The sequence below is a fragment of the Lapidilactobacillus achengensis genome (assembly GCF_003946655.1).
Taxonomy (GTDB): Bacteria; Bacillota; Bacilli; order Lactobacillales; family Lactobacillaceae; genus Lapidilactobacillus; species Lapidilactobacillus achengensis.
Window position 1 is genome coordinate 1 of record NZ_RHOV01000009.1, and the last position, 88,907, is coordinate 88,907.

At 49.9% G+C, this 88,907-nt stretch carries 82 protein-coding genes and 1 riboswitch; of the genes, 50 read left to right on the plus strand and 32 right to left on the minus strand.

All coding sequences use genetic code 11. The annotated features are described in order from the left end of the window. Positions 1-877 precede the first annotated feature (877 nt). Complete coding sequence (locus tag EKM94_RS06495) at positions 878-1,531, minus strand: helix-turn-helix domain-containing protein (RefSeq protein WP_125599277.1); 654 nt, start codon at positions 1,529-1,531, stop codon at positions 878-880. A gap of 308 nt (positions 1,532-1,839) precedes the next feature. Between EKM94_RS06495 and EKM94_RS06500 the strand changes: the two genes are divergently transcribed. From EKM94_RS06500 to EKM94_RS12785, 4 genes are all read left to right on the plus strand, one after another. Beyond that, the gene (locus tag EKM94_RS06500) at positions 1,840-4,032 is read left to right on the plus strand and encodes an ABC transporter ATP-binding protein/permease (protein ID WP_164511136.1); all 2,193 of its coding nucleotides are present in this window, start codon (positions 1,840-1,842) and stop codon (positions 4,030-4,032) included. Positions 4,033-4,217: 185 nt separating this feature from the next. Next, positions 4,218-5,696 (plus strand): ABC transporter permease family protein, encoded by a 1,479-nt coding sequence (locus tag EKM94_RS06505; protein ID WP_125599283.1) that lies wholly within the window; start codon positions 4,218-4,220, stop codon positions 5,694-5,696. Next, positions 5,693-6,100 carry a hypothetical protein gene (locus tag EKM94_RS06510; RefSeq protein WP_125599286.1) on the plus strand — a complete coding sequence of 136 codons (408 nt, stop codon included), beginning with the start codon at positions 5,693-5,695 and terminating at the stop codon, positions 6,098-6,100. The genes EKM94_RS06505 and EKM94_RS06510 overlap by 4 nt, the downstream gene beginning before the upstream one ends. A gap of 48 nt (positions 6,101-6,148) precedes the next feature. After that, positions 6,149-6,280: a hypothetical protein gene (locus EKM94_RS12785; RefSeq protein ID WP_261806828.1), complete on the plus strand. Its 132-nt coding sequence runs from the start codon at positions 6,149-6,151 to the stop codon at positions 6,278-6,280. Positions 6,281-6,676: 396 nt separating this feature from the next. Here the strand turns inward: EKM94_RS12785 and EKM94_RS06515 are convergent, their stop codons facing one another. Then, positions 6,677-6,925, minus strand: a complete 249-nt coding sequence (locus EKM94_RS06515) for a hypothetical protein (protein WP_125599289.1) — start codon at positions 6,923-6,925, stop codon at positions 6,677-6,679. A gap of 258 nt (positions 6,926-7,183) precedes the next feature. Between EKM94_RS06515 and EKM94_RS06520 the strand changes: the two genes are divergently transcribed. From EKM94_RS06520 to EKM94_RS06535, 4 genes are all read left to right on the plus strand, one after another. Continuing rightward, on the plus strand, positions 7,184-7,507 hold the full coding sequence (locus tag EKM94_RS06520; RefSeq protein ID WP_125599293.1) for a hypothetical protein: 324 nt from the start codon (positions 7,184-7,186) through the stop codon (positions 7,505-7,507). A gap of 187 nt (positions 7,508-7,694) precedes the next feature. After that, positions 7,695-8,606: an HNH endonuclease gene (locus tag EKM94_RS06525; RefSeq protein ID WP_125599296.1), complete on the plus strand. Its 912-nt coding sequence runs from the start codon at positions 7,695-7,697 to the stop codon at positions 8,604-8,606. 2 nt (positions 8,607-8,608) lie between these two features. Further along, positions 8,609-9,733: an exonuclease SbcCD subunit D gene (locus EKM94_RS06530; RefSeq protein WP_125599299.1), complete on the plus strand. Its 1,125-nt coding sequence runs from the start codon at positions 8,609-8,611 to the stop codon at positions 9,731-9,733. After that, positions 9,730-12,912, plus strand: coding sequence for an AAA family ATPase (locus EKM94_RS06535; protein ID WP_125599302.1), 3,183 nt, complete (start codon positions 9,730-9,732; stop codon positions 12,910-12,912). The genes EKM94_RS06530 and EKM94_RS06535 overlap by 4 nt, the downstream gene beginning before the upstream one ends. Positions 12,913-13,138: 226 nt before the next feature. On the opposite strand, the gene EKM94_RS06540 is transcribed toward EKM94_RS06535, so the two are convergent. Next, positions 13,139-14,737, minus strand: coding sequence for an ATP-binding cassette domain-containing protein (locus tag EKM94_RS06540; protein WP_164511137.1), 1,599 nt, complete (start codon positions 14,735-14,737; stop codon positions 13,139-13,141). A gap of 553 nt (positions 14,738-15,290) precedes the next feature. On the opposite strand from EKM94_RS06540, the gene EKM94_RS12360 reads away from it, so the two are divergent. Then, positions 15,291-15,440 carry a hypothetical protein gene (locus tag EKM94_RS12360; RefSeq protein WP_164511138.1) on the plus strand — a complete coding sequence of 50 codons (150 nt, stop codon included), beginning with the start codon at positions 15,291-15,293 and terminating at the stop codon, positions 15,438-15,440. Positions 15,441-15,782: 342 nt separating this feature from the next. On the opposite strand, the gene EKM94_RS06545 is transcribed toward EKM94_RS12360, so the two are convergent. From EKM94_RS06545 to EKM94_RS12365, 3 genes are all read right to left on the minus strand, one after another. Continuing rightward, a complete protein-coding gene (locus tag EKM94_RS06545) occupies positions 15,783-16,523 on the minus strand; it encodes an amino acid ABC transporter ATP-binding protein (RefSeq protein WP_125599307.1) in 741 nt (246 codons plus the stop codon). Positions 16,524-16,533: 10 nt separating this feature from the next. Beyond that, entirely contained in the window at positions 16,534-18,120 is a 1,587-nt protein-coding gene (locus tag EKM94_RS06550) for an ABC transporter permease subunit (protein ID WP_125599310.1), read from the minus strand. A 241-nt stretch (positions 18,121-18,361) separates the two neighbouring features. Then, positions 18,362-18,550: riboswitch (Lysine riboswitch) on the minus strand. 134 nt (positions 18,551-18,684) lie between these two features. Then, on the minus strand, positions 18,685-18,861 hold the full coding sequence (locus EKM94_RS12365; protein WP_164511139.1) for a hypothetical protein: 177 nt from the start codon (positions 18,859-18,861) through the stop codon (positions 18,685-18,687). A gap of 649 nt (positions 18,862-19,510) precedes the next feature. On the opposite strand from EKM94_RS12365, the gene EKM94_RS06555 reads away from it, so the two are divergent. Further along, positions 19,511-20,407 carry a helix-turn-helix domain-containing protein gene (locus tag EKM94_RS06555; protein ID WP_125599313.1) on the plus strand — a complete coding sequence of 299 codons (897 nt, stop codon included), beginning with the start codon at positions 19,511-19,513 and terminating at the stop codon, positions 20,405-20,407. Positions 20,408-20,652: 245 nt separating this feature from the next. Here EKM94_RS06555 and EKM94_RS06560 read toward each other — a convergent pair whose 3' ends face one another. After that, on the minus strand, positions 20,653-21,531 hold the full coding sequence (locus tag EKM94_RS06560) for a GRP family sugar transporter (protein WP_125599316.1): 879 nt from the start codon (positions 21,529-21,531) through the stop codon (positions 20,653-20,655). A gap of 458 nt (positions 21,532-21,989) precedes the next feature. Between EKM94_RS06560 and EKM94_RS06565 the strand changes: the two genes are divergently transcribed. Both EKM94_RS06565 and EKM94_RS06570 read left to right on the plus strand, forming a co-directional pair. After that, the gene (locus EKM94_RS06565; protein WP_125599319.1) at positions 21,990-22,901 is read left to right on the plus strand and encodes a YitT family protein; all 912 of its coding nucleotides are present in this window, start codon (positions 21,990-21,992) and stop codon (positions 22,899-22,901) included. Between the two features lie 203 nt (positions 22,902-23,104). Further along, positions 23,105-23,554, plus strand: a complete 450-nt coding sequence (locus EKM94_RS06570; protein ID WP_125599322.1) for an Hsp20/alpha crystallin family protein — start codon at positions 23,105-23,107, stop codon at positions 23,552-23,554. Here EKM94_RS06570 and EKM94_RS06575 read toward each other — a convergent pair. From EKM94_RS06575 to EKM94_RS06595, 6 genes are all read right to left on the minus strand, one after another. After that, positions 23,465-23,908, minus strand: a complete 444-nt coding sequence (locus EKM94_RS06575; RefSeq protein ID WP_125599325.1) for a hypothetical protein — start codon at positions 23,906-23,908, stop codon at positions 23,465-23,467. The two genes, EKM94_RS06570 and EKM94_RS06575, sit on opposite strands and share 90 nt — an antisense overlap. 276 nt (positions 23,909-24,184) lie before the next feature. Next, the gene (locus tag EKM94_RS12790; RefSeq protein ID WP_263853232.1) at positions 24,185-24,310 is read right to left on the minus strand and encodes a hypothetical protein; all 126 of its coding nucleotides are present in this window, start codon (positions 24,308-24,310) and stop codon (positions 24,185-24,187) included. An 88-nt stretch (positions 24,311-24,398) separates the two neighbouring features. Then, on the minus strand, positions 24,399-25,655 hold the full coding sequence (locus tag EKM94_RS06580; RefSeq protein ID WP_125599328.1) for an NAD(P)H-dependent oxidoreductase: 1,257 nt from the start codon (positions 25,653-25,655) through the stop codon (positions 24,399-24,401). Positions 25,656-26,179: 524 nt separating this feature from the next. Further along, complete coding sequence (locus tag EKM94_RS06585) at positions 26,180-26,794, minus strand: NADPH-dependent FMN reductase (RefSeq protein WP_125599331.1); 615 nt, start codon at positions 26,792-26,794, stop codon at positions 26,180-26,182. 92 nt (positions 26,795-26,886) lie between these two features. Beyond that, the gene (locus EKM94_RS06590; RefSeq protein WP_125599334.1) at positions 26,887-27,819 is read right to left on the minus strand and encodes an FAD:protein FMN transferase; all 933 of its coding nucleotides are present in this window, start codon (positions 27,817-27,819) and stop codon (positions 26,887-26,889) included. A 405-nt stretch (positions 27,820-28,224) separates the two neighbouring features. Next, positions 28,225-29,088, minus strand: a complete 864-nt coding sequence (locus tag EKM94_RS06595) for an alpha/beta hydrolase (protein WP_125599337.1) — start codon at positions 29,086-29,088, stop codon at positions 28,225-28,227. Positions 29,089-29,238: 150 nt separating this feature from the next. Between EKM94_RS06595 and EKM94_RS06600 the strand changes: the two genes are divergently transcribed. The 13 genes from EKM94_RS06600 to EKM94_RS06660 all read left to right on the plus strand — a co-directional run bounded on the left by EKM94_RS06600 (position 29,239) and on the right by EKM94_RS06660 (position 45,611). After that, positions 29,239-29,592, plus strand: a complete 354-nt coding sequence (locus EKM94_RS06600; protein ID WP_125599341.1) for a hypothetical protein — start codon at positions 29,239-29,241, stop codon at positions 29,590-29,592. A 374-nt stretch (positions 29,593-29,966) separates the two neighbouring features. Continuing rightward, positions 29,967-30,182, plus strand: coding sequence for a hypothetical protein (locus tag EKM94_RS06605; RefSeq protein WP_125599344.1), 216 nt, complete (start codon positions 29,967-29,969; stop codon positions 30,180-30,182). Between the two features lie 211 nt (positions 30,183-30,393). After that, positions 30,394-31,548, plus strand: coding sequence for a cation:proton antiporter (locus EKM94_RS06610; RefSeq protein ID WP_125599347.1), 1,155 nt, complete (start codon positions 30,394-30,396; stop codon positions 31,546-31,548). Between the two features lie 165 nt (positions 31,549-31,713). Continuing rightward, positions 31,714-32,802, plus strand: a complete 1,089-nt coding sequence (locus EKM94_RS12625; protein ID WP_125599350.1) for a D-alanyl-D-alanine carboxypeptidase family protein — start codon at positions 31,714-31,716, stop codon at positions 32,800-32,802. A gap of 307 nt (positions 32,803-33,109) precedes the next feature. Further along, positions 33,110-35,254: a glycoside hydrolase family 3 N-terminal domain-containing protein gene (locus EKM94_RS06620; protein WP_125599353.1), complete on the plus strand. Its 2,145-nt coding sequence runs from the start codon at positions 33,110-33,112 to the stop codon at positions 35,252-35,254. A 12-nt stretch (positions 35,255-35,266) separates the two neighbouring features. Beyond that, positions 35,267-38,389 carry a GH36-type glycosyl hydrolase domain-containing protein gene (locus EKM94_RS06625; protein WP_125599356.1) on the plus strand — a complete coding sequence of 1,041 codons (3,123 nt, stop codon included), beginning with the start codon at positions 35,267-35,269 and terminating at the stop codon, positions 38,387-38,389. Between the two features lie 236 nt (positions 38,390-38,625). Further along, on the plus strand, positions 38,626-39,537 hold the full coding sequence (locus EKM94_RS06630) for an ABC transporter permease (protein WP_125599360.1): 912 nt from the start codon (positions 38,626-38,628) through the stop codon (positions 39,535-39,537). 12 nt (positions 39,538-39,549) lie between these two features. Then, the gene (locus EKM94_RS06635; RefSeq protein ID WP_125599363.1) at positions 39,550-40,437 is read left to right on the plus strand and encodes a carbohydrate ABC transporter permease; all 888 of its coding nucleotides are present in this window, start codon (positions 39,550-39,552) and stop codon (positions 40,435-40,437) included. 60 nt (positions 40,438-40,497) lie between these two features. Next, positions 40,498-42,099, plus strand: coding sequence for a type 2 periplasmic-binding domain-containing protein (locus EKM94_RS06640; protein ID WP_125599366.1), 1,602 nt, complete (start codon positions 40,498-40,500; stop codon positions 42,097-42,099). 42 nt (positions 42,100-42,141) lie between these two features. Then, entirely contained in the window at positions 42,142-42,729 is a 588-nt protein-coding gene (locus EKM94_RS06645; RefSeq protein WP_125599369.1) for a DUF624 domain-containing protein, read from the plus strand. Then, on the plus strand, positions 42,726-43,616 hold the full coding sequence (locus tag EKM94_RS06650; protein WP_125599372.1) for an acetylxylan esterase: 891 nt from the start codon (positions 42,726-42,728) through the stop codon (positions 43,614-43,616). The genes EKM94_RS06645 and EKM94_RS06650 overlap by 4 nt, the downstream gene beginning before the upstream one ends. Before the next feature lie 28 nt (positions 43,617-43,644). Next, positions 43,645-44,406 carry an endonuclease/exonuclease/phosphatase family protein gene (locus EKM94_RS06655; protein ID WP_125599376.1) on the plus strand — a complete coding sequence of 254 codons (762 nt, stop codon included), beginning with the start codon at positions 43,645-43,647 and terminating at the stop codon, positions 44,404-44,406. A gap of 230 nt (positions 44,407-44,636) precedes the next feature. Further along, positions 44,637-45,611, plus strand: coding sequence for a LacI family DNA-binding transcriptional regulator (locus EKM94_RS06660; RefSeq protein ID WP_125599380.1), 975 nt, complete (start codon positions 44,637-44,639; stop codon positions 45,609-45,611). A 101-nt stretch (positions 45,612-45,712) separates the two neighbouring features. Here EKM94_RS06660 and EKM94_RS06665 read toward each other — a convergent pair whose 3' ends face one another. Both EKM94_RS06665 and EKM94_RS06670 read right to left on the minus strand, forming a co-directional pair. Next, the gene (locus EKM94_RS06665; protein ID WP_164511140.1) at positions 45,713-46,186 is read right to left on the minus strand and encodes a VOC family protein; all 474 of its coding nucleotides are present in this window, start codon (positions 46,184-46,186) and stop codon (positions 45,713-45,715) included. 484 nt (positions 46,187-46,670) lie between these two features. Further along, on the minus strand, positions 46,671-47,126 hold the full coding sequence (locus EKM94_RS06670; RefSeq protein ID WP_125599382.1) for an arsenate reductase/protein-tyrosine-phosphatase family protein: 456 nt from the start codon (positions 47,124-47,126) through the stop codon (positions 46,671-46,673). Between the two features lie 394 nt (positions 47,127-47,520). Between EKM94_RS06670 and EKM94_RS06675 the strand changes: the two genes are divergently transcribed. Continuing rightward, the gene (locus EKM94_RS06675) at positions 47,521-48,129 is read left to right on the plus strand and encodes a type IV toxin-antitoxin system AbiEi family antitoxin domain-containing protein (RefSeq protein ID WP_125599385.1); all 609 of its coding nucleotides are present in this window, start codon (positions 47,521-47,523) and stop codon (positions 48,127-48,129) included. Continuing rightward, positions 48,126-48,998, plus strand: a complete 873-nt coding sequence (locus EKM94_RS06680; RefSeq protein ID WP_125599388.1) for a nucleotidyl transferase AbiEii/AbiGii toxin family protein — start codon at positions 48,126-48,128, stop codon at positions 48,996-48,998. Before EKM94_RS06675 ends, EKM94_RS06680 begins: the two co-directional genes overlap by 4 nt. Before the next feature lie 49 nt (positions 48,999-49,047). On the opposite strand, the gene EKM94_RS12795 is transcribed toward EKM94_RS06680, so the two are convergent. The 3 genes from EKM94_RS12795 to EKM94_RS06690 all read right to left on the minus strand — a co-directional run bounded on the left by EKM94_RS12795 (position 49,048) and on the right by EKM94_RS06690 (position 50,254). After that, positions 49,048-49,170, minus strand: a complete 123-nt coding sequence (locus EKM94_RS12795) for a hypothetical protein (protein ID WP_263853233.1) — start codon at positions 49,168-49,170, stop codon at positions 49,048-49,050. A 220-nt stretch (positions 49,171-49,390) separates the two neighbouring features. Continuing rightward, the gene (locus tag EKM94_RS06685) at positions 49,391-49,921 is read right to left on the minus strand and encodes a helix-turn-helix domain-containing protein (protein WP_125599391.1); all 531 of its coding nucleotides are present in this window, start codon (positions 49,919-49,921) and stop codon (positions 49,391-49,393) included. A 144-nt stretch (positions 49,922-50,065) separates the two neighbouring features. After that, positions 50,066-50,254, minus strand: a complete 189-nt coding sequence (locus tag EKM94_RS06690) for a ParA family protein (RefSeq protein WP_225422177.1) — start codon at positions 50,252-50,254, stop codon at positions 50,066-50,068. Between the two features lie 183 nt (positions 50,255-50,437). Between EKM94_RS06690 and mazE the strand changes: the two genes are divergently transcribed. Then, positions 50,438-50,662 carry a type II toxin-antitoxin system PemI/MazE family antitoxin gene (mazE, locus tag EKM94_RS06695; protein WP_125599394.1) on the plus strand — a complete coding sequence of 75 codons (225 nt, stop codon included), beginning with the start codon at positions 50,438-50,440 and terminating at the stop codon, positions 50,660-50,662. Positions 50,663-51,488: 826 nt separating this feature from the next. Here the strand turns inward: mazE and EKM94_RS06700 are convergent. The 7 genes from EKM94_RS06700 to EKM94_RS06730 all read right to left on the minus strand — a co-directional run bounded on the left by EKM94_RS06700 (position 51,489) and on the right by EKM94_RS06730 (position 57,979). After that, complete coding sequence (locus tag EKM94_RS06700) at positions 51,489-51,710, minus strand: P8 family protein (RefSeq protein ID WP_125599397.1); 222 nt, start codon at positions 51,708-51,710, stop codon at positions 51,489-51,491. 340 nt (positions 51,711-52,050) lie between these two features. Continuing rightward, positions 52,051-53,022, minus strand: coding sequence for a CehA/McbA family metallohydrolase (locus EKM94_RS06705; RefSeq protein WP_125599399.1), 972 nt, complete (start codon positions 53,020-53,022; stop codon positions 52,051-52,053). Then, the gene (locus EKM94_RS06710; RefSeq protein ID WP_125599402.1) at positions 53,023-53,469 is read right to left on the minus strand and encodes a hypothetical protein; all 447 of its coding nucleotides are present in this window, start codon (positions 53,467-53,469) and stop codon (positions 53,023-53,025) included. Positions 53,470-53,511: 42 nt separating this feature from the next. Continuing rightward, the gene (locus tag EKM94_RS06715; protein ID WP_225422178.1) at positions 53,512-54,651 is read right to left on the minus strand and encodes an ABC transporter permease; all 1,140 of its coding nucleotides are present in this window, start codon (positions 54,649-54,651) and stop codon (positions 53,512-53,514) included. Next, positions 54,648-55,826: an extracellular solute-binding protein gene (locus EKM94_RS06720; RefSeq protein WP_225422179.1), complete on the minus strand. Its 1,179-nt coding sequence runs from the start codon at positions 55,824-55,826 to the stop codon at positions 54,648-54,650. Before EKM94_RS06720 ends, EKM94_RS06715 begins: the two co-directional genes overlap by 4 nt. A gap of 297 nt (positions 55,827-56,123) precedes the next feature. Continuing rightward, positions 56,124-57,116: an ABC transporter ATP-binding protein gene (locus tag EKM94_RS06725; protein ID WP_125599405.1), complete on the minus strand. Its 993-nt coding sequence runs from the start codon at positions 57,114-57,116 to the stop codon at positions 56,124-56,126. A 26-nt stretch (positions 57,117-57,142) separates the two neighbouring features. Continuing rightward, complete coding sequence (locus EKM94_RS06730; protein WP_125599408.1) at positions 57,143-57,979, minus strand: ABC transporter permease; 837 nt, start codon at positions 57,977-57,979, stop codon at positions 57,143-57,145. Positions 57,980-58,308: 329 nt separating this feature from the next. On the opposite strand from EKM94_RS06730, the gene EKM94_RS06735 reads away from it, so the two are divergent. Then, positions 58,309-61,272 carry a DEAD/DEAH box helicase gene (locus EKM94_RS06735; protein WP_125599411.1) on the plus strand — a complete coding sequence of 988 codons (2,964 nt, stop codon included), beginning with the start codon at positions 58,309-58,311 and terminating at the stop codon, positions 61,270-61,272. Positions 61,273-61,584: 312 nt separating this feature from the next. Here the strand turns inward: EKM94_RS06735 and EKM94_RS06740 are convergent, their stop codons facing one another. Further along, positions 61,585-61,899, minus strand: coding sequence for a hypothetical protein (locus EKM94_RS06740; protein WP_125599414.1), 315 nt, complete (start codon positions 61,897-61,899; stop codon positions 61,585-61,587). 1,163 nt (positions 61,900-63,062) lie between these two features. On the opposite strand from EKM94_RS06740, the gene EKM94_RS06745 reads away from it, so the two are divergent. The 4 genes from EKM94_RS06745 (at position 63,063) to EKM94_RS06760 (ending at position 67,461) form a co-directional block, all read left to right on the plus strand. Next, positions 63,063-64,979, plus strand: a complete 1,917-nt coding sequence (locus EKM94_RS06745; protein WP_125599417.1) for a heavy metal translocating P-type ATPase — start codon at positions 63,063-63,065, stop codon at positions 64,977-64,979. A 472-nt stretch (positions 64,980-65,451) separates the two neighbouring features. Beyond that, the gene (locus tag EKM94_RS06750) at positions 65,452-65,688 is read left to right on the plus strand and encodes a heavy-metal-associated domain-containing protein (protein ID WP_125599419.1); all 237 of its coding nucleotides are present in this window, start codon (positions 65,452-65,454) and stop codon (positions 65,686-65,688) included. 409 nt (positions 65,689-66,097) lie between these two features. Continuing rightward, positions 66,098-66,655 (plus strand): ferritin-like domain-containing protein, encoded by a 558-nt coding sequence (locus tag EKM94_RS06755; RefSeq protein WP_125599422.1) that lies wholly within the window; start codon positions 66,098-66,100, stop codon positions 66,653-66,655. A 575-nt stretch (positions 66,656-67,230) separates the two neighbouring features. Then, positions 67,231-67,461, plus strand: coding sequence for a hypothetical protein (locus EKM94_RS06760; RefSeq protein WP_125599425.1), 231 nt, complete (start codon positions 67,231-67,233; stop codon positions 67,459-67,461). Here EKM94_RS06760 and EKM94_RS06765 read toward each other — a convergent pair. The 3 genes from EKM94_RS06765 to rsgA all read right to left on the minus strand — a co-directional run bounded on the left by EKM94_RS06765 (position 67,458) and on the right by rsgA (position 69,686). After that, positions 67,458-67,895 carry an RNHCP domain-containing protein gene (locus tag EKM94_RS06765; protein WP_125599428.1) on the minus strand — a complete coding sequence of 146 codons (438 nt, stop codon included), beginning with the start codon at positions 67,893-67,895 and terminating at the stop codon, positions 67,458-67,460. The two genes, EKM94_RS06760 and EKM94_RS06765, sit on opposite strands and share 4 nt — an antisense overlap. Before the next feature lie 252 nt (positions 67,896-68,147). Next, complete coding sequence (locus EKM94_RS06770) at positions 68,148-68,423, minus strand: CD3324 family protein (protein WP_125599431.1); 276 nt, start codon at positions 68,421-68,423, stop codon at positions 68,148-68,150. 192 nt (positions 68,424-68,615) lie between these two features. Beyond that, complete coding sequence (gene rsgA / locus EKM94_RS06775; RefSeq protein WP_125599434.1) at positions 68,616-69,686, minus strand: ribosome small subunit-dependent GTPase A; 1,071 nt, start codon at positions 69,684-69,686, stop codon at positions 68,616-68,618. 583 nt (positions 69,687-70,269) lie between these two features. Between rsgA and EKM94_RS06780 the strand changes: the two genes are divergently transcribed. The 8 genes from EKM94_RS06780 (at position 70,270) to treR (EKM94_RS06810) (ending at position 79,382) form a co-directional block, all read left to right on the plus strand. Next, on the plus strand, positions 70,270-71,466 hold the full coding sequence (locus EKM94_RS06780; protein ID WP_125599437.1) for an MDR family MFS transporter: 1,197 nt from the start codon (positions 70,270-70,272) through the stop codon (positions 71,464-71,466). A 680-nt stretch (positions 71,467-72,146) separates the two neighbouring features. Next, on the plus strand, positions 72,147-72,851 hold the full coding sequence (treR, locus tag EKM94_RS06785) for a trehalose operon repressor (protein WP_125599440.1): 705 nt from the start codon (positions 72,147-72,149) through the stop codon (positions 72,849-72,851). A 27-nt stretch (positions 72,852-72,878) separates the two neighbouring features. After that, positions 72,879-73,367: a PTS sugar transporter subunit IIA gene (locus EKM94_RS06790; RefSeq protein ID WP_125599443.1), complete on the plus strand. Its 489-nt coding sequence runs from the start codon at positions 72,879-72,881 to the stop codon at positions 73,365-73,367. A gap of 13 nt (positions 73,368-73,380) precedes the next feature. Next, the gene (locus tag EKM94_RS06795) at positions 73,381-74,898 is read left to right on the plus strand and encodes a PTS transporter subunit EIIC (protein ID WP_125599446.1); all 1,518 of its coding nucleotides are present in this window, start codon (positions 73,381-73,383) and stop codon (positions 74,896-74,898) included. A 56-nt stretch (positions 74,899-74,954) separates the two neighbouring features. Continuing rightward, positions 74,955-75,128 carry a hypothetical protein gene (locus EKM94_RS12375; RefSeq protein ID WP_164511141.1) on the plus strand — a complete coding sequence of 58 codons (174 nt, stop codon included), beginning with the start codon at positions 74,955-74,957 and terminating at the stop codon, positions 75,126-75,128. 260 nt (positions 75,129-75,388) lie between these two features. After that, positions 75,389-75,610: a hypothetical protein gene (locus tag EKM94_RS06800; RefSeq protein ID WP_125599449.1), complete on the plus strand. Its 222-nt coding sequence runs from the start codon at positions 75,389-75,391 to the stop codon at positions 75,608-75,610. Positions 75,611-75,747: 137 nt separating this feature from the next. Then, the gene (locus EKM94_RS06805; protein ID WP_125599452.1) at positions 75,748-78,078 is read left to right on the plus strand and encodes a glycosyl hydrolase family 65 protein; all 2,331 of its coding nucleotides are present in this window, start codon (positions 75,748-75,750) and stop codon (positions 78,076-78,078) included. Between the two features lie 620 nt (positions 78,079-78,698). Continuing rightward, positions 78,699-79,382: a trehalose operon repressor gene (gene treR, locus EKM94_RS06810; protein ID WP_125599455.1), complete on the plus strand. Its 684-nt coding sequence runs from the start codon at positions 78,699-78,701 to the stop codon at positions 79,380-79,382. Between the two features lie 14 nt (positions 79,383-79,396). Here treR (EKM94_RS06810) and EKM94_RS06815 read toward each other — a convergent pair whose 3' ends face one another. Further along, on the minus strand, positions 79,397-79,594 hold the full coding sequence (locus tag EKM94_RS06815; RefSeq protein WP_125599457.1) for a hypothetical protein: 198 nt from the start codon (positions 79,592-79,594) through the stop codon (positions 79,397-79,399). 251 nt (positions 79,595-79,845) lie between these two features. Between EKM94_RS06815 and EKM94_RS06820 the strand changes: the two genes are divergently transcribed. Genes EKM94_RS06820 through EKM94_RS06835 form a run of 4 tightly spaced genes read left to right on the plus strand, consistent with a single transcriptional unit; the run spans position 79,846 to position 84,635 of the window. Beyond that, a complete protein-coding gene (locus EKM94_RS06820; protein ID WP_125599460.1) occupies positions 79,846-80,280 on the plus strand; it encodes a hypothetical protein in 435 nt (144 codons plus the stop codon). Then, positions 80,267-80,758 carry a PTS sugar transporter subunit IIA gene (locus tag EKM94_RS06825; protein WP_125599463.1) on the plus strand — a complete coding sequence of 164 codons (492 nt, stop codon included), beginning with the start codon at positions 80,267-80,269 and terminating at the stop codon, positions 80,756-80,758. The genes EKM94_RS06820 and EKM94_RS06825 overlap by 14 nt, the downstream gene beginning before the upstream one ends. Positions 80,759-80,782: 24 nt before the next feature. Then, entirely contained in the window at positions 80,783-82,288 is a 1,506-nt protein-coding gene (locus EKM94_RS06830; RefSeq protein WP_125599466.1) for a PTS transporter subunit EIIC, read from the plus strand. 10 nt (positions 82,289-82,298) lie between these two features. Continuing rightward, positions 82,299-84,635, plus strand: coding sequence for a glycoside hydrolase family 65 protein (locus tag EKM94_RS06835; protein WP_125599469.1), 2,337 nt, complete (start codon positions 82,299-82,301; stop codon positions 84,633-84,635). Here the strand turns inward: EKM94_RS06835 and EKM94_RS06840 are convergent. Beyond that, positions 84,632-84,922 carry a hypothetical protein gene (locus EKM94_RS06840; protein WP_125599472.1) on the minus strand — a complete coding sequence of 97 codons (291 nt, stop codon included), beginning with the start codon at positions 84,920-84,922 and terminating at the stop codon, positions 84,632-84,634. The genes EKM94_RS06835 and EKM94_RS06840 overlap by 4 nt on opposite strands. Before the next feature lie 320 nt (positions 84,923-85,242). Between EKM94_RS06840 and EKM94_RS06845 the strand changes: the two genes are divergently transcribed. After that, complete coding sequence (locus EKM94_RS06845; RefSeq protein WP_125599474.1) at positions 85,243-85,596, plus strand: hypothetical protein; 354 nt, start codon at positions 85,243-85,245, stop codon at positions 85,594-85,596. 5 nt (positions 85,597-85,601) lie between these two features. Continuing rightward, positions 85,602-85,814, plus strand: coding sequence for a hypothetical protein (locus EKM94_RS06850; RefSeq protein WP_125599477.1), 213 nt, complete (start codon positions 85,602-85,604; stop codon positions 85,812-85,814). 65 nt (positions 85,815-85,879) lie between these two features. Here the strand turns inward: EKM94_RS06850 and EKM94_RS06855 are convergent, their stop codons facing one another. Beyond that, a complete protein-coding gene (locus tag EKM94_RS06855; protein WP_125599480.1) occupies positions 85,880-86,524 on the minus strand; it encodes a TetR/AcrR family transcriptional regulator in 645 nt (214 codons plus the stop codon). A gap of 95 nt (positions 86,525-86,619) precedes the next feature. On the opposite strand from EKM94_RS06855, the gene EKM94_RS06860 reads away from it, so the two are divergent. The 3 genes from EKM94_RS06860 (at position 86,620) to EKM94_RS12380 (ending at position 88,260) form a co-directional block, all read left to right on the plus strand. Then, positions 86,620-87,624, plus strand: coding sequence for an NAD-dependent epimerase/dehydratase family protein (locus tag EKM94_RS06860; protein WP_125599483.1), 1,005 nt, complete (start codon positions 86,620-86,622; stop codon positions 87,622-87,624). Between the two features lie 86 nt (positions 87,625-87,710). Next, the gene (locus EKM94_RS06865; protein ID WP_125599485.1) at positions 87,711-87,977 is read left to right on the plus strand and encodes a hypothetical protein; all 267 of its coding nucleotides are present in this window, start codon (positions 87,711-87,713) and stop codon (positions 87,975-87,977) included. A 139-nt stretch (positions 87,978-88,116) separates the two neighbouring features. Next, positions 88,117-88,260: a hypothetical protein gene (locus EKM94_RS12380; RefSeq protein WP_164511142.1), complete on the plus strand. Its 144-nt coding sequence runs from the start codon at positions 88,117-88,119 to the stop codon at positions 88,258-88,260. The last annotated feature ends 647 nt before the right edge of the window (positions 88,261-88,907 follow it).

Consider the following 88,907-nt stretch of genomic DNA (forward strand, 5'->3'; position numbering starts at 1 on the left):
GGCACCCAAAGATGGATAGCCCAATTTTCGGACTACCGCACTCCATGACTGATGATACTGGTAAAAGAGCTCAATGGCTCGTTGCTTGTCTTCTCTTGAATACATAATGGTATTATACCCGAAGTCCAGGATTTTGTCCGCACGCCCAAACCTACATTTTTAAATTGCCATTGACATCAAGTTAAAATCGGAGTTACAAGAAGCCCGAACTCAGTATAACGTTTTGCTAGTAAAAAAAAAAGAAGCCAACACGCTTCTCTTTTTTCGTGGGGTGGCACGTTTGTGGCACATTCCATCAGCACATTATATAATATTGATTTAGCAAAGTGTCCTAAAGGGCAGTTTACACCGCGATTCTGAATTTCATTCGTTTGAGACGTTTATTTCCCGGGAAATAATATTCTCGAGTGATTAACTTAGCGGATCTGGATGTAACCCACTTCTTGAGGCGCGCTATCACATTGACGTTATATGAAACGATAGTGGTTGTGCCCCCACGTGGATTTGAATGTTTTCCCGCGAAACAGCTTGCTGAACGACGTGATGCCGTTAAAGACCTTTTCACAGCCGTTCCGGGAATTGTAATTCTGATATTTAGCGATGCAGGGTATTTCATGGTATTTTGTATCCATAATAGTGACGCAACTATTCAAAAATAACTAGGAAGATTTTATCATGGAATCAACAACTGTATAAACGAATAAAATTCAGAGTATCCCGAGTTATGAACTTGCAGAAATCGATAACAGTATCTTCACCATCGTTATCTCGCTCGTTGGACGAGGATCAAGCAATCGTTCAATCTAGAGCCTAGAGCGTCAAAAAAGTCAGTAGCAACGAGCGGTCGACTCGCGAGCTACTGACTTTTTCAATGTACTTAGCGCAGGTTCAATACATATTGACCAGGTTTTGCTTTGATCCGGATGCGATAATGGGTTTTTCTGCCGGTCAGTTTAAGTTGACGCGTGCGCCCGGGCGGTAAAACAAAAGCGGGTGTGTGGAATTTACCAGTGGCGTCGGAAACTTGGACTTGAATGGTTCCAGAATTGCCAGCGGCGTTGATCAGGAGCCGCTGGGGATTCAGCGGGGTGCTTTTTGGATGAGGAGAACCGTTCCAGCGAGTCGGCACCCATTGATTGCGCTCACTGGCGCGAATCAGAGTGACTGAAGTCTCGATCGGTGAAATAGTTTGTTTGATCGTGCTGATATTATGGACCAGTAAATAAAGTACGATCAGAAGACCACCAATAAGCAGGAAAATAATAGATTTACGTGTTTTTTTACGTTGTAGCGGTGGAGCGGCAGTAGGCTGATCGTTGATCACTGGTGGTTTGGTGTCATTAAGTAGCCAGTCGACCGAGGTTTCGAGTAGCTGGCTTAAACTGATCAGCACCTCCAGATCAGGATAGTTGCGCCCGACCTCCCAGTTAGAGACTGCTGAACGGGAGACATTCAATTTTTGAGCCAGCTCTGTTTGTGTGAGCTGAAGCTGTTGTCGCCGTTGCTTGAGCCGGTCTCCAAAGGTTAGCATCTGAAACTTCTCCGATCCCTGATCTTCTCCGCTAAGGTTTTGTCTGATATAGATAATTGACGAAAAGACAGCTGTGCTCGCTGTAAATTTTCGGACACAAAATCTGTCATCCCCGTCTTATCAACATTCTTAATTGTACCGTCTTCTAAAACCCCTTGCAAGATGCTAAGGTGAACAGAGCGAGAATTGACCCGGTTAGGGTTTGAGCATTAGCCTAGCAAGCGTTTTAGAAACTGACCAGCAGGTATTGTGTATCAAACGAATAGCGACTGGCCTGCTCAAAAATGGGACAGAGGAGGAAAACATCGTTGTTAGAATTGACGCTAAGGCGCCTGACTAAGAAGTATGGGCAGAAACTCATTCTCGATCAGGTCACGCAGTCTTTTAGTTCTGATGCGGGGATCAGCGCAATCGTCGGGGAGAGTGGCGCCGGCAAGTCCACGCTTTTAAATCTTCTTTTTGGTAGTGATCAGCGTTATTCCGGCCAGTATTTGATCAATGGTCACGACGCGCAGACTTTGACTGCCGCGAACTGGGCGGGGCTACGTAGTCACAAGATCCAAATGGTTTATCAGGATTTCAAACTATTGTCGGATCTCACCGTCGCCGAGAATATCGAGTTCGCGGAACGGCGTTATAACGGCGAGTATCAGGCGCGCAAGGCGCAGTTGCTCCAACTATTGGGGATCCAGGCCATCGCCAACGCGAAAGTACGGGATATCAGTGGTGGTCAGAAACAGCGCGTGGCTATCGACCGCGCATTATTGAATGAGCCTGAGTTGTTACTGCTCGATGAGCCGACGGGGAATTTAGACCAGCGTCATACTACAGAACTGCTCGATTATTTGGCTAAAATCAAGCACCGTGGTGTTGGGATCTTGATCGTGACTCATGATGAACGGGTCTTACCTTATGCAGACAAAATCTTTCGTCTTCAGGATGGCCAGTTGCAAGCGGAATCATCAGTGGTGCCGTCATCAATACCAGATCATTTTCCACCGGTATCTGAAGCGGCTGATGTCCCGTTGTCCCCAGCGCCAGAACGACCCAAAACGCCAGTGAAAGTTCGACTCAAGTACATCTGGGTTGACCTTTTGCAGAAGTGGCGACAGTTTTGCCTAGCTAGTATTCCTCAAATCTTGATCTTGGCCGTGTTCATGCTGATTTTGACTGGGCTTAAGCAAGTGCTGCTCGGTGATATAACGGCAACATTTCAAGGTTTTGCCAGTAATGTGATCCAAATCGACACGCAAACTCTGACCCAATCGGCCCAAAAACGACTCAGTCAAAAGGGTATCGATGCCAGCGTTGATCAAAATCGGTTGTATTTCAGCCAGCAAGATCTTGATCAAGTGCGCCGGCTTCCTCAAGTGCAGCAGGCTTTTTTATTCAATACAAGTCAGTTAATCTTGGATCTGCAAGGCAATGAACTACAGGAGTCTTTGGCCAAGGATAAATTGCCGGCGACTTTTAAAAAATATCCCAGTTATATTGCAGCGCCAACGGAATTACTGTTTGCATTTCGAAGCCTGACGCTTCCCGCGAGCAAACTTAACTATTATGATCCGCAAAAAATCAACTTGCAAAGTGGGACCTACCCCAGTACGGCCAACGAGATCCTAGTCCCTGACTTCTTTAAGGAGTATTTAGTTCAAAGCGGGCGTTCTGGCCAGCGGGTGCGTTTGCATGTGCGGAGTGAGCAGGCTCAATTTGTGACGAAGACTTATCAAATCAGTGGCACTTATCAAACCGACTATCGCCGTCAGCTCCAACCCAATGTGGATCTTAATTACCGGCCGGCTTTTGCGATCTACACGGCCTATCATCAAATCGATGAGCTGGCGCTTCAACTTACCCGCAAGGCTTATGTGGAAAAGAAGGACAGTTATCAGATCAATGCGGCGACGAAAGCCTATTCCCAGAAATTGGTCGGCACTTACGAGCAGTATCGCCGAAGTATGGGTCTGGGGCAACCAAGCATGTTGATCGTGGCACGGAACGCGGCGCAGATCCCCCAACTGACCAAAGAATTGGCGCGCAAATATCCGCTTTATCAGCAGATGTCGCAGTATTCCTTGAGTCATGGTGATTTTGCGACGACCTATCGTCAATTGTTACTGATCCTGGTGGCGGGGATCGTGGTGGTGGCCGCGCTATTGATCGTGATTTTTGTCTTCCTGAATAAGCAGAGTTTGCGTCATCGCCGTCAAGAGATGGGGATCCTGATCAGTTTAGGTTACCAACGCGGTGATGTGAAAAGGATCATTGCTGGAGAGATCATCAGCCAATTGGGTTTGATCTATCTCGGCGCGTTGCTCGTGGTCAAGTTGTTACATCAGTTCTTGATCCAGCGGTTCTCTTTTGCGAACTATTTCGTTGATCTGTACACTTGGTCGAATCAGGGTCTCATTTTGCTGGTATTGTTGCTGGTGATGTTCTTCTCGGTTCTCTGGGGACTGACGGTGATCAGAAAAAACCGGCTCAGTGAGAGTCTGAAATAAGGCTGGCACACGCGGCGGCACTTTAGCCGGATCCGAACTTGCAGGAGCAGACGGGGATCAAACTGAGCAGCGGTGAAATCCTGAATAGACACTTCCCAAAGTATCATTGGAACGCTATGATAAGAGTAGTATTGCGTTTGTGCGTTAATAGCGCCGCTTGGGCGGATCATTAGGGGGGAGAGCAGATGAAATTGGCGTCAAAGGCATCATCTCGTCAGCGGACCACAGTCAAAATGAGATTGCGGCTGTTTATTAAACCGCTATTACGACTTAGTTTACCGCAGATCCTGCTCTTCACCACATTATTGCTGGTTTTGCTGGGGATCAGGCAGGCGACGCTGACGAGTTTTCGCGAGCATTTTACCGTGCTGGCGCCTAATGCGATCTACCTTGATGCACAGACGTTGAAGCCTCATGAACAAGAGCGCTTGAATCAACGGGGCATCGAGGTCAGTACCGATCGAAACCGCTTGTTTTTCGCGCAAAGAGATTATGATCAAGTGCGAGACTTACCCTTGGTCAAGCAAGCCCTGCCCGCGGAAACGACCCGCTACATTCTCGACGCTAACGGCAATGAATTACAATTATCCTTGGCTAAAAATCAGTTACCCCCGGTGTTTCAGCGTTATCGGAGTTTTGCGACGGCACCGTCGCAGCTGAACTTTGGCTTTCAAAGTTTACAAGTACCGCCGACGCAACTCAAGGCGTATAACCCACAAAATATTCAGCTCATCAGCGGCCATTATCCTAGCGCGGCCAATGAACTGCTGGTTCCTGATTTCTTTAACGCCGCCTATGATCACGGGGACCGTGCCGCGCGATCAGTGCAGTTACCGGTATTGACAGCAAAGGGTCAACGGCGAATGCGAACATACCAGATCAGTGGGACTTACCGCACGGATCATCGGACGAGTTTGTGGGCCGAACAACAAATTGGTCCCAAAAGAGTTTTTGCGCTGTATTTGCCATATCATCCAGAAGATCCCCTAAAAACATTGCGGACGCAAGCGACCTATCAGAATTTCCGCCAGTCCTTCGCGACCAATCAAGCGACCAAGGACTATTCTCAGAAACTAGTTGGCTCCTATGCCGCTTATTTAAAAAGTATCGGGATCGGGAAAACGGGCATGTTGATCGTGACCCGTGACGCGGCGGCGGTGCCAAAAGTCAGCCAGCAGCTTGCCAAGCTTTATCCGCAGTATCTCCAAATTTCACGTTACGCCCAGACCCATGGTGAATTGGCAAGAACCTACTGGCTGTTATTGCTGATCGTTGTTGTGGCCACTTTGTTGGTTATGGGAGCGTTGCTGTTGAGCTTGATCGGCAGTGATCGCCACTATTTGCGGCGGTATCAGGCGGAGCTCGCCAGTTTGGCGGGCTTAGCCAGTTATCGCGTTCAATTAAAGAAAATCATGACTTGGTTACTGGTCAGTCAACTGACTATTATTTATTTAGGGACTCAGGGATTGCTGGCGCTAGTTCAGTGGCAAGTGCTTGGGCGGCTCCGCCTGAGTCAATATTTTACCCAGCTGTTCACCTGGTCTGATCAAGGGCTGATTGCGCTGATCATGTTGACGATCTTGATCGTGGTGGTCTGTTGGGGCCGCTCTTATCTTGACCGGGTAGGCGTTAGCGGCCGGGTCGACAAGGAGAAAACATCTTGAAGAAAAAAGTTAAAATTAGTCTGCTAGTGTTGGTTCCCATTATCTTGATCGTGGGTGTCGTGGTTTTATTGCGAGTGAGCTCGAAATTAAGCCCAACGTCGATGCAAGACGTGACCGTCAGCACGAAAACCACCGCAGGGAAAATGCGGATCGTGATCCATCCCCGCGCTAAAAATGTTTTCCTGACCACGGAGATCTCCGGGTCTGATGACTATCAAATTTATACTCGGCATTTTCTACCTTGGGAATCCCCCAAGCGTGCTCTTATCTTGACCTACCAAAAGGATACGAAAAATGCCGTGATCACGCGCCCCAACGACAGCAAAGTGCCTGCGGACGCCAAATTCGCAGTGCGGCTGATTTATTCGAATGGTGAGGAGAAATTGACCTGGGACTTGAATTAATTGGCCAAATGCAATAGAATTAATTGAATATAAGCAAGGAGGTTTATCATGTCGCAAAATTTGCATACTGGTATCGACGGCAACCGTCGCCCAGTCAACCAATCTAACATCAAGAAGAACATCAAAGCTAATGATCAAGTTTTAGCAACTTTGAAGAAGTTGGCTGACGCTGACAAGTAAGCAGTGTCCATTCCGACGCTGACGATGGAAGACCGCACTTTAGTGGTGGTCTTTTTATTTTGCTCAAAATCATTTGCTTGAATGACGGAGTAAGCACTTGAACAGGCGCCTTAACACGAGTTTGAACAGAGTTTGCCAGGATCTTGACCGGTATTTTGGCTGTTCGTAGCTGTCAATGCCGCGCGTTGGGATTATTTTATTAGCTCATTTCCAGAAGTTTCGGACAAATACGACGGGTTTGCGTATTTAACTTTGGTGGGGTGAAATAGGTTGCTCTAAATTGTCTCGGATTGGGTTCTGTTGCAGCGATGAAGAGGACGTTCTCAATAAAAACTGCCTAGCAAGGAGCGGCTAGGCAGGCATTTTTGAATTTTCGATTTTTAGGTCGAGCAAGGACTAGTTCAGAACGGGCTCACTGAGCCAATCGAAGGCGAGTAGGGTTTGGGTCGCGGTTTGGATCGGGATCCAAAGTTGAGCGGCGCGGATCTTAAAGAGGGTCCACCAGAAGAGTGAGTCACTTTTCTGGGTTTTGGTGAGGTGAAGTTTAACGGTTTGGCCGTCCTCGGTTTCGCATTCGATGTTTTTGGCGTTCTTGATCGTTTTGATTTGAACTGTCGTAATTTGCTCGCTGTCATTGATCAACATAACTATCATCCTTTCATTGAGCATGGTAATAGCATAACCGAGAATGATGACCGATTTGGGACCGTTTTATCAGGAAGGCGTGTTTTTACTTTGAAGAAAGATAGATGGTTCTTAACAGCAGTTAAAGGTTTTAGCTTTTTATTAAGGGGTTGCTGTTCGGGCGCGTAAGACGGCGCTTGCAAAAAGTTCGTGAAAGCATGGGTCGCGACCGGATTTTGTGCTAAACTAAAAGAAAATGGGCTAATCGAGGTCAATGCGATGAATGTTTTTCAAATTCTTAAATTTATTACTGTGAATCACCGTAGTTTAGCGCCAGAACAAGTGGTGCTGACCGATTTGAACGGAAAACCGAATGCGGTGATGACAGATCTACTCCATGATATTCTGACCAAGATCTACTTGTTCGTGGATCTTGGCGCGGTCAATGATCCCCATGAGGTGATCACCAAGTTGGCGGTAGTCACGCCACTGCCCCATGATGTTTTGGACGAATATCAAAAGGCGTTGGAGCAAAGTGTTTATCAAGTCAATTTTGCGACCAAGAAGCAACTGGTGGAAATCGTCTACGACGATTTTGTTTAGCGGTTCTCCAGTCAAATCAAGACGGCGTAAACCAAGTTCAGGAATCGCGGGACTTGGTTTATTTGTTATCCGCGGGGCCGTCATTATTTGCTGAGGATCTGCGCTGGATCGCAGTTCGTAATGGGATCATGGTTAGTCGCAGTTTATAGTGGGATCATGGTTAGTCGAAGTGAGGGAGGTGGCGCGGATGAAATTACGCTGTGCTTATTGTGGGTTAGATTTGAATGAACAACATTTTCAGGTCAGCGCGACGGCGTTGACCAGTATTTGTGATTTGTGCCGGCAACGGGGAATCAAGCCGGGACAATGGGCCAACGCGCAGATCGCAGCTTTGGCGCAGGCGCGTTCGGGGCAGTTTCTGGGGCAAAGCGAATTAGCGCCGGACTTGCCGCAACCACAACCGTTGGCGCTGAACAAGCAACAGCGGCGGGCCTGCGCTAGTTTGATCAATGCGTTTGACGCCTTGACGGTGGTTTGGCAAACACCGGCGCGGCGGCAGGATTTTTATCAGCGGATCATTGGTTGGCAGGATCAGCCCCAAGCGAATTTGACTGGCGATCTGCCGCAAGATCTGCGCCGGTTAGGCTGTGATATCACAGGCCTTTTTGACAAAAACGACTTGGATTACGCCACCCGTCAGCGGGTTCGGGAACAATTCGGCTATCGTTGTCAATACTGCGGTCGTTATGGCGATAGTGTGGATCACAAGGATCCGGTGGCGTTATCGGCAGATAATCGGCGGGCGAATTTGACTTTGGCCTGTCGCGAGTGTAATCGGCTGAAGGGGGACATGCCCTATACGCTGTTCGTGCAATGGAATCAGGAAGTGACCCCACTGCTCCGTAAACTGGCGGCCGCTGAGCGGACGTTGACGGCGTTGCGCCAGCGTCAGGAGCGCGTTCAAGCCAAATTGGCGGTGGAGCAGCATTTGTATGGTCAGGTCAAGGCGCCTGCCGCTCAAGCATTGCGGCAACAGATCAAGTTGTTGCAAGGATTGCGCGATGGTGAGAACAGTCAATATCAGAAGTGGATCAAGTTGCGGCACGATTATGTGATCAGCCATTATCAGGCTTGGTTGTTGGCGGAAATGGAGGAATAGGGATGCGATTTTTACAAACGGCGGATTGGCATATTGGGCGGCGCTTGTTCGGCTACGATTTGTTGGCGGAACAGTCGGCGGTCTTGAGCCAGGTGGCGACGATCGCCCAGGAAGAACAAGTGGACGCGATCGTGATCGCCGGTGATCTGTATGACCGGCAAAACCCTAACGAAACGGCGGTGGCGTTGCTGGATGCCACGATCCAACAGTTGAATTTGAGCTTGAAACTGCCGTTGTTGGTGATCAGCGGCAATCATGATAGCGGCGTCCGTTTAGGTGTGGGCGCCGATTGGTTCGCCGAAACCGACTATTTCTTGCGGACGACTTTAGCCTCGGTGGATCAGCCACTAACGTTGGGGGACACGCAATTTTTCCTGTTGCCTTATTTTGAACCGTTTCAGGCGCGGCAATTTCTGCAAGATGACAGTATCCATACCGTGGCCCAAGCGATGACCCAGTTGGTGGCGCGGATGCAGGCGCAATTTACGCCGGGCTTGCAACATGTGTTAGTGGCGCATTTCTTTGCGGCGGGCAGCACCCACTCGGACTCGGAGACGACGGTGGCGGTGGGCGGCTTGGACGCGGTGCCACTGGATCAATTAGCGGGGTTCGATTACGTGGCCTTGGGACATATCCACAACAAGAACGCGCTCCACAGCGAACGGGTCCGTTATAGCGGTTCGTTGAACAAGTTTTCGCTTTCAGAAGTTGATCAGACCAAGGGGGTTTTGATCGTTGAAACGGCGCCAGCGTTAACCGTCAAGTTCCGACCGGTTACCCCGCTCCACGATGTTCAAAATATTCGTGGCGCTTTTGCGGATTTGAGTGATCCTGACTATCTACGCCAACATCAGATCGATCAAACGGCGTATACCGGAATCGTTTTGCAAGACACGAATATCATTAGTAACGCCAGTGGGAAATTAAAGGCGCAATTTCCGCGTTTCTTGACGATGCAGCGGGAGCAAAGCGTGCAATTGGCGCAGCGGCAACACTTGACGCAGGCGCAGATCAAAGCGCCGTTACAGTTGTTGGCGGATTTCTATCAGCAGTTGACAGATAAGCCGTTAACGCCGGCCCAGCAGACTTGGGCGGCGGAAACTTTGAAGGAGGTGGATCGTTCATGAAGCCAATCAAATTGACGCTGGACTTTTTCGGTCCCTATCGTCATGAGGTCGTCGATTTCAGTCGGTTCGAACAACAACCGCTGTTCTTGATCAGCGGGGCGACCGGCGCTGGCAAATCGACTTTGTTCGATGGGTTGGTTTACGCGCTATATGGCGATGCTGCCAGTCCGCAACGCCAAGATAAGGATCTGCGCTCTGATTTCGCCACCCCGGCAGACCTGACCCAAGTGACCCTGACCTTCAGCCATCGGGGCAAATTCTATCAGGTGTTGCGCAGTCCGGCCCAGACGCAGAACAAGAAGCGGGGCAGCGGTGTGACGGAAATGTTGACCCAAGCCAGTTTGACCGTTTTCCAAGACGCCGCCCTGCAAGTGGAAGAAAATCAGATCCTCCAAGTCAAAAAGGTCAATCTTTTTTTGACTGACCTTCTACAAATGAACTCGGCCCAATTTCGCCAAATCATTTTGTTGCCGCAAGGGGATTTCCGCAACTTCCTCGATGGTGACAGTGATCAAAAGGAACAAGTATTGCGCAACCTCTTCCAAACCCAGCGTTATGAACGCTGGATCGACGCTTTGCAACAATCGTATAAAGATCAACGCAAACAAAACGAGGCCACAACACAACGGATCCAAGCACTGTTGCAACAGGTCCTGTGGTCGGACGATGGCGCACCGGCGGAAACCACGTCCTTGCCTGAACAGGCGGCGTTGTTGGCCAGTCAACTGCAAGACCAACAAGCAGAACTGGCCCAACTCAAACAACAAAAGGACGCTCAGACTGAAGTTAGCGCCGCTGCCCAAACGGCGTTACAACAGGGGCAACAAGTCAGCGCTTTGTTGGCGCAACAGGTGAAATTACAGCAGGACCAAGCCAAATTAACCGCCCAAGCGCCGACGGTGACCCACTGGCGGCAACAGCTCCAAGACTGGCAATGGGCGCGAGAATTGCGACCACAACAGGAACAATTCACCGCGGCGCAAGACCAAAGCGCGGATTTGCAACAACGGCTGGCCGCCAACGCCAAATTAAGTCAAGCCAACGGGCAAGCGCAAACCGCCTTGGCCCAAACCCAAGCGCAACTGACCGCGGCGCAACCAGAACAAGCGCGGTTACAGGCGCAGATCCAACAATGGCAAGCGCAACTACCGCTGTATCAGGAAGCTGATGGGCAACGAAGCGCTCGCGATCAGGCGGCGGCCCAAGTGACAGCGCAGCAAACCAAGGTCAGCGCGGCGGCAACCAAATTGGAACGCCAGCGGCAAGAGTTGGCGACGTTGACGGCGGCCCAAGCAGAACAGCCCGACTTCGCTGGGGAACAAGTGGTCTTATTGACCCGACAGACGCAATTGCAGGACTGGCAAAAACAATTGGCCCAACTGCAACAGACTCAGCAACAATTGCAGGACTGGCAAAGTCAGCAAACGGCGTTAAGCCAAGAACAGCTCACTTTGAACGCGGCGGCGGAGCGCGCTTTGAGCGTCTATCAGCGCCAACGAAGTGACTTTGCGCGGCAGCAGATTGCCCGGTTGAGTCAGGACCTGTTGCCGGACACGCCTTGCCCAGTCTGTGGTTCGCGCCAACATCCTGCGCCAGCGGTGGCTGTGGCCAGCACCGTGACCCAAGCAGCGGTGGATGAAGCCGATCAAGCTCGGCAAAAAGCCAGTCGCGCCGCCCTAGCCAAAGAGCATGAATTGGCAGACTTGACCAATAAAATGACCGAACAGACCACCACACTAAAACAGGCCGCGGATACACTACGTCAAGAATTATTAGCAGCTTCTTGGTTAGCGCTAGCGCCGGATTTAGTGGCGGATTTTTATCAGGCGGGGGCTAGCTTACTAACGGCGCCGGTCGCTAAGCTGCACCAAGATCAGCAAGCGTTGGCGACGGCTCAGCAAGCCAGTCAGCAAGCGCAACATCGGTTGGTTGAACTGCGGCAACAAGTGGAACAGGCCCAAACGGCGGGACAAGCCGCTCAAGAACAGCTACATCAAGCGCAACAAACGCTGGCGATCCAACAAACTCAATTGGCTGACCTTCAGGCGCGTCTGGCGGTGGACTTCGCCACTTCGCAGGCGTTACAAGAAGCACTGGATCAGGCGTTACAACGTTATAACGCCTACCAAAAGCAAGTTCAAAGCGTGGCGGAGCAGCACCAAGCGTTGTTGCAACAGGCGAAGGTCCAAGAAGCTGACAGGCGGCATTTTGCGGAACAGTTGGCGACGACACAAGCCCAAGTGACCCAGTTACAGGCCCGCTTGGCGGCGGCGTTTAGCCACCAGTGGCCAGAACTAACGGACTTTGCGGCGCAAAATCAGGCCTATCAAGCCTTATTGACTGCGGGGCAGCAACAGGAGCAGGTGACCGCGCAAGTCAAAGCCTATGAGGAACAGCAGTTGAAACTGAGCACCTTACTGGAAGAAGTGGTGACTAAATTACCCGCGGCGGCGGACCAACCCGATTTGGTGGCGTTACAGGCCGCCGCGGCTAGCGCCAGCGACCAACTGGCCCAGTTGAGTGATCGATTTGCGGCGCAAACGCAGCAGCAGCGCCAACAACACCGCTTATTGACCGGGATCCAAACAGCGCTGAGCCAATTGACTGATTTGACCGAATTACAAGAATTGGCGGAAGTCACTCGCGGTGTGGGCAGTCAGAAGTTGGGACTGGAACGCTACGTTTTGCGGATGTATCTGGAAGAAGTGCTCAAAGTCGCCAACACCCGCTTGGATCAGTTGACCCAAGGCCGCTATCAATTGGCGCTGGATGATGAACTTCAAGCCGCGCGGAAGAAATCCGGACTGGAATTGAATGTCTATGATGATTATACCGGCGAATTCCGCAGTGTGCGCACTTTATCAGGTGGCGAAAGTTTTATCGCGGCCCTGTCACTGGCGTTAGCCTTGGGCGAAGTCGTGCAGCAACAAACCGGCGCCATCGAGATCAACACCCTTTTCATTGATGAAGGGTTCGGCTCGCTGGACGAAGAGGCCTTACAAACGGCGATCGCCGCTTTGACCAGTTTAGAAGGCAAACAACGGTTGATCGGGATCATCAGCCATGTTCGGGAATTACAGTTGCAGATCACCAGCCAATTGCAGGTGGTCGCCAATGGCAATGGTGAAAGTCATATCCGCTATCGCTTGGCCGACGAACCCCTGAGCGACGGGGTGTGACCGGTACGTTAACAGCCGGCCCAGTTGATTGATGATTACGGCAAAGAAAAAAGTCTAAGACTTGTTGATCGACAATTTTGATCAGCAATCTTAGACTATTTTTGTGCTTTTTTAGCTTTGGAATCACTGTTTCGTCAGCACGTTTCTTATTCTCGAACCCAGTTATCCTGCCAGTCAAGGAAAAAGTCGATGCCAGCACGGCGTCCACGCAAGAAGCGTGCCACAGTTATAACGCGATTTCGCCGGTGAACAGCGGTTCGTTTTCGGTGAAGGGATGGTGGGAAACCAGGAGGACAAGTTGTTGTGGATCGGAGAGAAGTTGGGCTTCGATCGCTTGCGCGGTGTGTTCGTCCACGTTGGCGGTGCTTTCGTCCAGCAAGAGTACCACTGGTTTGAGTAAGATCGCCCGCGCCAGCGCGATCCGTTGCCGTTGACCGCCGGACAAGTCACTGCCATTCGCCGTTAAAATCGTATCTAGTTGATCCGGTAGTTGGTCGATGGTTTCATTTAGACCGACGCTGGCCAGCGCGGCGCGGAGTTCTTGCTGAGAGAATTCACGGCCCAAGGTTAAGTTGAAGCGAACCGAATCATTGAAAATAAACGGTTTTTGGGGAACATAAATTAGGTCTGGTGGGGTCACTGTTGTGGTCACGCCATCTGCTTGCCACGCGACTTGACCGCTGAAATGTTCGGTCAATCCGGCGATGATCCGCAGTAGCGTGCTCTTACCCTGGCCGCTAGCGCCGGAAATCCTGATTTTTGCGCCGGCCGGAACTTGCTTCGAGGTGGGCTGCAACCAGACTTGTTGGCCGCTGGCGCTGGTAACGGTGTCCAAATCAAGAGAAACCGTCTGACTGGTTGCCGCCGGGCGCCGGTCCACATTAGCAATCTCGGTCAGATCCAAGTCTTTGTATTTGGCGAAGACGGGATCAACGGCCTTGATTTTGACGATCAGGCCGGAAAGCTGCCCCATCGAGGTGAAGACCGTTCCCGCCAGCGCCCCGACGCTGAGCAAAATGCCGGGACTGATTTGATGATTGAGGATCAGCAGACCAGCTTCGAGAATGATGATTTCCTGACTGACCACGCTCAGCAAGCTGACGATGGTGTCAACGGTGATCTCACTACGTTTATAGCCTAGAGTGGCGTCCTTCAGTTCCTTCGAAGAGCGATTGACGCGATGAATGATCTCAAAACGCCGACCGAAGGAAATCAGCGTTTCAAAACCGTTCAACAGATTCTCCACGCGACTGACGAATTGTTCGTTGGTGGTCGTCAGGATTTTCGAACGGTCGGTGATCAAGCGCTTCACCACGCGAGGCATGAACGCCAGAATAATCCCCAGCGCCACCGCCGTCACCGCCAAAGTCCAATGAAACATCATGAAAGCGGAGATCGGAAAGATAATTCCGGAAAAATACATCACAAAATTATAAACCGTTTGGAAGCCTTTGTCGTTGATTTGTTCCACATCATTGGTCAGCCAAGAGGTATAACGGCCGACCGATCCTTTTTCGTTGAAGTTATCGGCGGATTCATTGGCGATCCCGCGGGCCAGGTCGTCACGCAAATGCACATCCATCTTTTGTTTGGCCGACTCCTCCAGATAATCACCATAAATGGAAAAGAAGAGGTTGATCACCGTCAGCACGATGCCAACGACAAACCAATAAAAGAAGCTGGACCGCTGAAAACCGATCAAACTATCTGATAGTTTGGTGAGAACATATTGGACAATCGTGCTCATCAGAATCGCCATAATAACGAAAAAGAAAACAATCAGGTTCATCTTCTTTTCTTGCAAGAAATACTTCTTTAAATTCATTGACGCCACCCATTTTCCCATAGATTATTGTCCTGGAGCTCGAAAAATCGAATGAAACCCAAATCGACCCATTCAACCAAAAGAGAAATCATCCAGTTAGTTTGTGTCTAAACAAGTCAATTTTAGTCCTGGATCTGGGGGGTCAAGTAGATTTCTAATATTCTGTTATTATTTTTTAATGTTGCCCCGCCGTGGTCAATTGATGACCAATAAATAGCCACAGCGAGTTGTCTCGGCTGCGGCTTTGATGAATAGGACAAAGAAAAAGTCTAAGACTTGTTGATCGATAGTTTTGATCAGTGCCTTAGACTATTTTCTTACTTTTTGGGATCACTGCTTCGTCAGCACGGCGTCCACGCAAGGAGCGTGCCACAGTTATAACGCGATTTCGCCGGTGAACAGCGGTGAGGTATTCCGGTTGTAGCTTGGTGAGCGCTAGGATTTTGGGTAGCAAAATCACGAAACCCGGATCCAGACTCGTTTTGGTTCTTCAAGTAATCTATCCCGGTGTCACCCGCCCAAGCAGTCAGGGTTCACAAGCCATGGTCGTCAAATGCGTGGTTCCCCATCAATTAGCCATAGCTTGCCAGCCGGCGTGAGTGCTCAAACGACTATTATAACGTTTAGCGGCTGGAGCGGAGCGATTCGGGGTGAGATCGCCGTGAAATGGTTGAGAGTGCGAGCTGACCTGGGCAGCTTCTGAGCACTAGCCTAGCAACTATTTTGGAGGCTGGACTTTGCCTCCGGAATAGTTGCGTAGCTAAGCGGAAGAAGCTAGGTCAGCGAACACGTTTAGTGGCTATGCCACTTAGGACAAGGCCTGATTTTAAGACTCGCGGTTTTTGCGAGGCTTAAAACAGCGCCCACAGCGAGCTCACCCCGAATCGCGCAGCGCAAGCTGCGGACATCATACTTTAATCATTCTGAAACGTGCTCACCGACCCAGCTCCCTGCGCTTAGCCTAGCAATTGTTCCGGAAGCGAAGTGCTGCTTCCAAAACAATTGCTAGGCTAATGCTCAGGAGCTAACCGGGTCGGGTCGCACTCTATCGTTGTAGGTACCGTTTCAAAAATGTCTGTGTTCGTGGTTTTTGCGGCCGCGTGAAGATTTCCTCGGCGGAGCCCTCCTCGGCGATGACCCCTTGATCCATGAAGACCACGTGATCAGAAATATCCCGAGCAAAAGCCATTTCATGCGTGACCAAAACCATGGTCAAGCCAGTGTGCGCCAGGGCCCGCATTGAATCGAGCACGTCATCGACCATTTCCGGATCCAACGCCGAAGTTGGTTCATCGAATAGGAGCACTTCTGGACTCATCGAGACCGCGCGGGCGATTCCGATCCGTTGTTTTTGCCCGCCGGAAAGTTGACTCGGTTTGGCGTTGACGTAAGGGGTCATGCCGACTTTCTCCAATTGGGCCAGCGCCATTTCGCGGGCCGCTTCAGGAGTGCGGTTCAAAACGGTGGTTTGCCCGACCATGCAGTTTTGTAAAACGTTCAGGTTGTTGAAAAGGTTGAAAGATTGAAAGACCATGCCAACCTTGGCGCGGTAGGTGGTGATGTCAAACTTCGGCGCTAGGATATTTTCGCCGTGGAAGGTGATTTCGCCTTGAGTAGGTTGCTCCAGCAAGTTGATGCAGCGCAACAAGGTGGATTTGCCTGAGCCGGAGGAGCCGATGATCGTGACGACTTCGCCGCGGCGGATCTGTAAATTGATGTCTTTCAGGACTTGGTGGTCGCCGAAAGATTTCTCTAAGTGGGTAACTGCTAGAATTTCGTCTGTCATGGGGAACCTCCTAATTGGTCAGGCTAGTTTTGGGATTAGAGACTTGGTTCTGATTGGCCATCAAATTGTAGTTTTGCGGGCCGTCCATTTTCCGTTCGATCCAGCGCAGGATCCGGGTGATCGTGAAAGTGAGGATCAAGTAGATCGCGGAAATGATCAGGTAGGTGTGGAAGAATTGGAAGTTCTGGCCGGCGATGGTGGAACCTTGGAAGAACAATTCGGAAACGGAAATAACGCTGAGCACCGAAGTATCCTTGATGTTGATCACGAATTCGTTGGTCACCGCAGGCAGACTATTGCGGATCGCTTGGGGCAAAATAATTTTGTTCATGGTCTGCAAATGGGTCATGCCCAACGCGTGGGCGGCTTCGAACTGACCGGAATCGACGGCGATGATGCCACCGCGCATGATCTCGGCCAAGTAAGCGCCGGTGTTGACGGAAACAATCACCAAAGCGGCGGCCAACCGATTCATGTTCCAGCCAAACGCTTGCGCGGCGCCGTAATAAACGACGGCGGCCTGCACGATCATTGGCGTGCCACGGAAAACTTCGATATAAACAGATAAGAGCCAGTCAACGAAACGCAGTAGACCGCGGCGCCAAGCAGAACCGCCCCGGGGGATCGTGCGCACGATCCCAACTAGCAAACCGATCACGAAGCCGACAATGGTGCCGACCAAAGAGATCAGTAAGGTGATCCCCGTGCCGCTGGCCAACATGCCGCCATATTGTTTCAGTAAACTAACGACCCAATTGCCTTGAGATTTGGCTTGTGGTTGTTGCGCCACCGCGGCGGTCATCAATTGGTTGCGTTCTTTTTGCGAGATCTGGGCCAAGGCGGCGTTGATCTTGAGTTTGTCCGGATCGTTTTTCCGTAGGCCAATGGCGAGGTCGGTGTCTTCGGGCTTGGTTTTGAACCCTTGGGCGCCTTTGAATTCGACCATGGTCATATTGGGATTGGCGCCGGTGACGCTGATGCCTTCTGGTTTCTCGGAAATATAACCGTCGATGGTGCCGGATTCCAACGCCACCCGCATCGCCGGGAAATCCTTCATCGCCGGCTCTTTGATCGCGCCTTTGATCTGGCTCAAGGCGGTGTAATGGTAGGTGTTCAACTGCCCGGTCAATTTGGCGCCGCTGAAGTCGCTGAGTTTGGTGGCCTGGGCGTATTTGCTGTCCTTGCGCACCACGATCACCAATTGTGAAGCGTAATACGTATCGGAAAAATCGATCGTCTTGCGCCGTTTCGCTGTGGGTGACATGCCGGCGATGATCGCGTCGATTTTGCCGGAGGTCAGGGCCGGCGCTAATCCGTCCCAGCTGGTCTTGACCACGACCAATTTCTTGCCTAGGGCGTGGGCGACCTTCTTGGCCATTTGCACATCGTAACCGCCGGCGTAAGCTGAGGAACCGTCGATTTGGACCGCGCCATTGCTGGCGTCCGTCTGGGTCCAGTTGAACGGCGGATAACCCGCCTCCATCCCGACCTTGAACGTATCTGAATTACTAGCGGCCTGACTGGCGTTGGCAGGTAAAGCCAACCAACCGACTAAAATCAAACCTAAAATGATCAACCCTTGACGCAAATGTTTCATGATGAACTCCTCCACATAAATGTGCTGCGCGCAACTGCTTTCTGCGCCGATACGCGATTTGTCACAGATTGTCTGCGCCAATCTGCAACAAATCGCTAGTCGTGCTCAAAAGCAACCCGTTGCGCTCCGCACTCTTTGATTAAGAGCCAACAAAAAGACCTTTACTGAAATCAAATTCAATAAAGGTCTTGACCATAATTTATCCCTGAATGACCACTCGCGGTTGCCCGGCGAATCATCCCAAAATCATAGCGCTCCTCAAGCTTCAACGAAAACGCTGAAGTTCGAGACAGTCCAACAGCTCTTAACTGTTGGCCCAACCTGATTCGCGGCCAAACGGGAATCAGATTTCGGCAATCCTCCTTAAGCTCGGTTCAACGTGTTTGGACACTCCCCGAGGTTGGTGATTCATGCGACCTCTATTTGCTTTGCGGCATATTAACTTAGTTGCTATCCTACCTGTTATTCGCGGCGCTGTCAAGGGGAAGCTGCTTTGTTTTTTCTGGCCAATGATGCTGATAAAAATAGTTTGGCCGCAGCTTGCGTTGCGCGGGGCGTTGGTGGTCAACGGATATGGAGGGGCTCCAGGTCGGGCTGGGGGTGGTGGAACGCGGCGGGCGTCACTTTGAGCTTTGCGAAACCCGCGCGAATCTCAAAGCTGAGCCTTATTCTAAGCGGCACAGCCGCTAAGAATAACGACACGGCGATCTCACCCCGATTCGCTCCACTCCACCTGCTCACGGTATTTTATTCATTTAAGCACTCCCGCCGACTGGCAAGCTGTGTCCGGTTGATTTGGAGCCGCGCAGGTGACGGCCATGGTTAGTGGTCACAATTATTTGTGCTGACTCACCCCAGGTCGGGCTGGGGGCAATCTGCTCACCCTTCGAAAATGGAGCAAAATGTTCAGCTTACTAGGAGATTCAGGTCGTTAATGGCCTGGACAAAACTGATGGAAAGATTATTTTTAGTAAGTTGATAATTTTCAACATTTTTTTCTAAAAATGAGGTAAACTATAACTAATAAGCGTTTTCATTAGTTCCGGGTATTGGCCGGAGCTCCTATTTGCGTCTGTTTACCATCGTCATTGCCAAAGATCCGCCAGAATAATCACTGTCTTGCCTTTATATAAGAAATGTATATGCTATAATGATGATAATGAAGAGAGTGCGGAGCGCAACGGGTTGACTGCGAGCATTAGCCTAGCTCTTGTTTTGGAAGCTGAACTTGGCTTCCGGAACAAGAGCGTAGCTAAGCACAGCAGTCAGTTGCGCGCAACACGTTTACAAAGAGAGCGTGAGCCGATCTGGGTAGCTCCGGAGCATTAGCCTAGCTAAGCACAGGGAGCTGGGTCGGAGAACACGTTTTAAAAATTAGGAACGTGATAAGATGAATATCGATAAATTTATTGCGACCCGTAAAGCGATGGGATTCTCTCAACAAGAGCTTTGCGACGGCGTTTGCACCCAGGCGACGTTGAGCCGCTTGGAAAGTAATGGCCAAGTGCCCACGATCAAAATATTGATTCAATTGTGTCGGCGGTTACATCTGAGCTTGGATGATTTGTTTCCGAAGTTCGGCGTGCCTGAAAGTCAACTCAACCAACAATTGGACGCGACCGAATTCAAGCTGGTGACCAGTGAATATCGCGAAGCCCAAGCGCTGCTCGAGAAGATCAACGGCTCCGATCTGACTGACGAGCGCCAACGTTGGCGGTATCTCTATCTGCGCGGATATTTGTCAACTTTGTTGGATCACCCGATCACCGATTCGATTTTCGATTTCAATCAGATTTTAATGGCGAAAAGTCAAGCGCCGCTGATTTATAACTTGTTGGCGTACACTGGCTGCGGGATCGCCTACGCGCGGCACGACCAGCTGGATAAGGCCGAGTTCTACTTCAATAAGGTGTTCGACCAAATCTATCAATGTACGATCGAAACCACCAAAGATGTTTGGCGGGTGCTGAATATCGTTTACAACACGGGCCGTTTCTACAGCCAAAGTGGCCATAATTACGAGATCGGCAACGAGTTGCTCAACTATGCCCTGACGATCTGCGCGAATAACCATGTGACTTATTACGTGGCGAAAGTCGAGTATCAGCTGGCCTTGAATGGGCTGGCGTTGAAGGCGGATCCGGCGGAGATCATCGAGCATATTCACGATTCCCGCGCCTTTGCCCGAATCAATCGCAACCATATCATGTTGGCGCAACTGGACCAACTCCAAGCGCGTCTCGACAACCAAACCAGCGATGAGGCCGCCGCTTCCGGTCAGAACTAACCAAGCTCGGCCACGCGGTCAGCGCCGGCGGTAGCGGCGCCAGCAAGTTTGGTCTCAGACCGGGCCGGGCGTCGCGCCACTAATTGGACAGCTCAAAAAACGTGTTTCACCACACATTGGTGGGAAACACGTTTTTTATTAGCCGTTAATAGGCTGGAGTGGCTGCTTATTTGGGTTGGAACCAGAATTAGCGCCAGCTGGGGTGACTGTTTTTTGCGAAAACAATGCTTATCTTTTCAGAAGATTTACATGATTCCGATGGTGATGCCCCCAACCATGACCAGTGCTAGACCAATCAGGGTGAAAGTCAACTCTTTCTTGGTTTTGTGCTCGTGGAGGAAGAGAATCCCGCCGATCGTCGAGATGACCACACTCATTTGCGTTAAAGCGAAACCGGTGGCGACACCATTGCGGCGCGCGGAGACGATATAGAAGAGCGCGGCCAAGGCGAAGAAGAAGCCAGACGCCAGGTTGCGCCAAGTCGCGCCTTCAGTGAAGTAATTCTTGGCGGTTGGCGTGCGGTGAGTTCGGTACAAGGCGAAGATCGTCGCCATTAAGGCCATCCCGATTCCCTGCGGCAAGAAACCAGCCCAAGGATCCGCGCCCACCAATTGTGGGAAAATATTGTAACCAAGGTAGCCCATGGTGGAAACGATGAAAGTGATGATCAACGAGGCGGTGCTGTAACGCTTCTCAGTCCCAGCTTGGCTTTTGGAACGGATCGTGGTGAAATACATCCCGAAAATAATGCCAATGATCGCCAATGTGCCAATGATTTTCATGGAAGTCGCCGCCCATTCGCCGAAGACCAACACGCCGATCAAAGCGGTGCCGATGATCTGCAAGCCAGTGGAAATCGGCATGGCTTTGGACACCGTCATCTTCTGGAACAGCTGGTATTGCAACATTTGGCCGGTCGCCCAGCAAGCGCCTGACAGCATGCCCATCAAGAGCAGTTGCCAAGAGATCTGTGGTTGACTGATCACGTAGATCACAATCGCGGTGATCAAAGTCGCGTAGGTCGTGCCCATGATTTGATTGATATGGTCGCCGCCAGCCTTGGTCGCAATCAACGGCATGATGCCCCAACCAATTGCTGGGATCAGTCCAATGAGAAGATTCATTTACTTACTCGCCCCTTTATGATTTTCAGATTTTTTCATTGTAACTTATTTATGGTGAAAGAATCAATGAAAAGATTGAATAAAAATGACGAAAACGGCGCAGTAAATATCAAAAAGATTCTGAAAGCCACCTGTGTCAAGCTAAAACTTACTTTTGGAAAGTGACACAGATCTGGCAAACTGTTGGGGCAATGGCTTGGATTTTTCGGCCCCAGTCAACTCGCCAACGGTTCGCCGCTGGGCTACGCGCCAGAAAAACGACCAGCCCCGGTGGTGTGAATCGGTTGAAAGCGGGCGAATCCCGCTGGCTGTGTTATAATTATTGAAACATAACTGCCACCGATTGAAGTTCGCCACTTGATTTTGGCGGGGTCAGTCGGGTCAGGCAGACTCTTAGGTCCGAATCGGCGAAACGCTGAGGGCGGACTAGATAAATTTTCAGAAAAGGAAGTGCTTTGATGTCAAGATTTGTTCGTTCGAAGTGGGCGCAATTCTTAGTCATGCTGGTAGCTTTGGAAATCATTGCCATCAGTATCAATATGTTCTACGCGCCCCACAATATCGCTTCTGGCGGCGCCACCGGGATCGGGATCCTGCTGGAAGCGGCCTTTGGATTCAATCTGTCATTGGTTGTTTTGATCATCAATATTTTCATGTTGATCCTGGCGTGGATTTTCTTAAGCAAGCAAACCGTTTTGAAAATCGCCCTGGGCAGTTTCATTTTGCCTGTTTGTTTGGCGTTGACCCCGCAGATCAAATTGATCAAAGACCCACTCTTGACCGTGATCGTGGGCGCGTCGATTTTCGCGGTGGGCATCTCAATGCTCTACCAAATCGACGCTTCCAGTGGCGGAACCACAGTGCCACCACTGATCATCAAGAAATATTGGGGGCTGAAAACATCCACCTCCTTACTGCTGATCGACGGGGTGATCTGCCTGTTGAACGTGTTCGTCGCCGGCTTCGAAGTGATGGTCCTGGCGGTGACGTCGCAGATCCTGACCACGATCGTGATGAATTTCATTGAAACAGGCTTCGATCGCAAGAAAGTCATTTACATTATGAGCGATTCGGATCTGAATAAGATCAAAGGCAAGCTGGGTTTGCTGGGGAAGGCCCTAACGATTTTCAACGTGACGGGCGGCTACACCGGGCACGACAAAGAAATGTTAATGGTCATCGTGGAAAATCCCGATTACCACCAACTCCTCGGTTTGGTTCATGAAATCGATCCCAGCGCGTTTGTGTTGGTGATGGACGCCGCCGAAGCTCGAGGCGGCATTTGGAACGGTGGCGACCAATACTTGACCCAGATCCCCAGTGAGAAACGCTCGGAAGTTTTAGAAAAATTCAACGCGGACGAACGTTGAGCTCCGGCGCGCCACTCAGCCACTGGCCAGCCACCAGCCACAGTCACACCAGATGAATGACCTACTAAGTAAGTGGAAATGCCTAGACATGGGCCTTTCCGCTTACTTTTTAGCACTCAGATATTCAGAGTGCTAAATTCTTGAAACCAACCAAAAAGTGATTATAATGGGTTTTGAAGGTTGAAGAAAGGAAGTAAAGAATTATGGCAAATGACTTAATGAATAATCGTCGTAATGATTTATTTGGAGGTTTCAATGATTGGTTTAATGATGACCGTTTCTTTAACAATCTCGGTCGTGCGTTCTATGGCATGTCCGAACCGAACGATTTAAAGACGGATATCAAGGAAACCAAGCATGATTATCAAGTGACTGTTGATCTTCCTGGTTTGGATAAGAAAGATATCGAAGTGCGTTATGACAACGATATTTTGACGATCAACGGCAAGAAGGACAGTTTCACGGATGACGCCGACAAGGATGGCAACACCTTGATGAGCGAGCGGAGTTACGGAAGTTTCTCACGGCAATATCGCTTGCCTAAGGTCAAGGCGGACGCGATCTCAGGTCACTATGAAAATGGTGTTTTGAAGATTACATTGCCTAAGGAAAATAAAGAAATCAGTAGCGATCACCAAATCAAAATCGACTAATGAGTTTCGTTCTGGAAGATGAGTAAAAGCGATGGCGAACTGGCATGAATAATGTCGGTTTTCCATCGCTTTTTTGTTAAAAAGTAGATTGGCCGCAGCTTGCGCTGCGAAATTCGGGGTGAGCTCGCTGTGGGCGCTGTTTTGAGCCAATCCGCAAAGTGCGCGGCTTGTCTCAAAATCAGGCCTTGTCCTAAGCGGCAAAGCCGCCAAGGACAATTTCACGGCGATCTCACCCCGAATTTCTCCGCTCCAGCCGCTCAACGTTATAACAGCCGTTTGAGCACTCACGCCGACTGGTAAGCTATTGCTAATTGATGGAGATCCACGCAATTGACGACCGTGGTTAGTGGTCAAAATCTTTAAATTGGTGACACCAGTATAGTCTGTCTGATGAACTAGGACATGATCTTGATGAATCAGCTGAATCGATCGATTTCACTCAAAGATTATTCAGGGAACTGGTAAAGATGTTCGACCAACGCAACCTGTACCAACCAACTAGTTCAAATCCGTTGGCATTGCCGTACCACAAAAAAAGTGTGATGGGTTTTGACCACCACACTTGCAAAAACACTTTTTCAGATATCCAACTTTGATTGCAGATAGGCTCAATTCTGCCTAGCAACCGCCTCAGGACGTGTGGCTCAGCGGTGAGATTATTCTTAGCGATTTATCGCTTAGAATAAGGCTCGATTTGAAGACAAGCCGCTGGGCTTGCGGATTGGCTTCAAACGATGCCCACTGCGTTCCAGCCACGACAAACGTCCTGAGGCGGTTGCGTCACCACCAAACCCAGCAGATCCGCAACACCCACCTACATCAGCAATCAGGAGCGCAATATAACTCAGTGCTTTTCCGAAGCGCCCGAAACACCATCAACTGCCGGCTTGGCAGGTGCGGCAGCCTTTTCCGAGGCGCCGGAAACGCCGTCGACCGCTGGTTTGGCTGGACCAGATTTCTCCGAAGCGCCACTGACCGCGTCCACATCGCCAACGAGTTTCTGGCCGGTTTGTTGCAAATACCAGTCGATGATCGGTTGAATATCCAGAACGTATTCGTTGAGCCCTTTGTAGGCGCCGGTTTCATCATGCAGCGCTTGGTAATTGTGGACGACGAACTTGTCCGGTCCGTGGGTGGGCACGTGCATCCGAATCACGTCTTGTTTGCCGTGGCGCAGTTGCTGGATGACCCATTCCACGTTTTTCCGCGCTCGTTCTGGGTGGCAATTGATCAAGGGATTACCAGGTTGAGTAGGGTTGCGGCTGGCCAACATTTTCTCGCCGGTGTCGGGTTGTTGATTGTAGTAGAGGAATTGGTTGTTGCTGTCGGCGAAAGTGAGTTCCATGGGCATTGAGGCCAGAAAATAATTCAGTTGGTCGACGGTCAAGATCCCCCGATTCAAGCGAACATAAGTCTTGCCATCAACGGCGTGGGCAACTTCCGCGGCTTGTTCGACCCAATCCGGCGCGGATTTATCGACGCCTTGAATGGTTGTGTCGATCGTGCCGGTGGCCTTCAAGTCCTCGGGTGGCAACACTTCGGCCTCTGGTTGATTCAAGAATTCAGTCATTTTAATGAAGCGTTGAAACTTTTGTAAGCAGGTGCCTAAAAATGAAATTGTTTTCGAATCTTTCAAATCGCCATGATCGTCGAAGGCTTCTTTTACATTTCCTAGGAGAAATTCGTTGCCAGGGAAGGCCAAGGCGTTAACGCCGGGCGCGTCCAAAATCTGGCGCAAGTGCAGTTGCGCGCGGGATGAACCTTGGGTGAAATAAGAGGCGCCAATGATCATCACCGGCTTGCCGTCTAGGGGATGGATCTTGTAGGAAAGCCACTCTAGCGCGCTTTTCAGACTGGCGTTGATCGTGTGATTGTGCTCCGGTGTGGCGATGATCACGCCGTCCGCTTCCTCGATCACTTGCGCCAATTCTTGGACGGGAGCGCTATTGGTTTGGTCGTCATCCTGATTAAATATGGGCAGATCTTTGATTTTGGCTAAGTTGAAGTCGAAATCCGCGCCAAAGTGGCGACCGATAAATTGCAATAACAGCCGATTATAGGAAAAATCAGCGCTTGAACCAACAATACCAACTATTTTCATCTTTTTTCTCTCCTTATAAATGTATAAATGTGTTCGCCACCCCAGTGCTCTCCGTATAGCGACGCAATTGTTCTGGAAGGATGGTGCGGCTTTCAAAACAATTGCTAGGCTCATGCTCACGCGTTACTCGGGATGGTTCGCACTCTCGTTTGAAACGTGCTACGCGCAACTGACTTCTGCGCTTAACTACGCAAGGCTTCTGGTGGCAAGGACCAGCCGCCAAAATCCTAGCTAGGCTAATGCTCAAAGTCACCCTGTTGCGCTGCGCACTGTCGTTTGAAACGTGCTGCGCGCAACTGACTTCTGCGCTTAGCTACGCGATGTCTCCGGAAGCAAAGGCCGCTTCCAAAGCCATCGCTAGGCTAATGCTCAAAGTCACCCTGTTGCGCTCCGCACTCTTGTTTGAAACGTGCTGCGCGCAACTGACTTTTCCGCTTAGCTACGCAAGGCTTCCGGAAGCGAAGTGCAGCTTCCAAAATCCTTGCTAGGCTAATGCTCAAAGTCACCCCGTTGCGCTCCGCACTCTATTTATCTTCCCAAGAAAAGTTTGCCGCTTCTTTGGCGTTGCTTTCATGGGCATGGTTCAGTTGCTTGGTGATTTTCACAAAAGTCAAAAAGTCCTTGAAAAGGCCTTCCAATTGGTTACATTGCTCGCGATCCAGCAGCTCACCATCTGGCGAGAAACCAGCTAGCGAGTGACCTAGCAAGAACTCGGAACTAGGCATGATCCGCGCCTTCAGTTCTGGCGAGTCTAGGATCTGGCGCAAATGGGCTTGGGCGCGGGAAGAACCTAGCGCGCCGTAAGAAGCGCCGGTGATCATCACCGGTTTGTCGACGAATGGGTGCACGCCGTAAGACAGCCATTGGAGCGCGTTCATCAAGGCTGCTGGTACCGAATGGTCATATTCTGGGGTGCTGATGATCACGCCATCGGCCGCGTTGATCTTGTCAACGATGACTTGGGCTGCCGCCGGGATCTGCTTGTGATCGGGATCGGGCTTGTTGAACATGGGCAATCCTTTGATTTCGACCAGCTCGATCGTGGCCTGATCGGCGAAATGCTTTTGCATAAATTGTAACAGTTGACGATTCGTGGAGTGGCTGGAGTTGGTCCCCACTAAACCAATAAACTTATCCATTCAAAAACGTCCCTTCTTTTCAGTTTGAACGCAGTGTGACCGCTTTCATGCGTATAGTTTAACATATCTGTCTCAGTCGTGCACAACCTTTTTTAGAGAAAATGTCCCTGTAAACCGGCGGAGGCTTGCCAATGCCCATCTTGAAAGACCAGGATCCCTTCGATCCGCGGTTCGGCGGCGATCTGCGCGAGGATTTCGTTGGCGTCATGACCGAATAAACGGGAGGTCCAAATCTCGCCCGTGACCGATTTTTCAGAAAAAATCGTCAGGCTGGCCAGATCGGTGACCAAGGGATAGCCGGTGCGCGAGTCGAAAATATGATGATAACTGTGGCCGTCGCGCTCCAAGTGGCGCTCATAGATGCCTGAAGTTACCACCGAACCCGCCGGCAATTTCAACGCGGTCAGGTAATCGCCGCGGGGGCTGCGGGGATCTTGAATGCCAATTCGCCACAAATGGTCGGCGTGGGCCAAGGCGGGACCCCAAGTGACCAGGTTACCGCCTAAGTTGACCAAGGCGGACTGGACGTGGCGCGCTTGGAGGTGGGCGATCACCAAATCGGCGCTGTATCCCTTGGCCAGCGCGCCTAAATCAAGGGCCATCCCCACTTGAGGTAAGTAAACTTCTTGCGTCGCGGGGTTCAACTGGATCTGGCGCGGATCGATCAACGGCAGACAGGCGGCGATCTCGGCGGCGCTGGGCACCCGGGCGTCACTAAAGCCGATTCGCCAAGTTTGCACCAGCGGACCAATGGCGATATTCAAATGACTGGCCGGCGCGCAACTGTGCGTTTTGCCAAGTTCGATCAGCGCGAACAATTGGGGGTGGACCTTGACCGGATGCCGACCGGCGGCGTGGTTGACCGCCATCAACTCCGAATCGGCGGCGTTAGCGCTGAATCGATGCTCCGCCACCTGCAACAAAGTGGCGCACTCCGCCAAAATCGGCTCAGGATCGGCGTCCACCTGAATATCCAAGGTGATCACCGTTCCCATTAAATGCAATTCTCGTTGTCCCCGCGCCATTTCTGATCGCTCCTTTACCAAAAGCGCTTGATCAAGCAAGCGTTTTTTACTGATTTCACCATAGCATATCGCCGCTGCGTTGCGGAACTTTTTTGGCAAAAAAGTCTGGATCGTCACTGGTGCGATGGCCGACTAGGAGGCGCAAAAGCGGTGTCTAGGGCGCTTGCCTTGCTGGCGCGTGACCTAAACCGCTGTTTTCTTGCTGAGCTGACGTGCCGAAAATGACAGGTTTAGAAGGCTGTCCTATCATTTTCCTAACAAAAATCGCTTGTTTCTTGAAATCATAAGATGTTAGAAGACAAACAAATGAATCAACCGTGAAAAAAAGTCCCCCAATTTTCCAATCCAATTGAAAATGGATGAAAATTAGAGGACTTTTAACTAGTCGGTGCGCTAATATCAGATTTAATTTTGATCTGTTGGTGCTTTGGCCGCGGATGTCGTGCCGGCCGGCAGCTGGTGGTGCAGCCACGTCATGAAGAGGTCGGGCCAGACGGTGACTTCCGGCTGAACGCTGGTGTCGCGGTGGGAACTGGCCGTTTCCGCCGTGGCCAAACTCAAGCCGTGGTGACCTTCTGGGAAAATGTGTAATTCAAAAGGAACTTGGTTGGCCCGCAAACTTTTCGCGAACAACAAGGCGTTTTCCATCGGGACCACATCGTCGGTAAACGTGGACCACAAGAATGTTTTCGGCGTAGCGGCGCTGACGTGATGTTCCAGCGAGACTTCCGCCCGCGCTTCCGTTTCATGTTTGCGCTCGCCCAACAACGCCGCGATCGAGCCTTCGTGGCAATATTTGCCAGCCGTGATCACGGGATAGGACAGCAGTAGGCCATTAGGTTGAATCTGCGCCGCCGTGAAGCCAAAGTCGGCCAATAGCTTCTGATCCCAATAAACGCCTAAACTAGCGGCGACATGAGCTCCCGCCGAGAACCCAGCGGCGATGATCCGCTGGGGATCAACGTGCCAAGCCGCGGCGTTGGCCCGCACCGTCGCCAGCGCTTGCGCCATTTCCAATAAGGCCACCGGAAAACGCGCCGGCGCCACCGAATACCGCAAAATAAACGCCTGAACACCAGCGGCCGCGAAATGAATCGCCACCGGCTCCGCCTCCCGATCGGATAGAAATTCGTAACCACCACCAGGACAGATGATCACCGCGGGCCGTTGTCGTTGCGGATCGATCTCCGGTGAATTGTCCAGCACGTAGCCGGTCAGCGTGGCTGTGTCCGACAGTGGTGTGGTCAATGTTTGTTGAATCAGTTCCATGATATGTTTCCCCCCTGAGTGCAAAAAACTTGCGATAACAATGTTTCCGTTTTCATTATACGACCAAATGGCCTTGGGTTGGTAATTAGGCGCTTGATTGCAGGTGTGGTGGGGTTTGGATGGGGACGCAACCGCCTCAGGACGTTTGTCGTGGCTGGAACGCGGTGGGCATCGTTTGAAGCCAATCCGCAAGCCCAGCGGCTTGTCTTCAAATCGAGCCTTGTCCTAAGCGACAAAGCCGCCAAGGACAATTTCACCGCTGAGCCACACGTCCTGAGGCGGTTGCTAGGCAGAATTGAGCCTATCTGCAATCATGGCGAAGGATTTGACGAAGCGCTTTTGCAAGTGTGGTGGTCAAACAATTGCCCTTTTGGTGATGGTACGGCAATGCCAACTGATTCCAGAAGCTTATGCGTTGTTATTGAACCTATGCTTAATTGCGGGCGTGAGCGCAACCGGCTGGGACTGCTGTTGCGGACTGGAACGTGGTGGGCACTGTTTTGAGCCAATCCGCAAAAAGCGCGGCTTGTCTCAAAATCAGGCCTTGTCCTAAGCGGCAAAGCCGCCAAGGACAATTTCACCACTGAGCCGCGCAGTCCCAGCCGGTTGCTAGGCAGAATTGAGCCTACCTGCAATCGAAGTTGTGTATCTGACGAAGCGCTTTTGCAAGCTAGAGGTCAAACCAATTGCCCATTTTTTGGGTGGTACGGCAATGCCAACTGATTCAGATTAGAAGGTTGGTACAGTTTACATCGATTGAACATCTTTAACCGCTCGATGAACACTCCACGGGTGGAAACCGACCGACTCAGCTGATTCATCAAGATCAAGTCCTAGTTCATCAGACAGGCTGCACTGGGGTTACCAATTTAAAGCTGGTGACCACTAACCACGGTCGTCAAGTGCGTGGCCCCTCATCAATTGACCATATCTTGTTAACTGCCGTGAGTGCTCAAGCGACTGTTATAACGTTGAGCGGCTGGAGCGGAGAAATTCGGGGTGAGATCGCCGTGTCGTTATTCTTAGCGGCTTTGCCGCTTAGAATAAGGCTCAGCTTTGAGATTTTCGGCGCCCTTCCGAAAAGCTCAAAGTGACGCCCACAGCGAGCTCACCCCGAATTTCGCAGCGCAAGCCGCGGCCAAGCTACTTTTGCCAGTCAGTGTAGCGAGCTCACTTCGTCACGCGCAGCGCAGGCTGCGCACAATCTACTTTCAACCAGCACCAGCAATCCCAGCAAAAGACGGTGATTTTTGCTATAATCAAGGGTAGAAGACAGTGGGAACAGCGAGAAAAAGGGGCTAGGTTGTGGAATTTCTAGGACAGATCACGATTATTTTGGTAACAACATTATTGGTAGGCTATTTGTGCAATCGAATCGGCATTCCCGCCGTACTAGGCGAGTTGATCGCCGGAGTCTTGGTCGGCCCGGCCGTTTTGAGTTGGGTCAAACCGACCAACTTTCTCCATCAAATGGCCGAGATCGGCGTGATTTTGCTGATGTTTGCGGCGGGATGCGAAAGTGATCTCGTCTTGTTGCGGAAATACTTCAAGCCCAGCATGTTGGCCGCTATTTTGGGCGCGGTTTTGCCGATCGTAACGATCTGGCCCTTAGCGCAATTATTTGGCATGTCCAGCCAGCATGCCCTGTTTCTGGGGGTGGTGTTCGCGGCGACGTCGGTGTCGATCTCGGTGGTGGTGATGCAGGAGCTGAACTTCACCAAGAATCGCGAGGCCAGCACGATCTTAGGCGCGGCGGTGGTTGACGATATTTTAGCGGTGATTATTTTAAGCTTGATGATGTCATTTCTCGGCGAGGAGAAAATGTCGACGCCGGCGATGCTGGGGCATTTCGCCTTGCAGATCGGTTATTTCGTTGGGATCTTCGTGGTGATCAAATGGGTCACGCCGATCGTCTTCAGCGTGGCGCGGCGGTTACAGATCCAATACGCCAGTACCGTGGTTTCACTGATCATCGCCTTTGGTTTGGCCTATCTAGCGGAAGTTGTGGGCTTGAGCGATGTGGTCGGCGCTTTTTTTGCCGGGGTGGCGGTCAGTCGCACCGACTTTCGCGAGGAAATCAGTCGTTCCGTTGACACCTTGGGCAACAGTCTGTTCATGCCGATCTTTTTCGTTAATATTGGCTTGAGTATGACTTTCGACAGCTTCGTTCCGCAGATCGGCTTCATTCTGGTGCTGACTGTGGTGGCAATCGTCACTAAGCTGATCGGTTGCGGGGGCGCCGTGAAATTGTTGGGCTTCGACTGGAACAGCGCGCTGATCGTCGGTTCGGGGATGGTTTCGCGCGGGGAAATGGCGCTGATCATCGCCCAGATCGGCTTGACCAACCACCTCATGTCCACCGCCCATTATTCCGCGGTGATCGCGGCGATTATTCTGACGACCTTGTTGGCGCCACTGTTTCTGAAAATGGCGATCGGGCACAAAGCGGCGGTAGCCTAGTCGTAGCATCGCAGAATCATGGCAGTAGCGGGACACAATGATCCAGCGGCAGGCGGCTTGCGCCAGCCACTTGGTCAGGAAATCAGTCAGGGTAAAACAGCTTATTTGGGAAGATGAGGCAAGCGTGAATATGGTCCCAGTAAGGGAAAGGAGTCGGCGTTACAAGTGAAAAATGTTAGAAAATGGGTACTGGCAGGCGTTCTTGCCGGTCTTTTTGGTGGGAGTATCGCGGTCGATCAGGTCCAGTCGAGGTCCGTTCAAGCGGCGCTGGTGCTGCAACCGGCGCGCTCGGTTGAGACGGTGGTCGATCATTCGAGCGCGGGTCTCAATGTGTATACGGAACAAAAGGGGCAGTTGGTTTTTAGCGGTCGGCACTTGGCCGCGGGGACGACTTGGCAAGTCTTTGGTCACACGACAATTCAGGAAACGCGTTACGCCAATCTTGGTGGGACTCAATGGGTCGAAGCGAAATACTTGCGGCCGCAGCAACCCCAATTAAAGCGGGATCGGCGCCTGATCCAGATTCATTACGTTCCCGGTTACGGTGTTAATCTGTGGCGCTTGACGGCAACAGGTCAGCTGGTGGGAACTGGACGGCGGCTGCGCCATGGCACGCGTTGGCGTAGTTTGGGGACGGCGCAAATCAATGGGCAAACCTTCTATAATCTCGGGGGAAATCAGTGGATCGCGCACCAGTATGGCTGGATCACTAATCTTGATGGTCAGGGGCGCATTGGGCGTCCGACTTATTTGAAGGGCGTGTTGCTCGTCAATAAGTTGAATGGGATCGGGCAGCGGTTTGGCGGCAGTAATCCCACGGCGAATGCGGCGCTGTGGAAGTTGCAGCAGGCGGCCCGAGCGGCGGGTCACGCCATGCCGCGCATCTCCGGTTATCGTTCTTACGGTTATCAGGTCAAGTTATATCGTGATTATGTTGCGACGGATGGCATTGCCGCTGCCGACCAATACTCTGCGCGTCCGGGCTTTTCCGAGCATCAAACGGGATTGGCTTTTGACATTGGCACGACTGATCTTGAAGCGAGCTACGGCAAAACCGCCGCCGGTCGTTGGTTGGCCCAAAACTGCGCCACCTATGGCTTCATCATTCGTTTCCCACAAGGAAAGGAAGGATTGACGGGCTACACCTATGAACCGTGGCATGTTCGTTATGTGGGCGTCGCCGCCGCGCAACAGATCAAGGCGCAAGGACTGTCGCTGGAGGAGTATTTAGGCGCCGAGTCGGCCCAAAACTAAATGAAGCAAGGTTCTGAAAAGCCCAGGCAAGTTGCCTGGGCTTTTTTTGTCCGGGGCAAAATCAAATTGGCAGCCGGAATAAAAATAATGCTTGATTTACAGATGAAAACGCTATACAATGATTGTCGAAACGTTTCGAAAGCAAAATCTTAACCACCCCCTAATCAGGGGTCGTTGGGGTAATCAGTTGGAATATAGGCGGTATTGGCTGATAAATGCTTTTTGAAACGAAGAAATAATGATCGATTGTGACCTAAGAAACGTTTCTACGATAATAGCGTCAATTAAAGAGAGGAAGCTAGTAAATATGACAAGTGAACGTGTTTCAAAGTTGCTGCAAGAGATGACCACGGAAGAGAAAATCGGGCAATTATTGCAATTAAGTGCCGATTTCTTTGAGGGAAGCCAGGCGGTGATCACGGGACCGATGCGTGAACATGATCTGACGTTGGCAACTGTTTATACAGCTGGTTCTGTTTTAGGCATTTCCGGGGCGGAGCGAGTTCATCAGATCCAGGCCGACTATTTGGCGAAAAGTCGTTTGAAGATTCCGCTATTGTTCATGGCGGATATCGTTCATGGGTTTCAAACGATCTTTCCAATTCCATTAGGGATGGCCGCGAGTTTTGATCCCGAAGCAGTCAAGCTGGCTTCCGAAGTGGCGGCACGTGAATCCGCAGTCAGTGGGCTGCACGTGACTTTTGCGCCGATGGTCGATTTGGTTAGGGATCCACGCTGGGGTCGAGTGATGGAGTCAACCGGTGAAGATCCGTATTTGAATAGTGTGTTGGCAAAGGCGAGTGTTGACGGGTTCCAAGGTGATCTTGACGTTGAGCACATCGCTGCCTGTGTTAAGCATTTTGCTGCTTATGGCGCTCCTGAGGCAGGTCGAGAATACAACACGGTAGATCTGTCCGAATGGCGGTTCCGTGAACAATATTTACCAGCTTATTCCGCGGCGATCGCGGCGCAAGCTAAGTTAGTCATGACATCGTTCAATACGCTTTTCGGGGTGCCAGCTACGGCGAACCAACACTTGTTCCGTGATATTCTGCGGGACGAATTGGCCTTCAAAGGGGTTGTGATCTCGGACTGGGATGCGATCGGTGAGTTGATCAATCATGGCGTTGCCGGTAATTTACAAGCCGCGGCTGATCAGGCATTGGCTGCTGGTGTGGATATTGATATGATGAGCTTCGCCTATGCCAAATACTTGCAAAAGGCGGCTAACCTTGATGAGTCAACACGTCAGTTGATCGATGAGTCAACGGCGCGGATCTTGGAATTAAAGGAGAGCTTGGGCTTATTCACCGATCCCTATCGACAAGTGACGCCCGAGCGTGAACAGGCCGAGTTGAAGTCGGTCCAGAATCTGAACGCCGCGCAACAAGTAGCCGAAGAAAGTATTGTTTTATTGAAGAACGAGCGGGCGATCTTACCATTGGCCCGCGACCAAAAATTGGCCTTGATCGGACCAGTCGCCAATACTGGCGATCTGTTGGGGAGTTGGTCTTGGCAAGGAGATCAGCATCAGACCCCGTCGATTTATACGGCGATGGCCGAGAAATTCCCCCAAGTGAGCTATGCATCGGGGTGCGCTTATCATCAGCTCAATCACCGTGAGTTTGACCAAGCCCTGAGTACGGCCCGCCAGGCAGATAAAATCATTGCGGTGCTCGGTCTGCCTAGTTCAGAAAGTGGTGAGGCCACCAGTATGACGGATATTCGCTTGCCACAAGAACAATTGACCTTACTGCAAGCATTGGCGAAATTAGGCAAACCGATCATTAGCGTGGTGGTCACAGGACGTCCTTTGGATTTGACGCTCGTTGATGACTTATCTGCAGCGGTTGTTTTGGCCTGGTTCCCAGGTAGTCGGGGCGCGGCTGCATTGACGAATATTCTCAGCGGTGCGGTCAATCCTAGTGGCAAGTTACCGATGACCTTCCCACGCTCGGTTGGGCAAGTGCCGATCTACTATAACCAATTCAATACCGGCCGCCCACTTAGCCATACGGAAAATGACCGTGAAAACAAGTATTTATCGAAGTACATTGATGAAGCCAACAGTCCCTTGTATCCTTTTGGGTTTGGCTTGAGTTATGCTGAGATCAAGGCCCAACCGATCAGCGCGACCCAACAAGGGCGATCGATTCAGTTGAAGGTCGAACTTGAGAATACGGCTGCACTTGCAGGGAAGACGGTGGTTCAATGTTATTTACATCAACCTGTTGCGACCACGGTCCAGCCAGTTCAGCGGTTAGTCGCTTTCAGCAAAGTGCTCGTTCCTAGCAAGCAAAAGGTCGAACTCACCTTGACGGTTGCTCCTGAAGAGCTGACTTATTTGGATGCGGCGCTGAAACGTCAAACTTTCACCGGGGAACTGAAATTCCTGATCGGCCTTGACTCTCAGCATACCAAGGCAATCAGTGTTGCCTACCAGAACGATTAACGGAGGTCTGTCATGCCAGATTTAGTAAACGGAACTACAAGGATCCAAATCTTAAAGAATGGCGCCATCGGTAAAATCATGGACGACCAAGTCATGGTCGATCAAGTCGCAGGTAATGCGTTGGATGGCGGCTTAATGAATGTCTATTTACGGATTCGCCAAGGGGAGACGTGGTTGTTTCAGCCATTATTAGGCCCGGATGCCAAGAGCACGGTCAAGTTTGACGCCACGACTGCCGTTTGGTCAGGAACATTTCAAACGCTGCACTATCAGCTGCAACTCGATGTCTGCCAGGGTCACTGGTTTTGGCAGGCCAAGGTTGCTGATCCAGAGGGGTTGGCGTTCGATCTGACTTACGTGCAGGACTTGGGGATGGGGACGGAAGGCTATGTTACCAGTAATGAGGCTTATGCGGCCCAATACTTGGATCACTTCGTTGTCCAGTCAGGTGACCAAATCACGATCGGGTCACGGCAAAACCAGGATCAAAATGGACGGCATCCCTATATTCAACAGGGGTCATTCTCGGGGTTGGCCAGCTTCTCAACGGATGGCAATCAGTTCTTCGGGACCCACTCCCGGCTTGATTCGGTGCCACAAGCCATGCAAACACACCAGTTGGCCAATCAGAAGATCCAATATGAATCCGGTGTGATTGCGTTGCGGACGCCGCTGCAGACCACGGATGGTGAAGTGGTTTTCTATGCGGCAGTCTGTCAGGATCAGCCTGATAATAATCAAACGCTGCTGATCGATTCTCAAGAATTAGCACGGGAATTTGAGCAAGTTCAGCAACGGGGTCATCAGTTGCAAGCCTTGATGCCGACCAAACGTCGCTTAAAGTTGGGTACGGTTATCGCGGGGCAGCCTTTAAGCGCAGCCGAGCTTGAACGCCGGTTCCCACAACGGTGCCAAGTTGAAATGAAACAGGGGCAAGTACAGTCGTTCTTTACGCCCACGGCTGAACACGTGGTTTTGCAAAGCAAGGAATTGGAACAAGAACGACCGACGGGTAATATCGTAATGGCGGAAACCGCGATCGTCCCCGGGAAACCGGTACTGGCAACAACTCAATTCATGGCGGGGGTCTTTGAATCGCACGTTGTGTTTGGCAACACCAATACGCAGATGCTTACGACACATACACGTGACAGCCTTAACCTGCTCAAGGTGACGGGAACACGGATCTATCTGAGTGCGCCAGGTGAAACGACCTATCATCTGCTGGGGGTACCGTCTGCTTATGTGATGAGCTATAACGGCGGTGATTGGATCTATCAATTGGCAGATGATGTGATCGAGATCAGTGATGACGCGGAAGCCACGGCGCCACAATTGACTTTACGTTTCCGCTCGCAACAAGGGCGGAAATATCGAGTTCTGGTGACGACACAATTAAGCCAGCCAACCTTGGGCCAGACACCGATCGTGACCCGTGACCAGCAAACGTTACAGATCATGCCTGAATTGACCACTTTGATGGCGCAACGGAACCCGCAACTCGGGTATCAGATCGATTATCAACAAAACGATGCTCAAGCCTTAGTGCTTGGCGATGAAGGCTTGATTTTTGAAGCGGGGACCTTTGAACCCACTGACCAACTCGTCGCCCATTATCAAGAGACCTCTGCTTTTGTGATCAAGACAGGTTTGGTCGGTCATGAAATCAAGAACTGTGACCTAGCACAAGTGCGCCGGCAACATCAGCAAGCGATCGAAACACTCTTACACGGCATTGAATTGGCAACACCTAATCCTGAAAAACAGGCTTTGGTTGAGCAAACCAATTTAGTTTTACGTTGGTTTGCCCACGATGCCCTGGTCCATTTACTCTCCCCCCACGGCTTGGAACAGTATGGCGGTGCGGCTTGGGGAACGCGTGATGTTTCTCAGGGACCGGTTGAACTATTTACGGCAACTGGCCGCTTGGATTTGGTGCGGGCAATCATCTTGAAATTATACCAACACCAATTTGTTGAAGATGGCAATTGGCCGCAGTGGTTTATGTACGACGAATATGCTGATATGTTTGCGGATGAAAGTCATGGCGACATTATTGTCTGGCCGTTAAAAGTGGTTGTGGACTATCTGAAGCTGACTCAAGATGACGAGCTATTGAATGTCCAACTACCCTATATGAGCCGCACCACCAAGCAGGCCACCGCGCAAACGGCGTCACTGCGCGAGCACATTATTAAGCAATTGACCTATCTCAAGACGCATTTTCTACCTGGGACTTATATTTCTGGTTATGGCGATGGCGACTGGGATGACACCTTGCAACCGGCCAATGCGACCTTGAAACAAGGCATGGCCAGCACTTGGACGATGGAACTGACCATCGAAACGATGCGATTGGCGGAACAGGTTTTCGCTAACGATGCGCTGATTGATCAGGTAGCAGGTCTGGCAGCCAAAATGTCGCGTGATTTCCAGAAGTATTTCATGACCGATGATACTTTACCAGGCTTCATTTATTTAGATCAGGATCAGCATGTGCGTCAAATCATTCATCCGAATGACCACCAAACCGGGATTGATTATCGTCTGCTGCCCCTATCTCAAGGCGTTCTCAGCCAGATCTTAACGGGAACCGCGGCGGATGAGGCCCTGGCACTGATCAAGGAGCATCTGCTCTTCCCTGATGGGGTCCGCTTGATGAACAAGCCGTCAACCTATCACGGCGGCGTCAGCGAGACATTCAAGCGAGCCGAACAAGCCGCGAATTTCGGTCGGGAAATCGGCTTGCTGTATGTTCACGCCCATATTCGTTATGCCAATGCCATTGCGGATCATGGTGATCAAGCCCAAGCGTGGCACCTATTGCAACTCGTTAATCCGATCAACTTGCAACAACGGGTCAGCAATGCTGAAACGCGGCAAAGCAACGTTTACTTCTCCAGTTCCGATGCTGACTTCGCGGATCGTTATACCGCGCAACGAGACTTTGACCAGCTAAGAACGCAACAAGTCGGCGTGAAAGGCGGTTGGCGCTTATACAGTAGTGGCCCTGGCATCTATATCGGGACGCTCTTGCGTAGTGTTTTCCGGCTCACCGACGTAGAAACGTTTAAACGAGTTGAAGAAGGGCTATCTCTGCCGTTTGATCCCGAAATCAAAATAACAAACCGCTAGTCTTTAAAACGCTACGAGGCGAATTCGTGGCGCTAACTGTTGGTAAATCAGGGATTTGTTTTTGATTATTATTTCTTGGTCAGAACAAATTAATAAAATGTTCAAGAAAACGGTTGCAAGAAGACGGGTGCTGTGCTACTATTTCCTAGTAGAAACGTTTCACCAAAATGAGAGGATCATTTTGAGAGAGGAGGAAAATTTATATGATTGCTCTGAATCGTATGAATTGATTGTAGATGAACACATTAAAAAGGCTCTATAAACAAAGACAATTACAATTGATGGTTTTACCGGGCATCATCTTCATGATTATCTTTAACTATATTCCGATCTATGGGATCATCACCGCGTTCAAGCGTTATACGATCGTTGATAGTATGAGCTCGGCGCCGTGGGTGGGGTTAGAGAACTTCAAACTGATCGTGCAGGATTCGTTCTTCTGGGAATCCGTGCGTAATACCTTGGCAATCAGCTTGATGAAATTATTCTTAGGGTTCGCCATTCCGATTTTCTTGGCTATTATGATTTTTGAAGTTAAGAATATGCGTTTTAAGAAGATCGTCCAAACGATTTCTTATATCCCTCACTTTTTCTCTTGGATCGTATTGGGTGGGATGTTGATCTCTTGGTTGTCAACGGACGGATTCTTCAACCAAACATTGATGGCGTTAGGGTTGATGCATAAGGGCAATAACCATTTGCTTGATCCTAGTCAGTATTGGTGGATCGCCGTCTTATCTGACCTCTGGAAGGAAGTTGGCTGGGGCACGATCCTGTATCTTGCCGGCATGTCACGGATCGACCCAACGTTGTATGAAGCAGCGCGGATGGATGGCGCGACTAAGATGACACAAATCACGCGGATCACGATTCCGCTATTGGCACCGATCATTTCTCTGAACTTGATTTTGAATGTCAGCGGTTTGCTGGGTTCCAACTTGGATCAAACCTTGGTCCTGATGAACTCACAGAACCAATCCCACGCGGAAGTGATCAACTCGTTTGTTTATCGCATGGGGTTGACTCAAGGCGACTTCTCATACGCGACCGCGGTTGGGTTAGGCATCTCGATCGTTTCAGTCATTTTATTGGTGATCACAGATCGAATCACACGCAAGCTTAATGATGGTCATTCCATCATTGTTTAGGAGGGGAACTTAATGGAGTTAAAAAAGAAACCCAGGAGTGAAGGGTATTGGTTTTACTTTTTTAATACGATAATTCTGATTCTCTTCTCCTTATTGATCGTGGTTCCGATTTGGAACATCTTAGTTTCATCGGTATCGTCCAATGCAGGTCTGGCCAGTGGTGGGTTGATGCTCTGGCCGAAGGATTTCACTTTTCAAAACTATACCAAGGTTTTCTCGGACAGTAGTATTCCTAAAGCCTTTGGGATCTCGATCCTGAAAACGGTGATCGGGGCAGGGACCCATACGGTCTTCTGCGCGATCGTTGCTTACGCGTTAAGTAAATCGCGCTTGATCGGTCGGAAATTTTACACGACAATGGGCGTGATCACCATGTACTTTGGTGGTGGGATGATCCCGACTTACCTGTTGATCAAATCATTGGGCTTGCTGGATACGTTCTGGGTCTACATCATTCCTGCACTGTTTAGCTATTATGACTGTGTGATCCTCATGAACTTCTTTAGAGAAATTCCTGCTTCATTGGAAGAATCAGCTAAGATCGATGGGGCATCAGAATGGAAGATTTTCGCTGATATCTATTTACCGCTGACAAAACCAGCATTGGCCACGATCATTCTATTCAACGGTGTTGGTCAGTGGAACGACTTTATGACCACAAAGCTATATATTACGAAGCAATACCTTTATCCGTTACAAATGAAAATCTACGAGATCATCGTTCAGTCCAACTTGAGTAGTATGACGCAAAGTGGGAGTACAGACGTGATCTTCAAGGCGACGACCCGTGGCGTTCAACTGGCGACGATCGTCATCACAACAGTGCCGATCCTGATTATTTATCCTTTATTACAGAAGCACTTCATCGCTGGCATGATGGAAGGCGCGGTCAAGGAATAACGAGCATCTTCAACTTGGTTTAAGGGTTAATAAAATAGCATTAAGAAAGTGGGAGAATCAATGAAAAAATTAATCTATGGTTTAGCGGCGATCGTTGCAACGTTAGGGCTAAGCGCTTGTGGCAGCAACAAAGATTCAGGTAGCAATTCTGATTTCTCGATCAAGGATCGTTACACCTTGAATGCGAACAAGCCAGCGTGGAAATTAGACAAGAAGAAAAAGACCACTGATATTACTTGGTACATCAACTCAGATTGGACGGCTTTACCATTCGGGAAAGATGTGACGACGGCGCAGATCAAGAAGGATCTGAACATCAATGTTAAATTCATCACCGGTGATGATTCGAAACTGAACGCGATGATCTCTGGCGGTGATATGCCAGACATCGTAACGTTGATGGACAAGACCAGTCAAGCAGCTGAAAAGGCCAATAGTTGGGCCTCTTCATTAAACGATTTGGCTAAGAAGTATGATCCTTACTTTACGAAAGTAGCCAATAAAGATACGATGAAATGGTTCTCCTTATCAGATGGGAAAACATATGGCTATCCTAACTACTCGAACACGAAGAAAGATTATGAAAGCGGCACGATCCCAGTCAATGATAACTTCGTGATTCGCGAAGACGTCTACGACGCTTTGGGCAAGCCTGATTTCACGACACCAGAAGGGTTCGTCAAGTCATTGAACGCGATCAAAGCGAAGTATCCTGATCTAACGCCATTTGGTTTCACAACCGTTGGCGATGGCGCCGGTCCTTTCACTGACAAATTACAAGATTTCTTAGGGGTACCACTAGAGAAGAAGAATGGTTCGTTCTATGATCGTAACCTGGATCCTGAATATGTTAGCTGGTTAAAGGCCTTGAACCAAGCGTATCGTGATAAGAATATCGTTGATGATAGCTTCACTGACGATGGCGCAACTTATGACCAAAAGGTTAAACAAGGTGATTATGCGGTTATGTTAGTTGCCGGAACAAGTGGTCAAGGTGGTAACTACACGGACTTCATGAAGAACTCCAAGACTCGTTACATCGCAATCGACGGACCTTCAAGCACATCAGGACGGAAAGCAACTTTGAGCCAAACGGGTATTTCCGGTTGGTTGATCAACTACATTACTAAAGATGCGAAAGACCCTGCTAAAGTCATGGAATTGTTTACTTATTTAATCGACAAACCAGGACAGATCTTAACCAAATATGGGATCGAAGGGGTTACTTATAAGTACAACGATGCTGGCAAGATCGAATACCTGCCTGAAGTCAAAGCGTTAGAGAAGAGCGACAACGATGCTTACAACAAGAAATATGGGATCAGCCGCTTCAACTACTTCAATAACGACCGGATGAATGCCCTCAAAGCACCTGAAGAATCCGCTTTGACGCAAATGCAACAATGGGGCAAGGGCAAGCTTTATCCACACTTTGTCATTGAAAACATCAAGCCACAAGCTGGCACACCAGCAGCACGGTCCTACGATCAAGTTCAGACTAAGTTGAATAGTACAGTGATCTCCCTGATCCGGGCTAAGGATGACAATGGTTTCGATAGCACGTTATCAAGTTATCGCTCATTCTTAAAGCAGAACAAGTGGAGTGACATCGAGAAAACACTGACTAAGAACATGAAAGAGAACCGTTCTAAGTTGAACTAAAGGAGTTGAAAACGGAAGTGTCCAGGGACACTTGCGGATAATATGAAACGAATCTTTTCAATCGAAGGGCCATATTACCGAATCATGGCATTTATCACCGATCTATTTATGGTCAACCTCTTGTTCCTGATCTCATGTTTGACGGTCGTCTTTAGCGGTGCGGGGCTGATTGCCCTCTATCAAGCCGCTCAGCGATTGTTGCGGGGAAATACGGAAGGGGTCGTGCAACTATTCATTGCTGAAGTCCGGGCCAACTTGCGCCGGGGATTGAAATTATTAGGCATTGTCGGTGGTGTGATCGCAAGTACCTTGACGCTTTTGTATCTCCTTTCGTTGCTTAGTCCACTGGTGGCGCCGATTTTGATTTTCGTCTTGGCGGCGATCCTCTTGATTCTGGCAACATTCATGTTGGTCTTTTCCTCAACAACGGCAACGGTCCAACGGGCTTTCGATCGGTCGATCTACTTGGTTTTCCGTCACATCGTCGCGAGCATTGCTATTCTCTTGATCCCGGCGTTGACAATTTGGTTGATCGGTAAGTTTGGCTTTTATTTAGAATTTTGTTTTGGACCAGCGTTGGCCTGTCTGGCACAAGTATTTTTTGTAGAAAAGGTCGAGATTAAGCTATGAGAGAAAAACAAGAATTCTGGGCGGGGGTTCAGGCCGAACTCGCCGTGCTCGATCCGGCGGTTGAACTAAAACCGGCGCAGTATCAGTCGACAGCCTTCAACATTCAGGCGATCTCATTCACCAGCTTGTACGCAGAGCGGATCCGAGGGATTCTGATCGCACCTAAAACAACCGCGAAAGTGCCGCTGGTCATTGATTATTTGGGATATACCAATTTCATCAGTGATCCTACACAGTTCTATCATTGGCCGGCGGTGGGGTGTGCGTGTTTGGTGATCGATAATCGGGGTCAGGGTGGTGCCACACTCGATCAACAGCCCTATGCGATCACATTTGGCACGACACCGATGGGCCAAGGGTTCTTGGATCCTCAAGATTTCTATATGAAACGCGTCGTGGCGGATCATTTACTTGAAGTCCAAGTTGGCCGCGATCTACCGATGATCGATGCTGATCGCATCTTCCTGCGTGGCGGTAGCCAAGGCGGTGGGTTGGCGGTGATGGTCGGCGCGTTGACACCGATCAAACTAAAGGCGATTTTTGCTGATGTGCCGAGTCAATCTAATTTGGTTGAACGCATCAAAGAGCGCGCCGGTTCTTATGGGGTTCTAGGGGATTATCTTGAACTTCACCCTGAGGATCAGGAAAAGGTTTTCGCGATGATCCGCTACTTCGATACTCAATATTTCGCTAGCCAAATCAGCGCGCCTATCTACTGTTCGGTCGGTGACCAGGATACGACCTGTCCACCTGCGGATTTTCAGGTGACCTATGATCGGATCACAGCACCGAAAGAACTCAAAGTTTATCACGGCCATGCTCATGAAGGTGGCGGTTTAGAACGATCAAAATGGGAAGTTGACCAAGTCTTGGCATTGATCGACTAAAATAAGATGAAGAGGGTATTGTAGCGTGATGCGAGTAGCAACATATAATGTTCGGGTCGATACCGACTATGATCAGGATTGGCAATGGCGATTTAGGCAAGATAAGGTTTGTAGTTTGATAGCGTTCCATGACTGGGATCTGGTGGCGATCCAAGAAGTCCGTCCTAATCAAGTTCGCGATTTGACGCAACTAGACGCTTATTCGGTCCTGGCGCAAGAACGCGATGGCGATGGTACCGGCGAAGGCTTGGCCCTGCTGATCAAAAAAGCCAAGTATCACATTAGCGACCACGGCGCCTTCTGGTTATCGGAGACGCCGGAGCAACCAAGTATTCATCCCGATGCGGCTTATCGCCGGGTTTGTGTCTGGGCGATCGTCCAGGAACGTGCGACTGCTAAGGCCTCTCTGGTGGTCGATGTCCACTTGGATAACGAATCAGAGGTGGCTCGATATTCTGGGATGAAGGTGGTCTTACAGCAATTAGCGCAGCAGATCGCAGCTTATCCGACAATCATTTTAGGTGACTTTAACGCTGAGCCAGAGGAACGAGTCCACGGATTATTGGCGGAGAATTTCACCAATGCCAAGGCATTAGCGGACATTCCACATTATGGTCCCGTGGGTACATTCCAGAATTTCCAGTATAGCTTACCTTGGTCGCAACTCGAGAAAATTGATTATATTTATACAAAAGGCTATGAAATCAAGGCAACCGGTGTGTTGACTGATTCGTTTGATAATAAGTACGCTTCGGATCATTTTCCATTGGAAGCTCGGTTAGTCAACTGAGGTAGTCTTGCTAGGGTAACCTCCCCAAGAAGTAGTGGCTGCATAAGCAGAGAGGTACTTGCGAGAATACCAAAAGGTTTGTAAGTAGTTGTGGGGGCGATTCTGAGAATGCAGTCAGTTGCATTCAAAGAACCTGCCCCTTTTGTGCTAATATTATCTCTAGTATGGTAATATTGTGTTATTCAGCGCATAGTCAACAAGTAAGAAATTAAAGTAGGGAGTTTTTGCCAGTGGTCGGAATAAGAGAAATAGCAAAGCATGCTGGTGTTTCAATTTCAACGGTGTCGTATGCGCTGAATGGGAATCCTAAGGTCACCGAAGAAACACGAGATCGCATTCTAGCGATTGCTAAAGAAATGCACTATACGCCTAATTTAGCGGGGCGCACGTTAAAGAAGCAGAAAACGAACATGATTGGTCTTTATGTCAATGGGTTCGGTGGTGACTTCTACAGTCATGTCATCGATGGTGTCGCCAGTGTTTTGAAGAAGAACAATTATGAATTGATCGTTGGGTCTGGCGGGAGTCGCTCACGAGCTTTCATTCCCCAGAAATTCGTCGATGGCGCGATTATTTTGGATGTGGCTTTTCCAACGGAGCTTGTCACCGATTATGCGGACGCAGGTAACCAAATCGTGATCATGGATCGTGATATTTCCCATGAGAATGTTTGCCGGGTCATGCTGGATAATAATGACGGTGCGGAGAAAGCCATTGCGGCCTTGGCAGCCACGCAGGTCAAGCACTACGTTGTGGTCACCGGCCCAACTAATTCATACGACTCGCAGACGCGACTGAAAACGGCGATCCGTCAAGTTGAAAAGCAAGATGATCAATCAATTCTAGTCATTCCCAGTGATTTCACGATTCCAGGCGGGCGTAAAGCCGCGGAAATCATTTATAACATGGGCATGAAGGACGTTGGCATCTTCGCGTTGAACGATGAGCTGGCCATTGGGCTCTACGAAGGGTTCACGGCACATCATGTTAAGGTTGGCAATAACGTTAAGATCGTCGGCTTTGATAATGACTTGCTGGGAACCTATCTCCAGCCTGGCCTGACCACAGTGGACTATTCTAAACATCAATGGGGTGAGCGAGCGGCGGAAACGTTACTGGCCATGATCAACGGCGAAGCGCCGCAACAGGATCAGTTTATCAATACCCGGGTGATCCATCGTGGCTCACTAGGTGAAGCTCAATAAAAGTTAGCAAAAAAGGAGTGATCAATTTTTTCGATTGATCACTCCTTTTATTGACGAATCTAAACGTGGCAAGTCTAGGGCCTCAAGCCGTGGACACTTTGTTACCCTAAGGCTGCCAGCGTGGCGATGTCGATCTTCTTCATCTGCATCAGCGCTTGGATCTGGGCGGGCGTTTGCGTTAGCGCGGCGATGTTGGCGGGGACGATCTGCCACGACAGCCCGTAACGATCCTTGGCCCAACCACATTGTTCAGCGGCGGCCACGTGAGAAAGTTTGCCCCAATAGTAGTCGAGCTCGGCCTGATCGGCGCAATCGATCGTGAAGGAGATTGCTTCATTGAATTGGAATTCCGGGCCGCCATCCAAGGCGATGAAATCCTGGCCGTTCAAGCTGAAAACCGCGGTCAAAACTTTGTTGGTCATACCCTGAAAATGAACGTCCAAATTTTCATCGGGGTAATAGGTGATGCTGTCGATGTGGGAATCGGGGAACACACTAACGTAGTAGCGCACGGCCTCCTCGCAATCATTGTGGGCGAACCACAGGCTAGGCACGATTTTGTGACTAATGGACATCTTGTTGCCTCCTTATTTGAAAACAGAGTGTGAACCGACCTGGTCAGCTTCCGAGCATTAGCCTAGCAACGATTTTGGAGGCTGAACTTTGCCTCCGGAATCGTTGCGTAGCTAAGCAGAAGAAGCTAGGTCGGTGAACACGTTTCGATAGAGTGTGAACCGTTGGTGGATGGTAGGTGTGGTGGGGCTCCAGGTCGGGCTGGGGGTGGTGGAACGCTGCGGGCGTCACTTTGAGCTTTTCGGAAGTGCACCGAAAATCTCAAAGCTGAGCCTTATTCTAGGCGGCAAAGCCGCCAAGAATAATATCGCGGCTGACTCACCCCCAGCCCGACCTTCCGCCAACTAGTAAACAGCCCACCAACGCCAGAGTGCGGAACGCAACGGGTTGACTTTGAGCATTAACCTAGGCAGGATTTTGGAAGCGGGTTTCGCTTCCGGAAGCCTGACGTAGTTAAGCTCAGAAGTCAGTTGTGTAGAGCGCGTTTCAATCAAGCGCATCAATAGCTGGATCCGTCTGCGGGGTCAGCGGCGTCAACGGAAGCTGGTCTTGCTGGATCCGTTTTTGTAAATCGAGGATCTTGGCGGCGATGGTTTCGGCGCAGGCGCGATAGACCGCGGGGGATTGGCCGGTGGGATCGGCTAGGCCCCAGTCCTCGCGGTAGCGGCAAGGGACCATGGGGCAATCAACTTCACAGCCCATGGTGATGACGATGTCCAGCGCCGGCAATTGCGCCAAAGGTTTGGAGAATTGGGCGGACAGATCCAGCTGATACAAGTCAGCCATGGTGCGCGCCGCTTGTGGGTCGATCCGCGCCGCCACCGTGGTTCCAGCGGAGAAACTGTTGAACGTCACGCCGGCCAAGTGCCGCCCCAGCGCTTCGGCCATTTGACTCCGACAAGCATTGTGCACACAGATAAAACCAACATTCAATTTTGACAAACAGGCCACCTCACCAGTGAAAATTTTGGGGGAACTTACACCCTTGATTTTACAGAAATTGGTGGATTTTACCAGTGATAATAGCTGGTAAAATCAAGCTGGTGCCGCTGGCGGCAAAAAACGTCTGTTCCCTAAATCTGACAATTTCGAATACAGGTGATAATATTTCGAATGGCTGTTGATCGATTCTCGTCAAGGCGTTTATGGATTCGCTGATATTTGCTGTCTGGGAGCTGAGTGGAAATCTATTTTGCGAAGTCGTTTTTGGCTTATTTTTGGTGGCTCTTGTCATATGTACGCTTGCAGGGAGCCTAATTGAAAAAATAACCGGCTTATTCTGCTAATTGCAACCTTTTTCATGATATACTAACTATGGAAAAGGAGTTAGTATATCATGAAAAATCAATTCGCAAAGGTTGCCGCCTTAAAAAATGACTACACAACATTCACACTTGCAACCGCGACAAAATATGGCTTAACCAGGTATGGTCTGGCCGGCCTAATTCGGGACGGTGTGCTAACAAAGACCGCCACCAATACCTACGTTTTTGCGGACTACTTAGAAGATGACCTGGCATTGACAACGCAGATTTACCAAACTGCGGTTATCTCCGGAATCACGGCATTGATTTTATATGATCTAACCGATGAGATGCCCTGGATCTATGATTTAACTTTTCCCAAAGGCTACCACCCCAATGCGGAGATCCTCGCGCGCCGCTATATTCTGCCACATTACCGAACGAATGACTACTACACGGCCGGAATCACGACAGCGCGTACGCCCAATGGCAATTTAGTGCGCGCATACAGTGTTGAGCGCACACTATTGGACGTTTGGCAGGATAAAAAAATCGAAGCCTATATCCAAAACGATGCTTGCCAACGATACTTGGAATCTGAATACTTCAATTACAATAGCATGCTCACATTAGAAAAATTACAACAAAAGCTGTATCCGGAAAGCAGCTTATTACGAGTTTTGGAGCTGATCAAACAATGAGTAAAAATCGAAGGCTAGATCAAATCAACCAAAGAGCGAATGATTTGGGATTACCAAAACAATATTTTCAAAAGCTTTATTTCATTGAATGTTTTCTTGATAATATTTCAAATTCTTCTTATAAAGATGATTTTATTTTGAAAAGTGGCTTTGAATTACAGAGTTTATTAGGCGTGACTCACAGGATGACTGAAGATTTAGATACGACCTTGAATCGGCATGATTTGAATCCGGATAATGTAATAAAGGTTTTGACTGATATTTGCCTGGTCAGTCAAAATTCAGATGTTCAATTCAGCATCAGGAGCCTCAAGCCAGAAATGGATGAAAATCGCTATCCTGGTTTACGAGCAACGATTGCCGTAAAGATGGGCGAAGTTAAAAACTCGTTCAAACTTGATATTTCAACGGGTGATTTGATTATACCCGAACCAATAAAACTTAATTACCATGGTTCATTGAATGATACAAAACCATTCCAGGTATGGGCATTCCCACCAACACAAATTATTGCGGATAAACTAACGGCACTCGTAAAATTTGGGAGAATCAATTCACGCGCCAAAGATTTATTCGACTTCTATGCTCTGAAAAATTCCGATTTTGGGAAGGTCAACGCGTTGGATCTTTTAGAAGCATATCAGGGGAAGTCACAAAATATCGGTCTGACGACGGCCATCAGCGATATTCCGAAACAAGTTGAACTGCTTCGTTCGTCAGTTGGCTTACAAAAATCATGGACAAATTACCAGAGAAGAAGACCCTACGCATCAGAAATCAGTTTTGACGACACCTTATCAGCCGCAGCGAGCTACGCCAATATGCTAGATATAGCAAATAAGAAAGTGGTCTCGAATCAGAAAAAATGATGACCTATCTTTGTAACTGGCACACTACTAAGGGGGGAACGACAGCTGACTATGAAAACTCAGGTAATGGCTGCAATGGACCTTTGACGATCAACATATCGTTATTCTTGCCATTTTCATAATCAATGATTTCTTCAACATTCTTGATTAAATTACTTTTCTCTTCTGCCATTTTTACGTTCCTTTCTGATTTGTTAGCTATTTTTCTTTTTTGACGAGTTTGCTTGTTTTAGCAGGCGAGACCATCGCTATTTTCTCATGTCGGGATCATTACTAAATTTATCCGAGTTACCAAGCATTCCCCCTGAGGAGTGCTTTTTGTGCATCGAGGAGCCGGGAGCTGTCCCACTTAAATTGTTCGGTTCACTTTGGATCATTTCCACTAACATTTTTTATTTGGATTGTTTTAACCTTAACTTTGCTTCATTTGAGTTCAGTAGTTTGATCTGATATAACATAGCAATATCAGTTTTTAAATTTTCTTCTTCTTTATTACTATCAATAGAATTAAAAATTCTGTTAATTATCCAAACAACTGGTGTACCCAGACCAGCAGTTCCCAAGTTAAAACCTAACTGCTCGTTCTCTGAAAGTGTACTCTTTTTAATATCTTTAAGAATTGAGTTGAATTCACCTTGGATAATAAATTCATCTTCTTGTTCTTTTACTTTTTGTCGGATTTCTTTTAAATTAGACGCAGTATACAGCAAATCACTATCTCTAATAGTCAATAATTGGTCTAATACTTCTCCGGGAGAATGGTTAGTTCCTTTGGAGATAGCGATCAGAGTTTTTCCTGAATAAGTTTCTGGGTCTCGTTTTGATGCTTTTGATAAAGTTTGCTCTGATATTCCAACTTTTTTTGATAAATCATATCTAGTCAGACCATTTTGTTTCAAAAAAATATCTAGTACATTTTTCATATAAAAACCTCCCATCATACTAAAATCTATTTTAGTACAATGGGATGCTTTTTGCCAATGCGAACTAATATTTCGTACTTTGGGCGTGGGGACAACTGCCATCATAGATTTCTTGATTACAAATATTTCGTCAGGAGCGTAGCGCTACTTGGTTATTCCCATCGTCTTGGTGAGATTGCCTTGCGGGTCAGCAGCGACTACCAGTGCTTTATAACCGCGTTTGGCAAGAACAAAAGGTAAGAAACGAGTGATCGTAGTTTTACCAACGCCACCCTTGGCATTGGCAACCGTAATGGTAAGAGGCCGTTTCAGCTGCATTTTTTTATCAGTCACAATTTTCCTCCAAACTTTATGTGTAAATGGTGTAAATTTACAGATGTGTAAATGTGTAAATCATCCATCGCCTAAGTATAACCGTCATTGGACCGGGACGAGTTTGCTTGTTTAGCAATGGTGACTGCATCGCGGATAACCTGTATAATGTGTGGTACTAGGTTCAACACGGAGGTCGATTATATGTTAGAAGTCAAAACTGTATCTCGTGGTAATTCTCTGGCACTTAGTCTTCCGTCAAATTCTGGCTTTAAAATTGAGAAGGACCAACGCTGGTTAATGATTCCGTCTGCGGACGGGACATCCTTTACGCTGGTGCCACGAATTGAGGATCCATACGCAAGACCAGCAGCTGGTGAACCAATGGCTGAGGAATGGGCCGACGCTGATTTTAATGAGGTTGAATGATGACCGAATATTAGCTCAAGCAAAAAGATATTGTGTGGCTTGATTTGAACCCGCAAAAGGGCCGCAAGATTAAAAAATACCGTCCTGCTGGTATTAAGCGGTATTGTTTGCTTTATGATTTGTCTACTAAGCGGTAATGGTAGTGTTGCAGACGGTATGATTTTTGTTAATGCCATTCTGGCAATGATTAACGCATTTGCCAGTCCAGCATATAAAGCGATTGTCCCTGAAATCATGAGTAATGATGAGGTGTTGGGATTTAACGCTAACCTCGAAACAATTCACAAATAATAACAGTAACGGTACCCCTAGTAGCGGCACCAACACAAAAAAGACACCTTTCACTTAAACGAAAGGTGTCTTTTTAAACGTGCGCCACGCAAGTAATTGTAAAAGTGTAACTACCAACCACAATCGTCAATTACTTGGATCCCATCAATTGGACATCGCTTATCGATTGGCGGGAGTGCTTGAACGACTAAGTTAACGTTGAGCACCCACAGTGAGCTTACCATGAATCGCGCCCAACTGCTGCTAATGCTCAGAAGCTAACCGGGTCGCTCCGCACTCTTTTTTTGAAACGTGCTGCGCGCAACTGACTGCTGTGCTTAACTACGCTAGGCTTCCGGAGGCGCAGACCAGCCTCCAAAATCCTAGCTAGGTTAATGCTCGCAGTCAACCCGTTGCGCTCCGCACTCTGTTTTGAAACGTGCTGCGAGGTGCAGACCGCTGCGCCTTAAAGTATCTGATTGCCCAATCTGCTGCGCAGCTTAGTCAATCAGATAAATTAATGCTCACGGTCTAACCGCACCTCTCCGCACTCTGACTATTTCTTCAAGTTCTTCTCGACGTAGTCTTTGATTTGGTCGTCGGTCATGTCCAGCATTGGCTTCATGGCCTCTTCAGTCTTGATTGTGTCACGATCATTTGCTTCCATGATATGGTCCCAAATGGCGTCGCGAATGACATCTTTGTCCTCGCTCCAATCGAATACCTCATTCATCCGCAGATTTAAAACTTCCGGTTCAGTTTGTTTGTAATCAGCCATCATGAATACCTCCTATTTTTGTTCACTTTCATTATAGGGCGCCTGGCGTAAAATGGCGTGAAAAACGCCTTGCGTTTTTCGCGGCGCTTTCCAGAAAAACGGCGTGGCACTAGGGCCACGCCGCAAAATTCTCTTTGAAAAAAGTTGACTAGATAGGTTGGCAGCCGGGTTCTCATCTCGCTTAGACTTCATGAAAAACTCGCTGGTCGTGAGCCGGTGGACAAGACCGCGGTCAACCGTCGCCTGTGTGGAGCTGACTAAAGCTGACTAACCGAAGCCGCCTGTTTAAATCGAACGACTCGGAGCTGTTTTCACAGCCTGGGGATTTGCGGCCGGGTTGTCAGCGCACGTAGAAGGGGTTGGCCAGCACCAGCAGTTGTTGCTGGGTTTGGCCGCGGGCGGTTCCCCAGAGTTCCACGCGCAGGTAGCCGACTTTTAGGAGGACAGGCAGTTCCAGCGGTGTATCTGGGGGCCAGGGAATGTCACAGCTGACGGTCTCGTTTTGGAAGATCCGGACCCGTTGCGCGGCAAAACCGAATTGGCGCATTTTGGCTTGGGCGGTCGCTTGAAACGTCAGTTGGACCAAGGCGGGACCGGTGGCCAAGGTGGCGCCCATTTCGTAGGTTTGGCCATTTTGGGTCAGGGCTAGGGTCAAGCGTGGGCCCAGGCTCAAGTAGAAATTACCTTGGGCCAAATTACGCAGGGCGTTGCTGGTGGTGCGTTCCTGACAGCCTAGGTATAACAACGCCGTGTTTTTGGTGGCGGGCTCATCGTCGTGCCAATCGCGACCGGCGCTGGCGGCGACTCGCTGGCCCGCCGCCAAACGGGTCAGCCACAGTTGGTAGGCTTGCTGACTGCGGCGACTTTGGTCCGGCGCGGCGCCGTTCCAAACTTCAACGAAATCCAATAATTGTTGATCATGGACGGGGAAATCCCAACGACAACCGGTACAAAGCGGGCTACCCACGGCATAAGGATGCGCGCAAGCGGTGATCCCGCCGACCGCCTTGAGTTGACGTAATGCGGCATCGATCGTGGCCGGGGTCACCGGACGCCAATCGACGAATTCCCGGGCGCCCCAAACCAATAAATGCCCGTAAAAAGTGGTCCATTCCATGCCGGGCAAAATCACCAGCTTTGTTGTTGCTGCCAATTTTTGACAGTCGCGTAACGCGGCGCTGGTGTTGTGGTCGGTGATCGCCAGGATCTCGTAACCGAACGCTTGGGCCTTAGCGAGTAATTCGGCGGTGGTGAAGTGGCCATCGCTGTGTTTCGTGTGGGCGTGCAATTCGGTCAAATAGTAGTCACTCATCTAAATCGCCTCGATCCGCAAGTTGACTTCAACCAAGTGGGAGCGCAGGCAATGGGTGCTTAACTGAACTTCCCAAGGGCCCGCCGCGATCTCGTGGGGAAGTAGCCCCCAAGAAGCCTGGTCGCCGGTTACCCACAGTTGCTGCGTGGCGCTTTTGTTATGGTAACAGCCCAGATAATCGGCCCCGCAAGCTAGCGAGACGGTGATCAGGTTGTCCAAGGGCAGGAAATCCGCCGCTTGGAGCTTTGCCCGTTCCGTGGCGGTGAACGCCGTTGGCAGGGCCGCCATGATCACCGGTAAGGCTTCGGCGGGGACCACTTGGCTGGGGGTGTAGCTGAAGGCAAGGCGCAATTCCTGATAAGATCGAGTTAAATGAAAAGGAACTTTGAGCTGACGGCGTTCGTCTTGCGGACTTAACCGCCATTGTTGCGTTAGAATCAAAGTCATCTTTTTCCCTCTTTTCAGCTGTCCTCACGCGGCTGGCGGGTGTTACTGCCGTTGCCGCAGATTATTCACGATATAAAAAGATGCGGATAATGAGCAGATCAGGAACATGATCACCGACAAAGCGGCGGTCCGTTCGTAATTAACATAATTGTTGAATTGGTCGAACAAGGCGATGCCTAACATTTTGGGATGATTGCCACCAATCAAGAATGGGGTGGTGAACGAACCCACATTCCCCATGAAAATAAACGTGGTCGCGATCAGGATTTCCTTGAAGGTGTTGGGCAGGACCACTTTGGCCAAAATCAGCAGCTTACCAGCGCCAATATCTGTCGCCGCCTCGATGCTGGCCGGCTTCAAAGCGCTTAAACTGGCCAACATGATCAAGGTAACGAAAGGGATGTTGTACCATAGATTCATCAGAATGATCCCCGATTCGTGATACATCAGCCCTGGCTTGAAATTGCCGCCCCACAGCCGACTGAGCCGATTGAGCACCCCGGCGTCGCGGATCACCATGATCAGCGAATAGGTCGCCACCAATCCTGGCACGAAACGCGGCACCACGGTCAAGGAACGTAGCCAGCGACTGACCCAACTAGGGCTGAAATGGAGATATAGCGCCAAGCCGTAACCCAGCACCATCGCCAAGGCCACCGTTGCCACCACGATCCGCAAAGTGAAGGCGAAATTATCCCGTTGCAGCGGATCGATGAAGAAATAACGATAATTGTCCCAAGTGAACCGTTGAGTCTTGCCGTCGCGGAAGCTCCGCAGGAACGTGTTGCCGATCGGGTAAACAATGAAGCCCATCACCAGCAAAAACGCGGGCAACGTTAGTAGATAGGGCAGACAACGCTGGCCCCAAAGTTTGACCAACCGCCGGCGCGCCGAAATTGGCCTGGCGTGGCTGGCTGTGTGGCTAGCGTGGCTACCTGCATTAGCGGTGGCGCTGACAGCATTAGTTGTGGAACCAATCGCGGGTTCAGTCGTAGCGTCAAGCGTTAGCGTTGTTGTTGTCGTAGATGTGCGGTCGTTGGTTACTTCCGGCTCTGCCGCGGCGGTGTTGGAATTGACGCTGTCGCACTCATGACGGAGATTTTTTTCCAGCTCCGCCTTGAGATTGTCCGCTAGACTACCATTGAGTTGGTCATTGAGGTCGTCATTCAGGCCGTCGTTCATTTGGCCAACGTCCCGATTTGCCGATCCCATTGCGCGGTCAGTTCGCTACCTAAGTCGCCGATACTGATGATCCGGAAATGGTCAATGTCCAATCCGGCCAAGCGTTTGGAGTTTTCTGACTGCAAGGTGCTGCTGTCAACGACTGGGATCGCCGCCATTTTATCCAGCAGGATTTGTTGGCCTTCCTTGCTGATCATGAAGTTCATCACCGCCTGCGCGCCTTCTGGGTTCGAGCCGACGCTAGGAATCGCCAAGCAGTCCACGTCGCCGGTAAAAGCAGGCGCCAACTGGGTCAATTTCACGGTTTCAGGCAAGCCGCCGTTCGCCAAATTAGTGATGGTCATGTCGGCCCAAGTGGGAATCATGTCCACTTCGCCATTGGCCAACAGATCCAAAGTCCCTTGGTTCTTGTTAGGATAAACCACTTTGCCGCCAGATTTGTACAAGTAAGGATGCAATTCTTTCAACAGATCGAAGCCCTTGTTCCATTCTTTCTGCCATTTTGGATCTGAATCAGACAAAGCCTTTTCCGGTAAAAAGTTGTACAGCGAAGATTGCACGAAGGAGCTACCAGAACCGCCAGAACCTGGAGTGTTGTAAGCGAAACGTCCAGGGTGCGACTTGATCCAAGTGTAAAGTTCTTGGGTGGTTTTCGGTGGCTTGGGTACCCGCTTTGAATCGTAAGCCAGCACCACGGTTGTGCCCCGGTATGGCATGATCACGCCCTTACCGTCAGAAACCTTGGTTTTGACGTTCTTGGCGTTAGGCACATTGCTTTCCTTGTAAGCCGTGAAAAAGTCCTTGCCGCCTTCTTTGACATAGGATGAAAAGCTACCGTCAGACATTAAAATCAGATCATACTTGGTGTTTTTCTGATTGGTTTTCTTCGCGGCCAACAGGCGGCTGGATAGGCTTTGCGCGCCACCGCCGGACATGATGAATTCCAATTTCATTTTATATTTCTTGCCGTTTTCACTCTTGTTGAAAGCTGTCACGATCGCTTCCATACTTTCCCGAACATTGTCAGAACCGCCGGCCCACAACGTTACCGTGGACGGACCCGCCGCCTTCTTCGTTTTCTCCGCGGAGGCCTTATTGGCGCATCCCGCCAACGCCCCCGTCAAGCAAAGCGCGGCCGCGCCTGCGGCTAACCATTGATACCATTTCTTTTTCAAAATAATTCTCCCCCTGATGTTTGCTAAAATGTTCCGTCTGTTTAGTTGTTAAAAGCGATTGTTTGCTAAAATGATTGTTTGCTAAAATGATTGGCTGGTAAAACTTGGTGTAGTCAAACGAGTTGGTTGGCAACAACTACTATTGTCAAACGAGTTGGCTGGCAAAATCCGTTCTTGTCAAAAAACTGGTCGCCCAAATCTATTGTTGTCAAACGAACTGGTTATCAAAATCTATTCTTGTCAAACAAGTTTGTTGTTAGATCAGTTGATCGTCAATCTGCGTCGCGTTCGCCGCGATCATGCGCCTGATTTCCCCGCGGTTAAGGCTGGCGCGCCATAAGTCTTGGCCTTGTTCACGGTGACGTAGACTTGTTGGTGTGGCTGGTATTGCGCCAGCGCCACCTTATCGACGAAAATTTTCAACGGTTGTTCCTGATAGGTCAGCGTGATGATGCCGTAATGACCGGCGCTGCTGACGTGATCGATCCGCGCCAGGAAATCGCCGTGCTCCGCCGACAGCGTCGCGTCTTCGGGCCGAAAAGCCTGCACATCCAAGCCTTGGTCGAGAAAATTCATTTCCCCAATGAAAGAAGCTGTGTAACGATTGATCGGATTTTCATAGATGTTTTGCGGCGTGTCAATCTGGGCGATGCTGCCCTTGTCCATGACCACGATGCGGTCGGACAAAGCCATCGCCTCTTCTTGATCGTGAGTGACAAACGCCACGGTCACGCCGGTTTCCCGTTGGATCCGTTTCAATTCCTCCCGCATTTGTTGGCGAATTTTCGCGTCCAAAGCGGAATAGGGTTCGTCCAGCAGCAACACGGAAGGCTCCAGCAAGAGCGACCGACCAATGGCGATCCGCTGTTGTTGACCTCCAGAAAGTTGGCTGGGATATTTCTTGACCACTTCCGGCATCCGCAAAAGTTGCAACATGGCGGTGATTTTTTCACGGATCTTACTTTTCGCCATTTTCCGCAGTTTCAGGCCGAACGCCAAGTTTTCATAAACAGTCATGTGGTCCCAAAGATTGTAACTTTGGAAAACCATACTGGTCGGCCGTTTGTTCGCCGGCAACTCGGTCACGTCCTGGCCATCGATCAGAATGTGGCCGGAATCGACGCCTTGAAAGCCGCCAAGACAGCGGAGAATCGTGCTTTTGCCACAGCCGGAAGGACCGAGCAGCGTCAAGATCTCGCCATTTCTGATTTCCAAATCAATGTCGCGGATGCCATCACCGTTTTCATAAACCTTGGAAATGTGATTGATTCTTACTTTGATTTCTGTCATAGTCGTGGTTCACTGGCGGCTGATGTTTACATCATGATGCCGCCAGAGAGGATCCCCTTTCCAAATAATTTGCGACAAACGAGCAAAATGATCACCGTGGGAATCAGCAACAACACGGAGAATACCGCGCCGGCCATCGGTGGATAGTCCAAAATCATGCCGTACATCGAGGTCGCCATGGTTTTGACTTCGGGAAAGCCGACCAAAAGCGTGCCCTGCGCCTCTTCCAACGACCCCAGAAATGAGAACATCGCCGCCACCGCGATTCCCGGTAGCGCGATCGGCATGGTGATCGACAGGAACGTCCGTAACGGCCCCGCGCCCACATCCCGCGCCGCTTCTTCTTGTTGGATCCGGATTTTCTGAAAAGCGCCCGAAGGAATCCAGATCATGAAAAGCAACATGTTCAAAACGTGGATGATCACCACGCCCGTCAACGTTCCCATCAAATGAAACCGATAAAACAAAATGCCGATCGCCGTGTACAGCCCGATTTTAGGGAAAGCGTTGGTCAACAAAAATGAAAACAGAAAGAAACTTTTCCCCTTAAATTGTAAACGCGCCACCGCATAAGCCGCGGGCAGGCAGATCACCAAGGAAATCGAGGTGGCGATCAAGGCGATCAACAACGAGTTCAACATCACTTGCAATAATTCCGGCTGCCCCAGAATGTAGCACCACCACTGCAAACCAAAGCGCGTCGGCAACAAATGCGGCGCCTGATAACGCTCGGCGAAGATCAGCATGGCCGTGTTCAACAACGGCCCGAAAAAGAATAGAAAGAAAACAATGAAAATCAGCGAATCAATCACGTATTTCTTTCCGAAAGTATAAAAAATCCGCCTGGGACTTAGGTGCTTCATAGGTTCCTCCCCAATACAAAAACTGAATTTGGTCACATTATAACCACCCAGTGGCTAAACTCAAACGACTGGCGCGCCAGCCGTGCCCTCCTTTCTGAAAACTGGTTATAATATTAAGCAATCAACGTAAAGTAATTGTAAACATTAGGTAAATTTGCTGTAAATCGCTGCCGCGAGAGCGACTGTTTTTCCCGAGAATTTGGGGAAGAAAAGCCCCTCCTGCGTAAGAGGGCAGTGTGAAGGACTAATCGCGCAGAAGTTGTCATTTATCAAGGAGTAGAATGATATAATGGTTCTATTAAGATCAAGAAGTTTAGGTGGTTGGCAAGATGGAAAAAGGGCTTTATGAGCGTTTGATTGATCAGCGCTTAGCGACAATTTTGCAGACGTTAACGGATGACGTCACTCGGGCCAAGGTAGACGACAGTGAATTGCCGTTTTATTTGGCGGATCAATTGAAACGCTTGGCTTTGGCCCATTTTCTTGATGAGAAAACGGCGGAGCAGATTCCCGATTTTAATCGGTTGGTTGAATTGTTGCGGGCAGATGGATCCTTGTCCACTACAAAGGATGAAGAATTGCTGCTCACAGAAATTCGCGCGCAAAAGACTGCGGCGCAAATTGTGCCAGAAACAAAATTAGTGGAACCGACGCTGTTTACTGGTCGGAGCTCGAAGAATTTTCCTAGTTTGGCCAGCGAATTTAATAAAGAAATCCGCTCCAGTAATGAGATTGATTTGATCGTGTCGTTTATCAAAGTTGGCGGAATTAACACCATTTATGAAAGCTTGAAGACCTTTACGGAAAACGGGGGACAACTCCGGATTTTGACGACCACTTACATGGGGGCCTCCGACGCCAAGGCCATTCAGCGCCTGGCGCAACTGCCCAATACGCAGGTGAAGGTTTCCTACGATACGAAGGCGATTCGTTTACATGCTAAAACTTATATTTTCCAACGGGCGACCGGCTTTTCCACGGCTTATATTGGCTCGTCTAATATCTCCAATGCGGCGCTGACTTCCGGCCGAGAATGGAATGTTAAAGTCACCAACGCGCGCTTGCCTGAATTGTACAAGCAACTCATTAGTGAGTTTGACTTGTTTTGGAATTCGTCGGATTTTGAGCGTTATGATCCACAACAAGATTTCCCCCGCTTGGATCAGGAATTGGGGACGGCTCAGCTAACGCCCGGAACGGCTTTGCCCCTGGCTTATTTCGACATTAAGCCCTATCCTTATCAGCAGAAAATTCTCGATGAATTGTCGAATAAGCGCAAAAATGGGGTGAACCGCAATCTGGTGGTAATGGCCACCGGCACGGGCAAAACGATTGTCGCGGCGCTGGACTTCAAGCGGTTTTTTCGGGATAACCCGCAGGCTAAACTGCTGTTTATTGCCCATACCGTTGAAATTACGCAGCAAGCTTTGGCGACTTTCCGCCAAGTGTTGCAGGATCAAAACTTTGGTAGCTTGCTGGATGGCATCAATAAGCCGGCCAGTTTGACCCATGTATTCGCGACGATTCAGACCTTTCGCAAACTCGTGGCTGATTTTCCGGCGGATTATTATCATTACATTATTATTGACGAGGCCCATCACACCGGCGCCCCTACTTATTGGCAAACCTTGGATCAGCTCCAACCACAAATTCTGCTGGGTCTGACTGCGACACCAGATCGGATGGATGGCTTCGATATTTTGGGCCATTTCGACCAACAAATCTCCGCCGAACTCAATCTGTTTGACGCGATTGAGCAAGAGTATTTGGCGCCGTTTCAGTATTTCGGAATTTCTGATAGCGTCGATTTAGCCCAAATTGAATTTCATGCTGGCGATTATGATTTGCCGGCACTTTCGCAAGCTCTGTCCAACGAAAATCGCTTAAACACGATTTTCGCGGCCCTGGAACGCTATGGCCTGGCCACAAACCAGATTAAAGCGATCGGTTTCTGTGTCGATCAAGACCACGCTAAATATATGGCCGCCAAATTTACAGAGCGCGGCATCCCGGCGACCTATTTGATCAGCGCCGAATCTGAGCGCCGGGCTGAAGTACGCCGCGCACTACAAAGTGGGCAGGTCAACTTTGTTTTCACTGTGAATATGTATAACGAAGGCGTCGATTTCCCTGAGGTCAACACCGTGCTGTTCCTGCGGCCAACCCAGTCGAAGACAATTTTCCTGCAACAATTAGGTCGGGGCTTGCGCCGAGCGGAAGGCAAAGATTTCTTAACCGTCCTCGACTTTATCGGTGGCCAAAATAAAAAGTATAATTTCCAGACCAAGTTCAAAGCACTGATTCGCAAAGGCACCGTGCGGGCAGCGGTGGAAAACGACTTTCCCTATGTTCCTGCCGGATCGGTTGTGCAATTGGAGCGGGTGGCCAAGGAAACCGTCCTCCAAAATTTGCGCCAACAAGCTACAGGCAAGAAATGGTTCCAAAATGAGGTCCGCGAATTTCAGGATTCTTACGAACTAGCGCCAACATTAGCCAATCTGGTGGCCAAACTCGACGTCACACCAACCGAGATTTATACCGAGTTGTTGGACAAGAACACCACCTTAACTGATCTGCGGCAAGGGCCCCAAGCGCAAAGTGCCAACTATGCCTACGCCTTCAAGAACCTCGCGCCCAATAACAATAAGCATGTGTTTAAATTGTTGTTGAAGCCAGACCCCGCGCGCCTATCGGATCAAGATTATCGCTATTTATATGCCACTTTTTTCTCAGGAATTAAAAAAGGGACCGACAAATTCGTGGAAGTCCGTCAATTTCTGGCACAACCGAATGCCGCTTTACAGGCTGAACTTCAGGAATTAATTACCTATAAACAGCAACATGATTATTTGGAAGACAGCGTCGATGAGCACGGCTTCGTCAAATATGGCACCTATACCAACGCCCAAATTATGGCGCATTTGCCCGGGATGGAGCGAACTTTTGTCAACACATCCGGCGTGCTCAACGTCAAGGCCCGCAACAGCGAAGTCCTCTTCGTCACCCTGGAGAAGAGCGAACAAGACTACTCACCATTGACCATGTACCAAGACTTCCTGATCAACCGCCACGAGCTCCACTGGGAAGGCCCCCACAACCGCGGCAATAAATACGCCCAAGAACTGGCTAGCCGCGACGCCATCCTCCTCTTCATTCGCAAAAATAAACGCAGCACCAACTATTACTACCTCGGTGCCGTCCAACCCGGTACCATCACCGGTGCCAACCCCATCCAAACTAACTTTACTGTCAATGAAGACATCCCTGGACAAATTTATCAAGAGCTGGTGTGAGGTGCGTCGGGGTAGGGCGGGGAATTGACTGGGTAAGCGGGAGATAAGTGCGGTTTTATCGGTGGGTTATCGCTCATTTATCGCTTGGGGAGTGAGCGATAAATGAGCGATAAAGATGGAAATGATCTATAGAATGGTCAAGAATATAAAAATTTAGAAAGTTCAAGCCGAAAACAGCCTTTCTGATAACCAGTTTTTGAAATAAGAATGAATTTTGGGCAAAAAAAGAAAGCCGGAAGCATCCGACTTTCTTGAACGTACACCGAAGTGACACGCCCTTATGCCTGCTTTACACACTAACTAAATCGCCGGTTAGTAATTCCAGAAGTAGATGTTGTCCCACTGTTCAAACATCGTCTTGCCATCCAAGAAGGGTAATCTCAGAAACTCAGCCACTGTTTTGGCTTTGAAACTCAGCGGGTATTGGCACTCTTTGTGATTCGGCCAACCACCAGCTTCATAGTACGGATCGGGATCTGCAATCAACATACCATCTGTGTACATTTCGAGGAGATAATCGTGATTCTTGTAGGTAAAGTACAACACTTGATTCTCATCCAGAAGATCAAGGAATAAATCCTTGGTCAGGTCGTCAACCCAATCGCGGGGTTCGTCAGCTTTATTCATCTTGATACTCCTTCCATATTCGTTTCACCTTGTTGATATACATCTGATCTGACCGTGTCAATTTGATTTGAAATTTCACGTGGTGACTCGTGACATCACCTTCGTGCACGTGGGGTATTTGGCCCATGTGTTTGTGATCCAAATCTATTTGTCTACAAATTCTGCCGTCTGTCGCGTAAAATACAATTGACTTTAGTTTATTTCCTGCTGCAACTAGGACATACACCTGAAAATCCACCCTTTACTACCTCGGCGCCGTCCAACCAGGCACCATCACTGGCGCCAATCCCATCCAAACAACTTCACCGTCAACGAAGACATCCCCGGACAAATTTATCAAGAACTGGTGTGAGGTGAGTCGGGGGTAGGGCGGGGAAGTGGCTGGGTAAGAGGGAGGAAAAGCGCGGTTTTATCGCTCATTTATCGCTCGGGAGTGAGCGATAAATGAGCGATAAAGATGGAAATGATCTATAGAATGGTCAAGCATATAATGATTTAGGAAGTCCTAGTGAAGAATCACTACTGATTTTTTGAAATGAAAATGATTTATAAGCAAAAAAGGAAAGCCGGAAACATCCGACTTTCCTGAGCGTACACCGAAGTGATACACCCTTATCCGATTCCACTTTAACATTTCATTGAATCGAATTCAACTAATGGATTTATAAATAGGCAACTATTCGGCTAGGAAATCCCAGTGCCCCCTGGTTTTTTGGTTGAGAGTTCATCCCGGCCAATTGACCCTATCTTGGTCTTGAAACACGCTTTTTATCAGCTTCGGATTCCCATTTGATTTGTTTTAGTACTCTCTGGAAATTAAAGCAGTGAAACCACCATTTACACTTGTGTAAAAATGTAAACACTTAAGCTTTCTCCAGAAGCTAGAAACAGTAAAAAGCTGTAATCCATCCATGCAGTCGCAATCTGCCGGTGTTTTCTCAACTTGAATGAATCCACCGCAACAATCCTAATCTTACGTTTCTCAAACCCAACGTCAAATAAATTAAGGAAGTAAGCTATCGTTGCTTCCGCTAGCAATTCAATCTTTTTGTCGGAAATATTGAAGTTTCCCTCATTTCTTGATCCCCATCAATTATTCCCGCCGCGATTCGCGGTAGACTTGGTTCATCAAGTTAAGGAATAACAGTGATGGGGTGTTTTTTATGAAATTTCAGATGTTTGTGCAGAAGCACAGTAAACAGATTACGTGGACGCTGGGCGGGTTGATCGCGGCGGCGTTGGTGAGTCAGTATTTGTTGCATTGGCTGATTTTGGCGGATGTGTTGATGGCGATCGGTGGGGTGATCGGCGCGGTGCCGATCATGATCCACGCTTATCAGGCGCTGCGGGTCAAGGTGGTCAGTATTGAATTGTTGGTCAGCGTGGCGGTGATCGGGGCCTTTGTGATCGGTGAATATAATGAGGCCGCGGTGGTGACGTTCCTATTTCTCTTCGGGGAGATTTTGGAGCAGCGGACTTTGGACAAGACGCGGGCGTCGATCAAGTCGTTGACGGAAATGACGCCCACGACGGCGCTGGTGGTGCAAGCTAACGGCGATGTGGCCGAAGTCGATGTGGATGATGTGGATGTGGACGACGAGGTTTTGGTCAAAACAGGCGCGGCGATCCCCGTTGATGGGGTGGTTGTGGCCGGGACAGGTTACGCGGATGAAGCGGCGGTCACCGGTGAATCCCGTGCGGTCAAAAAGTCGCAAAATGACCAGGTCTTCTCAGGGACCATGTTGAGCGATGGCTATTTACACGTGAAGGCGACCAAAGTAGGCGATGACACGACTTTCGCGAAAATCATCGAGTTGGTTGAGGACGCGCAGGACACGAAATCCCACGCGGAGAAATTTATTGATCGTTTTTCGAAATACTACACACCGGCTGTTTTGGTGATCGCCTTCGTTGTTGGGCTGATCTCACGGGATTTCCGGCTGGCGATCACGGTGTTGGTGCTGGGTTGCCCTGGTGCTTTGGTGATCGGCGCGCCGGTGTCCAATGTGGCTGGGATCGGCAATGGCGCCAAGCGAGGGATCTTGATCAAGGGCGGCGAGGCGATGGATACTTTCGCCCACGTGGATACCTTCGTTTTCGACAAGACCGGCACGCTGACGACGGGGAAAACCGCCGTTTCCGCGGTGAAAACTTATGATGTGGACAAGGCGACTTTGCTGGGCTTAGCGGCGAAGGTGGAAACTTTATCCGATCATCCTTTAGGTCGGGCCGTGGTAGCGGAAGCCCAAGCGGACCAGGTGGACTTGGCCAGCTTAGCGATCAGCGCCAACCAAACGATCAAGGGTCAAGGCATCAGCGCCATCGTTGCTGGCAAAAAAGTTTTGGTCGGCAATGGCAAGTTGATGGCGGCGAACCAGGTGATTTTATCGGCGGCGGCGCAAGCGGATCTGACTGCTTTGCAACAAACCGGTAGCTCGACGATGATCGTGGCGATCGATGGGGTCGTCGCTGGCTTGATCGGCGTTTCCGATATTATCCGGCCAGAAGTCGCGGCGCAATTAGCGGCCTTGAAAGCGGCGGGCGCCAAGCATTTGGTCATGTTGACCGGCGACAATCAGGTCACGGCGGATTATGTAGCGCGGCAGTTGGGAATCGATGAGGTCCACGCTGAACTTTTGCCGGACGAGAAGGTCAAATTTGTCAAGCAATTTCAGGCGCAAGGGCGTAAAGTGGCCTTTGTCGGCGATGGCATCAACGACAGTCCTTCGCTGGCCACGGCGGATATTGGCATCGCCATGGGCAGCGGCACCGATGTCGCCATCGAAACGTCCGACGTGGTGTTGATGAATTCCAGTTTTGAAGCGCTGGTCCACGCGTTCCGGTTGGCGAAGAAAACCGTCCTGAACACCAAAGAGAACGTCTTTATCGCCATTGCGGTGGTCGCGTTCCTGCTGTTAGGGCTGATCGCCGGCTTCATCTACATGGCCAGCGGCATGTTCGTTCACGAAGCCAGCATCCTGGTCGTCATCTTCAACGCCATGCGCCTGTTGAACTTCGGCGGCAAGCGCCATCCCAACCAACCTACCACAACGCAAAGTGGCAAGTTGGTCGAAGAGTGAGTGATTAGCGTTAGGAAAATGCAGGGTCAGCAGACTGGAAAAAGGTTCTCGTGACCAGCCAGCTACACTAAAGAATCGGTTCAAAAGCGTCTAGAATTAGTTGTCACTCTCGAATTTTGAGAGTGATTTTTTTGATGAGAGTGCGGAGCGCAACGGGTTGGCTTGAAGCATTAGCCTATCGATGGCTTCGGAAGCTGCATTTTGCTTCTGAGACGATAACGTAGCTAAGCACAGAAGTCAGTTGGGTGGGATGGGCTTTTTATTGTAGCGCCTGCACGTGATTTCGAAGCAAAAGGGTGTCAGATTGGCGTCAGGGGGATAAAATTATCGGCATTATCCGGCATTTCGGTAACGCACGCATTATCTTTTTATGTTTATTTCCGAAAGTTCTCGCAACTTGACGGCGGTCAATTTTTTATTCGCCGCCAGCGCCTATACTAGGGTCATCAGTTAAAGAAAGGATGTTTTAAAAATGGCAGTCAATCAAAAGGTTACCTTACAATTAGATGCACTAACTTGCCCCTCATGTTTAACTAAAATCGAAGGTGGCGTCAAGGCGTTGCCAGGCGTCGACTCAGTCAAAGTGTTGTTCAATGCCGGCAAAGTCAAGGCGGAGATCGACAACACGCAGGTCAGCGCTGATGATCTGAAAAATACCGTTACGAAGTTGGGCTATGAGGTTGAGCAGGTCAAAGTTAAAGATCTTTAGGCTGAGAGTTGCTTGATTGCAGGTTCTAGTGGGGGTTGCTAGGCAGAATTGAGCTTATCTGCAATTGACACGAAGGATTTAACGAAGTGCTTTCGCAAGATTGAGGTCAAACAATTGCCCTCGTTTGGGGTGGTACGGCAATGCCAACGGATTCGGATTAGTTGGTTCGTACAGTTTGCATTGATTGAACATCCTTACCTGTCCCCTAAACAATCCTTGAGTGGCGACCGACCGGTTCGGTTGATTCACCGAGAACTAGGTTCGTTCATCAGACAAACTGTACCGGTGTCGCCAATTTAAAGCTTGTAACCACTAACCACGGCTGTCAATTGCGTGGTTCCTCATCAAATGACCAAACCCTTTTTTCAATAGTTAACAAGATCAACCAAAAATCACGGAGGTAAACATCATGACAAATCCAGAAATCGAAGCAAAGTACCAAGCAGAGTTGAAACAGGCCGACATCGACCACCACAAGCCCACGGCCGGAGCGATGATCGGACACATCGTCGCCAATATGTGGTATTTCGACGTGAAGTTGCATCAAGCACTCTGGTTCGTTAAAGGACCACAAGCCTTGCAACTTCAAGGTTTTTACCGGGAACTGATTGCCGAGAATCGCCAGCAATTGGACGAGTTAGGCGAGCTGCTCTTGGATGAGAATCAATTGCCGCCAGCAACCGTGGCGGAATACACCCAGTACACCAAAATGAGCGAAGACGCCCGGCTGAAATATGTGAGCGCGGCGGAATTGGTCGCGGAAACGGCGCAGGACTACACCACAGCCAATCTGTTCATTGACCGAGCAATTATTTTGGCGCAGCGGGAGAACCGCCCGGCGTTGGCCGCTTTCATGACTAGCTTGCGCGGAGCTAATAATCGGCGGACGCGGCAGTTACAAGCGCTCCTGGGCAAAACAGCTTGGGAAGGCTTGGTCGAAGAAGACGACGATGAGGATGATGACTAGGCTAAACCACGGTTTTCATTAGTTTTCGGCGCAGACTGATTGTTGAGAAAATGAGCGTCATCACCACTTTCCTCCCCCTTAAATGGTGGTTGGCGCCGAAGATTTTCCAACAATCAGGACAGAACTTCCTCAATTTTCAAATCATTTCCCCCAAGAATGATTTCCTCCTGAAAAACAGTTGATCCCGTTGATCAACTGTTTTTTTGTTGGCCTTGGCTTTGGAAATTGTCGCAGGGCAGTTATTCAATCGCGCCGAAAATTCCGGGGAAAACACAAAAAACTCCCTCTCAGGACCGCCCGGCGTTGATTATTTGCTGGTCGACCTAAGAAGGAGGTTTGCCTTTCTATTTAAATGGGCTACGCCCGACAGACTGCTGTGCTTAGCTACGCGATGGCTCTGGAAACAAAGTCCGGCTCCCAAATAATTGCTAGACCAATGCACAGGAACTCCCCGGCTTGATTCGTCAAGTACTAGGTCTGTTCATCAGACAGACAGTACCGGTGTCACCAATTTGAAGCTGGTGACCACTAACCACGCACGTCAACTGCGTGGATCTACATAAATTAGCCATGTCTTGTCAGTCGGTGTGAGTGCTCAACCGACTATGATAACGTTGAGCGGCTGGAGCGGAGAGAATTGGGGTGAGATCGCCGTGAAATTGGTCTTGGTGGCTATGCCACTTAGACCAAGGATCAGCTTTGAGATTCGCGAGTTTTGCGAAGCTCAAAGTGACGCCCACAGCGAGCTCGCCCCGATTCTCGCAGCGCAAGCAGCGGACATTATAGCCCCAGCGACCTGCGTTTAACCCTGATGCTGTGGGAGTTCGCCCTGACCACCCATGGCGGCGGTCAATTCTTCGATCCGTTCAACGGGGAATGGTGGGTTTCCCAACGGTTTCAAGGCGACGGCCATGAGTTTCATAGGATTATCATCGGCGGCGCAGCGATTGGAGCTTAGTTTGCCGCAGCGTTTACAGCGATGGATAATCGCCCATTCACCGCTTTTGCGGACCCAAACGCCGATCGGTTCCATAATACCACCACAGTTGGCGGCGCGGTCGCCGGGCTCGTCATCCACGTGCAGGCTGGCCAAGCAGTTGTAACAATGATTGCGGTGGTCGCTGCCGGCTCCTTGTTCGACGTTGAGCCGGCCACAGACTTTACAAGCGAAGCTATCATGGCAGGGATTGTTGCGATAATAGCCTTTAGCGTACATTTTTCGTTTATTTTCTCGATTCAAAGTTCTTTTCCTCCTGAAAGTGATCTAAGGGGTTTTCAGGGAGGCTTGCAGCGGTCAGTCGGGACAAACCTCCCCCGCGACGACGGTCACAATTGGAATTGTTGTTAACATGCACATTTCTCCATTTCTTAGTTCATGAATTTACTTTACCATGAAAATATCCTGAAAACACCCGCGTAAACGACCTAGAATTGTTCTGGCGAATCCATGGCGAACAAAAACCGTTGTAGCTGTTGACCACAACGGTTGTATTTATTCATTTTTTTTACAGTTAGCCAGGATCTTGTAGATTGTTTTCGTCGCTAAATAATATTCCGCCGCCAAGGATTTGACAGAGGTTCCACGGCAATAACGTTGGTAGATCGCTTGATTGCGCTGATCCAGCAATTGTCGTGTTTGCTTATTCGCGCCCCAAGCCTGGCGGTGCTCGTCTTTACGGGGAATGTAAAGATATTCACCGTCGGTATATTCTTGGATCGCTGCGATCAAGTGTTCAGGTAAGATCCGGGTTGCGTTTTGGTAGTCCAAAATCGGCGCCTCCTAATTCGATGATGCTTTAGGATCACGTTAGACTATCCGGTTTCGCTAGCTTTAGATTTAGTGATCGTGATAGCCTAAGCGTGGCACGATTCCGATTCAAAGTAAGTTTTAGTCATGGGAGGTTCAGTTCCTTTCTAGATGTTTTCAGGGTCGATTGGATCGGTGTGGAAAAGTTTCAAGTTAGTGGCGCTTTTTCACACGTTTACGCAGGTCTTTGACGGCGCCGCGGCTGCCAAACATCCGATTGAGTTTCTCGTTTTCTAATTGGCGACTGTTGAGGCCGTCGTAAGCCATTTCGTGTTGGAGTTTCTGGTAGCTGGCCCAACGCTCGGGCGCCAGTTCGCCGCTGGCCAGCGCGGCTTGAACGGCGCAACCGGGCTCACTTTGGTGTTGGCAGTCGTTGAATTTACATTGCGTTGCCAGCGTGGCGATGTCGGTGAAGGTTCGGTCCAAGTCGCCGGTGTAGATCTGTAATTCCCGCATGCCTGGGGTGTCGATCACCAAACCGCCGTCGGGGAGCAGGAAAAGTTCCCGGTGGGTGGTGGTGTGGCGGCCTTTCGCGTCGTCGGCACGGATTGCCTTGGTGGCTAATTTGTCTTGGCCCAGCAACCGATTGATCAAGGTGGATTTGCCGACGCCGGAGGAACCGATGAAGGCGCCGGTGGTTCCCGCCGACAAAGCTTGCTGGATTTCTGAAAAGCCTTGACCGTTTTCAGAAGAACAGGTGATAATGTCCACGCCAATACTGATAGCGGCGACTTGAGCAATCTTATCGGCTAGATCGTCACAAAGATCGGCCTTGGTCAGGACCACAACGGGCTGGGCTTGACTGTCCCAAGCAATCGTTAAGTAGCGCTCCAACCGGCGCAAATTGAAATCGGCATTCAGCGACATGCAAATGAAGATCTGGTCAATATTGGCGGCGATCATCTGTCCTTTGCTTTCATTGCCGGCTGCTTGTCGCGCTAAAGCGCTGGTTCGCGGCAAAATTTGTTGAATGATGGCGTTGCCGTGCTGGTCATCGGCGCGATCCAGCAGCACCCAATCGCCGACTGCGGGAAAGTCAGTCGGATCAGTGGCTTGAAAGACCAGCTTACCGCTGACTTCGGCGGCCGCTTCCCCATGTGCTGTCAGCACCCGATATTGTTGGCGTTGTTGTCCGCTGATCCGCGCGATGAAAAGGTCGGGGAAATTTTCAGCGGCTTGTTGAAAATGAGTGGTTAAGCCATAGTCAGTTAAGTTAAGGGACATTGTTTTTTGTAATTCCTTTCTAGTTTGTCAGTTTGTCTAATTTTTTTGAAGTTTTTCGCCCGGAAATTCCCTGCCGCCAGTCCACCGCAGTTGTCATTTTGAGTAAAAGAAAAGAGACTGGTCGCCAAACTAGCTCAACAGTCTCTTTAAATGAGAAGTTGGCGGCGGCGTTTTCGCGAAAGTTTGCGGGCAAAACAAAATAAACGGGTTGTGTTCCGTTCTTTCGTTATGCGTACTTTAGCGAATCGCCGACATCCAACATTCTTCTTTCTCGTGTATTTGCTACTAGATTAGCACAAACCGCCGTCGCTGGCAATGAGAATGTTCGTCGTCAAAAGTAATGACTTAACACACGCATCGTTGACCGTAGCCACCACAACAGTTTATGTAGCCTTCATTCTCATTTAGGTGAAGAAATACGAGCGCCGAATGAAAAGGCTTTTAGAAACAATAAGATGAGAATAAAACATTGAAAATGAAAAGATCACGATGCAAATTATGAAAAATTTTATGTATAAATGGGTTGATTTTTCAATGGGGTTCGCGCTACGCTATAATCAATCGTATTAAGGGGTGTAGCGTTTTGAGGAAGGATCCAATTGAATTAAAGTGGTTATTTCTGGGCTCGTTGATCACGAACACTGGAATCAGTTTCATTTGGCCATTAACAACGATTTATATGCATGAGTATTTGCATGAACCGTTGACGACCGCGGGCATTGTTTTATTGATCAATTCGGTCTTCACGGTGATCGGAAATTATATCGGTGGTTGGTTGTTCGATCACTGGCGACCGTATGAAACGATTTTATTAGGGATCACGATCGCGGCGGCGTCAGCTGGCGTTTTGATTTTCTGGCATGGTTGGCCGATTTATGCGGTGTTGTTGATCATTCTGGGCTTGGGCAATGGGATCGTGGTGACTTGTGTCAACTCGATCGCGACGATGATAAAAAGTCATCAGCCTAGTTATGTTTTTAATGTGCTTTATTTTACCAGTAATCTAGGCCTAGTTTTTGGCTCATTGATCGTTGGTTTCATTTTGCCTTTAGGGATCAGTTACATTTTTGCAACGGCTTTTGGCCTTTTCATTATTTTCTGGGTCGTGGCTTTGTTGACCTTCCGTCAGTTGAACCAGGCAAAACAAGCGATTCGGCGTGCGCGAGTCGACACCGATCGCGCCGAGCAGACGCGGGAGAAATGGCCGATCTATTTGCTATTGCTGACGCTATTCGTGGCCTGGATCGGCTATGAGCAATGGCAGAGCAATATTTCCGCGTATATGCTGCACTTAGGGATGTCGGTGCGGTCATATAGCTTTTTGTGGACGGTCAATGCCGTTCTGATCGTAACCTTACAGCCACTATTGACTCACTTTGATGGCTATTTATCGCAACATTTGCGGGGGCGGCTTTACACAGGCTTCGCGTTTGTTTGTAGCGCGTTTCTGATTTTGATCTACGCGAATCACTACGCTTGGTTCGTCATCGCGATGGCGGTTTTGACAGTGGGCGAAGTGATTGCTTTTCCCGCAGTCTCGACCTTTGTCAATGAACGCGCGGCTCTTCAAGAAAAAGGAAAGTATCAGGGCTTGGTCACGATGGCGGCATCGGCAGGTCGAGCGGTGGGGCCTTTAGTTGGCGCGTTGATCATTGAATCGATCTCCTACCCATTGCTGTTTGTTTTTTGCGCGCTCCTGATTTTGGTAGCTGTCCTGATCTTTGCGGCTAGTGGCCGTAAGCAAAAACCAACGCCGACACCACGACGCTTAGGTCAATGAGCGGGGCACCAATATCCAATCATCAAGGATCTGGTCAATGGCGGATCAGCCGACTTTAACTAGTCAAGTTGGCCCTCGTTTTTATTACGGTAGCTGTTTGCTGCTGAGAAATGGCGCAAGATATGGTTGGCTTTTAAAATAAAAAAATGTGCTGAGGTCAAGGCGCTGCTGGTCCGATGAGGATCCGCAGCGCTTTTTATAATTCACAAAATGCCCCACCTTTATTAATCAGTGCTACACTTTACGTATGGACATAATAAGTTGGAAATTCTACTTGGCGTCGAGTAAAACCTGACTTTGATTGTCTTGACAGTATCTTTGCAGAATAGCAGTGGCGATTTGACCGGCTTTATACTTTGTTTTTTGACCGGAGAGAAAATATCGATCGATGAAGATGAGTTGGTGATGCTAGCTTGATTTGATCGACAATCGATCAACGACCAGCGAATTCACAAATAATCAATTCTGGTTTTTCTTGCGTCATTCTCGTCAATTAAGTTGGCTGATTTCTGGAAATCAGAGTCGATCGGGTCACTTACAAAAATAAAGTTGTCTATTCTGCAGTGACGGCGGCAGTGGGCGTTTGCCCCAACTTGTCTAGTTATTTGTTGTAAATGGGTGCGGACGTTACTAGTAAGCCCTTTCAATTCGTGCTACATTAGGATTTGGGAGTTGTGGTGATGAAGAAATATTTGCAGATTTATCATGATTTACTCAATGACATTCAGTCTAATAAGTATCAACAGGGTGATCTCTTGCCTAGCGACCAGCAGTTGGTCATGCGTTATCACGTTTCCCGGGAAACGATTCGCAAGGCGGTGCGGTTGTTGGCCAATGAGGGGTATTTGCAAACGATCCGAGGCAAGGGCAGTCTGGTGCTTAATGCGGACCGGCTGAACTTTCCTTGGGCGTCGATCGAAAGTTACCGCGAGTTGGTCAAGCAAAACGGGTTGGATTCGGTCAATGATCTGGTTCAGGTCAATTACCATGTCCCGGTTCCTTCCAGTTTGCTTTATGGCGCGCCGGAGCTGACGTCGCAGTTGATCGTGCGGCGGCGGATCGTGGCGGGAGAGCCGTTGATCGTCGATTATGACTATGTTAATGAGCAAGTTGCTGCCGATGTTCCCATCACCGCGGCTCGGGACTCTCTTTTTCATTATTTCGAAGAGACTTTGGGCTTGAAAATCGATTACGCGATCAAACATATCACCGTTGAGCCGGCAAAATACGATGATTGTGTTTATTTGGAGATCGATCAAAGCACACCGATCGTGGTGGTCCGCAGCGAAACGCATTTATCAGATAATCGGATTTTGTCTTATACGGAGTCGCGGCACCGCGCCGATAAATTCAGTAGCGTGGAGTTCGCCCGCCGGCATAAATAGTGAAAATAGTGAAGGAGGCCCTTGATCATGTTCCATTTTAAGAAAGAACCAGCGCCGCATACCGATGACTTGTTAGCGCCTGTTGGTGGGCAAGTTTTGTCCCTGAGTACGGTGTCAGACCCGGTGTTCGCCCAGAAAATGATGGGTGATGGCTTGGCGATCAAGCCAAACGAAGGTGATTCAGTGGTAGTCGCGCCGATCAGCGGTGAGGTGACTGTGGCGCAGGGACACGCGTTCGGGATCCGCCGCGACGACGGCTTGGAAGTGTTGGTCCATATCGGTGTGGACACGGTCAATTTACAGGGCGCGCCCTTCACCATTCACACCAAACAGGGAAAAACCGTCCGGGCCGGCGCCAAAATGGTGACCGTGGACTGGGCGCAAATCACCGCGGCGAAATTAGATCCCACCGTGATGGTGCTGATCACCAATACTAAAACGAATCTCGCACAATTAAAAGTCAATTATCAACAAATCGCCAGTGGCGCCGTTGTTGGGCAAGCCACCGCGAAATAGGAGGATTTTTTGAATGGCTAAAGATAATAATTACCAAGATCTGGCAGCCAATATCATTAAGTACGTCGGCGGACCAGAGAACGTTGATAAAGTGATCCACTGTATCTCACGACTACGCTTTTATTTGAAAGATGAGAAAAAGGCCGACACCGACAAAATCACAGCGTTACCCGGCGTTGCAGGAGCGTTATATAACGCTGGTCTTGGGCAGTATCAAGTCGTGATCGGACCTGCGGTGACGGATGTTTATGATCAAGTCGTCGCGCAATTGGGCAGTAGCGTCGTTGATGAAGACGCGACGAATCAAGCGGTCGCCGCAACTCAGGAACAAGCGCAAGCAGAACGGCCGCATAATCTTTGGGGCTGGATCTCGCGGGGCTTTAAGTTATTGATCGGCACGATCACCGGTTCGATGATCCCGATCATTGGCTTGCTAGCCGCTTCAGGTATTTTAAAAGGTTTCTTGACATTATTCACGTACAACTTGAACTGGATCGATACCAAATCGACCACGTACGTTATTATCAACGCGATGGGCGATTCAACGTTCTACTTCTTGCCGATCCTCGTGGGCTACACCGCCGCGAAGCAACTTCATTCCGATCCAATCACCGTGGCGGCCATCGCCGGCGTCTTGGTCCACCCGACCATCGCGGCGTTATGGTCAGCGCCAACTAAAGGTATGGCTACTTTACTGGGGATCCCGTTGAACGCGACCTTCTTCGGCCTGCCGATCCACATCCCTCAATACACTTATTCGATCTTCCCAATTATTTTCGCTGCTTGGTTAGCGCGGCCAGTGGGCAATTGGCTGAAAAAAGTCCTGCCACTGAGTTTGCGTTCGATTTTCCAACCGTTATTCACCTTATTCATTGTCGCCAGTGCCGTCTTGGTCGTAATGGGGCCAGTGATCTCCTTAGTTTCCGCTGGGTTAGCCGCGATCATCAACTTCTTGGTTACCGCCAATGAAGCCATCGCCGGCCTGATCATTGGGGCCTTCTACCAGACCTTGGTTATCTTCGGGTTACACTGGATGATCGTGCCAATTGTCTCCAATGACATTGCCATGACGGGACACTCCGTCTTAAATGGCTTGATCAACTTCACCATGATCGCGCAAGGCGCTGGTGCCTTAGCTGTTTGGGCGAAATCCAAGCGCCCTGATATCAAAGGATTAGCAATGAGTGGCGCCTTATCAGGATTCGCTGGCGTCACCGAACCAGCGATGTATGGGATCAACTTGAAATACGGTCGGGTCTTCTGGATGGCCAGCATTGGTAGTGCCGTTGGTGGCTTAGTCGCCGGCTTGATGCACATTGATATGTTCGGCTTTACCGGTTCTTTGATCGGGTTCCCATCCTTCTTCTCGAAATCTAATCCGAATAACATCTGGACCTTTGTGATCGCCAGCGTGATTACTATCGTGATCTCCTTTGTCTGTGTTTACTTCTGGGGCTTCTCAGACGCTGACCTGGACAAGCAAAAGGGTGCTAAAAAGAAGAACGTCTTCAAGTCTGCGGTCAATGATTGATTTTTGACTTGTGCTAAGGCTTCTGTTGATTGTTTTGTGTTTAATTGCAGGTTCTGGTGGGTGTTGCGCGTGAGCGCAACCGGTTCGGGCCATTTGTGCGGCTGGAACGCAGTGGGCATCGTTTTGAGCCAATCCGCCCGCGGCTTGTCTCAAAATCGAGCCTTATTCTAAGCGGTAAACCGCTAAGAATAACGTCACTGCTGAGCCGCATGGCCCGAACCGGTTGCTAGGCAGAATTGAGCCTATCTGCAATCGAAGGCGAAGGATTTGACGAAGTGCTTTTGCAAGCTAGAGGTCAAAACAATTGCCAACTGTTTTGGCGGTACTACAACGTCAACAGATTCGGGGACATAGGTCGGTATATTTCGGATAGTGCCGCCAACTTTATCTCACTTACTTAAACGGATTTTGTTGGAAACCGACCGATTCAGTTGATTCGCTGAGAACTAGTTCTGCTCATCAGATGGACTGCGCTGGTGTCGCCAAAGTCATGCTTGTAATTGCTAACCACGGTCATCAATTGCGTGGTTCTCCATCAATTGGCCATAGCTGGCCAAATGGCGTGAGTGCTCAAACGACTGTTAAAACGTTGAGCGGCTGGAGCGGAGAAATTCGGGGTGAGCTCGCCGTGTCGTTATTCTTAGCGGCTCTGCCGCTTAGAATAAGGCTCAGCTTTGAGATTTTCGGCGCCCTTCCGAAAAGCTCAAAGTGACGCCCACAGCGAGCTCACCCCGAATTTCGCAGCGCAAGCTGCGGCCAGTCTACTTTATACAGCAAATAAGCAATCCCAATCAAAGTTGCCGCGCCGCAGGCTTTGCCGCGGTATCTATTCAAAAGGAGGAACTTTTTATGAAAGCATCAGATTGGCAAATCGCATATCACGATATTTCTAAGGGAGTGAACTCCTACGGTCAGGAGTCGATCTTGACTCTTGGCAACGGCTATTTAGGTTGGCGGGGGGCGCCACTGCTGAGTTCGTACAGTGACGACCATTATCCCGGCCTTTATGTCGCTGGTATTTTCAATCAAACTACAACGGCGGTCAATCACCGTGATATCGTCAATGAGGACATGGTCAATTTGCCGAATCCGCAACTGTTGCGGCTGCGGATCGACGGAGAACCAGTGACCCTGAATTACGATCAGCGGCAGGCGGTTTTACAAATGAATCAAGGCTTTCTCACGGAAACACTGACTTTTCCCGCGAAACAGGGTCACCTTTATTTGGAAACAAAAAAAGTCGTCGATCCAATCAATTATCATCGGATCGCGACGCAAGTTAGTTTGCGTTTGGACTTCTCGGCAAAAGTTGAGATTCAAAATCTGATCGATGGTACGATCCAAAATCGTAATGTGGCGCGGTATCGTGAGTTTAATAGTCAAGAGTTTAAGGTGACCGGACAACAAGGCCAACTATTGGTCGCCCGGACCTTACGATCTGGGGTGACGCTGGTCGTTGGTGGTCGCAGTAGCAGCGAGCAGCTGACCTTTAAGACAACTTATCCGGATCAGCAGATCTGTGATGAGGCCACGATCCAATTACCTGCCAATGAGACTTTGACCTTCGAGCGGGTGATGGCCGTGGCGACGAGTTATCAGGATCAAGATCCGATCACTACGGTTCAACAGAATTTAGACGCGGCAGATTTTCAACAGATCCTAGCAAGCAGCCAGGCTCACTGGCGGGATTTTTGGCAAAAAGCCGATGTCCGATTGACTAGCGCGGAGCCTGATCTGCAACGGTTGGTGCGCTTCAATATTTTCCAGCTGCATCAAGCGGCGCAAGACCAAGCCAATCCGGATCTGGATGCGTCCGTAGGTTCTCGCGGCCTGACTGGTGAGGGTTATCGCGGTCATATTTTCTGGGACGAGATCTTCTTCTTGCCTTATTATGCGGCGACGACGCCGAAAACCGCCGCGGCGCTTTTGCACTATCGTTTGAAAAGATTGCCTGCCGCGAAAAAAAATGCGCGGTCGCAGTACGAACATGGGGCGATGTATCCTTGGCAGTCAGCGATGTCTGGCGATGAGCAGTCGCAGATCATTCATTTGAATCCAATGACTCATCGTTGGTATCAGGATAATTCGCGGTTACAACGCCATGTTTCTTTGGCGATCGTCTACAATTTGTGGTATTACACTCAGGTCACTGGGGATCAAGGGATTTTGGCCGCAGGGGGCTTACAGCTTTTACTGGAAACCAGTAAATTCTGGTTGAATAAGGTCACCTATGATGGCCAACGTTATCACTTGTCTGGGGTAATGGGACCTGACGAGTTCCATGAAGCCTATCCCCACACGCAAGTCAGTGGGTTGCAGGACAATGCCTATACTAATATCATGTTGGTTTGGTCACTGAATTGGTTGTTGGCGTTACGCCACCAGCAGTCGGAAATATTTGCTCAAGCTTGCCAAACTGTTGATTTTAGCGCCGAACTTTTGCAAAAGGCGACAGATGTGGCCCACAATCTAAGTCTCCATATCGATGATCAGGGTGTGATCGAACAATATCAGCGTTATTTTGAATTGCAGACACTAGACTTAGATGCTTACGCGAAAAAATATGGTGATATCCATCGGATCGACCGGATCCTCAAAGCCGAAGGAAAATCTTCCAACGACTATCAGGTGGATAAACAGGCCGACAGTTTAATGGCTGTTTATAATTTGGGCGCCCAACAAGTTGAACAGATCGTTCGGCAACTGGGCTATCAATTGCCGCAAGATTGGCTCCAACGGAACCGTGACTATTACTTAGCGCGGACCGTTCACGGGTCAACTGTTTCACGACCGGTTTTCGCCTATGTCGATCTATCTTTAGGCGAGTTGAAGCGCTCCTTAGATTATTTAGTCACCGCGATCAAGTCCGATTATATTGATATTCAAGGCGGCACCACCGCAGAAGGCATTCACACTGGCGTGATGGGCGGCACTTTGGCCGTGATCGAACGGGGTTTCGCTGGGCTAGATCTGACTGGCGCGCAACTCACCTTGACCCCCCATATCCCCGCGGCGTGGCAACAGTTAAAGTTCCAACGCCAATTTCACGGCACTTGGTTCAGCTTTGATTTCCACGATCAAAAGGTGGTCATCAATGCCGATCACGACGCAAAAGTGATCGTGCAAGGGCAGCAATATCACCTGTCGGCGCAAAAACCGTTGATGATCACGCTGATGTGAAGTTATTCCTTTGATCTTTCTGAGCGTGATCGAACCGGGCAATCGTTGCTGGCGGGATTATCTGAATAGGCACAATCATTTACTGAAATCCTGATTCAAAAAGTGATCGTGCTTATTTGTTTTTTCAAATAGGCCTACTTTTTGTCAGTGTAAGCGTTAAAAAAGACGAATAGACAGCTTCGTGATATAATCAACTTACCAATTGGCAGTTAGATAGTTCTGAAAATAAGGATCTGCTCGCGTTTGATCGGTGAAATAAATCAAGTCACTGCCAAATGGTAATTCGATTTTGCAGTGCTCGTCAGTAAACGAGCTTGACGTGATGATGTTTGGTTAGGATCAATTTTGTTCGATGCCTAAATTTTTTCAGTTTAGGCATTTTCTTATGTAGTTTTTGTAAGCGCTTTAAGTATCGATTGGGGGATCGATTTGGTAATTGTAGTCGGGGGGAGCCGTTTTACAAGGATTGGGGAGTAAGTCAGCGAAAAAAGTTGTCTACTCAAAATTTGTTTAAACAGCAATGCTTGGCGCCAACTTGTCTAGTTTTTTCAAGAAAGCGGTGAGCCGCGATCATGTAAGCGATTTTCCCCTGTGCTAGTATAGGCTCGGGGGTCGGGAAGATGAAAAAATATTTACAAATCTACCACGATTTATTGACGGACATCCAAACGAAAAAGTTCAAGAAGGGGGACTTGCTGCCTAGTGATCAGAAATTAGTGATGCGGTATCATGTGTCGCGGGAAACCGTGCGCAAAGCGGTGCGCCTGCTGGCCAATGAGGGGTACATTCAGACGATTCGGGGGAAGGGTAGTCTGATTCTCAGTACCGAGAAATTAATGTTTCCTTTCTCGTCGATTGAAAGTTACCACGAATTAGTCGCGCAGAATCATTTACACTCGACCAATGATTTGGTTTCGATTCGCGATCACGTCGCGGTGCCGGTGGAATTGCTCAATGGCGCGCCGGCCTTGACGACACAGTTGATCGTGCGCAAACGGGTGGTTGATGAAGTACCGGTGATTTTGGATTACGATTACATTAATGAAGCGATCGTGCCGGAAGTGCCGGCGACCGTGGCGCAACGCTCGTTGTTCGATTACTTCGAATCGACCTTGCACTTGAAAATCGATTATGCGATCAAGCATATCGCAATCGAACCGGCGGAATACGACGATTGTGTGTATCTGGGGATCAATCAAAGTGTGCCGGTGTTGGTGGTGCGCAGCGAAACGCATTTGTCGGATAACCGGGTGTTGTCTTATACGGAGTCGCGGCATCGCGCGGACAAGTTCAGTAGTTTGTAATTTGCCCGGCGTCATCAGTGAAAAACCGGTTGATTGGTGATGCTGGATTTGATTGCGGGTTTTGGTGGGTGTTGCGCGTGAGCGCAACCGGTTCGGGCCATTTGTGCGGCTGGAACGCAGTGGGCATCGTTTGAAGCCAATCCGCAAAAAGCGCGGCTTGTCTTCAAATCGAGCCTTGTCCTAAGCGGCGGAGCCGCAAAGGACAATTTCACTGCTGAGCCGCATGGCCCGAACCGGTTGCTGAACAGAATTGCGCTGATCTGCAATCGAAGTTGGGTATTTGACGAAGTGCTTTTGCAAGCTAGAGGTCAAACAATTGCCCACTTTTGAGGTGGTACGGCAACGCCAACGGATTTGGTTGAATCGGTCGGCTACTTTGCTGAGGTTGCCCGATTTTACCTGCTTCCTTAGACAATCTTTCGGTGAAGGCCAACGGATTTGACTGATTTGTCCAGAACTTGTCTTGGTTTATCAGGCAAATTATTCTGGTGTCGCCAATCTCACGCTGGTGACCACTAACCACGGTCATCAATTGCGTGGTTCCCCATCAATTGACGATAGCTTGCCAAATGGCGTGAGTGCTCAAGCGCCTATTAAAACGTTGAGCGGCTGGAGCGGAGCGATTCGGGGTGAGATCGCCGTGAAATTGACCTTAGCGGTTTACCGCTTAGGTCAAGGCTCAGCTTTGAGATTTTCGGTGCATTTCCGAAAAGCTCAAAGTGACGCCCACAGCGAGCTCACCCCGAATCGCGCAGCGCAAGCTGCGGCCAATCTACTTTTAACCAGCTTCAAGCTATCTCAACCAAAGTTGCCAAGGGTCATTTTGTCGCAGGGGGTCAAATTCGTTGGTACCATGCTTCAGGATCAAAATGGGGGGATTCAAAATGTTACACCTTAAGAGAAAAGAACTTGTGCACACCGACAATATCTTCGCGCCGGTCAGCGGCCAAGTGATCGAACTGAGCACCGTTTCCGACCCGGTGTTCGCGCAGAAAATGATGGGCGAAGGCTTCGCCATCATGCCTGACGCGGACGAGTCGGCGGTGGTCGCGCCGGTCAGTGGCGAAGTGATGATCGCGCAAGGTCACGCCCTGGGGATTCGGCGTGATGACGGCCTAGAATTCCTGGTGCACGTGGGGATCGATACTGTCGGGTTGAAGGGGGCACCGTTCAAGGTTCATGTTAAGCAGGGCAAGCAAGTCGCCAGTGGGGATAAGGTCGTTTCGGTGGACTGGAGTCAAATCGAAGCGGCGCAACTGGATCAAACGGTGATGGTTTTGATCACCAATTCCCAGTCGAATCTGGCGGCGCTTGATGTCGATTATCAACATGTTGGTCTTGGCGACTTGCTGGGCAAAGCAAGCGCGAAGGCTTAGTCACAGTCATAGGGGGAAAAGAAAATGGCTCAAGACTATACGCAATTGGCCACCGACATTATTAAATATGTTGGTGGGCCAAGTAATGTCAACAAAGTGATCCATTGTATCTCGCGGTTGCGTTTTTACCTGAAGGACGAGACCAAGGCGGATAACGCCAAATTGACCAATTTGAATGGGGTCGCGGGGGCGATCTATAACGCTGGCTTGGGGCAATATCAAGTGGTGATCGGTCCGGCTGTCGAAGATGTTTATGACGCGGTGATCGCCCAACTTGGTGATGATGTGGTTGACGACGCGGCGACGCGGGAAATTGTCGAAGCCACGCAAGCTCAGGCGAAAGCGGCCCGGCCAACCAATCTTTGGGGCTGGATCGTTCGTGGCTTCCAGTTGTTGATCGGCACGATCACTGGCTCGATGATCCCGATCATTGGCCTGTTAGCCGCTTCAGGTATCTTAAAAGGTTTTTTGACATTATTTACTTCTAATCTGCACTGGATCGACACCAAGTCGACAACGTTCGTTATTATCAATGCCATGGGCGATTCGACCTTCTACTTCCTGCCGATCCTCGTCGGTTATACCGCGGCGAAACAACTCCATTCCGAGCCGATCACCGTGGCGGCCATCGCGGGAGTGCTGGTTCATCCGTCCATCGCGGCGTTATGGGCAGCGCCAACTAAGGGTATGGCAACGTTATTGGGGATTCCGCTGAACGCCACCTTCTTCGGACTTCCGATCCACATTCCCCAATACACCTACTCGATTTTCCCAATTATTTTCGCGGCGTGGTTGGCGCGACCAGTGGGCAATTGGCTGAAAAAAGTCCTGCCACTGAGTTTGCGTTCGATTTTCCAGCCGTTGTTCACCTTGTTCATTGTGGCCAGCGTGGTCTTAGTCTTGATGGGACCGGTTATTTCGATGATTTCGGCAGGCTTTGCGGCGGTGATCAACTTCTTGGTAACGGCCAACGAAGCCATCGCTGGGCTGGTGCTAGGTGGTTTCTACCAAACTTTGGTTATTTTCGGTTTGCACTGGATGATCGTTCCGATCGTGTCCAACGACATTGCCATGACCGGGCATTCGGTTTTGAACGGCTTGATCAACTTCACCATGATCGCGCAAGCAGCTGGCGCTTTGGCGGTTTGGGCGAAATCAAAACACGCTGATATCAAAGGGTTAGCGATGGCCGGCGCCTTATCCGGATTTGCGGGTGTGACCGAACCGGCGATGTATGGGATCAACTTGAAATATGGCCACGTCTTCTGGATGTCCAGCATCGGGAGCGCGGTGGGCTGTTTCGTCGCCGGCTTGTTCCATATCGATATGTTCGGCTTCTCCGGCTCGCTGATCGGCTTCCCATCCTTCTTCTCGGCGCAAAATCCGAATAATATCTGGATCTACTTGATCGCGTCGGTGATCACCATCGTCGTTTCCTTCACCTGCGTTTACCTTTGGGGCTTCAGTGATGCTGACTTAGATAAAGTCAAGGGTGCGCAAAAGAAGAATGTTTTCAAACCGGCAGAATAAGGAGCTTAAAATGATTACAGATTGGCAAATCGAGTATCAGAATATTCCCAATGGACCGCGTTCTTACGGTCAGGAATCGATCTTAACGTTGGGCAATGGTTACTTGGGTTGGCGCGGCGCACCGGTGCTGGCTCAATATAGCGACGACCATTATCCGGGCTTGTATGTGGCGGGGATCTTCAATCAAACCACCACGCAGGTCAATCATCGCGATATCGTTAACGAGGACATGGTCAATTTGCCCAATCCCCAGCTGATCCGGCTGTTCATCGATCATCAACCGTTGACCGTTGACTATGATCAGCGCTGCTCCTGTTTGAATATGGATCGGGGCAATCTGACCGAGCACTTTGAATACGCCTTACCCCAAGGTCGATTGTTCGTGGACACCTTGAAGGTGGTCGATCCGGTCCATTATCATTGCTTAGCGGAAAAAATCAGTTTTCATCTGGACTTCGCGGCCCAAGTGACGATCGAAGGGGTGGTTGACGGGCTGATCCAGAATCAGAACGTGGCCCGTTATCGTGAGTTCAATAGCCAAGAGTTCAAAATCACTAAAGTCGGCGAGCACATTTTACAAGCGCGGACACTGAAATCAGAATTAGATCTGGTAGTCGGGGCGCGCACGACCAGTGAACAGGTGACTTTCACAACGACGTATCCGGAACATTCGGTGATCGACCAAGCGGTGGTTTCCTTGGAAGCCGGCGAAGAATTCACCTTTGAGCGGACGATGGTCGTGGCCACCAGTTATGAAACCACCGATCCGGTGGCGGAAGTTAAGGCGGAATTGGCGCGGAGTAGTTTCGACCGGGTGCAAACGACCAGTCAAGCGCATTGGCGCGAATTCTGGCGGCGCGCCGATGTTCAAATCGAAAATGATGATCCCGATCTGCAACGCTTGGTGCGGATGAACGTCTTCCACTTACATCAAGCGGCGCAACATTTGGCGAATCAAGATCTGGACGCGTCGGTGGGTTCCCGGGCGCTGACTGGGGAGGGTTATCGCGGTCATATTTTCTGGGATGAATTGTTCTTGATCCCATATTACGCGGAAATGGACCCGGACACCGCCTATGATATTCTGCAATACCGGCTGAAACGTCTGGAAGCCGCCCGCAAAAACGCCCATGCCCAACACGAGGTGGGGGCGCTGTACCCGTGGCAATCGGCGATGTACGGCGATGAACAGTCCCAAGTGATCCATCTCAATCCGATCACCCACCGCTGGTACCAAGACAATTCCCGGCTACAACGCCACATTTCCTTGGCGGTCGTTTATAACATTTGGTATTACACCCAAGTCACCGGGCGTTACGATCTGCTCAACGACGGCGGGTTGAAGGTGTTGCTGGAAACTAGCAAGTTCTGGCTGAGTAAGGTGACCTATGACGGCGAACGCTACCATTTAAGTGGCATCATGGGGCCCGACGAATTCCACGAAGGCTACCCCGGCGCCAGTTCACCCGGCGTCAACGACAATGCCTACACCAACATTATGCTCGTGTGGTCCTTGAATTGGCTCTCAGAATTGCGCCATCATCCCGAAGTAGATTTCGCGGCCGCGTGTCACGAAACCGACTTCAGCCACCACCTCCTCCAAAAAGCCAGCGATGTGGCCAACAATTTGACCATCTATATTGATGATCAAGGCGTGATCGAACAGTATCAGCACTATCTGGCTTTGAAGGAACTGGACCTCGCCGCTTATCACGAAAAGTACGGTGACATTCACCGGATCGATCGGATCTTGAAATCGGAAGGCAAGTCGCCCAATGATTATCAAGTCAACAAACAGGCGGACACCTTAATGGCCGTGTACAATCTCGGTGAGAAAATGATGCATCAACTGGTCAACCAACTGGGATATCGGTTACCGCGCAACTGGCTTCGCCGCAATCGCGACTACTATTTGGCCCGCACCGTTCACGGCTCCACCGTTTCCCGCCCCGTCTTCGCCAGCGTTGACGTGATCCTCGGCGAATTGGACCACGCCGTAGAAAACCTCGTCACCGCCATCCGCTCCGATTACGATGACATCCAAGGCGGCACCACCGCCGAGGGCATCCACACCGGCGTCATGGGCGGCACGCTAGCGGTGATCGAGCACGCCTTTGCTGGGATCAAGTATTTTGAAGGTCAGGTGATCATCGAACCGCAGATTCCGCGATCATGGCGGCGCTTGAGTTTCCAGCAACGATTCCGGGATACTTGGCTAAGTTTCAACTTCCAGAACAGCAAATTAACGTTAACGACCGATCACGATCTTTGCGTGATCGTCCAGGAGAATCGGATCCATCTGACCGCGGGCCGTCCCGCACAGATCGTCCTGAATCCCCGTTTCTAGGAAAAAAGACGTCGGCGCTTGTTGGCCGACGTCTTTTTGATTTGCCTAAAGCCAGGAGCAGCGCTCCCGGCTTTTTTGTGGTTGATTGATTTAGGCGTTTGGTTTCTATTCTTGATCTTTCGCTTGATTGCGGGTGTGGGTGGGTGTTGCGCGTGAGCGCAACCGGGTCGGGCCATTTGTGCGGCTGGAACGCAGTGGGCATCGTTTTGAGCCAATCCGCAAAACCCGCGGCTTGTCTCAAAATCGAGCCTTATTCTAAGCGGCAAAGCCGCAAAGAATAATTTCACTGCTGAGCCGCATGGCCCGACCCGGTTGCTAGGCAGAATTGAGCCTATCCGCAATCGAAGTGGAATATCTGACGAAGTGGTTTTGCAAGTAAGAGGTCAAACAATCGTCCACTTTTGGGGTGGTACAGCAATGCCAACGGATTCGGATTGGGAGGTCGGGACACTTTACGTAGACCGAACGTCTCTACTTGTTTCTTTAACAATCCCTGTTTAGAACCCGACCGATTTAGCTGATTCATCAAGAACTTGCCTGAGTTCATCAGATAAACTGTACTGGTGTCACCAATTTAAAGCTGGTAACCACTAACCACGGCCGTCAATTGCGGGGTTCCCCATCAATTGACCATAGCTGGCTAGCTGGCGGGAGTGCTCAAACGGCTGTTATAACGTTGAGCGGCTGGAGCGGAGAAATTCGGGGTGAGATCGCCGTGAAATTGGTCTTAGTGGCTCTGCCACTTAGACCAAGGCTCAGCTTTGAGATTCGCGGGTTTTGCGAAGCTCAAAGTGACGCCCACAGCGAGCTCACCCCGACAGGAGGTCGGGACATTTTGTGCAAGCAGAACATCTCTACTTGTTTCCGTAGAAATCCATGCATGGAACACGACCGATTCGGCCGATTCATCAAGAACTCGCCTCTGTTCATCAGACAGACTGCACTGGTGTCACCAATTTAAAGCTGGTGACCACTAACCACGGTCGTCAATTACGTGGATCTCTATCAATTGACCATAGCTTGCCGGTTGGCGTGAGTGCTCAAGCGACTGTTATAACGTTGAGCGGCTGGAGCGGAGAAATTCGGGGTGAGATCGCCGTGAAATTGGTCTTAGTGGCTATGCCACTTAGACCAAGGCTCAGCTTTGAGATTCGCGTGGTTTTGCGAAGCTCAAAGTGACGCCCACAGCGAGCTCACCCCGAATTTCGCAGCGCAAGCTGCGGACACACTATAAACCTTCATGCTCACCCGATCAGCGAGTAAGTCGCGCGAAACTCGGCCATGATTTTATCGATCAGAGGTTGCACCGTGCTCAATTCCAGTTGACTTTTAGCGGTGGGCGTCAGAAATCCTAGCAACTGCAACGTGAACAGCTCATTGAGATAGACCTCGGCCTGCCCGAGCTCGATCTCCTTCTGGCGAACAGCCGCTAAGATGGCCTGGATTCCCGTCCGATTCTGGAAAAGTAAAAAATCGGGGCGAAATTGCTTGTCAATGAAATCACGGTTCTGGGCGCGGCGATAATAGCGCTCCAGGTCGGCGAAGTAGCGATCATAAGCGGCCACAAATTCGGCGTAGTGTTGGGGATAATAACGCTGCAACTCACCGGTAAAAGTGGCGGTGGTCGAGCCGAACAACAAGAGGGCATTCACCAAAGTGGCGGGGTAGCCGGCCGGTTGGAAGCGCGCTGGCACCGGGTGGCTCTGGATGAAATTTAGATGGCGGTCAACCACGGCGGCGACGATTTCGTCCTTGTTTTTGAAATAAATGTACAGGGTGGCGCGACTCACGTTGATGGCTTGGGCAAGTTTGGCCATGGATAATGTTTGGAAGCCGTTGATCAAAACCACGTGGTTCAAGCGGATAGCGAGTTCTTCTTTAGTATTCATTGATTATTCCTCCCAAAAATATTATAAACCATATTTACAAATTAGACAATATGTTGTATTATTTGTCTAATTTAAAAATAAAGAGGTAAATCATTATGAAAAAAGTAGTCGTTACCGGTGGCTCTGGGTTTGTGGCCAGTTGGGTGATCAAGGATTTCCTAGATCATGGGTATCAAGTTGCGACCAGTGTGCGCTCATTGGCCAAGGCGGATTCAATTAGACACGAACTAAAACAGCAGGTTGCGCCAGACGCCATTGCCCGCCTGTCATTTTTCGAAGCGGATTTGACTCAGGCTGCGGGTTGGCGTGAGGGCATCAAAGGCAGCGCCGGTGTCATTCACGTGGCGTCACCCTTGGGCCACGGCACCGAAACGGCCGCGGAGTTAGTCAACGTCGCGAAGAATGGCGCCTTGAATGTGTTGCGCGCGGCCAAGGACGTTGGGGTCAACCGGATCGTCATGACCAGCTCTGAAGCCGCTTCGACGCCGGCAACTGGTAGCGCGGCCTTATTGGACGAATCTTTTTGGACGGACATCAACAACCCTGATTTGGATCCCTATCGCATTTCGAAAGTGGCCTCTGAACAAGCCGCTTGGACTTTTGCCCAGGAAAATAATCTGGCTTTGACCACGATTTTGCCGGGCGCGATCTTTGGCCCGGCCATGAGCGAAAAGGCGATGAGCTCCAATGAAATTCTATTGCGTCTCTTGCAAGGACAACTGGCGCTCCCTCGCGTTCCCATGGAGATCAGTGATGTGCGCGATCTGGCCACGCTGCATCGCCTGGCTTTCGAGCACGACAACGCCCGCGGCAAGCGCTATTTGGCGGCTTCACAGGAACTGACCATGGCGGACATTGCTACACTCTATCAGACCAACTTTCCCGAGCTGAAAATCAAAGTGCGGGTATTGCCCAACTGGGTCACCAAAACCGCCGCGAAATTCGTTCCCAGTTTGCGCACGCTAGTTCCCATGCTCGATCGCCGGGCGCGACATTCCACCCAAGCGGCGGAATCTGAACTGGGCTGGACGCAGCATTCGCCTGAACAGACCGTGCTTGATGCGGCCAAGGCGTTGCTCGCGCTGGGTCTGGTGCAGTAAAAAACACACCGCCGTGGTGGTGTGTTTTGAGTTGATTTGAAAAGGTGGATTTCTCTTTCTGAACCTGCGCTTGATGGCGGGGTTTGGTGGGTGTTGCGCGTGAGCGCAACCGGCTGGGACTGCTGTTGCGGACTGGAACGTGGTGGGCGTCGTTTGAAGCCAATCCGCAAAGTGCGCGGCTTGTCTTCAAATCGAGCCTTGTCCTAAGCGGCAAAGCCGCCAAGGACAATTTCACCACTGAGCCGCGCAGTCCCAGCCGGTTGCTGAACAGAATTGAGCCTATCTGCAATCAAGGCGAAGGATTTAACGAAGTGGTTTTGCAAGCTAGAGGTCAAACAATCACCCGCTTTTAAGGTGGTACTGCAATGCCAACGGATTCCGAAAGTCTGGGATCGGTTCTTGAACCTGCGCTTGATTGCAGGCGTGGTGGGTTTCGATGGGGACGCAACCGCCTCAGGACGTTTGTCGTGGCTGGAACGCGGTGGGCGTCGTTTGAAGCCAATTCCAAAAGCGGGAATTGTCTTCAAATCGAGCCTTGTCCTAAGCGGCAGAGCCGCAAAGGACAATTTCACCGCTGAGCCACACGTCCTGAGGCGGTTGCTAGGCAGAATAGAGCCTATCTGCAATCGAAGCTGAATATCTGACGAAGTGGTTTTGCAAGATTGAGGTCAAACAATCGCCCTTTGTGGGGTGGTACAGCAACATCAACGGAATTGTATCAAGAGGTTGGGACACTTTACGTAGACCGAACGTCTCTACTTGTTTTCTTAACAATCCACGAGTGGGAACCCGACAGATTCAGCCGATTCACCGAGTTCTAGGTTTGTTCATCAAGTAGACTGTACTGGTGTCACAAATTTAAAGCTGGTAACCACTAACCACGGTTGTCAATTGCGGGGATTCTCATCAATTGACCATAGCTTGCCAACTGGCGTGAGTGCTCAAACGGCTGTTATAACGTTGAGCGGCTGGAGCGGAGCGTGGCGTTGAAACGTGTTCACCGACCTAGCTTCTTCCGCATAGCTACGCAACTATTCTGGAGGCATAGACCGGCCTCCAAAATAGTTGCTAGGCTAATGCTCAGAAGCTGACCAGGTCGGTTCACACTCTGGCGTTGGTGGGCTGTTTACTCGTTTGGCGGAAGGTCGGGCTGGGGGTGAGTCAGCCGCGATATTATTGTTGGCGATTTATCGCCTACAATAAGGCCGAGCTTGAAGATTTTCGGTGGTTTTCCGAAAAGCTTCAAGTCGTGCCCGCCGCGTTCCACCACCCCCAGCCCGACC

Coding starts and splice junctions, on each gene's coding strand:
- EKM94_RS06495 (WP_125599277.1), bottom strand. CDS start 1,531: ATGCTAACCTTTGGAGACCGGCTCAAGCAACGGCGACAACAGCTTCAG.
- EKM94_RS06505 (WP_125599283.1), top strand. CDS start 4,218: ATGAAATTGGCGTCAAAGGCATCATCTCGTCAGCGGACCACAGTCAAA.
- EKM94_RS12785 (WP_261806828.1), top strand. CDS start 6,149: ATGTCGCAAAATTTGCATACTGGTATCGACGGCAACCGTCGCCCAGTC.
- EKM94_RS06515 (WP_125599289.1), bottom strand. CDS start 6,925: ATGTTGATCAATGACAGCGAGCAAATTACGACAGTTCAAATCAAAACG.
- EKM94_RS06520 (WP_125599293.1), top strand. CDS start 7,184: ATGAATGTTTTTCAAATTCTTAAATTTATTACTGTGAATCACCGTAGT.
- EKM94_RS06525 (WP_125599296.1), top strand. CDS start 7,695: ATGAAATTACGCTGTGCTTATTGTGGGTTAGATTTGAATGAACAACAT.
- EKM94_RS06530 (WP_125599299.1), top strand. CDS start 8,609: ATGCGATTTTTACAAACGGCGGATTGGCATATTGGGCGGCGCTTGTTC.
- EKM94_RS06535 (WP_125599302.1), top strand. CDS start 9,730: ATGAAGCCAATCAAATTGACGCTGGACTTTTTCGGTCCCTATCGTCAT.
- EKM94_RS06540 (WP_164511137.1), bottom strand. CDS start 14,737: ATGAATTTAAAGAAGTATTTCTTGCAAGAAAAGAAGATGAACCTGATT.
- EKM94_RS12360 (WP_164511138.1), top strand. CDS start 15,291: ATGCGTGGTTCCCCATCAATTAGCCATAGCTTGCCAGCCGGCGTGAGT.
- EKM94_RS06545 (WP_125599307.1), bottom strand. CDS start 16,523: ATGACAGACGAAATTCTAGCAGTTACCCACTTAGAGAAATCTTTCGGC.
- EKM94_RS06550 (WP_125599310.1), bottom strand. CDS start 18,120: ATGAAACATTTGCGTCAAGGGTTGATCATTTTAGGTTTGATTTTAGTC.
- EKM94_RS06555 (WP_125599313.1), top strand. CDS start 19,511: ATGAATATCGATAAATTTATTGCGACCCGTAAAGCGATGGGATTCTCT.
- EKM94_RS06560 (WP_125599316.1), bottom strand. CDS start 21,531: ATGAATCTTCTCATTGGACTGATCCCAGCAATTGGTTGGGGCATCATG.
- EKM94_RS06565 (WP_125599319.1), top strand. CDS start 21,990: ATGTCAAGATTTGTTCGTTCGAAGTGGGCGCAATTCTTAGTCATGCTG.
- EKM94_RS06570 (WP_125599322.1), top strand. CDS start 23,105: ATGGCAAATGACTTAATGAATAATCGTCGTAATGATTTATTTGGAGGT.
- EKM94_RS06580 (WP_125599328.1), bottom strand. CDS start 25,655: ATGAAAATAGTTGGTATTGTTGGTTCAAGCGCTGATTTTTCCTATAAT.
- EKM94_RS06585 (WP_125599331.1), bottom strand. CDS start 26,794: ATGGATAAGTTTATTGGTTTAGTGGGGACCAACTCCAGCCACTCCACG.
- EKM94_RS06590 (WP_125599334.1), bottom strand. CDS start 27,819: ATGGCGCGGGGACAACGAGAATTGCATTTAATGGGAACGGTGATCACC.
- EKM94_RS06595 (WP_125599337.1), bottom strand. CDS start 29,088: ATGGAACTGATTCAACAAACATTGACCACACCACTGTCGGACACAGCC.
- EKM94_RS06620 (WP_125599353.1), top strand. CDS start 33,110: ATGACAAGTGAACGTGTTTCAAAGTTGCTGCAAGAGATGACCACGGAA.
- EKM94_RS06625 (WP_125599356.1), top strand. CDS start 35,267: ATGCCAGATTTAGTAAACGGAACTACAAGGATCCAAATCTTAAAGAAT.
- EKM94_RS06630 (WP_125599360.1), top strand. CDS start 38,626: ATGAACACATTAAAAAGGCTCTATAAACAAAGACAATTACAATTGATG.
- EKM94_RS06635 (WP_125599363.1), top strand. CDS start 39,550: ATGGAGTTAAAAAAGAAACCCAGGAGTGAAGGGTATTGGTTTTACTTT.
- EKM94_RS06640 (WP_125599366.1), top strand. CDS start 40,498: ATGAAAAAATTAATCTATGGTTTAGCGGCGATCGTTGCAACGTTAGGG.
- EKM94_RS06645 (WP_125599369.1), top strand. CDS start 42,142: ATGAAACGAATCTTTTCAATCGAAGGGCCATATTACCGAATCATGGCA.
- EKM94_RS06650 (WP_125599372.1), top strand. CDS start 42,726: ATGAGAGAAAAACAAGAATTCTGGGCGGGGGTTCAGGCCGAACTCGCC.
- EKM94_RS06655 (WP_125599376.1), top strand. CDS start 43,645: ATGCGAGTAGCAACATATAATGTTCGGGTCGATACCGACTATGATCAG.
- EKM94_RS06665 (WP_164511140.1), bottom strand. CDS start 46,186: ATGTCCATTAGTCACAAAATCGTGCCTAGCCTGTGGTTCGCCCACAAT.
- EKM94_RS06675 (WP_125599385.1), top strand. CDS start 47,521: ATGAAAAATCAATTCGCAAAGGTTGCCGCCTTAAAAAATGACTACACA.
- EKM94_RS06680 (WP_125599388.1), top strand. CDS start 48,126: ATGAGTAAAAATCGAAGGCTAGATCAAATCAACCAAAGAGCGAATGAT.
- EKM94_RS12795 (WP_263853233.1), bottom strand. CDS start 49,170: ATGGCAGAAGAGAAAAGTAATTTAATCAAGAATGTTGAAGAAATCATT.
- EKM94_RS06685 (WP_125599391.1), bottom strand. CDS start 49,921: ATGAAAAATGTACTAGATATTTTTTTGAAACAAAATGGTCTGACTAGA.
- mazE (WP_125599394.1), top strand. CDS start 50,438: ATGTTAGAAGTCAAAACTGTATCTCGTGGTAATTCTCTGGCACTTAGT.
- EKM94_RS06700 (WP_125599397.1), bottom strand. CDS start 51,710: ATGGCTGATTACAAACAAACTGAACCGGAAGTTTTAAATCTGCGGATG.
- EKM94_RS06705 (WP_125599399.1), bottom strand. CDS start 53,022: ATGAGTGACTACTATTTGACCGAATTGCACGCCCACACGAAACACAGC.
- EKM94_RS06710 (WP_125599402.1), bottom strand. CDS start 53,469: ATGACTTTGATTCTAACGCAACAATGGCGGTTAAGTCCGCAAGACGAA.
- EKM94_RS06715 (WP_225422178.1), bottom strand. CDS start 54,651: ATGAACGACGGCCTGAATGACGACCTCAATGACCAACTCAATGGTAGT.
- EKM94_RS06725 (WP_125599405.1), bottom strand. CDS start 57,116: ATGACAGAAATCAAAGTAAGAATCAATCACATTTCCAAGGTTTATGAA.
- EKM94_RS06730 (WP_125599408.1), bottom strand. CDS start 57,979: ATGAAGCACCTAAGTCCCAGGCGGATTTTTTATACTTTCGGAAAGAAA.
- EKM94_RS06735 (WP_125599411.1), top strand. CDS start 58,309: ATGGAAAAAGGGCTTTATGAGCGTTTGATTGATCAGCGCTTAGCGACA.
- EKM94_RS06740 (WP_125599414.1), bottom strand. CDS start 61,899: ATGAATAAAGCTGACGAACCCCGCGATTGGGTTGACGACCTGACCAAG.
- EKM94_RS06745 (WP_125599417.1), top strand. CDS start 63,063: ATGAAATTTCAGATGTTTGTGCAGAAGCACAGTAAACAGATTACGTGG.
- EKM94_RS06750 (WP_125599419.1), top strand. CDS start 65,452: ATGGCAGTCAATCAAAAGGTTACCTTACAATTAGATGCACTAACTTGC.
- EKM94_RS06755 (WP_125599422.1), top strand. CDS start 66,098: ATGACAAATCCAGAAATCGAAGCAAAGTACCAAGCAGAGTTGAAACAG.
- rsgA (WP_125599434.1), bottom strand. CDS start 69,686: ATGTCCCTTAACTTAACTGACTATGGCTTAACCACTCATTTTCAACAA.
- treR (WP_125599440.1), top strand. CDS start 72,147: ATGAAGAAATATTTGCAGATTTATCATGATTTACTCAATGACATTCAG.
- EKM94_RS06790 (WP_125599443.1), top strand. CDS start 72,879: ATGTTCCATTTTAAGAAAGAACCAGCGCCGCATACCGATGACTTGTTA.
- EKM94_RS06795 (WP_125599446.1), top strand. CDS start 73,381: ATGGCTAAAGATAATAATTACCAAGATCTGGCAGCCAATATCATTAAG.
- EKM94_RS06800 (WP_125599449.1), top strand. CDS start 75,389: ATGCTTGTAATTGCTAACCACGGTCATCAATTGCGTGGTTCTCCATCA.
- EKM94_RS06805 (WP_125599452.1), top strand. CDS start 75,748: ATGAAAGCATCAGATTGGCAAATCGCATATCACGATATTTCTAAGGGA.
- treR (WP_125599455.1), top strand. CDS start 78,699: ATGAAAAAATATTTACAAATCTACCACGATTTATTGACGGACATCCAA.
- EKM94_RS06825 (WP_125599463.1), top strand. CDS start 80,267: ATGTTACACCTTAAGAGAAAAGAACTTGTGCACACCGACAATATCTTC.
- EKM94_RS06830 (WP_125599466.1), top strand. CDS start 80,783: ATGGCTCAAGACTATACGCAATTGGCCACCGACATTATTAAATATGTT.
- EKM94_RS06835 (WP_125599469.1), top strand. CDS start 82,299: ATGATTACAGATTGGCAAATCGAGTATCAGAATATTCCCAATGGACCG.
- EKM94_RS06855 (WP_125599480.1), bottom strand. CDS start 86,524: ATGAATACTAAAGAAGAACTCGCTATCCGCTTGAACCACGTGGTTTTG.
- EKM94_RS06860 (WP_125599483.1), top strand. CDS start 86,620: ATGAAAAAAGTAGTCGTTACCGGTGGCTCTGGGTTTGTGGCCAGTTGG.